105 protein-coding genes, 3 pseudogenes and 1 riboswitch (1 of these 109 only partly in view) are annotated in these 113,658 nt (G+C 65.8%); of the genes and pseudogenes, 43 read left to right on the forward strand and 65 right to left on the reverse strand.

The features are described 5' to 3' along the window. Window positions 1-502 precede the first annotated feature (502 nt). Entirely contained in the window at window positions 503-1,762 is a 1,260-nt protein-coding gene (locus JMY28_RS31045; protein WP_201699748.1) for an SGNH/GDSL hydrolase family protein, read from the reverse strand. A 254-nt stretch (window positions 1,763-2,016) separates the two neighbouring features. Here JMY28_RS31045 and paaA point away from each other — a divergent pair, with 254 nt between their 5' ends. The 8 genes from paaA (at window position 2,017) to JMY28_RS31085 (ending at window position 8,350) form a co-directional block, all read left to right on the forward strand. After that, entirely contained in the window at window positions 2,017-3,015 is a 999-nt protein-coding gene (gene paaA / locus JMY28_RS31050) for a 1,2-phenylacetyl-CoA epoxidase subunit PaaA (protein WP_201699749.1), read from the forward strand. Window positions 3,016-3,072: 57 nt separating this feature from the next. Beyond that, on the forward strand, window positions 3,073-3,357 hold the full coding sequence (gene paaB, locus JMY28_RS31055; RefSeq protein WP_112169807.1) for a 1,2-phenylacetyl-CoA epoxidase subunit PaaB: 285 nt from the start codon (window positions 3,073-3,075) through the stop codon (window positions 3,355-3,357). Between the two features lie 9 nt (window positions 3,358-3,366). Next, complete coding sequence (gene paaC / locus JMY28_RS31060) at window positions 3,367-4,173, forward strand: 1,2-phenylacetyl-CoA epoxidase subunit PaaC (RefSeq protein WP_201699750.1); 807 nt, start codon at window positions 3,367-3,369, stop codon at window positions 4,171-4,173. Between the two features lie 29 nt (window positions 4,174-4,202). Then, complete coding sequence (gene paaD / locus JMY28_RS31065) at window positions 4,203-4,733, forward strand: 1,2-phenylacetyl-CoA epoxidase subunit PaaD (RefSeq protein ID WP_201699751.1); 531 nt, start codon at window positions 4,203-4,205, stop codon at window positions 4,731-4,733. Window position 4,734: 1 nt separating this feature from the next. Further along, a complete protein-coding gene (gene paaE / locus JMY28_RS31070; protein WP_201699752.1) occupies window positions 4,735-5,823 on the forward strand; it encodes a 1,2-phenylacetyl-CoA epoxidase subunit PaaE in 1,089 nt (362 codons plus the stop codon). A 165-nt stretch (window positions 5,824-5,988) separates the two neighbouring features. Next, window positions 5,989-6,813: a DUF1835 domain-containing protein gene (locus JMY28_RS31075; protein ID WP_201699753.1), complete on the forward strand. Its 825-nt coding sequence runs from the start codon at window positions 5,989-5,991 to the stop codon at window positions 6,811-6,813. A gap of 6 nt (window positions 6,814-6,819) precedes the next feature. Next, window positions 6,820-7,422, forward strand: coding sequence for a TetR/AcrR family transcriptional regulator (locus JMY28_RS31080; RefSeq protein ID WP_201699754.1), 603 nt, complete (start codon window positions 6,820-6,822; stop codon window positions 7,420-7,422). Between the two features lie 262 nt (window positions 7,423-7,684). Next, a complete protein-coding gene (locus JMY28_RS31085) occupies window positions 7,685-8,350 on the forward strand; it encodes a GNAT family N-acetyltransferase (protein ID WP_201699755.1) in 666 nt (221 codons plus the stop codon). A 92-nt stretch (window positions 8,351-8,442) separates the two neighbouring features. Here JMY28_RS31085 and JMY28_RS31090 read toward each other — a convergent pair whose 3' ends face one another. Then, complete coding sequence (locus tag JMY28_RS31090; RefSeq protein WP_201699756.1) at window positions 8,443-8,937, reverse strand: Lrp/AsnC family transcriptional regulator; 495 nt, start codon at window positions 8,935-8,937, stop codon at window positions 8,443-8,445. A 139-nt stretch (window positions 8,938-9,076) separates the two neighbouring features. Here JMY28_RS31090 and hppD point away from each other — a divergent pair, with 139 nt between their 5' ends. Further along, on the forward strand, window positions 9,077-10,174 hold the full coding sequence (gene hppD / locus JMY28_RS31095) for a 4-hydroxyphenylpyruvate dioxygenase (protein WP_201699757.1): 1,098 nt from the start codon (window positions 9,077-9,079) through the stop codon (window positions 10,172-10,174). 130 nt (window positions 10,175-10,304) lie between these two features. Here hppD and JMY28_RS31100 read toward each other — a convergent pair whose 3' ends face one another. Further along, complete coding sequence (locus JMY28_RS31100; protein WP_201699758.1) at window positions 10,305-10,493, reverse strand: hypothetical protein; 189 nt, start codon at window positions 10,491-10,493, stop codon at window positions 10,305-10,307. Window positions 10,494-10,884: 391 nt separating this feature from the next. Between JMY28_RS31100 and JMY28_RS31105 the strand changes: the two genes are divergently transcribed. After that, window positions 10,885-14,499, forward strand: a complete 3,615-nt coding sequence (locus JMY28_RS31105) for an indolepyruvate ferredoxin oxidoreductase family protein (RefSeq protein ID WP_201699759.1) — start codon at window positions 10,885-10,887, stop codon at window positions 14,497-14,499. Window positions 14,500-14,583: 84 nt separating this feature from the next. Here the strand turns inward: JMY28_RS31105 and JMY28_RS31110 are convergent, their stop codons facing one another. Both JMY28_RS31110 and JMY28_RS31115 read right to left on the reverse strand, forming a co-directional pair. Next, window positions 14,584-16,869: an NADP-dependent malic enzyme gene (locus JMY28_RS31110; RefSeq protein WP_201699760.1), complete on the reverse strand. Its 2,286-nt coding sequence runs from the start codon at window positions 16,867-16,869 to the stop codon at window positions 14,584-14,586. Between the two features lie 213 nt (window positions 16,870-17,082). Further along, on the reverse strand, window positions 17,083-18,327 hold the full coding sequence (locus JMY28_RS31115; RefSeq protein WP_201699761.1) for an MFS transporter: 1,245 nt from the start codon (window positions 18,325-18,327) through the stop codon (window positions 17,083-17,085). Between the two features lie 379 nt (window positions 18,328-18,706). Here JMY28_RS31115 and JMY28_RS31120 point away from each other — a divergent pair, with 379 nt between their 5' ends. Next, window positions 18,707-19,393 (forward strand): orotate phosphoribosyltransferase, encoded by a 687-nt coding sequence (locus JMY28_RS31120; RefSeq protein WP_028203433.1) that lies wholly within the window; start codon window positions 18,707-18,709, stop codon window positions 19,391-19,393. A 94-nt stretch (window positions 19,394-19,487) separates the two neighbouring features. Here JMY28_RS31120 and JMY28_RS31125 read toward each other — a convergent pair whose 3' ends face one another. After that, window positions 19,488-20,195 carry a response regulator transcription factor gene (locus JMY28_RS31125; RefSeq protein WP_201699762.1) on the reverse strand — a complete coding sequence of 236 codons (708 nt, stop codon included), beginning with the start codon at window positions 20,193-20,195 and terminating at the stop codon, window positions 19,488-19,490. A gap of 337 nt (window positions 20,196-20,532) precedes the next feature. Between JMY28_RS31125 and JMY28_RS31130 the strand changes: the two genes are divergently transcribed. Both JMY28_RS31130 and argC read left to right on the forward strand, forming a co-directional pair. Continuing rightward, window positions 20,533-21,057, forward strand: a complete 525-nt coding sequence (locus JMY28_RS31130; RefSeq protein ID WP_236597132.1) for a YbhB/YbcL family Raf kinase inhibitor-like protein — start codon at window positions 20,533-20,535, stop codon at window positions 21,055-21,057. Between the two features lie 152 nt (window positions 21,058-21,209). Further along, window positions 21,210-22,157, forward strand: a complete 948-nt coding sequence (gene argC / locus JMY28_RS31135; protein ID WP_201699764.1) for an N-acetyl-gamma-glutamyl-phosphate reductase — start codon at window positions 21,210-21,212, stop codon at window positions 22,155-22,157. Between the two features lie 238 nt (window positions 22,158-22,395). Here the strand turns inward: argC and JMY28_RS31140 are convergent, their stop codons facing one another. After that, entirely contained in the window at window positions 22,396-22,761 is a 366-nt protein-coding gene (locus JMY28_RS31140) for a response regulator (protein WP_201699765.1), read from the reverse strand. A 252-nt stretch (window positions 22,762-23,013) separates the two neighbouring features. After that, a complete protein-coding gene (locus tag JMY28_RS31145) occupies window positions 23,014-23,886 on the reverse strand; it encodes an NAD(P)-dependent oxidoreductase (RefSeq protein ID WP_201699766.1) in 873 nt (290 codons plus the stop codon). A gap of 139 nt (window positions 23,887-24,025) precedes the next feature. On the opposite strand from JMY28_RS31145, the gene JMY28_RS31150 reads away from it, so the two are divergent. Further along, window positions 24,026-24,853 (forward strand): Mut7-C RNAse domain-containing protein, encoded by an 828-nt coding sequence (locus tag JMY28_RS31150; protein WP_201699767.1) that lies wholly within the window; start codon window positions 24,026-24,028, stop codon window positions 24,851-24,853. Window positions 24,854-24,969: 116 nt separating this feature from the next. Then, a complete protein-coding gene (locus JMY28_RS31155; RefSeq protein ID WP_201699768.1) occupies window positions 24,970-25,254 on the forward strand; it encodes a hypothetical protein in 285 nt (94 codons plus the stop codon). A gap of 74 nt (window positions 25,255-25,328) precedes the next feature. Here JMY28_RS31155 and JMY28_RS31160 read toward each other — a convergent pair whose 3' ends face one another. Next, complete coding sequence (locus JMY28_RS31160; RefSeq protein WP_201699769.1) at window positions 25,329-25,550, reverse strand: hypothetical protein; 222 nt, start codon at window positions 25,548-25,550, stop codon at window positions 25,329-25,331. A 454-nt stretch (window positions 25,551-26,004) separates the two neighbouring features. On the opposite strand from JMY28_RS31160, the gene JMY28_RS31165 reads away from it, so the two are divergent. Beyond that, entirely contained in the window at window positions 26,005-26,928 is a 924-nt protein-coding gene (locus JMY28_RS31165) for a DMT family transporter (RefSeq protein WP_201699856.1), read from the forward strand. A gap of 627 nt (window positions 26,929-27,555) precedes the next feature. Here JMY28_RS31165 and JMY28_RS31170 read toward each other — a convergent pair. The 6 genes from JMY28_RS31170 to JMY28_RS31195 form a co-directional block, all read right to left on the reverse strand. Further along, window positions 27,556-28,323 carry an SIR2 family NAD-dependent protein deacylase gene (locus tag JMY28_RS31170; RefSeq protein WP_236597128.1) on the reverse strand — a complete coding sequence of 256 codons (768 nt, stop codon included), beginning with the start codon at window positions 28,321-28,323 and terminating at the stop codon, window positions 27,556-27,558. Window positions 28,324-28,593: 270 nt separating this feature from the next. Further along, a complete protein-coding gene (gene glmS / locus JMY28_RS31175) occupies window positions 28,594-30,420 on the reverse strand; it encodes a glutamine--fructose-6-phosphate transaminase (isomerizing) (protein ID WP_201699770.1) in 1,827 nt (608 codons plus the stop codon). A 72-nt stretch (window positions 30,421-30,492) separates the two neighbouring features. Then, on the reverse strand, window positions 30,493-31,854 hold the full coding sequence (gene glmU, locus JMY28_RS31180) for a bifunctional UDP-N-acetylglucosamine diphosphorylase/glucosamine-1-phosphate N-acetyltransferase GlmU (RefSeq protein WP_201699771.1): 1,362 nt from the start codon (window positions 31,852-31,854) through the stop codon (window positions 30,493-30,495). A gap of 201 nt (window positions 31,855-32,055) precedes the next feature. After that, a complete protein-coding gene (gene ttcA / locus JMY28_RS31185; protein WP_201699772.1) occupies window positions 32,056-33,027 on the reverse strand; it encodes a tRNA 2-thiocytidine(32) synthetase TtcA in 972 nt (323 codons plus the stop codon). Window positions 33,028-33,030: 3 nt separating this feature from the next. Continuing rightward, entirely contained in the window at window positions 33,031-33,426 is a 396-nt protein-coding gene (locus tag JMY28_RS31190; protein WP_201699773.1) for a dihydroneopterin aldolase, read from the reverse strand. Window positions 33,427-33,629: 203 nt separating this feature from the next. Then, window positions 33,630-34,448: an SDR family oxidoreductase gene (locus JMY28_RS31195; RefSeq protein WP_201699858.1), complete on the reverse strand. Its 819-nt coding sequence runs from the start codon at window positions 34,446-34,448 to the stop codon at window positions 33,630-33,632. A 52-nt stretch (window positions 34,449-34,500) separates the two neighbouring features. Between JMY28_RS31195 and JMY28_RS31200 the strand changes: the two genes are divergently transcribed. Further along, window positions 34,501-35,703: a class I SAM-dependent methyltransferase gene (locus tag JMY28_RS31200; protein WP_201699774.1), complete on the forward strand. Its 1,203-nt coding sequence runs from the start codon at window positions 34,501-34,503 to the stop codon at window positions 35,701-35,703. A gap of 18 nt (window positions 35,704-35,721) precedes the next feature. Continuing rightward, window positions 35,722-35,916 carry a DUF2905 domain-containing protein gene (locus JMY28_RS31205; protein WP_201699775.1) on the forward strand — a complete coding sequence of 65 codons (195 nt, stop codon included), beginning with the start codon at window positions 35,722-35,724 and terminating at the stop codon, window positions 35,914-35,916. Between the two features lie 19 nt (window positions 35,917-35,935). Here JMY28_RS31205 and JMY28_RS31210 read toward each other — a convergent pair whose 3' ends face one another. The 4 genes from JMY28_RS31210 to JMY28_RS31225 form a co-directional block, all read right to left on the reverse strand. Beyond that, complete coding sequence (locus JMY28_RS31210) at window positions 35,936-37,177, reverse strand: multifunctional CCA addition/repair protein (protein ID WP_201699776.1); 1,242 nt, start codon at window positions 37,175-37,177, stop codon at window positions 35,936-35,938. After that, entirely contained in the window at window positions 37,174-37,824 is a 651-nt protein-coding gene (locus JMY28_RS31215; protein ID WP_201699777.1) for a glutathione S-transferase family protein, read from the reverse strand. Before JMY28_RS31215 ends, JMY28_RS31210 begins: the two co-directional genes overlap by 4 nt. 55 nt (window positions 37,825-37,879) lie before the next feature. Beyond that, window positions 37,880-38,836 carry a complex I NDUFA9 subunit family protein gene (locus JMY28_RS31220; protein ID WP_201699778.1) on the reverse strand — a complete coding sequence of 319 codons (957 nt, stop codon included), beginning with the start codon at window positions 38,834-38,836 and terminating at the stop codon, window positions 37,880-37,882. Window positions 38,837-38,982: 146 nt separating this feature from the next. Next, entirely contained in the window at window positions 38,983-40,956 is a 1,974-nt protein-coding gene (locus tag JMY28_RS31225; protein WP_201699779.1) for a lytic transglycosylase domain-containing protein, read from the reverse strand. Window positions 40,957-40,964: 8 nt separating this feature from the next. On the opposite strand from JMY28_RS31225, the gene JMY28_RS31230 reads away from it, so the two are divergent. Then, complete coding sequence (locus JMY28_RS31230) at window positions 40,965-41,591, forward strand: 5-formyltetrahydrofolate cyclo-ligase (protein ID WP_236597133.1); 627 nt, start codon at window positions 40,965-40,967, stop codon at window positions 41,589-41,591. Window positions 41,592-41,642: 51 nt separating this feature from the next. Here JMY28_RS31230 and JMY28_RS31235 read toward each other — a convergent pair whose 3' ends face one another. Continuing rightward, window positions 41,643-42,155: a winged helix DNA-binding protein gene (locus JMY28_RS31235; RefSeq protein WP_201699781.1), complete on the reverse strand. Its 513-nt coding sequence runs from the start codon at window positions 42,153-42,155 to the stop codon at window positions 41,643-41,645. Between the two features lie 205 nt (window positions 42,156-42,360). On the opposite strand from JMY28_RS31235, the gene pxpB reads away from it, so the two are divergent. The 5 genes from pxpB (at window position 42,361) to JMY28_RS31260 (ending at window position 46,792) form a co-directional block, all read left to right on the forward strand. After that, on the forward strand, window positions 42,361-43,020 hold the full coding sequence (gene pxpB, locus JMY28_RS31240) for a 5-oxoprolinase subunit PxpB (RefSeq protein ID WP_201699782.1): 660 nt from the start codon (window positions 42,361-42,363) through the stop codon (window positions 43,018-43,020). Next, entirely contained in the window at window positions 43,017-44,078 is a 1,062-nt protein-coding gene (locus JMY28_RS31245; RefSeq protein ID WP_201699783.1) for a 5-oxoprolinase subunit C family protein, read from the forward strand. The genes pxpB and JMY28_RS31245 overlap by 4 nt, the downstream gene beginning before the upstream one ends. Before the next feature lie 44 nt (window positions 44,079-44,122). After that, window positions 44,123-44,878, forward strand: a complete 756-nt coding sequence (gene pxpA, locus JMY28_RS31250; RefSeq protein ID WP_201699784.1) for a 5-oxoprolinase subunit PxpA — start codon at window positions 44,123-44,125, stop codon at window positions 44,876-44,878. Window positions 44,879-45,095: 217 nt separating this feature from the next. Continuing rightward, the gene (locus JMY28_RS31255; protein ID WP_201699785.1) at window positions 45,096-45,842 is read left to right on the forward strand and encodes a DUF969 domain-containing protein; all 747 of its coding nucleotides are present in this window, start codon (window positions 45,096-45,098) and stop codon (window positions 45,840-45,842) included. Then, complete coding sequence (locus tag JMY28_RS31260) at window positions 45,839-46,792, forward strand: DUF979 domain-containing protein (RefSeq protein WP_201699786.1); 954 nt, start codon at window positions 45,839-45,841, stop codon at window positions 46,790-46,792. The genes JMY28_RS31255 and JMY28_RS31260 overlap by 4 nt, the downstream gene beginning before the upstream one ends. A 90-nt stretch (window positions 46,793-46,882) precedes the next feature. Here the strand turns inward: JMY28_RS31260 and JMY28_RS31265 are convergent, their stop codons facing one another. The 13 genes from JMY28_RS31265 to JMY28_RS31325 form a co-directional block, all read right to left on the reverse strand. Next, window positions 46,883-47,680, reverse strand: coding sequence for a glycosyltransferase family 2 protein (locus JMY28_RS31265; protein WP_201699787.1), 798 nt, complete (start codon window positions 47,678-47,680; stop codon window positions 46,883-46,885). A 129-nt stretch (window positions 47,681-47,809) separates the two neighbouring features. Beyond that, window positions 47,810-48,928 (reverse strand): TraB/GumN family protein, encoded by a 1,119-nt coding sequence (locus JMY28_RS31270; RefSeq protein WP_407945562.1) that lies wholly within the window; start codon window positions 48,926-48,928, stop codon window positions 47,810-47,812. Window positions 48,929-49,115: 187 nt separating this feature from the next. After that, window positions 49,116-50,150, reverse strand: a complete 1,035-nt coding sequence (locus JMY28_RS31275) for a peptide ABC transporter ATP-binding protein (RefSeq protein WP_201699789.1) — start codon at window positions 50,148-50,150, stop codon at window positions 49,116-49,118. After that, window positions 50,147-51,145 (reverse strand): ABC transporter ATP-binding protein, encoded by a 999-nt coding sequence (locus tag JMY28_RS31280; RefSeq protein ID WP_201699790.1) that lies wholly within the window; start codon window positions 51,143-51,145, stop codon window positions 50,147-50,149. Before JMY28_RS31280 ends, JMY28_RS31275 begins: the two co-directional genes overlap by 4 nt. 2 nt (window positions 51,146-51,147) lie before the next feature. Continuing rightward, window positions 51,148-52,065, reverse strand: coding sequence for an ABC transporter permease subunit (locus JMY28_RS31285; protein WP_201699859.1), 918 nt, complete (start codon window positions 52,063-52,065; stop codon window positions 51,148-51,150). A gap of 54 nt (window positions 52,066-52,119) precedes the next feature. Then, window positions 52,120-53,133 (reverse strand): ABC transporter permease subunit, encoded by a 1,014-nt coding sequence (locus JMY28_RS31290; protein WP_201699791.1) that lies wholly within the window; start codon window positions 53,131-53,133, stop codon window positions 52,120-52,122. Between the two features lie 138 nt (window positions 53,134-53,271). Further along, entirely contained in the window at window positions 53,272-54,906 is a 1,635-nt protein-coding gene (locus JMY28_RS31295; RefSeq protein ID WP_201699792.1) for an ABC transporter substrate-binding protein, read from the reverse strand. Between the two features lie 333 nt (window positions 54,907-55,239). Further along, window positions 55,240-56,070, reverse strand: a complete 831-nt coding sequence (gene metF / locus JMY28_RS31300) for a methylenetetrahydrofolate reductase [NAD(P)H] (RefSeq protein ID WP_201699793.1) — start codon at window positions 56,068-56,070, stop codon at window positions 55,240-55,242. Window positions 56,071-56,122: 52 nt separating this feature from the next. After that, window positions 56,123-56,476 (reverse strand): phage holin family protein, encoded by a 354-nt coding sequence (locus tag JMY28_RS31305; RefSeq protein ID WP_028203399.1) that lies wholly within the window; start codon window positions 56,474-56,476, stop codon window positions 56,123-56,125. Window positions 56,477-56,627: 151 nt separating this feature from the next. Next, entirely contained in the window at window positions 56,628-58,046 is a 1,419-nt protein-coding gene (ahcY, locus tag JMY28_RS31310) for an adenosylhomocysteinase (protein ID WP_201699794.1), read from the reverse strand. Between the two features lie 33 nt (window positions 58,047-58,079). Beyond that, window positions 58,080-58,212: riboswitch (S-adenosyl-L-homocysteine riboswitch) on the reverse strand. A gap of 73 nt (window positions 58,213-58,285) precedes the next feature. After that, window positions 58,286-59,056 (reverse strand): glycosyltransferase family 2 protein, encoded by a 771-nt coding sequence (locus JMY28_RS31315; protein ID WP_201699795.1) that lies wholly within the window; start codon window positions 59,054-59,056, stop codon window positions 58,286-58,288. Window positions 59,057-59,211: 155 nt separating this feature from the next. Then, window positions 59,212-59,934 carry an LrgB family protein gene (locus tag JMY28_RS31320; protein WP_201699796.1) on the reverse strand — a complete coding sequence of 241 codons (723 nt, stop codon included), beginning with the start codon at window positions 59,932-59,934 and terminating at the stop codon, window positions 59,212-59,214. A 38-nt stretch (window positions 59,935-59,972) separates the two neighbouring features. Next, window positions 59,973-60,461 (reverse strand): CidA/LrgA family protein, encoded by a 489-nt coding sequence (locus JMY28_RS31325; protein ID WP_201699797.1) that lies wholly within the window; start codon window positions 60,459-60,461, stop codon window positions 59,973-59,975. A 154-nt stretch (window positions 60,462-60,615) separates the two neighbouring features. Between JMY28_RS31325 and JMY28_RS31330 the strand changes: the two genes are divergently transcribed. After that, window positions 60,616-61,563 (forward strand): LysR family transcriptional regulator, encoded by a 948-nt coding sequence (locus JMY28_RS31330; protein WP_201699798.1) that lies wholly within the window; start codon window positions 60,616-60,618, stop codon window positions 61,561-61,563. Window positions 61,564-61,649: 86 nt separating this feature from the next. Here JMY28_RS31330 and JMY28_RS31335 read toward each other — a convergent pair whose 3' ends face one another. Together JMY28_RS31335 and JMY28_RS31340 are read right to left on the reverse strand one after the other, a co-directional pair. Then, a complete protein-coding gene (locus tag JMY28_RS31335; protein ID WP_201699799.1) occupies window positions 61,650-63,395 on the reverse strand; it encodes an OmpA family protein in 1,746 nt (581 codons plus the stop codon). Window positions 63,396-63,643: 248 nt separating this feature from the next. Beyond that, a pseudogene (locus tag JMY28_RS31340) lies at window positions 63,644-65,270 on the reverse strand (GMC family oxidoreductase). A gap of 427 nt (window positions 65,271-65,697) precedes the next feature. Here JMY28_RS31340 and JMY28_RS31345 point away from each other — a divergent pair. Next, the gene (locus JMY28_RS31345; protein ID WP_201699800.1) at window positions 65,698-67,419 is read left to right on the forward strand and encodes an isovaleryl-CoA dehydrogenase; all 1,722 of its coding nucleotides are present in this window, start codon (window positions 65,698-65,700) and stop codon (window positions 67,417-67,419) included. A 69-nt stretch (window positions 67,420-67,488) separates the two neighbouring features. Then, window positions 67,489-68,940: a coniferyl aldehyde dehydrogenase gene (locus tag JMY28_RS31350; protein WP_201699801.1), complete on the forward strand. Its 1,452-nt coding sequence runs from the start codon at window positions 67,489-67,491 to the stop codon at window positions 68,938-68,940. Here JMY28_RS31350 and JMY28_RS31355 read toward each other — a convergent pair. The 5 genes from JMY28_RS31355 to fliE all read right to left on the reverse strand — a co-directional run bounded on the left by JMY28_RS31355 (window position 68,918) and on the right by fliE (window position 72,200). Beyond that, window positions 68,918-69,340, reverse strand: coding sequence for an EscU/YscU/HrcU family type III secretion system export apparatus switch protein (locus JMY28_RS31355; protein WP_201699802.1), 423 nt, complete (start codon window positions 69,338-69,340; stop codon window positions 68,918-68,920). The genes JMY28_RS31350 and JMY28_RS31355 overlap by 23 nt on opposite strands. Beyond that, complete coding sequence (fliK, locus tag JMY28_RS31360) at window positions 69,340-70,857, reverse strand: flagellar hook-length control protein FliK (RefSeq protein WP_201699803.1); 1,518 nt, start codon at window positions 70,855-70,857, stop codon at window positions 69,340-69,342. The genes JMY28_RS31355 and fliK overlap by 1 nt, the downstream gene beginning before the upstream one ends. Before the next feature lie 84 nt (window positions 70,858-70,941). Next, complete coding sequence (locus JMY28_RS31365; protein WP_201699804.1) at window positions 70,942-71,274, reverse strand: flagellar protein FliT; 333 nt, start codon at window positions 71,272-71,274, stop codon at window positions 70,942-70,944. Then, window positions 71,271-71,720, reverse strand: coding sequence for a flagellar export chaperone FliS (gene fliS / locus JMY28_RS31370; RefSeq protein WP_201699805.1), 450 nt, complete (start codon window positions 71,718-71,720; stop codon window positions 71,271-71,273). The genes JMY28_RS31365 and fliS overlap by 4 nt, the downstream gene beginning before the upstream one ends. Before the next feature lie 144 nt (window positions 71,721-71,864). Beyond that, a complete protein-coding gene (gene fliE / locus JMY28_RS31375) occupies window positions 71,865-72,200 on the reverse strand; it encodes a flagellar hook-basal body complex protein FliE (protein WP_201699806.1) in 336 nt (111 codons plus the stop codon). Between the two features lie 287 nt (window positions 72,201-72,487). Here fliE and fliF point away from each other — a divergent pair, with 287 nt between their 5' ends. The 13 genes from fliF (at window position 72,488) to fliR (ending at window position 84,559) form a co-directional block, all read left to right on the forward strand. Then, window positions 72,488-74,296: a flagellar basal-body MS-ring/collar protein FliF gene (gene fliF / locus JMY28_RS31380; protein WP_201699807.1), complete on the forward strand. Its 1,809-nt coding sequence runs from the start codon at window positions 72,488-72,490 to the stop codon at window positions 74,294-74,296. Beyond that, window positions 74,286-75,281, forward strand: a complete 996-nt coding sequence (fliG, locus tag JMY28_RS31385) for a flagellar motor switch protein FliG (RefSeq protein ID WP_201699808.1) — start codon at window positions 74,286-74,288, stop codon at window positions 75,279-75,281. Before fliF ends, fliG begins: the two co-directional genes overlap by 11 nt. Further along, entirely contained in the window at window positions 75,274-75,951 is a 678-nt protein-coding gene (gene fliH, locus JMY28_RS31390) for a flagellar assembly protein FliH (RefSeq protein WP_201699809.1), read from the forward strand. The genes fliG and fliH overlap by 8 nt, the downstream gene beginning before the upstream one ends. Further along, window positions 75,945-77,651 carry a flagellar protein export ATPase FliI gene (fliI, locus tag JMY28_RS31395; RefSeq protein WP_201699810.1) on the forward strand — a complete coding sequence of 569 codons (1,707 nt, stop codon included), beginning with the start codon at window positions 75,945-75,947 and terminating at the stop codon, window positions 77,649-77,651. Before fliH ends, fliI begins: the two co-directional genes overlap by 7 nt. Then, entirely contained in the window at window positions 77,648-78,100 is a 453-nt protein-coding gene (gene fliJ, locus JMY28_RS31400) for a flagellar export protein FliJ (RefSeq protein ID WP_201699811.1), read from the forward strand. The genes fliI and fliJ overlap by 4 nt, the downstream gene beginning before the upstream one ends. Before the next feature lie 23 nt (window positions 78,101-78,123). Then, a complete protein-coding gene (locus JMY28_RS31405; protein ID WP_201699812.1) occupies window positions 78,124-79,677 on the forward strand; it encodes a flagellar hook-length control protein FliK in 1,554 nt (517 codons plus the stop codon). A 279-nt stretch (window positions 79,678-79,956) separates the two neighbouring features. Further along, the gene (gene fliL, locus JMY28_RS31410; protein ID WP_201699813.1) at window positions 79,957-80,460 is read left to right on the forward strand and encodes a flagellar basal body-associated protein FliL; all 504 of its coding nucleotides are present in this window, start codon (window positions 79,957-79,959) and stop codon (window positions 80,458-80,460) included. A gap of 46 nt (window positions 80,461-80,506) precedes the next feature. Next, window positions 80,507-81,505, forward strand: coding sequence for a flagellar motor switch protein FliM (gene fliM / locus JMY28_RS31415; protein ID WP_201699860.1), 999 nt, complete (start codon window positions 80,507-80,509; stop codon window positions 81,503-81,505). Next, the gene (gene fliN, locus JMY28_RS31420) at window positions 81,498-81,959 is read left to right on the forward strand and encodes a flagellar motor switch protein FliN (RefSeq protein WP_201699814.1); all 462 of its coding nucleotides are present in this window, start codon (window positions 81,498-81,500) and stop codon (window positions 81,957-81,959) included. The genes fliM and fliN overlap by 8 nt, the downstream gene beginning before the upstream one ends. Further along, window positions 81,956-82,609, forward strand: coding sequence for a flagellar biosynthetic protein FliO (gene fliO / locus JMY28_RS31425; RefSeq protein ID WP_201699815.1), 654 nt, complete (start codon window positions 81,956-81,958; stop codon window positions 82,607-82,609). Before fliN ends, fliO begins: the two co-directional genes overlap by 4 nt. Window positions 82,610-82,711: 102 nt before the next feature. Next, window positions 82,712-83,452 (forward strand): flagellar type III secretion system pore protein FliP, encoded by a 741-nt coding sequence (gene fliP, locus JMY28_RS31430; RefSeq protein ID WP_236597134.1) that lies wholly within the window; start codon window positions 82,712-82,714, stop codon window positions 83,450-83,452. A gap of 10 nt (window positions 83,453-83,462) precedes the next feature. After that, window positions 83,463-83,735, forward strand: a complete 273-nt coding sequence (gene fliQ, locus JMY28_RS31435) for a flagellar biosynthesis protein FliQ (protein WP_201699817.1) — start codon at window positions 83,463-83,465, stop codon at window positions 83,733-83,735. A 32-nt stretch (window positions 83,736-83,767) separates the two neighbouring features. Continuing rightward, complete coding sequence (gene fliR / locus JMY28_RS31440) at window positions 83,768-84,559, forward strand: flagellar biosynthetic protein FliR (protein ID WP_201699818.1); 792 nt, start codon at window positions 83,768-83,770, stop codon at window positions 84,557-84,559. Window positions 84,560-84,639: 80 nt separating this feature from the next. On the opposite strand, the gene flgL is transcribed toward fliR, so the two are convergent. The 12 genes from flgL to JMY28_RS31500 form a co-directional block, all read right to left on the reverse strand. Further along, window positions 84,640-85,884, reverse strand: coding sequence for a flagellar hook-associated protein FlgL (gene flgL / locus JMY28_RS31445; RefSeq protein ID WP_201699819.1), 1,245 nt, complete (start codon window positions 85,882-85,884; stop codon window positions 84,640-84,642). 11 nt (window positions 85,885-85,895) lie between these two features. Beyond that, window positions 85,896-87,917 (reverse strand): flagellar hook-associated protein FlgK, encoded by a 2,022-nt coding sequence (flgK, locus tag JMY28_RS31450; protein WP_201699820.1) that lies wholly within the window; start codon window positions 87,915-87,917, stop codon window positions 85,896-85,898. Between the two features lie 205 nt (window positions 87,918-88,122). Beyond that, window positions 88,123-88,884, reverse strand: a complete 762-nt coding sequence (locus tag JMY28_RS31455) for a flagellar brake protein (RefSeq protein WP_201699821.1) — start codon at window positions 88,882-88,884, stop codon at window positions 88,123-88,125. Between the two features lie 270 nt (window positions 88,885-89,154). After that, a complete protein-coding gene (gene flgJ, locus JMY28_RS31460) occupies window positions 89,155-90,156 on the reverse strand; it encodes a flagellar assembly peptidoglycan hydrolase FlgJ (RefSeq protein WP_201699822.1) in 1,002 nt (333 codons plus the stop codon). 10 nt (window positions 90,157-90,166) lie between these two features. After that, on the reverse strand, window positions 90,167-91,366 hold the full coding sequence (locus JMY28_RS31465) for a flagellar basal body P-ring protein FlgI (RefSeq protein ID WP_201699823.1): 1,200 nt from the start codon (window positions 91,364-91,366) through the stop codon (window positions 90,167-90,169). Further along, window positions 91,360-92,073 carry a flagellar basal body L-ring protein FlgH gene (locus JMY28_RS31470; RefSeq protein WP_201699824.1) on the reverse strand — a complete coding sequence of 238 codons (714 nt, stop codon included), beginning with the start codon at window positions 92,071-92,073 and terminating at the stop codon, window positions 91,360-91,362. The genes JMY28_RS31465 and JMY28_RS31470 overlap by 7 nt, the downstream gene beginning before the upstream one ends. Before the next feature lie 35 nt (window positions 92,074-92,108). Further along, window positions 92,109-92,897 (reverse strand): flagellar basal-body rod protein FlgG, encoded by a 789-nt coding sequence (gene flgG / locus JMY28_RS31475; protein WP_158758878.1) that lies wholly within the window; start codon window positions 92,895-92,897, stop codon window positions 92,109-92,111. A 72-nt stretch (window positions 92,898-92,969) separates the two neighbouring features. Next, window positions 92,970-93,728, reverse strand: coding sequence for a flagellar basal-body rod protein FlgF (gene flgF / locus JMY28_RS31480; protein WP_201699825.1), 759 nt, complete (start codon window positions 93,726-93,728; stop codon window positions 92,970-92,972). A 27-nt stretch (window positions 93,729-93,755) separates the two neighbouring features. Then, window positions 93,756-94,994 carry a flagellar hook protein FlgE gene (flgE, locus tag JMY28_RS31485; protein WP_201699826.1) on the reverse strand — a complete coding sequence of 413 codons (1,239 nt, stop codon included), beginning with the start codon at window positions 94,992-94,994 and terminating at the stop codon, window positions 93,756-93,758. A gap of 26 nt (window positions 94,995-95,020) precedes the next feature. After that, window positions 95,021-95,662 carry a flagellar hook assembly protein FlgD gene (locus JMY28_RS31490; RefSeq protein WP_201699861.1) on the reverse strand — a complete coding sequence of 214 codons (642 nt, stop codon included), beginning with the start codon at window positions 95,660-95,662 and terminating at the stop codon, window positions 95,021-95,023. 211 nt (window positions 95,663-95,873) lie between these two features. Then, a complete protein-coding gene (gene flgC, locus JMY28_RS31495) occupies window positions 95,874-96,299 on the reverse strand; it encodes a flagellar basal body rod protein FlgC (protein ID WP_042269015.1) in 426 nt (141 codons plus the stop codon). Between the two features lie 92 nt (window positions 96,300-96,391). Next, window positions 96,392-96,907: a flagellar basal body protein gene (locus tag JMY28_RS31500; protein WP_201699827.1), complete on the reverse strand. Its 516-nt coding sequence runs from the start codon at window positions 96,905-96,907 to the stop codon at window positions 96,392-96,394. A 246-nt stretch (window positions 96,908-97,153) separates the two neighbouring features. Here JMY28_RS31500 and flgA point away from each other — a divergent pair, with 246 nt between their 5' ends. The 3 genes from flgA (at window position 97,154) to JMY28_RS31515 (ending at window position 99,466) form a co-directional block, all read left to right on the forward strand. Further along, complete coding sequence (flgA, locus tag JMY28_RS31505; protein WP_236597129.1) at window positions 97,154-98,446, forward strand: flagellar basal body P-ring formation chaperone FlgA; 1,293 nt, start codon at window positions 97,154-97,156, stop codon at window positions 98,444-98,446. 181 nt (window positions 98,447-98,627) lie between these two features. Further along, window positions 98,628-98,972 carry a flagellar biosynthesis anti-sigma factor FlgM gene (flgM, locus tag JMY28_RS31510; RefSeq protein ID WP_201699828.1) on the forward strand — a complete coding sequence of 115 codons (345 nt, stop codon included), beginning with the start codon at window positions 98,628-98,630 and terminating at the stop codon, window positions 98,970-98,972. Window positions 98,973-99,022: 50 nt separating this feature from the next. Then, on the forward strand, window positions 99,023-99,466 hold the full coding sequence (locus JMY28_RS31515) for a flagella synthesis protein FlgN (RefSeq protein WP_201699829.1): 444 nt from the start codon (window positions 99,023-99,025) through the stop codon (window positions 99,464-99,466). Between the two features lie 117 nt (window positions 99,467-99,583). Here JMY28_RS31515 and JMY28_RS31520 read toward each other — a convergent pair whose 3' ends face one another. The 13 genes and pseudogenes from JMY28_RS31520 to cheD all read right to left on the reverse strand — a co-directional run. After that, window positions 99,584-100,069 (reverse strand): GNAT family N-acetyltransferase, encoded by a 486-nt coding sequence (locus JMY28_RS31520; RefSeq protein WP_236597130.1) that lies wholly within the window; start codon window positions 100,067-100,069, stop codon window positions 99,584-99,586. Continuing rightward, a complete protein-coding gene (locus JMY28_RS31525) occupies window positions 100,032-100,364 on the reverse strand; it encodes a type II toxin-antitoxin system TacA family antitoxin (RefSeq protein ID WP_201699830.1) in 333 nt (110 codons plus the stop codon). Before JMY28_RS31525 ends, JMY28_RS31520 begins: the two co-directional genes overlap by 38 nt. 280 nt (window positions 100,365-100,644) lie before the next feature. Beyond that, window positions 100,645-101,376: an RNA polymerase sigma factor FliA gene (locus JMY28_RS31530; RefSeq protein ID WP_201699864.1), complete on the reverse strand. Its 732-nt coding sequence runs from the start codon at window positions 101,374-101,376 to the stop codon at window positions 100,645-100,647. A gap of 362 nt (window positions 101,377-101,738) precedes the next feature. After that, window positions 101,739-102,521, reverse strand: a pseudogene (locus JMY28_RS31535) (nucleotide-binding protein); the annotation flags it as partial. Further along, window positions 102,514-104,619, reverse strand: coding sequence for a flagellar biosynthesis protein FlhF (flhF, locus tag JMY28_RS31540; protein ID WP_201699831.1), 2,106 nt, complete (start codon window positions 104,617-104,619; stop codon window positions 102,514-102,516). The gene flhF and the pseudogene JMY28_RS31535, both read right to left, overlap by 8 nt. Window positions 104,620-104,947: 328 nt before the next feature. Continuing rightward, window positions 104,948-107,047, reverse strand: a complete 2,100-nt coding sequence (gene flhA / locus JMY28_RS31545; protein WP_201699832.1) for a flagellar biosynthesis protein FlhA — start codon at window positions 107,045-107,047, stop codon at window positions 104,948-104,950. A 149-nt stretch (window positions 107,048-107,196) separates the two neighbouring features. Then, window positions 107,197-108,375 (reverse strand): annotated as a pseudogene (flhB, locus tag JMY28_RS31550) (flagellar biosynthesis protein FlhB); the annotation flags it as partial. Window positions 108,376-108,653: 278 nt separating this feature from the next. Next, window positions 108,654-109,910: a DUF3443 domain-containing protein gene (locus JMY28_RS31555; protein ID WP_201699865.1), complete on the reverse strand. Its 1,257-nt coding sequence runs from the start codon at window positions 109,908-109,910 to the stop codon at window positions 108,654-108,656. A gap of 55 nt (window positions 109,911-109,965) precedes the next feature. Then, window positions 109,966-110,517, reverse strand: a complete 552-nt coding sequence (locus JMY28_RS31560; RefSeq protein ID WP_407945563.1) for a DUF2844 domain-containing protein — start codon at window positions 110,515-110,517, stop codon at window positions 109,966-109,968. Window positions 110,518-110,776: 259 nt separating this feature from the next. Continuing rightward, complete coding sequence (cheZ, locus tag JMY28_RS31565) at window positions 110,777-111,433, reverse strand: protein phosphatase CheZ (protein WP_201699867.1); 657 nt, start codon at window positions 111,431-111,433, stop codon at window positions 110,777-110,779. 142 nt (window positions 111,434-111,575) lie between these two features. Beyond that, window positions 111,576-111,971 (reverse strand): chemotaxis response regulator CheY, encoded by a 396-nt coding sequence (cheY, locus tag JMY28_RS31570; RefSeq protein ID WP_201699834.1) that lies wholly within the window; start codon window positions 111,969-111,971, stop codon window positions 111,576-111,578. Window positions 111,972-112,101: 130 nt separating this feature from the next. Continuing rightward, window positions 112,102-113,223 (reverse strand): protein-glutamate methylesterase/protein-glutamine glutaminase, encoded by a 1,122-nt coding sequence (locus JMY28_RS31575; protein ID WP_201699835.1) that lies wholly within the window; start codon window positions 113,221-113,223, stop codon window positions 112,102-112,104. Between the two features lie 5 nt (window positions 113,224-113,228). Further along, window positions 113,229-113,658, reverse strand: partial view of a chemoreceptor glutamine deamidase CheD gene (gene cheD / locus JMY28_RS31580; RefSeq protein WP_201699836.1) — the 3' portion only. It continues 395 nt past the right edge of the window; 430 of the gene's 825 nt are visible here — the last part of the coding sequence; its start codon lies off the right edge, out of view — the gene reads right to left on this strand; it ends in the stop codon at window positions 113,229-113,231.

The following is a 113,658-nucleotide window of genomic DNA, read 5'->3' on the forward strand; positions in this document are numbered from 1 at the left end:
GCGTTCAATCTGAGCCAGGATCAAACTCTTCAGTTTAAACCTGTTACTGTTTTCGGTTTCTCTCGAAACCGGTCGCTCACTCAAAGCTGACAGGTCATTGAATAAATTCAAGAACCTGACTTACTTTAGTGTGAGACTCTTGATACTTTTGCTGCTCCCGACCCTGCTCCGGAGAACAAGGTCAGGCCGCCACCGCATCAAGCGCCCACACTTATCGGCTGTAAATTTTTAAAGATCGATCGCGAAAACCACCGGCAAACTGCGTTACTGCCCGGCGTTTCCTGCGTTGCTGCGTCAGCAGCAGAGAAACGAGATTATGAAGAATCTTTTTCGCTTCGTCAACCCCTTTTTTTCGCTCACCGCTTGAAAAAGCTGCCGACTCCTGCGCCCGCCGGTTTCCGCGGCGGCCTTCGCTGACCCGACGTCAGAGACATCGAACTGCGAAGGGGGCGAATCTTAGCGCCCCCGCTGGCGATGCGCAAGGGGACGGCGCAAATATTCCTTACTTCCGGGCAAGGGCGTCCAGCGGCACGACATTCGCCATCGCCGCGTAGCCCGCGTCGCTTGGGTGGATGTGGTCGCCACTGTCATACCCGTACCGCAGTCGCGCGGGATCCGCCGGGTCGCGCAGCTCCGCATCGAAATCGATTACGCCGTCGAATGCCCTGCTCGTGCGGATCCATTGGTTCACCGCTGTGCGGATCGCCTCGCGCTCGGGCGGCAGCGAAGCCGGCGTGAGCGTCGCGCCGAAAATGCGCACGCCGCGCCCATGCGCCTGCGCGATCACGCGGCGATAACCCGCGATCAGGTCGTTCGCGTCGACATGCGTATGAGGAAAGTCGCAGTCGAGGCCCGATCGTGCTGGCATCGCCTGGAAGTTGATGTCGTTGATGCCGATGAGCAGCACCACCGTCTTCACGCCCGGGTGGCCGAGCGCGTCACGCCCGAAGCGCCGCTCGAGCGCCTCTCCGTAGCAAGGCGAATCGCTCAGCAACCGGTTGCCGCTAATCCCGAGGTCAATCACGGCGAGATCCGTGCGCTGCGACTGTGCGATGCGGCGTGCCAATGCGTCCGGCCAGCGACGGTTCTGATTGAGCGAGGAACGCATGCCATCGGTAATGGAATCGCCGATCGCCGCGACCGTCGACGCCCCCGGCGCCTCGACTGCTAGCCCCGTCACCCAGGCGTACTGCGTAAAGCGCTCGGTGAACGCACCGCTCGACGGCTCGGCGACATGATTGCCCGGACGCGAGACGTAGTTCACCTGACTCGCCACGCGGTGCCACGCGACCATCTTCTGCTCAGGTCCCATATAGGAACTGATGACGTATGGCGCGTGCGCCTTTAGATTGATCTGCACCGGATCGCTATCGAGCGCAGCGCCTGGAGGAACCGACACCGCCGCCCTCCCGCCGAAGGTCACACGCGCCATTCCCGCCTCGCTCGCCGCCGCGCCACCCGCAGACGGCGCAATCGCCATCGCCTCGATCACGAGCGGCGTGCGCCCATAAACGTTGCTGACATGCACCCGCGCAACCGTGCCGCCCAGCGTCGGATACACGATCTGCCGAACGGTCCGCCCGGCGACCTCGGGCGCGCGGTACAGCGCCGGGAGCGCGTCGCGGTCAGGGATCGACTGCAGCGCCGTCGCCCAGCTCGTGACCCAAGGGTCCGAAGTTTGATCGGCGAACGCCGGAGACACGGCGCCAAGTGAAATGAACACAGCGGCCGCAGCCGCGAGAGGAGCAAAAGAAATCTTCATCCGTAACTGAGTGCGCAGGCAAAGGGGCATTGTGCCCCATGGGCCGGTGCGCAGTCTTCCATCCACCTGACAGTCAAGCGCTCAAGCCCACGCACAAACCGCGCATCCGCACAAAACCGACACAACCCCGCTGTCGCCCCACTAAAACTCAACGGTGAGCGCGAGCTCTTTTGAGCTACCTCAAAAAATTCATTTACCGACCGGTCGGTTGGTTTATACTGCGCGACATACCCAACTTCGACGAGAGCGTCTCCATGTACACGCAATCCCTCGACATCCCCGGCAACGTTGCTCCGCTTGACGCGGACGCAGCCTCGCCGGAGCAGGCGCAGTTCGACGCGATCATGGCCGCCGACGGCAAGATCGAGCCGCAGGACTGGATGCCGGATGCCTATCGCAAGACGCTCGTGCGCCAGATCTCGCAGCATGCGCACTCGGAAGTCGTCGGCATGCTGCCGGAAGGCAACTGGATCTCGCGCGCGCCTAGCCTCAAGCGCAAGGCGATTCTGCTCGCCAAGGTGCAGGACGAAGCGGGCCACGGCCTCTATCTGTATAGCGCGGCGGAGACGCTCGGCGTTTCGCGCGACCAGTTGGTCGACGCACTGCACGCCGGCAAAGCCAAGTATTCGAGCATCTTCAATTACCCGACGCCCACCTGGGCGGACGTCGGCGTGATCGGCTGGCTCGTGGACGGCGCCGCGATCATGAACCAGATTCCGCTGTGCCGCTGTACTTACGGCCCGTACGCACGCGCCATGATCCGCATCTGCAAGGAAGAGTCGTTCCACCAACGCCAGGGTTTCGACGCCCTGCTGGCCATGATGAGTGGCACCGAAGCGCAGCGCGAACTCGTGCAGCAGGCCGTGAACCGCTGGTGGTGGCCGGTGCTGATGATGTTCGGCCCGAGCGACGCCGATTCGGTCCACAGCAACCAGTCAGCTAAATGGGGGATCAAGCGTATCTCGAATGACGACCTGCGCCAGAAGTTCGTCGACGCGACGGTCGAGCAGGCGAAGGTGCTGGGCGTCACGCTGCCCGACCCCGATCTGAAATGGAACGAAGCGCGCGGTCACCACGACTACGGCACGATCGACTGGGAAGAGTTCTGGCGCGTCGTGAACGGCGACGGCCCGTGCAACCGCGAGCGTCTCGGCACGCGCGTGAAGGCGCACAACGAAGGCGCGTGGGTGCGCGAAGCTGCCCTCGCGCATGCCGAAAAGCAGCGTCAGCGCGCCGAAAAGCACGCTGCCTGACCGGCAAATCAGCCGCAAATGACCCCGCATACGAATCAGGAAGGAAGGAGATCCACGATGAACAAGGAATGGCCGATCTGGGAAGTATTCGTGCGTAGCAAGCAGGGCCTCGACCACAAGCACTGTGGCAGCCTGCACGCCTGCGACGCCTCGATGGCGCTGCGCATGGCGCGCGACGTCTACACGCGCCGTCAGGAAGGCGTGAGCATCTGGGTGGTGCCGTCGTCGGCGATTACGGCATCGGATCCGAACGAGAAGGCCGAGCTCTTCGAGCCCGCCGGCGACAAGATCTATCGCCACCCGACGTTCTACACGCTGCCCGACGAAGTCAACCACATGTAAGAGCGCAACATGACGACGCCCACGCCTGAACAACTCGCGTACGTGCTGCGCCTCGCCGATACGGCGCTGATCCTCGGTCAGCGCAATACGGAATGGTGCGGCCACGGCCCGATCCTCGAAGAAGACATCGCGCTCGCCAATATGAGCCTCGACCTGATCGGTCAGGCGCGCCTGCTTTACACGCACGCCGCCACGCTCGAAAAGGCGCTTACCGGCCGCGACCGTACCGAAGACGACTACGCCTACTTTCGCGCGGAGCGCGAGTTCGCGAACTATACGCTCGCGGAGTTGCCGCACTTCGGCCCACTCGCCGGCACGACACATTCGGCCAACGACTACGCCGTCACGATCGTGCGTAACTTCCTTTACGCCGCGCTGATGGAGCATCTGTGGACCGCGCTGCTGCGCTCCGCCGACCCCCAGCTGGCCGCGATCGCTGAGCGCTCGATCAAAGAAACGCGCTACCACGTGCACCACGCACGCGAGTGGCTGATCCGCTTCGGCGACGGTACCGACGAATCGCACGGCCGCGCCCAGGCCGCGCTCGACTGGCTCATGCCCTACACGCGCGAGTTCTTCAGCACCGACGCCGTGGAAACGGCGGTGGCCGAAGCCGGCATCGCGCCGCTCGCGGCTCAGTTCGAAGCTGCGTGGCGCGCAGATGTTGACGCCGCGCTCGACGAAGCCACGCTCGCCATGCCCGCGCCGGTGAAGCACGTCACGACCGGCAAGCACGGTGAGCATTCGGAGCACATGGGTTTCGTGCTGGCCGAGATGCAGAGCCTCGCGCGCCAGCACCCGGACGCGCGCTGGTAAGCACCCCCGCAGGAAAAGAGGAAGTCACGATGCAAGCAACGGCAGATCACGCGCTCGAACGCGCCTGGGAGGTACTGGAATCGGTGCCAGATCCGGAGATTCCGGTCGTGTCGATCCGCGAACTGGGCATCCTGCGCGACGTGCGCCGCGCCGCGGACGGTCAGATCGAAGTGGTCATCACGCCCACCTACTCCGGCTGTCCGGCGATGTCGCAGATCGCGGAGGACGTCGCGCATGCGCTTGACGCCGCCGCACTCGCGCCGTACCGCATCGCGACGACCCTGACGCCCGCGTGGACCACCGACTGGATCACCGACGACGCGCGCGAGAAGCTGCGTGCCTACGGCATTGCGCCGCCCACGGGCAACTGCGGCAGCGGCACGGTTCGGGCCGGCGAACAGCCGATCACCTTCGTGCCGAGAAAACTGCCCGCGCCTGCTTGCCCGCGCTGCGGCTCGAAGCACACCGAACGCCTCGCGCAGTTCGGCTCGACCGCGTGCAAGGCGCTCTACCGCTGCATCGACTGCCGCGAACCCTTCGACTACTTCAAACCGTACTGATATGGCCACTCCGCAATTCCATTCGCTGCGCATCCGCGAAGTGCGGCCCGAAACCGCGGACGCGGTCTCTGTCGCTTTCGAAGTCCCGCCCGAGCTGCGCGAGGCGTTTCGCTTCACCCAGGGGCAGTTCGTCACGCTCAAGACCCATATCGACGGCGAAGAAACGCGCCGTTCGTACTCGATCTGCGTGGGCGTGACCGACTACGACCGCGACGGCGAGCTGCGCATCGGCATCAAGCGCGTGCGCGGCGGGCGTTTCTCGAACTTCGCGTTCGATCAGCTCGCGCCGGGCCACGAGATCGAAGTGATGACGCCCGACGGCCGCTTCTTCACGCACCTGAACGCCGAGCACGGCAAGCATTACGTGGCGTTCTCGGGCGGTTCGGGCATCACGCCCGTGCTCGCGATCATCAAGACGACGCTCGAAACCGAGCCGCGCAGCGCGTTCACGCTCGTGTACGGGAACCGTAGCGTCGACGCAATCATGTTCGCCGAAGAGCTGGAAGACCTGAAGAACCGCTTCATGAGCCGCTTCCGCCTCTATCACGTGCTCTCGGACGACCTGCAGGACGTCGAGCTCTTCAACGGCGTGCTCGATCAGGCCAAGTGCGCAGCGTTCCTCGAAACGCTGCTGCCGGCCGACGAGATCGACGAAGCGTTCATCTGCGGCCCCGGCCCGATGATGGACGCCGCCGAGGCCGCGTTCAAGGACGCGGGCGTGCCGCCGCAGAAGGTGCATGTGGAGCGCTTCGGCTCGCCGCTGCCGCAGGCGGGCGTGCCGAACGTCGAGATCACCGAAAGCACGCCGGCCGCCGACCTGGAAATCGTCATCGACGGCAAGAAGCGCAAGATGCGCCTGCCGTACGAGGGCGTGAGCCTGCTCGACGTCGGCCTGAAGGCGGGTCTGGCGCTGCCTTACGCGTGCAAGGGCGGCGTTTGCTGCACCTGCCGCGCCAAGGTGCTTGAGGGCGAAGTGAAGATGGACAAGAACTACACGCTCGAGGAACAAGAGGTGAAGGACGGCTTCGTGCTCACCTGCCAGTGCCATCCGGTGAGCGAGCGCGTGGTCGTGAGTTTCGACGAACGTTAAGGCGTTAGAGCAACAGCACGCTTTCGGCCTACAGGCGATCCGCTTACACTAGGGGCCGCCCGTCGGTGTTGCAGCGCAGCGCTGCGACCCCGACGGGCGGCTCCTTTTGTCATTTGCGTGCTTTCAGGCTTACAGGGCGTTCATCGTGAACGCAACGAGTTCTCGATGACCACGATTCACCTCATTTACGGCGAGCCGGCCGCGGCAGCGCTGCGTCAGGCTCTCGAAGCGGCGGGCCGCCCGGACCGCGTGATCGCCCTGCGCGACGACCTGACGGTAGGTCCATTGCGCGACATCGACGTGGCGGGCGACCCCGGCGTGGCGCTACGCGCCGCCTTCTGGGAGCGTCTTGGGGATATGCCGCCAGCCCTTGCACACGACGACTGCGCGGCGCTGACCGCCCTCGAAACCGACGACTCCCACGTGGTGATCTGGCACACGCACGACGCCGCCCATCAGCTCGCGCTGCGGCGTGTCTGCTACCGTTTGCGCGATGTCCCGCAGCGCTTGAACGAGGTACGCCTCACCGTCGACGAAATTTCGGGCCCGAACGCCGCGACCCACATCGAAGCGCGCTTGCCCGACGCTGCGCCGATCTCGGTGCTGCGCATCACGCGCCTCGCGCTCGAGTGGCAGGAAGCCAAGTTCGCCAACGGCGAGACGCGCCGCTGGCGCGACAACACCTTTACGAGCGGCACGTGGAGCGACCTCGACGCGATGATCCTCGACGTGCTCGACGCCCATGAGGACCGTCCGGCGGGCGCATCGTGGCTCGCCAGCGACGTGCTCGGCGCCGAGCTCACGCGGGGCGGGGCCGGCTTCACGGTCGCCGAGCCGGTCGTGCTGTGGCGCCTGCGCGAGCTATGTGCGGCGGAAGAACTACGCCTGCGCGACGATATGTGCGCCGCCTGCGCCCCGCTTGCCGCGGCCGCGCGCGCCGCGCGTCCTCCGCTTCCGCAAACCGCCGCGCACCTTTCCCTCCCCCGCTGAATTCCCATGGCACGCACCCGAGCGCCCGACCACGAAACCCAACGCGACCAGATCCTCGAACTCGCTGCCGCCAAATTCGCGCAGACGAGCTACCCGAGCACCTCGATGTCTGACCTCGCCGCGGCAAGCGGGACCTCGAAAGCTCGGCTCTATCACTATTACGAGAGCAAGGAAGCGATCCTTTTCGATCTGCTCGATCGCTACACCAAGCGGCTCATGCTGATCATCGCGGAGGTGGAAGGCGCGAGCCAGCGGCGCGGCCACGACGAGCGAGAGAGCTTCGCCGAGCTGATTCGCGCGTTCCTCGCGGAATACGAAACCTCCCACAGCCGCCACGTGGCGCTCCTGAACGACGTCAAATACCTCGTGGACGCTCAGCGCGAGATTATCCTGAACCGCCAGCGCGACGTGGTTGCCGCCTTTACGCGCCAACTCGTGCGTGCGTATCCCGGCCAGGTCACGAGCGAAAACCAGACCGCGCTGACAATGATGGTGTTCGGCATGATCAACTGGACATTCACGTGGCTCAAGCCGGGTGGCCGCATGGGCTATCGCGAGTTCGCCGAGCAGGTGATCGCCATGGTCGATCACGGTCTGAAGGGTGCCTGAACGGTGCTCGAGCGGCACAGATGCGGTCAAAATTTACGGGCCAGATTGTTGCGGTGCGACATGATGCACCATGACAACAGTTGACACGTCAAATGACCCGAAAAATTACCCGTTAATAATCAATCATTTGCGCTTATATTTTTATTAATTAGGCGCAACACTCAAATTTACACTCCGGGTTTTCCCTAGAGTGCACCCAGGGTTTCCGCTAGAATGCGTTTTGCGCTGCATCATGCGGCATGCATTTTAAGGAGAACCCACCATGAACCCGCTTTCGACCCAAGCCAACGTGCCGATCATTGCGTCCGCTCGTCCGCTGACGTCCGGTCATGCGCCCGTCATGGTGCGAGTGCTCACCTCAGCGGACCGCGAACGCCTGCTCGCGCACTTCCTCACGCTCGATAGCGATGATCGCCTGCTACGCTTCGGCCAGGCCGCTCCGGACCACGTGATCGAAAAGTACGTGCGCTCCATGGACTTTACGCGCGACACCGTGTTCGGCGTGTTCGACCACCAGCTGCAACTCGTGGGCGTCGGCCATCTGGCCTACTTGCCGGCGGACGGCAACGGCCGCACGGCTGAGTTCGGCGTGTCCGTGCTGGAAAGCGCGCGCGGCCAGGGCATTGGCTCGAAGCTGTTCGAGCGCGCCGCCATCCGCAGCCGCAACACGCACGTCACCACGCTTTACATGCACTGCCTGTCGCGCAACTCGACGATGATGCACATCGCGAAGAAGTCGGGCATGAAGATCGAGTACGCCTACGGCGAAGCCGACGCGTATCTCTCGCTCGAGCCGGCCGACCAGAGCAGCATCATCGCTGAAATGCTCCAGGAGCAAGCCGCCGTGTTCGATTACGCGCTCAAACGTCAGGCGCGCCAGGCCAGCAAGCTGATGGAAACGATCCTGCCGCAAGCTGTCGCGGCATGACTCCTGCCCTTCGGGACAGACTGATGCACTGAGAAAAGCGGCTTCGGCCGCTTTTTTTGCGTCTGCGGCACGGCGCCGCGCAGTGCGCGCGGTTAGCGAATCGGCAACGCCGTCGTTTCCTTGAACGTATCGAGCGAAAAGCTGGACTTCACGTCGATCACCGACGGATGGTGCAGCAGTTGGTCCTGCACGAAGCGCGAGAAGTGCGCCATATCCTCCACCTGCACGCGCAGCAGGAAATCCATGTCGCCCGTCATGGCGTGGCAGGCTACCACCTCGGGCCACGTCTGCACCGCCGCACGAAAAAGCTCGGCGTGCGTCACGCCCTCGCGCCCTGCCGCCGTGGGCCCGCGTTTTTCCAGCCGCACGTTCACGTAGGCAAGCAGATCGAGTCCTAGCTTCTGCGCATCGAGCAGCGCCACATAGCCGCGAATCACGCCGCCTTCTTCCAGCCGTCGGATGCGACGCAAGCATGGGCTCGGCGAGAGGTTCACGCGCTCAGCGATCTCCTGGTTCGAGAGGCGGCCATCCTCCTGAAGGATCGCCAGAATGCGCCTGTCGATTGCGTCCAATTCGATGCTTGCCATTTTCTGCCTTCCATTTATCTATCCAAGGCAGTTTATAGCGCACATCGTCGGTAGTACGACCCAACTCGCAAGTTTTCTCCCAATACGGCGGACTACACTAGCCCCACGAAATCTGATCTACATCAGCCAGGAGACAACCATGCAGGTCCCCAACTGGGAGAACCCCGTCGGCACCGACGGCTTCGAGTTCATCGAATACACCGCGCCGGACCCCAAGGCGCTCGGCAAACTGTTCGAACGCATGGGCTTCACCGCCATCGCGCGCCATCGCCATAAGGACGTGACGCTCTACCGCCAGGGCGACATCAACTTCATCGTCAACGGCGAACCTGATTCGTTCGCGCAGCGCTTTGCGCGTCTGCACGGTCCGTCGATCTGCGCGATCGCTTTCCGCGTGCAGGACGCCGCCAAGGCCTATAAGCATGCACTCGAACTCGGCGCGTGGGGCTTCGACAACAAGACGGGCCCGATGGAGCTGAACATCCCGGCGATCAAGGGCATTGGCGACTCGCTGATCTATTTCGTCGACCGCTGGCGCGGGAAGAATGGCGCGGCGCCCGGCAGCATTGGCGACATCAGCATCTATGACGTCGACTTCGAGCCGATTGCGGGCGCCGATCAGAACCCGGTTGGCCACGGCCTCACCTATATCGACCACCTCACGCACAACGTCCACCGCGGCCGCATGGCCGAATGGGCCGAGTTCTACGAACGCCTCTTCAACTTCCGCGAAATCCGCTACTTCGACATCGAAGGCAAGGTCACGGGCGTGAAGTCGAAGGCGATGACGTCGCCCTGCGGCAAGATTCGCATTCCAATCAACGAGGAAGGCGGTGAGACGGCCGGCCAGATCCAGGAATACCTCGACGCCTACCACGGCGAAGGCATCCAGCACATCGCGCTCGGCACGAACGACATCTACCGCACCGTGGATGGCCTGCGCACCTCGAACATCGCACTGCTCGACACGATCGACACGTACTACGAACTCGTGAACCGCCGCGTTCCCGGCCACACCGAGCCGCTGGAAGAACTGAAGAAGCGCAAGATCCTGATCGACGGTATGCCTGAAGACCTGCTGCTGCAGATCTTCACGGAGAACCAGATCGGCCCGATCTTCTTCGAGATCATCCAGCGCAAGGGCAACCAGGGCTTCGGCGAGGGCAACTTCAAGGCGCTGTTCGAGTCGATCGAACTCGACCAGATCCGCCGCGGCGTGGTGCAGGACAAAGCCTGACGCATCAGGCTAAAGCCAAACAAAAAGGGCGAAGATCACGCGATCTTCGCCCTTTTTGACTTTTGAATCCGCCGCCGCACACCCGGCGACGCATTCAGGTGAATGGAATGCTGCGCGGATCAGCGCGGCATCAGGATTTGCGTTCGGCCTTCGTGGCCGGCATGGCGTTCGTATCAGCCTTCATGCTCAGCGTGTACTGGGCGCATCGGGTCGTCGCACTCTCGCCGCTCTTCGTGCTGGCGTTGGAATGCAGCGGCGCGCTCATGGCAAAGAACGCGGCCGAGACCGTCAGGAAGGTCTGGATATGTCGATTATTCATGCTGGACTCCTTTTTTTAGACTGCCTGTCGCAGTAGTGCCCCTTTTAATAACTGTTAACAGCCAGGGAAGCTGCGCGGTTCGCACAGGTGAGGGAGTTAGACAGGATATTCAAGACCGGTTCCCGGGTAGTGCAAGTTTTACACGTTGTTACTCCTCCGAGGAATTCGATACATCCTTTATTACACAGGAGTTTCAGGCCGCTTGCGCGACACAGCGCCACGGGCCTGAAGGCGCGACGCTCCGGGCCTCGAAGCGGCGGGTTTATCCGAGTGCTACTATCGAAAGAAAAAAGGCCAATATGGCGACCCCGGCCAAAGCATTCACAAGATGCCGAGGCCCTGAAGTTCTGGCGATCCCACAACGGATTGGTTGGATGGAGGAAGACAGATAATGAATGCCCCGCTAGACGCAGGTCAGCGCGCTTCGCTGGAAGCCGCACTCGCTTCCGTCACGCTCGACGATAAATACACCCTCGAACGCGGTCGCGCGTACATGAGCGGCATCCAGGCGCTGGTCCGCCTGCCAATGCTGCAGCAGGAGCGCGACAAGGCCGCCGGTCTCAATACCGCGGGGTTCATCTCAGGCTATCGTGGCTCGCCGCTCGGCGGTCTCGATCAGTCCCTCTGGAAGGCGAAGCAGCATCTCGCCGCGCATCAAATCGTATTTCAGCCAGGTGTGAACGAAGACCTCGCCGCGACCGCCGTTTGGGGCTCGCAGCAGGTGAACCTCTATCCGTCCGCGAAATACGACGGCGTGTTTTCGATGTGGTACGGCAAGGGCCCGGGCGTCGACCGCAGCGGCGACGTATTCAAGCACGGCAACTCCGCGGGCTCCTCGCCTCACGGCGGCGTCCTGGTGCTCGCTGGCGACGACCACGCGGCGAAATCGTCCACGCTCGCGCACCAGTCGGAGCACATCTTCAAGGCGTGCGGTCTGCCGGTGCTGTTCCCCTCGAACGTGCAGGAATATCTCGATTTCGGCCTGCACGGCTGGGCGATGAGCCGCTATTCGGGCCTCTGGGTGGCGATGAAGTGCGTGACCGACGTGGTCGAATCGTCGGCTTCCGTCGAGATCGACCCGCATCGCACGAACATCATCCTGCCCGAAGATTTCGCGATGCCCGATGGCGGCCTGAACATTCGCTGGCCCGATCCGCCGCTCGTACAGGAAGCGCGTCTGCTCGACTACAAGTGGTACGCGGGGCTCGCCTACGTGCGCGCCAACAAGCTCGACCGCATCGAGATCGATTCGCCGCATGCGCGCTTTGGCATCATGACAGGCGGCAAGGCATATCTCGACGTGCGCCAGGCGCTCACCGACCTGGGCCTCGACGACGAAACCTGCTCGCGCATCGGCATCCGGCTCTACAAGGTGGGCTGCGTGTGGCCGCTCGAAGCGCAGGGCGCGCACGCCTTCGCGCGCGGCCTCGAAGAGATTCTCGTGGTCGAGGAAAAGCGTCAGATTCTCGAATACGCGATCAAGGAAGAGTTGTACAACTGGCCCGATGCGCAGCGTCCGCGCGTGTACGGCAAGTTCGACGAGAAGGACGGCGCCGGCGGCGAATGGTCGGTGCCGATGGGCAACTGGCTCCTGCCCGCGCACTACGAGCTCTCGCCGGCGATCATCGCGAAAGCCATCTCCACGCGGCTCGAAAAATTCGAATTGCCCTCCGACGTGCGCGCGCGTATCGCGGCGCGCACGACTGTGATCGAGGCGAAGGAAAAGGCGCTCGCGAAACCGCGTGTGCAAGTCGAGCGCAAGCCGTGGTTCTGTTCCGGCTGCCCGCACAACACATCGACGAACGTGCCCGAGGGCTCGCGCGCCATGGCCGGCATCGGCTGCCACTACATGACCGTGTGGATGGACCGCAACACGAGCACCTTCAGCCAGATGGGCGGCGAAGGCGTGGCGTGGGTCGGCCAGGCGCCGTTCACGAACGACAAGCACGTGTTCGCCAACCTGGGCGACGGCACCTACTTCCACTCAGGGCTGCTCGCCATCCGCGCGGCGATCGCGTCGAAGGCGAACATCACGTACAAGATTCTCTATAACGACGCGGTGGCGATGACGGGCGGACAGCCTGTCGACGGCACGCTCACCGTGCCGCAAATCACGCATCAGGTCGCCGCCGAAGGCGCGGCGAAGATCGCGATCGTCACCGACGAACCCGAGAAGTACGAAGGTGAGCCCGCCACGAAGCTCGCGCCGGGCGTGACGATTCACCATCGCGACCAGCTCGACGCGATCCAGCGCGAGTTGCGCGAGATTCCCGGCACGACGATCCTGATCTACGACCAGACCTGTGCCACCGAAAAGCGCCGCCGCCGCAAACGCGGCACGTATCCGGACCCGGCAAAGCGCGTGGTCATCAACGAAGCCGTGTGCGAAGGCTGCGGCGACTGCTCGGTGCAATCGAATTGCCTGAGCGTCGAGCCGCTCGACACCGAATACGGCACGAAGCGTCAGATCAACCAGTCCACCTGCAACAAGGACTTCTCGTGTCTGAAGGGCTTCTGCCCGAGCTTCGTGACAGTGGAAGGCGGCCAGTTGCGCAAGCCGAAGACGAGCAGCGTGGCAAACGAGGCGATGCCGGACGTGCCGACGCCCGACGTGCCCGTGATCGAGCGTCCCTACGGCGTGCTCGTGACGGGTGTGGGCGGCACTGGCGTGGTGACGATCGGCGCGCTGCTCGGCATGGCCGCGCACCTCGAAGCCAAAGGCGTGACCGTGCTCGATGTGACCGGCCTCGCGCAAAAGGGCGGCGCGGTGATGAGCCATGTGCAGATCGCCAACCGGCCGGACGACATCCACGCCACGCGTATCGCCATGGGCGAGGCGAACCTCGTGATCGGCTGCGACGCCATCGTGACGGCAGGCGACGACTGCGTTTCGCGCATGCAGGAAGGCATGACGCACGTCGTGCTCAACAGCGCGCCCACGCCGACCGCCGAGTTCATCAAGAATCCGCAGTGGCAGTTCCCGGGCTCCAGCACCGAAGCCGACGTACGCGCCGCAGCGGGCACGGACAACGTCGCGAGCGTCGATGCGAACCGCTACGCGCTGGCACTGCTAGGCGACGCGATCTACACGAATCCGTTCGTGCTCGGTTACGCGTGGCAAAAGGGCTGGCTGCCGCTCACGCACGAGTCGCTCGTGCGCGCGATCGAGTTGAACGCGGTGCAGGTCGAGAAGAATCTCGCGGCGTTCGAATGGGGCCGGCGCGTGGCGCACGATCGCGCGGCCGTGGATCAACTCGTGAAGCGGCCGCTGCCCGAGCAGAACGCCGCGGGCCTGGAAACCGCCGCCGGTGCGAAGATCGTCTCGCTGCACACACCCAAGGCGCTCGACACGCTCATCGAAAAGCGCGCGCAGTATCTCGCCGCGTACCAGAACGAAGCGTACGCGCGGCGCTATCGAACATTCGTCGAAAGCGTGCGCCAGGCCGAAGCGAAGCTCGAACACGTGGACGGCCAGTCTGCGCTCACCGAAGCCGTGGCGAAGAACCTGCACAAGCTGATGGCGTACAAGGACGAGTACGAAGTCGCGCGCCTCTACGCGGACCCGGCATTCATCGAGAAGATCAAGGCAAGCTTCGAAGGCGACTGGAAGGTGAACTTCCATCTCGCGCCGCCCTCGTTCGCGAAACACGACGACAAAGGCCAGCTACTGAAGAAGCAGTACGGCCCGCGCATGCTCACGGCCATGCGCATACTCGCGAAGCTCAAGTTCCTGCGCGGCACCCCGCTCGATCCGTTCGGCCGCACGGAGGAACGCCGCCACGAACGCGCATTGATCGGCGACTACGAGACGCTGATGCGCGAGGTGATCGGCGGACTAAGCGAGGCGAATCTGCCGCTCGCAGTGGAACTCGCCAACCTGCCCGACGCAATTCGCGGCTACGGCCACATCAAGGAGAACAACCTCAAGGCCACGCGCGCGAAGTGGACCACGCTTCTTGCGAAGTGGCGCTCGCCGGAAAACGGCGCGGCTCGGCACGCGGCTTGATGCTTTCTTGACGCGGTAAAAACCAAGGGCGCTCCGCGCGACACGGAGCGCCCTTTTCACATCAGGCGATTGTCGAAGGCGCGCTTACTTCGCTGCCGCCTTCGCCACATTCGCGTTGGCCGAAGCGACCGCCGTCATATTGATGATCCGTCGCACGGTCGCAGCCGGCGTGAGGATGTGCACCGGCTTCGAAGCGCCGAGCAGGAACGGGCCCACCGTCACGCCTTCGCCGCCAATCACCTTCAGCAGGTTGTAGGCGATGTTGGCCGCTTCCACGTTCGGCATGATCAGGAGGTTCGCTTCGCCCGTGAGCGTGGTGCCCGGGAACGACTGCTTGCGGATCAGCTCGGAGAGCGCCGCGTCGCCGTGCATTTCGCCGTCCACTTCGAGCTGCGGATCGCGCGCGGCGATCAGCTCACGCGCGGCCTGCATGCGCTGCGCCGTCGACGAACGCACGCTGCCGAAGTTCGAGCTCGACAGCAGCGCCACCTTCGGCGTAATGCCGAACTTCTCGATTTCGCGCGAGGCGAGGATCGTCATGTCGGCAAGCTGTTCGGCGCTCGGCACTTCGTTCACGTAGGTATCGCTGATGAAGATGTTGCGGCCCGGCAGCATCAGCAGGTTCATCGCCGCGTAGTTCTGAGCTTCCGTGGCCTTGCCGAACACTTGATCGACGAACTTGAGGTGATAGTCGAAGCTGTTGAGCAGGCCGCAGATCATGCCGTCGGCGTCGCCCAGATGCACGAGAATCGCGCCGATCAGCGTGTTGAACTTGCGCACCGAAGCTTTCGCAACGTCAGGCGTAATGCCCTGGCGCGCGCCGAGTTCGTGGTACGCCTGCCAGCTCTTCTGGAAGCGCGGGTCGTCTTCCGGATCGACGATTTCGAAGTCCGTGCCCGGACGCAGCTTCGAGCCCATCTTCTTCAGGCGCATTTCCACGACCGAAGGGCGGCCCACGATGATCGGCCTCGCGATCTTCTCGTTGAGCACGAACTGCGCGGCGCGCAGCACGCGCTCGTCTTCGCCCTCGGCGAACACAATGCGCGCGCAGTTGGCCTTCGCCGCCGCGAACACGGGGCGCATCACCATGCCCGAGCGGTAGACCGTCGCGCCAAGCTGCTCGCGGTAGGCTTCCATGTCCTGGATCGGACGCGTGGCCACGCCCGAATCCATCGCGGCCTGCGCCACGGCCGGCGCGATCTTGATGATGAGGCGCGGGTCGAACGGCTTCGGAATCAGGTATTCCGGGCCGAATTCGAGCGTGTGGCCTTCATAGGCCTTCGCCACTTCGTCGCCCTGATCGGTTTCCTCGGCGAGTTCCGCGATCGCGCGCACGCAGGCGAGCTTCATCTCTTCCGTGATGGTCGTCGCGCCCACGTCCAACGCGCCACGGAAGATGAACGGGAAGCACAGCACGTTGTTGACCTGGTTCGGATAGTCCGAACGGCCCGTGGCGATGATCGCGTCCGGGCGCACCTTCTTCGCTTCTTCCGGGCGGATTTCCGGCTCCGGGTTCGCGAGTGCGAGGATCAGCGGCTTGTCGCCCATCTCCTTGACCATCTCGGGCTTGAGCACGCCCGCGCTCGAGCAGCCGAGGAACACGTCCGCGGCCTTGATCGCGTCACCGAGCGTGCGCGCTTCGGTATTCGCTGCGTAGCGCGCCTTCGACGGGTCGAGGCTACCGCGGCCTTCGTAGATCACGCCCTTCGAGTCGGTGACGAGGATGTTCTCTTTCTTCAGACCCAGCTTCACGAGCAGGTCCAGACACGCAATCGCCGCCGCGCCCGCGCCCGAGCACACGAGCTTCACGCTGCCGAGATCCTTGCCCACGACCTTCAGGCCATTGAGGATCGCAGCGGACGCGATGATGGCCGTGCCGTGCTGATCATCGTGGAAAACGGGAATCTTCATGCGCTCGCGCAACTTCTGCTCAATGTAGAAGCACTCGGGCGCCTTGATGTCTTCGAGGTTGATGCCGCCCAGCGTCGGCTCGAGCATGGCGATGGCGTCGACCAGCTTGTCCGGGTCCAGTTCGTCGAGTTCGATGTCGAACACGTCGATGCCTGCGAACTTCTTGAAGAGGCAGCCCTTGCCTTCCATCACCGGCTTGGCCGCGAGCGGGCCGATGTTGCCGAGGCCGAGCACGGCCGTGCCGTTCGTCACGACGCCGACGAGATTGGCGCGCGAGGTGTACTTCTGCGCATCGAGCGGGTCGGCGTGGATCGCCTCGCAAGCGGCGGCCACACCGGGCGAGTAAGCGAGCGAAAGATCGAGCTGGTTCGAGAGCGGTTTGGTCGGCGTGACCGAGATCTTGCCGGGCTTCGGATTCTGGTGATACGCGAGCGCGCTTTGCTTCAGTTGTTCATCCATTTTCAGGCCTGCCTGGACGTGAGAGACGTGAGAGAGAGAATCTTTTATGGTCGTAGGCCCGCCGGTCCGCGCGGCACGAGCGTTCCAGCAGGGCCGATTAGTGTACACCTGGCGCCGTTCGCGTCCACGTGGGTCAAAGACTGATACCGGGAATTCGCAGGGCCGATCATGCGGCCGCGCGCAGCGCGCTTTCGTCTTACCGATGCGCCGTGCTCATTCGAGCGCCGCGCCGCGCCGTTCGGGAATCAGGAAGAGGGTCGCGACGATATCGAGCACGTAGATGGCGGCGAGCATGCCGAGCGCCACCGTGAAGGAGTAGCGCGCGGCCAATGCGCCCACGGCGAGCGGCCCAAAGCCGCCCACGGCGCGGCCGATGTTGAACAGCACGTTCTGCGCGGTGGCGCGCGCGGCGGTCGGGTACAGCTCGGAAATGAGCGCGCCATAGCCGCCGATCATGCCGTTGACGAACACGCCCATCGCCGCGCCGCCAATCAGCAGCGCAAACGGCGTGGAAAGCTGCGCGTAGACGAACACCATGACCACGGCGCCGGCTTGATAGAACAGAAAGGCGGGCCGGCGGCCGAACCGGTCGGCCGCGATGCCGAAAAGCCAGATGCCGAGCGCCATGCCGGCAACCGTCGCGGCAGTCCAGAGGCCCGACTTGGTGAGCGAATAGCCGAAGGACTTCGAGAGGTAGGCGGGCAACCAGATCATCAGCCCGTAGTAGCCGAAGTTCTGCACCGAGCACAGCACGGCGACGCCCAGGCTCGCGCGTGCGGTGCGCGCATCGGCCACGAGCATGCGCAGCGCGCGCGGGCGCTCCGCCTTGGCCGCGACGGCCACGCGCTGCGCATGCGCGACGAAAAGCTCGGGCTCTTCCACGCGCCGTCGCACCACGAACGAAACGACCGCCGGCAGCAGCCCGATGGCGAACATACCGCGCCAGCCGATCAGCGGAAGCAGCAGCGGCGTGAGCAGCGCCGCGGCCAGCACGCCCAGTTGCCAGCCGAGCCCGACATACGACGACGCCCGCGCGCGCAGTTGCGCGGGCCACGCCTCGGCAACGAGCGCCATGCCGATGCCGAATTCGCCGCCCAGTCCGATGCCCGCGATCGTCCGGTAGACGAGCAAGTCGCCATAACCGCGCGCCAGGGCGCACATCCCGGTGAAGACGGCGAACAGCAGGATGGTCCACGTGAGCACGCGCACGCGCCCGTAGCGGTCGCTCAAGAGCCCGAAGACGATGCCGCCCACCACCGCGCCGATGAGCGTCCACGTGACGAGCGCGCCCGCCTGCGCGCCGGAGAGATGCAAATCGGCGCTGATCGCGGGCAGCATGAAGCCGAGCATCAGCAGATCGAAGCCGTCCATGGCGTAGCCGAGCACCGAAGCGACGAGCGCACGCAGGGCGTGGCCGCTCGGGGTGGTGGCGGAGGCGGGCGGAGAAACGGCGGTCATGTGGGCAATCCTGAGAAACGTGCGCTGACGGGAAACGCAAACCGGCGTGAGTCTAAAGGGCGTGGCCGGGCCGTCACAACCGCGCTGCAAACCGCGCGCACGACAACGTACACAGCGGCACCACCGGCGTTCGCGCCCCACATAGCCGTCGCCGGTTGCCGTCGCGACTCGTCGGCAATCGTCAAGTCGGGTAAAATACCGGCCTACGCGCGCATGAGAAGCCGTCCGGACTGAGCGAGTCGTCCTGATCGATGTTGACAGACGATCGACGCCCCCGGGCCGCGCACCGCAGGCGCCGAAGCCAGGCTTCGAGCCCGCCGTGCCAGCGCCACTGGGCCACGCGCCCACCCCTCCCGCACTCATATCCAAGGATTCGCCCATGACAGGCTACGATCGCCAGACGATCTCGGACGCAACCGCGAAAATGCTGCTCGAAGTGAAGGCCGTGCACTTCAACGCCGAAAAGCCCTTCATCTTCACTTCCGGCTGGGCGAGCCCGGTCTATATCGACTGCCGCAAGCTGATCTCCTATCCGCGCGTGCGCCGCGGCCTGATGGAAATGGCCGAAGCCACGATCTTGCGCGACGTCGGCTACGAGCAGATCGACGCCGTCGCCGGCGGCGAAACCGCGGGCATCCCGTTCGCGGCATGGCTCTCCGACCGCCTGATGGTGCCCATGCAGTACGTGCGCAAGAAGCCGAAGGGTTTCGGCCGCAACGCGCAGATCGAGGGTCTGCTCACCGAAGGCCAGCGCGTGCTGCTCGTCGAAGACCTGACCACCGACAGCCGCAGCAAGATCAACTTCATCAACGCGCTGCGCACGGCCGGCGCGCAGGTGAACCACTGCTTCGTGCTGTTCCACTACAACATCTTCAAGGAAAGCGTCTCGGTCCTGAAGGACATCGACGTCGACCTGCACGCACTCGCCACGTGGTGGGACGTGCTGCGCGTCGCCAAGGAATCGGGCTACTTCGAAACGAAGACGCTCGACGAAGTCGAGAAATTCCTGCACGCACCGGCTGAGTGGTCCGCTGCGCACGGCGGCGCGACCTCGGCACCGCAGTAAGCGCACAAGCCGTACAAGCGCGATCGCATAGCGAAAAGGCCATCTGCCTCCTCGGCAGATGGCCTTTTTTTCTGGCCGGCGCACAGCAGCGGGCTTAATGCGCCGTTTGTGCCCCACCGCCCTCGTCTGGCACATCGGGCGCGTGCGAAGAGAGATTGAGCAAGCCATTGCTCTGCGCGTACTGGAAAAGTTCGGAGTCACGATCGAGTCCGAGCTTGCGCATCGCCGTGTTCTTTTGAGTACTGATGGTCTTAATACTTCGACTCAGTTTCTCGGATATTTCCTTAATGGTCATTCCCGAAACGAAGAGTCGCACGACTTCGAGTTCTCGCTTTGAGAGGATCACTTCGTCGGTTTTCCCGCCGCTGTTGATGCGCAATTGATCGAGCGCAACCTTCACCTGGGGGCTCATATATTCGAGATTGCGACTCACATGCTGTACCGCGAGGCCGATGTGGCTCAGATCGTCGGACTTGTGCACCACCGAGATCACGCCAAGCTCGCTCAGACGTTTGAGCAGTGCGGCATTTTCGAGCATCGTCAGGACGACGATGGGAACGTTCGGAAAGTTGCGCCGCAGATAGCCGATGAGCGGCAAACCGTCGCCGTACTGGCCGCCCGGCATGGCGAGATCAGTGACCAGCACGTCGCAGGGAACCGTTTGCAACGCCTTGACGAGTTCCGTGGACTGGCGAGCACGGCCAACGACCTGGATCCCTGGAAAATTGAGTAGTGCATGTTCCGCACCAAACAAGATCACCGGATGATCGTCGGCGACTACGACCCTGATTGGTTGCTGCATTACCCCTCCCTGTAGGCAAACCTGCTTCTCTCTCCGGCGCGGGGCCATCCCATATTTCGCTTCTTGTTTCTGGCGCCCGACGGCTTCACGTGCCCAAGCAGGAGAATGTACGACTATAGCGGAATCCTCCCGCTCATTCTGTACGCGCGCAAGCGAAAGCTCGCTCGCTTAATACCGCTATATTGGATCAAATTCGGACTAGGGAACAAATCAAACCTTTCCTTCAGGACTACGTGGCCCGAATTTCACAAACATACAGGAGAACTCGCTGATGCGTACTCCATATGACTTTGATCCAGGTTGCACGCGTCGTGCAAGCGTATTCACGTGGCTCGCCATGGCGAGCGTCGTGACGACCGTCAACCTAGCCTACGCAGGCGAAAATTTCACAGTATCGAGCGCCGATTTCAGTGACGGCGGAAAAATCGGATCACGCCAGATTTTCAACGATGCAGGCTGCAAGGGGCCGAACCAATCGCCAAGTTTGACCTGGCGCAATGCTCCTGCCACTACGCGCAGTTTTGCCATTACGATCTTCGATCGCGACGCGCCTGCGCGCGGCTGGTGGCACTGGGCAGTTGCAAATATTCCCGCAAGCGTGAAGAGCCTGCCGGAGAACGCCAGCGCTTCGGGCGCGCTGCGCAAGCTCGGCGCGATCGAAGCACGCAACGACTTCAACATCGACGGCTATGGGGGACCGTGCCCGCCGCCGGGGAATCCCCATCGCTACGTCATCACCGTCTATGCGTTAAACGTCGACACGCTCCCGCTCGCGCAAGGCCGCCCCGCGGCGCTGTTCGATCGCGAGATCAGCGGCTCGACGCTCGGAAGCGCGCAAATCACTGTGACGTATGGCCGCTGACCGGGAGCGACTGACCCGCTGCCTTAGGGGTAAGCCCCGGTTTTTTTCCAGGCGCGTTCACACGTGCGTCGGCATGACGTCTTAAAATACCGTTCCAGCGCCGCCCTGGGTGATGGCGCCCCGCAATCCCCACCGCGTTCAGAGAGACTGAGATGAGCACGAAAGTTTTTGTCGACGGACAGGAAGGCACGACCGGCCTGAAGATTTTTGAATACCTGTCGCCGCGCACCGACGTCGAGATCCTGCGTATCGACGATGCAAAGCGCAAGGACGTCGAGGAACGCCGCCGTCTCATCAATGCTTCGGACGTGACGTTCCTGTGCCTGCCCGACGTCGCCTCGCGCGAGTCGGCCTCGCTCGTGGAAAACGACCGAACCGTCCTCATCGACGCGAGCACGGCGTTTCGCACCCAGGCCGACTGGGCGTACGGCCTGCCCGAACTGACCAAAGCCCAGCGCGACAAGGTGCGCAAATCGAAGCGCATCGCGGTGCCCGGCTGCCACGCTTCGGCGTTCATCCTCGCCATGCGCCCGCTCGTCGAAGCCAGGCTCGTCGCGCCGGAATTCGCCGCGCACAGCTACTCGCTCACAGGCTACAGCGGCGGCGGCAAGAAAATGATTGCGGAGTACGAAGCGGGCGGCAACGCGAAACTCGCGAGCCCGCGCCCCTACGCACTCGGCCTCACGCACAAGCATCTGCCGGAAATGGCGGTGCATGGCGGCCTGAAGTCGGCGCCGGTGTTCACGCCGATCGTAGGACCGTTCTACAAGGGTCTCGCGGTCACGACCTATTTTTCACCGAAGCAGCTCACGCGCGGCGCAAAGCCGCAGGACGTGCAGGCGCTGTTCGCCGAGTACTACGCGGGCGAGCAATTCGTGCGCGTCGCGCCCTTCAACGCCGATGAAAACCTCGACGCCGGTATGTTCGACGTTCAGGCGAACAACGACACGAACCGCGTGGACCTGTTCGTGTTCGGCAACGACGAGCAGTTCGTCACCGTTGCGCGCCTCGACAATCTCGGCAAGGGCGCATCGGGCGCGGCGATCCAGTGCATGAATCTCGCAATTGGCGCGGACGAGAATACCGGCCTGCATGCCTGAAGCATGCGCGGTTTGCAGCGCAAACAAAAAACCGGCTCGCTGAGCCGGTTTTTTTATGTCCGATGCTTTGCGCCGGCGCAAAACGTGCAGACGAAAAAAAGCCCGCCAATGTTTGGCGGGCTGAATCCATATCAGAGGAGACATGGAGGAGACAAGAGCCAGTATATCGACTAGCGTGATGCAATGCAACATGTAAAGTAGTGCGCACCCTGAATGTTGCGCTACAACAACACACCTGTCATTGTCCCGTCATAGACAGGATGAACATCAACTGATCGAGTCCCACAGGCCGCACAAGATGCACGTCGAAGCCCGCCGCGAGCGCCTCGTCTCGGTGGCGCGACTCGCCCCAGCCGCCGAGCGCGATCAGGAGCGGAGCGCGCGCACCGCTAACCGCGCGCAATTGCCGCACGATCGTTCCGGGCTCGTCCTGCGCAAGCGTAAGCGCCATGATTGCCACGTCGTGCGCGCCGCGCGCGGCAAGATCGAGCGCCTCGTCGAGCGTGCGAGCCACAGATACGCCGTAGCCAAGATCGGTCAGCAAGGTGCTGAGCCCGTCGAGCGACTTCTCGTCGTTGTCGGCGATCAGGATGCGCGTCTCCATCCGCCGTTCTCCTACCCTGAAATTGGCCACGCAGTCAGATCTCTCGTTCGATCCGGTGCGCGCCCTGTCGTCGTCATCGGTTCCCCGTCCCCACATCGCGGGCGGCGCCGCAAACCCGGCCGCCGTCCGTCGAGATGCGCCACATTGTGCTTAGCCGCCCGCCAGGTCTTTGTGCGTCACCGAGCGGTCGTCTGAAGATTTTGATCGCAAAACGGCCGCGAACGTTCGCCGAGCCTCATTGCGCCCCGGTATTCAGCCACGGCCCGCGCGCCGCGCAGCCACCTTGCCGAGCACGGCGAAGTCGCGGTCGCCGTCGCCGTGCGCCACGGCTTCGAGCAGACTGTCGTGCAGCACACTCGCGAGCGGCATCGGCGTCGCGGCGGCAGCGGCGGCGGCCAGTGCGAGCCGCACGTCCTTCAGGCCGAGGCGCGCCTTGAAGAGCGCGGGCTCGTAGCGCCGCTGCGCGATCATGCCGCCATAGCCCGCATACACCGGGCCCGGAAACGGACCGGCTGTCACGACGTCGAGGAAGTCGCGCATCGCGACGCCATAGCCGTCGAGCAGCGCCGCCGCCTCGCCGAGCGACTCGACGGCCGAAGCCAGCATGAAGTTCGCGGCGAGTTTCATCACGTTCGCCTGCTGCGGTACTGCGCCGACGCGCCACGTCTTCTGGCCGATCACGTCGAAAAGCGGCTGTACGCGGTCGATCGCCTCGGTCGCCCCTGCCGCCATGATCGTGAGTTTCGCCGCCTGCGCGGCGTCCGGGCGCCCGAGCACCGGCGCCGCCACGTAGTGCAATCCGCGCGCGGCATGCGCCTGCGCCAGCGCTTCGGCCAGTTCGACGGAAATGGTCGCCATGTTCACGTGCACGAGGCCTGGCTGTGCGTGATCGAGCAGCGGCGCGTCAATGACCTCGCGCAGCGCGGCGTCGTCGGCGAGCATCGAGAGCACGGCGTCGCCCGCGAAGGCCTCGCCCGGCCTGCCGACGATGCGCGCGCCCGCGTCGGCAAGCGGCTGCGCCTTCGCAGCCGTGCGGTTCCACACTCGCACCGTGTGGCCGGCCTTCAGCAGATTGCCGACCATCGCACCGCCCATTTCGCCAAGACCGATAAATCCGATGTCCATCGCCTGCTCCTTCCATGAAAAACGAGGGGAAACCCCGGGAAAGGTGCAGTACAGCACAAGGCGGGCCGCGCTGCAGGCGGCCTCTCACGCCGCGCGAACGCACGCACGCGCTCCGGCGGGCGGTGCGATACTGCTTTGCATGGTCACCGCCACCTTTCGCTTTTACGAGGAGCTGAACGACTTCCTTGCGCGGCCGCTGCGCCAGCGTGCGTTCAGTTGTGCCTGCGCGCGCGACGCCACGGCGAAACACATGATCGAAGCGCTCGGCGTGCCGCATACGGAAGTCGAATTGATCCTCGTGAATGACGAATCGGTCGGATTCGACCATCCGCTCGCGGACGGCGACCGCGTAGCCGTCTACCCGAAGTTCGAAGCGCTGGACATCCGGCCGCTGCTGCGCGTGCGCGACGCGCCGCTGCGCGAACTGCGCTTTGTCGCCGACGCACATCTTGGCGGCCTGGCGCAACTCCTGCGGCTGGCCGGTTTCGATACGCTCTACGACAACCACTTCCCCGACGACGAGATCGAAGCGCTCGCCGCCGCCGAGCATCGCATCGTGCTCACGCGCGACCGCGAACTGCTCAAGCGGCGCAGCATCACGCATGGCTGCTACGTGCGCGCGCTCAAGCCGCGCGCCCAGGTCCATGAGATTTTCGAGCGGCTCGATCTTGCGGCAAGCGCGCGGCCGTTCCGGCTGTGCCTCATGTGCAACGCACCACTGCGGCCCATCGAGCGCGCCGCGGTCCGCGAGCGCGTGCCCGCCGGCGTCTACGACCGGCAGACGCGCTTCGTGACCTGCGACGTCTGCCAGCGGGTGTTCTGGGAAGGCTCGCATTGGCAGCGCATGCGCACGCTGATTGACAGCCTCACGCGCCCCACGGACGAAGCCCACGCGGCACACAACGGGCACAACGCGCACGACCGGCGCAACAGCCACGAAGGGCCGGATCACAGCGACGACGCGTAGTGGTATTCACGGCTACGCGATGCGGCAAAAAGGCGCTCAAGCGGCACTAGCCGCGATGGACGCACGCAGGCGTTTGCGTACAATGCGCGCCACCGCCCAACACCGGAGCACGACATATGACCATGAAGAAAACCGACCTTGAAAAGAACAAGGCGCTGAAACTGATGCAAGCGACGAACAAGAGCGGGCCCGACCGCTTCGGCAAGAGTTCGGCGCAGCCGGCACTGGACCGCCGCGAACAGCGCAAGCTGGACCAGGCACAAGGGCTCGTGCCGTTCGCGTGCAAGCTCAACGCCGATCTCGTCGAGAAGTTGAAGACTCGGGCCGAGGGCCATCCGGGCGGCGTGAACGGCCTGCTCGCCGAATTGCTGGAAGCCGGGCTCGCGGGCGACGCGTCCTGAACGTTCACCCGCGGCGAGCGCGTAAAAAAAAAGCCAGAGCAGACGCTCTGGCTTTTTTACGGCTGAAGGGCGCTTTAGTTAGCTTGGCCCTTGTCCGACGTGCCGGCGGCCGATGCGCCTTCCGACACAGCGGCGCGCTTGCCGTGGTGCTTGAGTTGCTTGTGTTGCTTCTTGGCCTTGGCCGGTGCGCTGGCTGCCGGTGCGGTTGCTGCCGGTGCCGAAGCGTCTTGTGCGAATGCCTGAACCGAAATCAGTGCTGCGGATGCTGCGACGAGCGAGGCGAGAATCTTTTTCATCTGTTGTTCCCCAAACCTGACAAATAATGACCGGCACGTTGTGAATTAGAACAGCGTGAAACCGCGAAACGATCCGCTTGCCGATCTGAGCGGGCGTTTCGCGCGAAGCAGTATTACGCAGCGTAGGGCGTTTGTCATCCGCAAATGGCCGGGTGTATTTTCCGGGAGACAATTCCCTTTCAATTCGGATACGATCGTCATTTACGCGTTCGTTTTCCGGAAGTTCGTTGTCTTTTCACGTAATACGCTGAATCGGCCTACCCCGAGTGAATTCGGGCCAGATTATCGCCCGGTTCAGCTGCAATCGCGAAAAAAGGGCAAGCCGCCCCTTGCGCAACAGGACAGCGCGCGCCACGCGCGCCAACCGTCGAAAACGCTGTCGCGCCCGTTTCCCGCGAAAAGAGATCTCCGCTTGCAATCCGCCACCAGCCGCCACCTGCGCGCCAATCTGTTGATGCTGACCGCCGCCCTCATCTGGGGCTCGGCATTCGTCGCCCAGCGACTGAGCCTCGACGCCATCGGCCCGTTCCTGTTCACCGGCCTGCGCTTCCTGCTGGGCGCCGGCGTCGTCTCCTGCTTCTTGCTGGTACGCGGCCGCACCAGTGGGCGCCGTGCAGCGGGCAGCGGCAACGCGGCGGCCCCCGCGCTATTCAACGGCGCGCTGCTGCGCTCGGGCACCGTGCTCGGCCTCGTGCTGGCCGTCGCTATCTCGCTTCAGCAGATCGGGCTCGGCTACACGAAAATCGCCAACGCCGGCTTCATCAGTTCGCTCTATGTCGTGATCGTGCCGATGCTCGGCGTGCTGCTGCGCCATCGCACGGGAATCGGCACATGGGTCGGCGCTGCGCTCGCTGCGGTTGGGCTCTACTTCCTCAGCATCAACGAGCACTTTGCGGTGATGTACGGCGACTGGTTCCAGCTCGGCTGCGCGCTCGTGATTTCGATCCAGGTCATGCTCGTGGGCCACTACGCGCCACGCCACGACCCGCTCGCCCTCTCGATCGTTCAGTTCGTCGCCTGCGGCGTGGTCTGCCTCGCAATCGGGCTCGCGTGCGAACCTCTGCGTGCGGCCGACATCGTGCGCGCCGCGCCCACCATCCTCTATGGCGGCGCGCTTTCGGTGGGCATCGGTTATACGCTGCAGGTCGTCGCGCAGCGCGACGCCGCGCCCGCGCACGCCGCCGTGATCTTCAGCATGGAAGGCGTGTTCGCCGCGCTCGCGGGCTGGGCCGCACTCGGCGAAACGCTCACGCCGCGCGCACTCGCCGGTTGCGCGCTCATGCTTGCAGGCTTGCTCGCCTGCCAACTGCTGCCGGCCTGGCAAGCGCGACTGCGCGCCCGGCAGCGTGCAACTGCGCAGCCAGCCGAAACGGCGTAAAGCGCGACACAATTTCTCGGCGTTGATATCGCGCCCTGCAGTTCCTTTTAACGAATGGCGTCGCTATTAAGCGGCGCCATTTTTTTCGTGTGGATAACACGTGATTGCGCCGCCCCGGGCCAGGTTATCCACGCCCACCTCTGGATAACCTGGGGACGACCCGGCGAACGACCTGTGGACCACTTCTTGATAACCACGCGCCGGGCGTTGCGGTCTGAAAAGTTATCCCAGGAGCTCGCAACGCGTACAAGCTTTGTCCGCATGGCTGTCCGTTTTGCATCGGTATGAGCCGTCAGGTAATTTTCCTGTTGTCCACAGTTAATGCCAGGACTTGTTAACTGTTACTACTTATAAATATAAATACTGAAAAGACTATGGGATACACGCGACGCTCGCTGCGCTCGCGTGCTGCGCATTCGTGCAAAGTCGTTGTGCTTTGTCTTGAATCGGGCGCGCGAACATCGTGACACGCGACCCGTCTGCGTGCTCACGGCGGGTCGCGCCGCTACTTCATGACAACACGAGATGAAAAAGGAGAAGGCGACTGTCGGATGCACGCGCACATGAAAAAGGGCGTACCTCCCGAGGAGGCACGCCCTTGCTGAATGCAGCGCGTGAGTATGGACGCTAGCCGCCCGCCATCATCCGCTCGATAGTCGGTTCGAGATCGAGCAAACCAACGGTCGCGGGCTTGGCCTCTACGACGCCGAAGCATTCCGTGCGCCGCGGCACCGGATCGACGAGGAAATTGCGCGCGTAATGCCCGCAACGCTCGGGGGGCAGAAGCCGCTCGGGCGGGATCACCTCGAACGCCGTCCCCACAGCGATGAAGAGATCGTCAGGCGTCATGTCGCTCTGAATGCGCCAGAGCGTCTCGTACTCGGGCGCGGCCTCGTTGAAGAACACCACACCGGGCTTCACGCCCTCCACCTGCCCGCACGACGGACAGGCGGCCTGGGGATCGAGTGCCCGGCCGGAGGCCGGGAAGCGATAGTCGCAGTCGGTGCACAGAAGCGAAATCATGTCGCCGTGCAGATGCGTGACCTGGCGCGCGCCGGCCTGCTCGAGCATGTCGTCGATGTTCTGCGTGATGAGATGCACGCGCTCCGTGCCCCAGGCGTTCTGCCACTTCGCAAGCAGTTGATGGGCGGCGTTCGGGCGCGCGTCGCCGCATTCGGCGATGCGCTGATTGTAGAAGCGGAAAACCGCGGGCCGGTTGCGGCGCCACGTGAGGTAGTTGCAGACCTCGTCGATGCTCGCGTGGGACCAGATGCCGTCGCCGGTGCGGAAGGTCGAAATGCCGCTCTCCGCAGAGAGGCCCGCACCGGAAAACACGAACAGGCGGGGTAGTCTGCCGGACTGCCCCGGTTGCCGGGATTGCGCCACGTTTGCCACTTTCGCCTCCTTGATCGAACGGCGACATTATGACCTTACAGCGGCGTTTCGGCTGAGGTTCGCAGTGGCCATGCGCTCTCACGGTCCCAGCGAGCGCGCTGCGCGGCCTCAGGGGCGACGCAGCGCGTCAGACCATCCGAGGCCACACTGCGAACCGCAGCAGCCGCCTGAGCGGCCTCTCAACGGCTCCTGCTGCGATCGACAAATAAAAAAGGGGATGCCATTACGGCATCCCCTTTTTCAACAGGCACGATCAGCGCGCGAAAAAACTCACTCCACCGTCACCGATTTCGCAAGATTGCGCGGCTTGTCCACATCGGTGCCGCGCACGCACGCCGTGTGATACGCGAGCAGTTGCAGCGGCACGACGTGCAGGATCGGCGAAAGCAGCCCGTAGTGCTCCGGCATCCGAATCACGTGGATGCCGTCTTCGCTCGTGATATGCGTATCGGCATCGGCGAACACGTACAGCTGGCCGCCGCGCGCGCGCACTTCCTGCATGTTCGACTTGAGCTTTTCGAGCAGCGCGTCGTTGGGCGCCACCGTCACCACGGGCATCGCCTCGGTTACGAGCGCAAGCGGTCCGTGCTTGAGCTCGCCTGCCGGATAAGCCTCGGCGTGGATGTAGGAGATTTCCTTGAGCTTGAGCGCGCCTTCGAGCGCGATCGGATAATGCAGCCCGCGCCCGAGGAAAAGCGCGTTTTCCTTGCGCGCGAACTCTTCCGCCCACGCGATGATCTGCGGCTCCAGCGCGAGCACGCCGTTGAGCGCGGCCGGCAGGTGACGCAGCAGTTTCAGGTACGCGGCTTCCTGCTCTGCATTCACATGACCGCGCAGCTTGCCGAGCGTGACCGCGAGAATGAAGAGGCCAACGAGCTGCGTGGTGAACGCCTTCGTCGATGCCACGCCAATCTCGCGCCCCGCGTGCGTGAGGAATTTGAGTTCGGTGAGGCGCACCATCGCGCTCGTCGCCACGTTGCACACGGCGAGCGTGTGCTCCATGCCGAGCGACTGCGCATGCTTGAGCGCGGCGAGCGTGTCGGCGGTCTCGCCCGACTGCGAGATCGTCACGACGAGCGCGCGCGGATTCGGCACCGACTCGCGATAGCGGTATTCGCTCGCGATCTCGACATCGGTGCGGATCTTCGCCACCGACTCGAGCCAGTACTTCGCCGTGAGGCCCGCGTAATAGCTCGTGCCGCACGCGAGAATCAGGATGCTGTCGATACCCTTGAACACCTCGAGCGCGTTGTCGCCGAAAAGCTCGGGCGTGAACGTGTCGGTGGCGGGAATCGTGTCCGAGATCGCGCGCGGCTGCTCGAAGATTTCCTTCTGCATGTAGTGGCGATACGGGCCGAGATCGACCGCGCCGCCGTATGCGCCGTAGGCCTGCACGTCGCGCACTTCGCGCGTCACGATGTTGCCCGCGCGATCGGCAATGCGCACGCCTTCAAGCGTGATCTCGCACACATCGCCTTCTTCCAGATAACTGATGTGCTCGGCGCTGCCCGCGATGGCGAGCCCATCCGACGCGATGAAGTTCTCGCCCTTGCCATAGCCCACCACGAGCGGCGAACCCGCGCGCGCACCGACCACCGTATGCGGCTGGCTCTTGTGCACCACGCCGATCGCATACGCGCCCGCGAGCTGCTGCACGGCCGTGCGCACGGCGGCGAACAGGTCGCCTTGATAAAGGCTGTGGATCAAATGGGCGATGACTTCGGTGTCGGTCTGCGAAACGAACTCGTAGCCCTTCGCGCGCAACATTTCGCGCAGCGACTCGTAGTTCTCGATGATGCCGTTGTGCACGATCGCGAGCGTGTCGCGCGAGAAGATCGGGTGCGCGTTGTTCACCGTGGGCGCGCCGTGCGTCGCCCAGCGCGTATGCGCGATGCCGGTCACGCCTTCGAAGTGCGCCTCGCGGACCTGCTCATCGAGCTCGGCTACGCGAGCGACGCTGCGCACACGCTGCGGGCCGTCGGCCGTCACGACGGCCACGCCGCACGAGTCGTAGCCGCGATATTCGAGGCGCCGCAGTCCTTCGATCAGGACGGGAACGATGTTACGTTGCGCAACCGCGCCGACGATGCCGCACATGAATTCGATCCTTTGCAATGAGAGGCGTGGGCGCCGCGCGTTTTCACGCGAGCGGCGCCGGGTTTGAACCGTTCAGTTCTTTTTCTTGACCGGGCGAACGTAGCCGGTTTTCGCGATCTGCGTTTTCTCGTTGAGTACGAGCGTGGCTTCAGGCACGTCCTTCCACACCGTCGTACCCGCCGCGATGGTCACGCCGCGGCCCACGCGCACGGGAGCGACGAGTTGCGTATCCGAACCCACGAACACGTTGTCCTCGATGATCGTGCGGTGCTTGTTCGCGCCGTCGTAATTGCAGGTGATGGTGCCCGCGCCGATGTTCACGCCCGCGCCCACGTCGGCGTCGCCTACGTAGCTCAGGTGATTCGCCTTCGAGCCCGTGCCGATGTTCGCGTTCTTCACCTCGACGAAGTTGCCCACGTGCACGTCGTCGGCGAGTCTGGCGCCCGGGCGCAGTCGCGCATACGGTCCAAGCACCGCGTTCGCGCCAACCGCTGCGTTTTCGATATGCGTGTAAGCGTCCACGCGCGTGCCCGCACCGATCGACGCGCTGCGAATCACGCAGTTCGGGCCCACGCTCACGTTGTCCGCCAGCGTCACCTCGCCTTCGAACACGCAGTTCACGTCGATGAACACGTCGCGCCCACACGTGAGCGAGCCGCGCACGTCGATGCGCGCCGGGTCCGCGAGCGTGACACCCGCCACGAGCAGCGCCTCGGCCACCGTGCGCTGATGCACGCGCTCGAGTTCGGCAAGCTGCTGCTTGCTGTTCACGCCGAGCGTTTCCCATTCGTCGTCGGGCTGCGCGGTCACGGCCGGATGACCGGCTGCGATCGCGGCTTCCACGACATCGGTGAGGTAATGCTCGCCCTGCGCGTTGTCGTTCCCGAGCGCCGCAAGCCAGAGCGCGAGCGGCGCGGTAGGTGTCACGACGATGCCGGTATTGATCTCGGCGATCTTGCGCTGGGCTTCGTTGGCGTCCTTCTGCTCGACGATGCGCTCGACCTTGCCGGCAGCGTCGCGCACGATGCGGCCATAACCGGTCGGGTCGTCGAGCGTGACGGTGAGGATGCCGTAGCCGTTCGGGCCGGCGGTCTCGACAAGACGCTTGAGCGTGGACGCGCGCGTGAGCGGCACATCGCCGTAGAGCACGAGCGTGGGCACGTTCGCGTCGAGCAGCGGCAGCGCCTGCGCGAGCGCGTGGCCCGTGCCGAGTTGCTGCGCCTGCAGCGCGAACTGGACGTCGGGCGCGCCAACGGCTTCGCGCACGGCTTCGCCGCCATGGCCGACCACGACGACGAGCCGGGTGGGCGAAAGCGTGCGGGCAGTATCGATAACGTGCGAGAGGAGCGGCTTGCCGGCGAGCGGATGGAGCACTTTCGGCAGCGCGGAGTGCATGCGTTTGCCCATGCCTGCCGCGAGGATCACGATGTTCATTGCATCAGTGACTGGATGAGGAATGAAGCGGCTGATTTTAGCATGCGGGATATCCCCGACACGCCGGCCAGACCGGCTCTCGTGCCCCGATAAACACTGTTTTACAACTGCTTTTCGGGACATCGGCCCGAAATGAAAAACGCTCCGATTCGGGGTCGGAGCGTTTAAGACAAACCGCAGTGCCGGCTTGAAACGCGCGGCTTAAAGATCGTCGAACGGCGTGAACTTGATCGCCGTGCCTTCCGCGGGCGCCGGGTCGGTGGAGCACGGCTCCTCGTCGAATGCGATATCGCCGGCCGCATCGGCCACACCCGTCGCGCGCAGGTCCGCGAAGTTGAACAGGTTCGCGTCCATGAGGTGCGAGGGCACGACGTTGCCGAGCGCGTTGAACATGTTCTCCACGCGGCCCGGGAAACGCTTGTCCCACTCGCGGATCAGCGCCTTCATCTCCGCGCGTTTCAGGTTCGGCTGGCTGCCGCACAGGGTGCACGGAATGATCGGGAATTCGCGCAGCACCGCGTACTTCTCGAGATCGGTTTCCTTCACGTACGCGAGCGGCCGGATCACGACGTTCTTGCCGTCGTCCGATTGCAGCTTGGGCGGCATGCCCTTCAACTTGCCGCCGTAGAACAGGTTCAGCAGCAGCGTCTGAAGAATGTCGTCGCGATGATGGCCGAGCGCGATCTTGGTCGCGCCCAGTTCGCCCGCCACGCGATACAGAATGCCCCGGCGCAGGCGCGAGCACAGCGAGCACGTGGTCTTGCCCTCGGGCACGAGACGCTTGACGATGCTGTACGTGTCCTGGTTCTCGATGTGGTACGGCACGCCCACCTTGTCGAGGTACTCGGGCAGCACGTGCTCCGGAAAGCCCGGCTGCTTCTGGTCGAGGTTCACCGCGACGATGTCGAAGTCGATCGGCGCGCGCTCGCGCAGGCGCAGCAGCACGTCGAGCATCGCGTAGCTGTCCTTGCCGCCCGACAGGCAGACCATGACCTTGTCGCCGTTCTCGATCATGTTGTAGTCGCCGATCGCCTGGCCGACCTGACGCGCGATGCGCTTGAACAGCTTGTTGTTCTCGTAGGCTTCCTTCTGCTCGCGGCGCGTGAGCACCTGGCGGCCCGTCTCTTCGGTCGCGGCGTCCTCGCCGACGCTTAGCGTTTCGGGGGCGTTCATGAATCAGTCCTCTTTGATGCGAAAGACCTCGACGCCCACCGCGTCGCAGTCAGGATAAACGTCGGGCTTTTCGGTCGAGACGCGCACCGCGCGCACGAGTTCGTGCGATAGGAGCGCGGCGGCGAGATCGTCGCAGAGCGTCTCCTGCAGATGGATATGGCCACGGCCCACGCGCTCGGCGACGGTCGAGCGCATGAAGTCGTAATCGACGACTTCGCGGAGCTTGTCCTCGTTGGGCGTGGTCGAAGCGAGCGGCACGAACAGATCGACGTTGATGACGACGCGTTGTTCGCCGCGCTTTTCGAAGTCGTGCACGCCGATGTTGATGTGCACTTCGTAGTCGCGCAGGAAAAGCCGGCGGCAATCGGCGAGCCGGGGGTGAAGCAAAACGGTGGACATGTCAGTTCCAGTCGATAAAAGCGTGCGTTCTTTCGCACGTATGCCGGCGCGGCGCGCCCGGCGGGTCGTTCAGCCGGTCTGCAAAACCGCTCGTGCGCGGCGGCTTGCGTTCCTTTGTCTTCGTTAGCACCACTGGCTCGCAGTCCTGCGCGCAGCGGGCTATGCATTTAGTTGCAAATCTTGGTGCAACCAACGTTTGGGCTTCAGCCGCCCGTCAAAAACATCACGTCGCGCGGCAGCGGCACGAGGTGCTGGCCGCCGTCCACGACGAGCGTCGTGCCCGTCACGCCCGAAGCCCGCGCGAGATACAGCGCGGCTTCCACGAGATCCGCGGGCCGCGACGCGCGCTTGAGCGGCGTGACCTGGTGCGCGGCCGCGAAGCTCTCCGGCGTCTGGTCGCCCGACTGCAGCGTCAGGCCCGGTGCGAGCCCGACCACACGCACCTTCGGCGCGAGCGCCTGAGCGAGCGCAACCGTGGCGTTCTGCAACGCGGCCTTCGTCAGCGTGTACGACAGATAGTCGGGATTCATGTTGTACAGCTTCTGGTCGAGCACGTTGATCACACACGTGCGCAGCGTCTCGTCATCCACCGCTGCCTCGGGCGTTGCCTCGTACAGCATGCGCGCCAGCACGAGCGGCGCGCCCACGTTGATCGCCATGAGCTGCAGCAGCTTCGTGTAGCCCACATCCCGCGCGGTGTCCTCGTCGAAGCGCGACGCATTGTTGAGCACGCACGCAGGACGACCGAGCGCCGCGGCGCAGTCCGGCACGAGCCGCGCCACCTGGGCTTCGTTGCCGAGGTCGGCGTGCAGCGCCACGGCCCTGCGGCCCAGCGCCGCGATTTGCGCGACGACTTCGTCGGCGGCCTCGCGCGACTCGCCGTAATGCACCGCGACGTCCCAGCCGCGCGCGGCAAAGCCGAGCGACAGCTCGCGGCCAATGCGGCGCGCTCCGCCCGTCACCAGCACGACGGGCGCCTGGGTCTCAGAATCGGGGCGCGATCCTTCGCCGGATGCGCTCATGTCGGCGTCGGCCGGGCGGATGCCGGGAGTTGCGCTCATTTACAATGCCGGGATGAATCCGAAAGCTCACGAACCCGATAGTTTACCTGTTCCCGAGGCGATCGCGCTCGCGCAGTCCGAGGCGCTCGCGGCCACGCTGCGCGCCGAGATCGCGGCGGCGGGCGGGTGGCTCCCGTTCGACCGCTACATGGAGCGCGCGCTTTACGCGCCGGGACTCGGTTACTACAGCGGCGGAGCACGCAAGTTCGGCCTCTTCGCCGACGACGGCAGCGACTTCGTGACCGCGCCCGAACTGTCGCCGCTCTTTGCCGCGACGCTCGCGCGCGCCGTGGGCGAAGCGCTCGCCGCCAGCGGCACGCACCGCCTGATGGAATTCGGTGCCGGCACGGGCCGCCTCGCGGCGGGCGTGATGCTCGCACTCGACGCCGCAGATGTGCCGTTCGACTCCTATGCAATCGTCGATCTATCGGGCGAGCTGCGTGAGCGCCAGCGCAAGACAATTGCGCAGCTCGCGCCGGCGCTCCTCGATCGCGTGACATGGCTCGACGCGCTGCCTGCGCAGTTCGAAGGCGTCGTGATCGGCAACGAAGTGCTCGACGCGATGCCGGTGCGCCTCTTCGCGCGCAAGGACGCGGTGTGGCATGAGCGCGGCGTGAGCGTAAGCGCAGAAGGCGCCCTCGCCTTCGCCGATCAGCCCGCGAATTCCGGACGCGATGCCAACTGGCCCGCGAGCGCGCTCGCGAGTGTGGAAGGCAGCGAAGACTACGTGACCGAAACACACGAAGCCGCGCTCGCGTTCACGCGCACGGTTTGCGCGATGCTCCAGCGCGGCGCGGCGTTCTTCATCGACTATGGATTTCCGCGCCACGAGTACTACCATGCGCAGCGCGCGCAAGGCACGCTGATGTGCCACTACCGACACCGTGCGCACGGCGACCCGTTCCTGTATCCCGGCTTGCAGGACATCACCGCGCACGTTGAATTCACGGGCATCGCGGAAGCCGGCGTCGAAGCGGGCGCGGATCTGCTTGGCTACACCACGCAGGCGCGCTTTCTGATGAACGCGGGCATTACCGAAGTGCTCGGCGAAATCGATCCGCGCGACCCGCAGCGCTTCCTGCCCGCCGCGAACGCGGTGCAGAAACTCGTTTCCGAAGCGGAGATGGGCGAGCTATTCAAGGTGATCGCGTTTTCGCGCGGCATCGACGAGACCATCGCGGCATTCGTGCGCGGTGACCGCAGCCACACTCTCTGACGCTCACGCCACGCGACCATGATCCGCTGGTTCCTCACCACCTTCATCGCTGTCGCGATTCTCTCCAGTGCGCAGCCTTGGCTCAAAAAGCTCGGCATCGGACGGCTGCCCGGCGACGTCACGCTGCGTATTTTCGGCCGCGAGTATCCGCTGCCATTCATGTCGACGCTCGTGCTGTCGATGGCGCTCTCGTTTATCGTGCGCGCGCTCTGAGCGAGCGCGCGCAATGCGCTCAAGCCGTAGCGAGCGCGCCTTCCACCGCCGCCACGCGCGCCTCGTGCACCGCTTCCTTGATCTTCTCGGCGCCGCCACGCTCGATCGAGCGCGCAATCGCACCCGCATCCACGCCGCGCGCGGCCACGAGCGCCACGCGCAAGCGTTCGGCCTGCGGATAAGGCGCGTTCTCCCAGTTCAGCCGCCCGCGCAAATCCGCCTCGCAGGACTGCAGTGCCTCGGCAAAACGCGCCGGTTTGCGCAGGGCGTCGCAACGCTCGAGCATGCGCACGAGCGCCGCCGCCCCCATGTCCATCACGCGATGCACGTTGCCATGCTCGCGCGCGACCAGCACCGCGAGTTCGCGGCAATCGTTCGGCACGCGCAGACGGTCGCACAGCGGCTTGAGCAGATCGACGCTGCGCCCCTCGTGGCCAATGTGACGCGGCAGCACGTCCTCGGGCGTCGTGCCTTTGCCGAGATCATGCGTGAGCGCAGCGAAGCGCACCGGCAGCGTGTAACTTTGCGCGGCCGCATGGTCGATCACCATCATCACGTGCACGCCCGTATCGACTTCCGGGTGATAGTCGGCGCGCTGCGGCACACCCCATAGCACGTCGACCTCTGGCAGCACGCGTGCAAGCGCGCCGCAATCGCGCAGCACCTCGAACATGCGCGAAGGCTTCGCCTCCATGAGACCGCGGGCGATTTCCTGCCACACGCGCTCGGGCACGAGCGCATCGACTTCGCCCGAAGCGACCATCTCGCGCATGAGTTCGAGCGTTTCGGGCGCGACGGTGAAATCGGCGAAACGCGCGGCAAAGCGCGCGATACGAAGAATGCGCACAGGGTCTTCGAGAAACGCGTCGCTCACGTGGCGAAACACGCGGGCTTCGAGATCGCGCGCGCCGCCGAACGGATCGACGACCTCTCCCGTCAGCATGCCGCCCGGTTGCACTTCCTGCGCCATTGCGTTGATCGTGAGGTCACGCCGCGCGAGGTCTTCCTCGAGCGTCACGTCGGGCGCGTAGAAGAACTGGAAGCCGTGATAGCCCGCCGCGGTCTTGCGCTCGGTGCGCGCGAGCGCGTACTCCTCGTGCGTTTCGGGATGCAGAAAGACCGGAAAGTCCTTGCCCACGGGACGATAGCCCTGCGCGGCCATCTGCTCGGGCGTCGCACCCACCACGACATAGTCGCGGTCGCGCACGGGCAGCCCGAGCATCTCGTCGCGGATCGCGCCGCCTACGACATAGATCTTCATTCGTCGTCGCGTTCGTCGTCGGCGACGATGTGCGTTTCGCGGCGCGCGGCTTCCACCCACTCGGCCACCGCGGGCAATGCGCTCACACGCTGCGCGTATGCCGCCGCTTCGGGCGAGAGCTTCGGCTGGTAGCTATTGAAGCGCATGACGACCGGCGCGTACATCGCGTCGGCAATGGTGAATTCGCCGAACAGGAACGGGCCGCCGCTCGCGGCGAGGCACTCGCGCCAGAGCGCGTCGATGCGTGCGATATCGGCGAGCGCACCCGGCGTTGCACCGGCGCCAGGCTTGGCCTTGCGGATGTTCATCGGCATGTGGTTGCGCACTTCGCCGAAGCCCGAATGCATCTCCGCACTCACGCTGCGCGCGCGGGAGCGTGCGTTCGCGTCGCGCGGCCACAGTGCGAGCTGCGGGAAGCGCTCGGCAAGCGTCTCCGCAATCGCGAGCGAATCCCACACGGAAAAGCCGTCGTCGCAGACGAGGCACGGCACCTTGCCCGAGTCCGAGAACGCGAGGATTGAGGACTTGGTGCCCGGCTCGTCGAGCTCGATCAGCACTTCCTCGAACGCAATGCCGAAGTGCTTGAGCAGCACCCACGGGCGCATCGACCACGACGAATAGTTCTTGTCTCCGATTACGAGCTTCATTGTTCACATGACCATAGTGAGTTGAAAGAGCGCCGGCTGGTCGTCCGCTTATTGGCTATCGACCGGCACTGGCGCGAAAGATGTTCAGCCGCGAGCGCAGCGAGGCGTCGGCGAGATAGAGCGGCGCGATCGTCTCGATGCTCGCCGGCTCGATGTCGAGCTCGGGTGCGAGCGGCCCGGTGAGCACGCTGTCCACCTTCATCGAATCGAGATTATCGCGTGTGAGCACCGGCACGCCGGGCGCCATCTCGAACGACAGCGCCTGCAAGCGCCCAAACGCATCGGGCAGCCGCATGATGCGTGCGTGACGGCCCACCACTTCGCCGCAATACTGTAGCAACTGCTCGAGCGTGTAGACCGTCGGGCCGCCGAGTTCGTAAGTGTGCCCACTCGCGGCGTCGAGATCGAGCACGTTGACGATCGCCTTTGACACATCGCCCACGAACACGGGCTGGAACTTCGCGTCGGGCATGGCGAGCGGAATCATGGGAAAGAGCCGCTGCAGCAGCGCGAAGCGGTTGAGGAACGTGTCTTCGGGACCGAACACGACCGAAGGCCGGAAGATCGTCGTGGCAAGCGCCGTGGCCGCGTGCACGGCTTTCTCGCCGTCGCCCTTCGAGCGCAGATACATGCTTGGCCCGCGCTGATCGGCGCCGAGCGCGCTGATGTGGATGAGGCGATGCACGCCCTTGCCCTCGCAGGCGGCGACGATCTTGGTGGGCAAGTCGACGTGCAGCTTCGCGAAGCCCGGCCCGTAGGGATCGCCGCGGCCGCCATTGAGCGTGCCGACGAGATTGATGACCGCGTCCGCGTTTTCGACGAACGCCGCGAGCGCGACCGGATCGGACACATCGGCCTCGATCACGTCGACGGGCAGCAGGGTGAGATGGCGAGCGTTGTAACGGCGGCGGGTGGCGACGCGCACGTCCTTGCCCGCCTCGACGAGCGCGTTGACGAGATGGCTGCCGATGAATCCCGAACCGCCGATGACCGCAATGGCTTGATGTCTCATCTTCGACCTCCTCGGGCAGACGGCGCCGCCGCGTACGAGGTCCGGTTCGTCCCGCAGCGCGCCAGCCAGAAGGCGGAGCGCGCGGCGTGCCGTCATGCCGCGCGCGATCCGTATGAAAGAAGCGGCGCGGCGTGACGACCCGGCGCTTACGGCGAGATATAGCCGAGACGCGCCTTCAGCGATTGCGGACGGCCCTCGAACAGCGCCGCATAGTAGACCGTGTTCGACAACACGTTTTTCACGTAATCGCGGGTTTCCTGGAATGGAATGGTTTCCGCGAAGATGGCGCCCTCGACGCCGCCCTGCAAAGTCTGGCGCCATGCGCGCGGGCGGCCCGGCCCGGCGTTGTAGCCCGCTGTGGCGAGCACGGCGGAGCCGTCGAACTGATTGTAGATCATCGACAAATAGTTCGTTCCGAGCAGGATGTTGGTGTCGAGATCGTTGAGCTGGTCGCGCGACAGCGGGCCGAGGCCGATCTTCTTCGCCACCATCTGCGCCGTGGCCGGCATGATCTGCATGAGGCCGCTTGCGCCCACGCCCGACTTCGCGTTGAGAATGAAACGCGATTCCTGGCGGATGAGGCCGTAGGCCCATTCGACGTCGAGGCCGTTGGTTTGCGCGTCGCGCTCCACGACGTCGCGGAACGGCGCGATGTAGCGCAGCGAGAAGTCGTGTTCCGTTTGCGTGCGGTCGGCCGTGTTGACGGTGCGGTCGAGCAACTGGATGCGCTTTGCGTATTCGGCGACGGCGAGCAACTGGCGATCGCTCATGCCGCGCAGCGGCCAGTTCCATTCACGATTGCCTTCGAGCCGCAGATTCAACGCGTAGAAGCGCTGTGCGAGCGCGAAGCCCGGCGTTTGCGCGGCCTGGGCGACTTCGGCGTCGCTCACCGTGGTCTTGGGCGGGATCGTGATCTTCTGGCCGAGTTCCTCGGTGGCGAGCTGCCCGTAGAAGTTATAGCCCTGCGAGATCGACGCGAACTCCTGATTCGCCTGGCCTGTTTCACCCGCCTGCTTGAGCGCGCGTGCGTGCCAGTAGACCCACGACGGTTGCGCGCGCAGCGCGGCGGGCATCTGTTCGATCGACCAGCGCACCATCGTCCAGTCGCCGCCCAGCAGCGCGGCGCGCGTACGCCATTCGTAAGCCGGGTTCGAAAGCGGTGCGTTAGCCGAGAGGCGATACCAGTCGAGCGCGGCGGGCAGGCGCTTCTGCGCGCCCTGATAACCGATCGTGCCCCAGCCGATCGCGCGCTCCGGCGACGTGAGCTGCGGCGCGACGGCGGCGTAGGTCGCGGCGGCCATGGCCGGATCGTTGCGCGCCATCACGGTGACGGCGAGCAATGCCAACTGATGCGACTGCGGATCGGCGGTGACGCCTTGCGCAAGCGTGAGCGGCGGTGTGCTCACCGCCTGGCTGAACGCCGTCGGGTCGGGACGCTGCGAAAGGCCGTCGACGAGCTTTGCGCCGGTCGATGTCTGGTTCTGCTCGTAGGCGAGGCGGATCTGCTGCCACACGTCGTCGCTCGAGAACTGGCCTTTGATGGCAAGCGCGGTGATGAGATCGACGCAGCCGTCGCCGTAATAGCGCGGGTCGGTGAGCAGCGCGCGCGCATCGTTCGCGACGTTCTCGCCGCGCGCCGCGCGCGACTCGAGCGCGTAGCACTTCACCTGCGTGTCGTCGTTGAGCACGAAGCGCGGATATTGCTGGTCGAAATTCGCCCAGTCGTGGCGCGCGCCCAGCACGAGGAGATAGTCGTTGCGCAGACGGTCGGCGATCGCCTGGCCGTCGTAGCGCTGCAAGAACGACAGCACCGGCGCGTCGGGCGCGTCCACACGCGCGTGGCCTTGCGAGTCGAACAGCTGCGGCTTGAGCTGGAAGTATTCGAGATACGACGGCGCCGGGTAATCGGGAATCGTCGCAGCGAGTTGCGCGGCGCGCGCGGGATCGTTATTGCGCGCGGCTTCGCGAAGCTGGATGAAAGTCTGATCGTCGTTGGAAAGGACTGCGCCTACGGGCAGGGCGACGGGGCGCACGGCGTCCGCCGTGCTGCATGCTACGAGTGCCGCGGCAGTCAGTGCGAGACCGACCACGCGATATACTCGGACAAGGCGTTTGGACATCGTTATTTCTGGAGCGCGAGGTGAACCCAAGCATAGCACGCAACCCTCACACGGAATCCAAAAAGGACTGGCGTGCAAGGCTGCTTCCTCGGCGAATTGAGGCCGCTTCCGACGTGGCAATCGGTGCTGCACTGACGGCTCGTCTCGATACGCTCGTCGCGCAATTTTCGCCGCGTTCGATCGGGTTCTATTGGCCCTTGCGCGGCGAGTTCGATGCGCGCGTCTGGATCACCGCCTGGCTCGCCGCCGATGCCTCACGCCGCGCCGCCCTGCCCGCCATTCCCGAGCGCCACACGCCGCTCGTGTTCCATGCGTGGACGCCGAACGCGCCGATGCGTGAAGGCCATCACGGGATACTCGAGCCGCAGTCGCAGGACGTGATCGTGCCCGATCTCCTCCTCGTGCCTTGCGTGGGTTTCGATCGCGACGGCTATCGCCTTGGCTACGGCGGCGGCTACTACGACCGCACGCTGGCCGCCTGGCCAGGCGAGGCGTTGCCTGTCACGGTGGGCATTGCGTATGAAGCGTGCCGCATCGACGACGGCGTGGTCGCGCGCGAGGCGCACGATCTGCCGCTCGACGCCGTGGTGACCGAAGCCGCTACGCATCTTTGCCAACGTTCACACGCGCGCTGAACGCGCCTTAGTGGTCCAAAGCGTGGTCCAAAACGTGGGCCAAAGCGCGGCTCAAAGCGAAGCCGCTGCGCGCGCGGCCGTATCGTAGAGCCCCGACGCATTGCGCATGAGCTGCGCGGCGTCGCCGATCTGCTGGTTCGTCAGGCCGCTTTCCTTGAGCGTCGCGATGAGGCAGCTCTCGCGCACGTCGCGGTAGCGCATGCACAGGTCGTGCCCTTCCGGCGTGACCGAGAAGAAGACTTCCTTGCCGGTCTTTTCGCTTTTTACATACCCTCTGGAGACGAGCTTCTTCAACGCGTACGTGGCCACGTGCGTGTCCTCGATGTTGAGCACGAAGCAGATATCCGCGAGCTTCTTGCGCCGCTCGCGATGGCCGACGTGATGGAGCAGCGAAACCTCGATCGGCGTCATGTCCTTCACGCCCGCCGCCGACATGCAGCGCACCATCCAGCGGTTGAACGCGTTGCTCGCCATGATGAGCGCGTACTCGAACTCGGAAAGCTCGGCGCTCGACTCGGAGACGAGATGTTCGGACGAAACGATCTTGGTCGGCTGGCGCGACATGGCAAATAACCCGGTAGTCGGTGGTCGAGGAGGCAAAGCGGCGTGGCGTGAGTGTAATTGCAGCGCGTTTTCGGTGCGCCTGGCGAAAACGCTTATTGATAAATTGTAGATAATTTATCGACAATGTACGCTAGGAAGAAACGGCGCCGACCGTCTTCGTGTGCAAACTTTCGACCGGTCGCACCCGTCCCCTGATCGATCCAACATGCCGAATTCTGACCCTCGCATTTTTCCTCTCGGTGACGAAGCGCTCGTTTGCGAAGCGCCGCCGCCCGCCACGCTCGAAGTCCAGCGCCGCGTCTGGGCCGTCGCCGCGCTCGCGCGCGGCTGGGCGCCGGTGCGCGAAGTGGTGCCCGGCATGAACAATCTGACGATCACCTTCGATCCGCTCGCGGCCGATGCCGCGGCGCTTGCCGGCGCGCTCCGGGACGCATGGCGCGACGCCGAAGGCGCGAGGGAAGCCGGCCGCGAGGTCGAGATACCGGTGGTCTATGGCGGCGACGATGGCCCCGATCTCGAAGCGGTCGCGCAGCACTGCGCGCTCGCTGCCGCCGACGTCGCCGCACGCCACGCCGCGGGCGTCTACACGGTGTTCTTCCTCGGCTTTCAACCCGGCTTCGCCTATCTCGGCGGCCTCGAACCTCTTCTACACACGCCGCGCCGCCGCGAGCCGCGCCTTGCCGTCCCTGCCGGATCGGTGGGCATCGGCGGCGAGCAGACGGGCATTTATCCGGCCGCATCGCCCGGCGGCTGGCAGCTGATCGGCCGCACCGCCGCGAAACTGTTCGACCCCGCGCGCAACCCGCCTACGCTGCTGATGCCCGGCGACCGCGTGCGATTCACCATCGCGGAGCTCCACGCATGATCGAAGTGTTGCGCGCGGGCCTGCTCACCACGGTCCAGGATCTCGGCCGCCCCGGCTACCGGCATCTGGGCGTCGCCACCGGCGGCGCGCTCGATACGCTCGCGCTCGAAGTGGGCAACCGCCTCGTCGGCAACCGGGCCGACGCGGCCGGCGTCGAAATCACCTTCGGCCCCGTCGCGCTACGCTTCGCGCGCGCCACGCGCGTCGCCATTACCGGCACCGACTTCGGCGCCACACTCGGCGGCCGCCCGGTCTGGTCGTGGTGGAGTCTGCCCGTGGCCGCCGGCGAAGAACTGGTGCTGAACGGTGCGAAGCGCGGCATGCGCGCCTATGTATGCGTCGCGGGCGGCATCGACGTGCTGCCTATGCTCGGCTCGCGCAGCACCGACCTCGCGGCGGGCTTCGGCGGCCTTGCGGGCCGCGCGCTCAAAGATGGCGACCGCCTCGCCACTGGCGCCTCGTTCGCCCCGGGCCGCGAGCGCGCCGCGCTGGATGCCGGCGCGCCAGCCTTCGGCGTGAAGGCGCCCGTGTGGTGCAACTTCGCATTGGCCGACGAGCCGCATCACCGGCGCGGCCGCCATCCGGACGGCATGGCGTGGGCCGTGCCTGTGCGCGTGCTGTGCGGCCCCGAGTACGACAGTTTCACGGCCGAGGCCCAGCGCGCGCTCTGGTCCGATGAATGGCAGATCACCCCCAACAGCAACCGCATGGGCTTTCGGCTCACGGGCACACCGCTCGCGCGCACGAACGGCGCGGACCTGCTCTCGCACGCGGTGCTGCCCGGCACGATCCAGGTGCCGCCGAACGGCCAGCCCATCGTGCTGATGGCCGACGCGCAGACCACGGGCGGCTACCCGAAGATCGGCTCCGTGATTCGCGCCGACTGGTGGAAGCTCGCCCAGGTGCGGCTGACCGGCGGCGTTCGTTTCGTGGAAGCGACGCCGGCCGTCGCGCGCGCAGCGCTGGAAGAGGAACGGGCGTATTTGCGGCAGATCGACGCCGCGATCGCCATGCACGACGAACGCTATGCGAGCCGCCGCGCGGCCGCGAGCGCCTGATTTTCAAGCACCATCGGCAAGACAAGCAGTAAGAGGAACACATCATGACCACCATCGATCTGAACGCCGATCTCGGCGAAGGCTGCGGCTCCGACGAGGCGCTGCTCGACCTCGTAAGCTCCGCCAACATCGCGTGCGGCTGGCACGCGGGCGGTGCCAACGCCATGCGCGAATGCGTGCGCTGGGCCGTGGAAAAAGGCGTGTCGATCGGCGCGCATCCGAGCTTCAACGACCCCGAGAACTTCGGCCGCAAGGAGATGAACCTGCCGACCGATGAGATTTACGCGGGCGTGCTCTACCAGCTTGGCGCGCTCTCCGCGATCGCCCAGGCCGAAGGCGGCCGCATCGCCCATGTAAAGCCGCACGGCGCGCTCTACAACCAGGCGGCGCGTGACCCGCAGATCGCCGAGGCGATCGTCTCCGCCGTGCATGATTTCGATCCGTCCGTGACCGTGTTCGCGCTCGCGGGCAGCGGGCTCGTGACGGCGGCGCGCGAGGCGGGGCTCGTCGCGATCGAGGAAGTGTTCGCCGACCGCGGCTACCGCGCGGACGGCTCGCTCGTGCCGCGCAGCGAGCCGGGCGCCCTGCTCGACGACGAAGACACCGTGCTCGCGCGCACGCTCGCGATGATCCGCGAGCAGCGCGTGCAGGCCGTGAACGGCGCCTGGGTGCCGCTGAACGCGCAGACCATTTGCCTGCACGGCGACGGCCCGCACGCGCTCGCGTTCGCGCGGCGCATCCGCACGGCGCTCGACGACGCGGGCATCGGCGTGCGCGCGGCGGGCGCAGCCGAAGTCTGACGCTCCCCGGCTTCAATGCACCGAAGCGCGCGGCAAGCGCCGCGCGCTGCCCGAACGGCGACATCCAAGGTTTTCGCAAGGCAATCCCACGGCAGCGCAAGCTGCAGACGTAGTTGTACCCAGCAGGTTCGTAGTTGTACGAACGGCCATCAGAGCCGCGAAGTCAACGCCGCTATACGCGGCAATCAACGACAAGCCAATACGTTTGGAGATCCACATGCAGAGCACCGTCAACTTATGGCCGCTGATCGGCGTGGCCGTCATCATCGCCGGCTTCCTATTGCGGTTCAATCCGATGCTGATCGTCGCCGCGGCGGCCGTCGTCACCGGTTTCGCCGCGGGCTTTGAGCCCGGCAAGATTCTCGCCGCCATCGGCACCGGCTTCATCAAGACCCGCAACATCCCGCTCATCATCCTGCTGCCGCTTGCCGTGATCGGACTGCTGGAGCGCCACGGCCTGCGCGAGCGCGCGCAGATCTGGATCGGCAGCATCAAGGCGGCCACCGCCGGGCGTCTGCTCATCGTCTATCTGCTCGTGCGCGAACTCACCGCCGCTGTCGGTCTGACGGGCCTCGGCGGGCATCCGCAGATGGTGCGGCCGCTCATCGCGCCGATGGCCGAAGGCGCCACTGAAAACCGCTTCGGCAAGCTCTCCGATGCCGTGCGCTACAAGTTGCGCGCTTACTCGGCCGCGACCGACAACGTGGGCCTCTTCTTCGGCGAGGACATCTTCGTCGCGTTCGGCGCGATCGTGCTGATGGTTACGCTGCTCAAGGAAGCGGGCGTTTCGGTCGAGCCGATCCACGTGGCGTTCTGGGGCATCCCCACGGCGATCTGCGCGTTTCTGATTCACGGCGCACGGCTCTGGCTGCTCGACCGCAAGCTCGAACGCGAGCTGGGCGGCGCGAAGCCGGCCGGTGCGAAGGCGCCGGCAGCAGACCAACGACAGGGAGACGAAGCATGACGCTCACCCTCAACTGGCTCTTCTGGCTGCTCGGCATCGTGCTGCTCATCGTGGGCGGCATGATCATGATGGACCGCGAGCACCCGCGCCGCTTCACGGCGGGCGGCTTCTGGATGCTCTACGCGCTCATCTTTCTTGTCGGCGACCTGCTCCCCGCCGAAGTCGTGGGCGTGCTCGTGCTCGCCATGGCGCTGATCGCGGGTCTGGGCGGCGTGACCGCTGCCAAACCCAAAGTGCTCGCGCTCGAAGCCCGTATCGCCAGCGCGAAGCGACTGGGCAACAAGCTCTTCGTGCCCGCGCTCACCATCCCCGTCATCACCGTCGTGCTCACGCTCGCCGCGAGCCATCTCGTATTCGGCGGCAAGCCGCTCGTCGACCCGAAAAACGTCACGCTGATCGGTTTCGGCATTGGCTGCGTGATCGCGCTCGTGATTGCCTGCATCATCACGCGCGACAGCGTCGGCCAGTCGATGAAGGAAACGCGCCGCCTCGTCGACGCGCTCTCGTGGGCCGCCGTCCTGCCGCAGATGCTCGGCATGCTTGGTCTCGTGTTCTCGGACGCGGGCGTGGGCAAGGCCGTCGCGCACGTGACGACGTCGTATATCAACATGGACGTGCGCTTCGTCGCTGTCGTGGTCTATTGCGTGGGCATGGCGCTCTTCACGATCATCATGGGCAACGGCTTCGCCGCGTTTCCGGTGATGACGGGCGGCGTGGGCGTGCCGGTGCTGGTGGGCGTGTTCCACGTCAATCCCGCGATGATGGCCGCCATCGGCATGTTCTCGGGCTACTGCGGCACGCTCATGACGCCGATGGCTGCGAACTTCAACATGGTGCCCGCGGCGCTGCTGGAGCTGCCCGACAAGAACGCGGTGATACGTGTGCAGGTGCCCACGGCGCTTGGCATTCTCGCGGCCAATATCGTGCTGCTGAATGTATTCGGGTTTTGACGATTCGAACGCGCGTAGTGGTGGAAAACGCGCTGGAAAATGCGTGGAAAAAGCCGGCCAAAGCCGGCTTTTTTGCGCTTATTTTTGCATTCAGCCAGTGCGCAGCGAAGCGGCGTCGAGCGCCTCGCAAAAGTGCGGAAAATGCCGCGCAACAAGCACCTCGGGCAGCAAATACTGCGGAAAGCATTTCGACGTGTTGTGAGCATGGAGCACGTGCAGGCACAGGCCCACGTCGTCGGTGACAAGCGCAATGCGCGCGCCGCGCGAGCGCGCGGCCGTGATGAAGCGTGCGTCTTCGTTGAACGAACGCGGCTCGAACGGCTGTGCCGCCCACAACCGCCTCGTATAGACGTAGCTGAAGCCGTAGCCCAGATGGTTGTCGGCGAAGGACGGGTTGTCCTGCGGAAAATTGAGCACCGTCATGGGCTGATCGCTCCAGCAAAAATGCAGGCCGCTCTTGCGCATCAGGTCCCAGAACGCGAACTGGCCGTACGCGCGACTGTAGAGGAAGAACGCACCGAGTTTCACGAACTGCGCGTCGTGCAAACGCATTTGCCCGAGCATCGTGCTCAGGTAGTCGGGCGCATAGACCTCGTCGTCGTCGAAATGGGCGATGACTTCGCCGCGCGCAAGCTCGGCCGCAAGATTGCGCTTCTCGCCAATCGTCAAACGCGTGCGCAAATGGCGATACACCACGCGCTCGTCGTTCAGACTCGCCATGAACGCGCTGGGCGCGGCGCTGTCGTCGATCACGATCCATTCGAGCCCGGGCGCGCGCTGCGACGCGAACGAGCGGTACGCGAGTGGCAAGAACGCTTCACGGTTCCAGGTAGGCGTGACGACGCTCACGCAAGGCGCGCTCACCTGAGCGGTGGACGAAGGGAACATGACGGCAACCTCAGCGGCACAAAACCCGCATGCTAGGTGCGCGCGCAAGCTACCGATATCGAACATTGACTAAATGCGCGCACTTTTGATCGAGCGCAAGGACGCGGGCAGCGGCGCTGAGGCCGGCGCTCAACCCGGGTCGACGTTGAACCCACGCTGGCGCAGCAGCTGGAGCACGCCTTTCGGGCCGCCCAGGTGCAGGGCGCCGACGGCCACGAAAAGCGGCTTGTTGGGCGCCACGTACTGCTGCATGCGCGAAACGAAGCGCCTGTTGCGCTCGTAGACGATGCGGTTATCGACCGACGCCGCCACCCGCGCGTCGTGCGAAAGCTTTTCGGTGCGCGCCGATTCCCAGGCGGCGATCGCGTCAGCGTCGCCCACGCGCCACAGGCGCAGGAGCGTCTGCACGTCGGACACGTTTTGCGCCGGCGTTTGCGCGAGATCCTGCGCGAGCATCTCGCGCTGCTGGGCAAGGCTCAGGTTCGTGAAGGCGCGCATCTGCTCGGAAAGCGTCTCCAGACCGACGATGCGGCGGCCCTTCCAGCGCAGGAACACGTTCTGCAATTGCGCCTCGGTGCCGTATTCGGTCTGCAGGCCGGCGCTCAGCGAATCGTAGGTTTCCACGAGCAGCGAGGCGAGCCACGGCCGCATCTTGCGGATTTCGGCGAGCGCCTCGGGGTTGCCGCGCATGCGCGCCTCGAGCTTCTGCCAGAGCGGGTCGGGCAAGAGGCCGGGCAGGCAGGGCCGTTTGCACACCCCGTATTTCGAGACGTCGTCCTGGGAAACGAGCAGGTCGTCGGGGGAAAGCTCGAGCGCGAGAATGGGCGACGCGGCGAGCGCCGCGAGAATCGGCGGCCGAAACGGCTGGCCAGCGGGGTAGTCGACGGGGTCGCCCACATGGAGCGTGCCGAGCAGATAGATCGTGAGATTGCCGCGCGTGGCGACGTAGAACGGCATGCGCGCAGGCTGCGTGCGCACCGGGCCGCCAGCCGTCGTGCCAGAGGCGTAGCTCGGCACGGCGGGCGCGGCGTGAAAGCCGGGAATGCCGCCGTTCGCGCCGCGCGCAGCACCTGGCGGCACGGGGACGGCCGGCCGTACACCGGGCGTGTCGGCAACGGCGCCTCCGGCGAATGCGGTGCCTGGCGCGCTGGCGAGCGTACCGAGCGCGAGCGCCAGCGAGAGCGCTGCACGTAGCGCCCCGCTCGACGCTGTCTTCAACGCCGTACGGAACGCCACAGCAAATGCCAAACCGAATGCCAAACCCGAAGCCACACCGAATGTCACGCAACCAGCCGTATACAGTCCGGCAAAAGCGGCAGCCGGAATGATTGAAGGAGCGGCGGAGAAAACGGTGGAAAAAACAGTGAAAACGGCGGCGCGACGGCCGCCCATCGACTGGCGGCGCGTAACGATAAAACGACGCGCCGCCGTCGCTTCAGGCCGGCATGAGCCGCCCATCCTCTTCCCCCACCTCCTCTGCACGATGGCAGGATACCTGACGGCCGTCCACTTCGCGAAGTGCAGGAACTTCCTTACGACACCTGTCGATCGCGTATGGACACCGTTGGTGGAACGTGCAACCAGACGGCGGGTTGAGCGGCGAAGGCAATTCGCCCTCGAGCTTGATCTTCACGCGGCGGTCCGCTTCGAAAATCGCGGGCGTGGCCGAGAGCAGCGAGCGCGTGTAGGGATGGCGCGGCCGCGAGATTACCGTGTGCTTGTCGCCCAGTTCCGCCACGCCGCCCAGATACATCACCATCACGTCGTCGGCAATGTGCTCGACCACGGCCAGGTTGTGCGAAATGAACACGTAGCTCGTGCGGAACTGCTCCTGCAAGTCCATGAACAGATTGAGAATCTGTGCCTGGATCGAGACGTCGAGTGCGGAAACCGGCTCGTCGGCCACGACGATCTGCGGATCTAGGATCATCGCGCGTGCAATCGCCACGCGCTGGCGCTGGCCGCCCGAGAACATATGCGGATAACGCTTGGCGTGCTCGGGCCGCAGGCCGACGATGCGCATCATGTGCGCAATGCGGTCCGCGCGCTCGCTCGCCGTGAGCCGCGTGTTGATGGCGAGCGGCTCACCAAGCGTCTGCTCCACGGTCTTGCGCGGGTTGAGCGAGGCGAACGGGTTCTGGAACACCATCTGCACGCGCCGGCGCAGCGCGGCGATCTTCGCCGCGTTTGCGTGCGCCACGTCTTCGCCGTCGATGGTGAGCTTGCCCGCGGTGGGCGGCTCGATCATCGTCAGCTGGCGCGCGAGCGTCGATTTGCCGCAGCCGGATTCGCCCACCACGGCGAGCGTGCGCCCGCGCGTGAGCGAGAACGACACGCCGTTGAGCGCCTTCACGGTGCCCGTGCCGAACATGCCGCGCTTGACGGTGTAGTGCTTCTTGAGATCGTCGGCGATGAGAACCTTATCGTCCTGATGGTCCTGATGAGCCGCGTGTTGCTGGACTGCGTTCATCGCGCGCCTCCGTTGGATTGAGTCACCACCGCGTTCAGCGGCCTGATGCAGCGTACTTGCGCATAGCCGCTCTCGTCGGTCACCGCGTCGAGCGCGGGCCGGGCCTTCATGCAGTCGTCCACCACGTATTTGCAGCGCGGCGCGAAGAGACACCCGCTCGGCCGGTCGTCGCGCCCAGGCACCATGCCGGGCAGCGCGGCAAGCCGCATCGCCCCCTTGTTGTGCTCAGGGATAGCCGCGAGCAGCGCTTCCGTGTACGGATGATGCGGACGCGAAAAGATGTCCGGCACGCGGTTCGTTTCGATGATCTCGCCCGCGTACATCACGGCCACGCGCTGCGCGACTTCCGAAACCACGGCCAGATCGTGCGAGATCAGCACGAGCGCCATGCCGCGATCCTTCTGCAGGCGCACGAGCAGTTCCATGATTTGCGCCTGGATCGTCACGTCTAGCGCCGTGGTGGGTTCGTCGGCGATCAGGAGCTTCGGGTTGCAGGCCACGGCCATCGCGATCATCACGCGCTGGTTCATGCCGCCCGACATCTGGTGCGGGAAGTTGTCGATGCGGTTCTTCGCGTCGGGAATGCCCACCTGGTCGAGCAGTTCCAACGCGCGCGCGTTGAGCGCCGAGCCGCGCAAGCCTTCGTGCAGCTTGAGCACTTCCTTGATTTGATAGCCGACGGTGTAGCTCGGGTTCAGGCTCGTGAGCGCGTCCTGGAACACCATGGCGATGTCCTTGCCCACGATGCGGCGGCGCTCCCTGCCCGAGGCGTTGAGGAGATCGCGGCCGTCGAACGTGATCGAGTCGGCGCTCACCTTGCCGGGGGCGTCGATCAGGCCCATGAGCGCCATCATCGTCACGCTCTTGCCCGAGCCCGACTCGCCGACGATGCCGAGCACTTCGCCAGGTGCCACGGAGAGATTCACGCGGTCCACGGCGGGCAGGCCGTTGAAGTTCACCGCCAGATTGCGGATGGTCAAAAGGTCTTGAGTCATGATCAGGCCATCCGCTTGAGCTTGGGATCGAGTGCGTCGCGCAGCCCGTCGCCGAGCAGGTTGATCGCGAGCACCGAAATGAGGATGGACAGACCCGGCATCGTGACGATCCACCATGCGCTGTCGATATAGTCGCGCGCCGAGGCGAGCATCGCGCCCCACTCCGCCCGGGGCGGCTGGACGCCGAGGCCGAGAAAGCCGAGCGCGGCGGCATCGAGAATCGCCGAGGAAAAGCCAAGCGTAGCCTGCACGATGAGCGGAGCCGTACAGTTGGGCAGCACCTGCGAGAACATCAGGCGCAGCGTGCCCGCGCCAGCCACGCGCGAAGCGGTCACGTACTCTTTGTGCAGTTCGCCCAAAGCCGAGCCGCGCGTGAGACGCACGTAACCTGGCAGGGCCACGATCGCGATGGCGAGCATGGTGTTCGTGAGACCCGGGCCAATGATCGCAACCACAGCGACCGCGAGCAGGAGCGAGGGCAGCGCGAGCAGCACGTCCATGAGACGCATGATCGGCGTATCGGCCCACTTCTCGAAGAACGCGGCCACGAGACCGAGCACGATGCCCGGAATCAGCGCGAGCACGACCGAGACGCAGCCAATCCACAGCGAAAGCCGCGCGCCGTACATGAGACGCGAGAGGATGTCACGGCCCGCTTCGTCGGTGCCGAGAATGAACTTCCAGTTGCCGCCGTCCAACCATGCGGGCGGAATCTTCACGTAGTCGCGGTATTGCTCGATGGGGCTGTGCGGCGCGATGAGCGGCGCGAAGATCGCGATGAAGATCAGCGTGAGCACGATCACGCCCGCGCCCACGGCGCCCTTGTTGCGCGAGAAGTTCGCCCAGAATTCGCGCAGCACGAGCGCGCGGCCCGAAGGCGGCGTGACGGCGCGAGGCACGGTGTTCTGAATGTCAGCCATCATGCCTCCTGGTTTTGAATGTCGTGTTGTGGGGTTCGGATTTTCATGGCTCGCTTACCTCGTATGTCGAATGCGCGGGTTGAGCACGCCGTACAGCAGATCGACGAACAGGTTCACGACGATCACGAGCGTCGCGATCATGAGAATGCCGCCTTGCACCACCGGGTAGTCGCGTCGGCTGATCGCGTCGATCAGCCATTTGCCGATGCCCGGCCAGGAGAACAACGTTTCGGTGAGCACCGCGCCCGCAAGCAGTGTGCCGACCTGCAGACCGATCACGGTCACCACCGGAATGAGCGCGTTGCGCAGCGCGTGCACGACGATCACCCGCAGGGGCGAAAGACCCTTGGCGCGCGCGGTGCGGATATAGTCCTCGCGCAGGACTTCGAGCATCGACGAGCGCGTCATGCGCGCGATCACGGCGAGCGGAATCGTGCCGAGCACGATGGCCGGCAGGATCAGGTGGCTCAGAACCGACCTGAACGAGCCTTCGTCGGTGCCGGGCAGGAGCGAGTCGATCAACATGAAGCCGGTCACGTGCGGAATGTCGAATTCCACGGCGATGCGGCCCGACACAGGCGTCCAGCCGAGCTTCGACGAGAACACCATGATGAGGATGAGCCCCCACCAGAAGATCGGCATGGAGTAGCCGGTGAGCGCGGTGCCCATCACGCCGTGATCGACGACGGTGCCGCGCCGCAGTGCCGCGAACACGCCGGCGGGCAAGCCGATCGCGAGCGCGAAAATGAGCGCGCAGATCGAAAGCTCGACAGTGGCGGGAAAGCGCGCGAGAAACTCGCCCATCACGCTCGTGTTGGTGATGATCGAGGTCCCGAGGTTGCCGTGAATGGCGTGCCAGACGTAGTGGAGATACTGCATCGGCAGGGGCTCGTCGAGTCCCAGGCGGTGCATCGCCTCGGCGTGCATTTGCGGATCGACGCCGCGCTCGCCCATCATCACTTCGATGGGGTCGCCCGGAATCAGGTGGATGAGTGCGAACGCAAGAATGGTGATACCGATGAACGTGGGTATGACCATGCCGATGCGGCGCAATACGAAGCGGAACATGTGGTGTTCCCCCAAAAGCTTGAAATGAAACGCAACCGGCGACAGGGGCTCGTGACCCCGGTCGCCGGACCATATTTCGCCCGCTTTCCGATCAGGTGAAAGCTGGGCGAAAACTACTCGATAAACTCGCGATAAACATTACTGCATGCCGACGCCGTCGAAGCGCGCGTAGCCGAGCGGTTCGATGCGCATATCGATCACCTTCTTGCTGACCGGCTGATAGACGGTCGAGTGAGCGATCGGCGAGAACGGCAGTTGCTGCGCGAAAATGTGCTGCGCGTCCTGGTAGAACTTGGTGCGCTGCGCCACGTCGGAGGTCTGGCGGCCCTTCTGGACGAGATCGTCGAAGGGCTTGTAGCACCACTTGCCGAAGTTGTTGCCGTTCACGGCTTCGCAGCCGAGCAGCGTGCCGAGCCAGTTGTCGGGGTCGCCGTTGTCGCCCGTCCAGCCGATCAGCATCGAGTCGTCCTCGCCGGCGTGCGCGCGCTTGATGTACTCGCCCCACTCATACGTGACGATCTTCGCCTTCACGCCGACCTTGGCCCAGTCGGCCTGGATCATTTCGGCCATCAGACGCGCGTTCGGGTTGTAGGCGCGCTGCACCGGCATGGCCCACAGCGTGATCTCGAAACCGTTCGAGAGGCCAGCCTTGGCGAGCAGCGCCTTGGCCTTCGTCGGGTCGTACGCATTGGCCGCGAGGTTCTTGACGTAGGACCACTGAGTGGGCGGCATCGGGTTGGTTGCGAGCTGGCCCGCGCCCTGGTACACCGAGTCGATAATCGCCTTCTTGTTGATTGCCATGTCGAGCGCGTGGCGCACGTCCGCGTTGTCGAGCGGCTTGTGCGTGACGTTGTACGACAGATAGCCCAGGTTGAAGCCCGGCTGCGACGGCATCGCGATGTTCGCCTCGGCCTTCAGCGGCGCGATGTCGGCGGGACGCGGATAGCTCATCACCTGGCATTCGTCGCGCTTGATCTTCTGCACGCGCACGCTCGCGTCCGGCGTGATCGAGAAGATCAGCTTCGAGATCTTCACGGCGCCCGGCTTCCAGTAGTCAGGATTGCCGTCGAAACGGATGGTCGCGTCCTTCGTGTAGCTCTTGAAGATGAACGGACCCGTGCCGACCGGGAACTGGTTGATGTCGGCGGCCTTGCCGGCCTTCATCAGCTGGTCCGCGTATTCAGCCGAGAGGATCGAGGCGAATTCCATCGCCATGTTCTGGATGAACGGCGCGTTCGGCTCGTTCAGCGTGAACTTGACCGTGTACGGATCGACCTTTTCGACCTTGGCGATCAGCTTGTCGAGGCCCATGTCCGTGAAGTACGGGAACGACACCGGATACGCCTTGCGGAACGCGTTGTTCGCGTCGAGCATGCGGTCGAACGTGAACACGACGTCGTCGGCGTTGAATTCGCGCGAGGGCTTGAAGAACGAGGTGGTCTGGAACTTCACGCCATGACGCAGATGGAACGTGTAGGTCTTGCCGTCCGGGGAAACATCCCACGACTCTGCGAGGCCCGGTTCGACCTTGGTGCCGCCGCGCTCGAATTCGACGAGGCGGTTGTACACGGTGAACGTGTTCGCGGTGAAGTCGACACCCGTGGTGTATTGGGCGGGGTCGAAGCCAGCGGGGCTGCCTTCCGAGCAGTAGACGAGCGTCTTGTTCGGAATGCTTTGCGCGGCGTGCGCGAGCGGGGCTCCAGCAATCGATGCCGCTGCGAGCGCCACGAGAGACGTCATTCGTGCAGCACGCAACAGTTTGTTTTCTTTCATGTTTCCTCCAGTTCAATGCCAGCTTGCGCCAGCGTGGCGTGATCTTACTTGAGCACGTGCCGCAGTCACAAGCAAGCCAAAAGTCCCGCCGCCTGTGGAAAACGCCGGGTTGACAGGATCGCTTGTTGCCGCATGGTGCGGTGCAGCGCAGCTTTGCCCCTTTTTATTGCGCCGGAATACGACAATAGCGCGCCGGATTGACGCGCGCGCCAAGGCGGCCCTGCGTTCCTGATGCACGTCACGCGGATCGCCTTCCCCAAAAGAAAACCGCGCGGCCCCGGAATCCGGGAACCGCGCGGTTTGTTGCCGCCGGGCTTGTCGCGAATGAGCGCCTTAGAACCCGAGCCGCTCGCAGATCGCTTTCGTGGCCGGCGCCGCGTTGAGCGTGTAGAAGTGGATACCCGGCACGCCCGCCTCCACGAGACGGCGGCACAGGTCCGTCACCACGTCGAGCCCGAAGGCGCGAATCGACTCACGATCGTCGCCAAAGCTTTCCAGACGCTTCGCGACCCAGCGCGGCACTTCGGCGCCGCACATCTCCGAAAAGCGCATGAGCTGCGAGTAGTTCGTGATCGGCATGATGCCGGGCACGATGGGAATATCCACGCCCAGCTTCTTCGCGTCGTCGACAAAGCGGAAATACGCGTCCGCGTTGAAGAAGTACTGCGTGATCGCCGAATTGGCACCCGCCTTCACCTTTTGCGCGAACGCTTCGAGGTCGTGGCGCGGCGAGCGCGCCTGCGGGTGGTACTCGGGATAGCCGGCCACTTCGATATGGAACGCGTCGCCGGTTTCCTCGCGGATGAAGGCGACGAGTTCCGACGCATAGCGCAGCTCGCCAACCGCCCCCATGCCCGAGGGCAGGTCGCCGCGCAGCGCTACGATGTGGCGGATGCCGTGCGAGCGATACTCGCCGAGAATCGCGCGCAGGCTCTCTTTCGAGGAGCCGATGCACGAGAGGTGCGGCGCCGCCTCGACGCCTTCCTTCGCGATATCGACGACGGTGTCGAGCGTGCCCTGTTGCGTCGAGCCGCCCGCGCCGAACGTCACCGAGACGAACTTCGGCTTGAGCGTGGCGAGCTGGGCGCGCGTGGCGCGCAGCTTTTCCACGCCGTCCGGCGTCTTCGGCGGGAAGAATTCGAATGAGAGTTCGATCGGTTTCATGTTGATGAGGCCAGTGAGGCCAGGCCGCATACGTGAGCGGCCGAGGCCCGCGTCAGCCGAGGCTGCGGTTGCCGAAAATCAGCGCGGAAAGCAGCCACGAGACGATGCTGTACAGGATCGAGCCGAAAAATGCCGACCAGAAGCCCGACACCTCGAAGCCCTTGAGGAGCGACGCCGCCAGCCAGAAACACAACGCGTTCACCACGAGGATGAACAGGCCGAGCGTGAGGATCGTCACGGGCAGCGTGAGTACGATCAGCAGCGGGCGCAGCACGGCGTTGATGAGGCCGAGCACGATCGCGACGATGAGCGCGGTGCCGAAACTGCGAATATGGATCGACGGAACGAGCCAGGTGATGATCAGAAGCGCGAGCGCGTTGATCAGCCAGGTCAGCAGCACGGTCATAAGGACTCCTTTTGCGTCGTTGCTTTTGTATCGCCAGGTGCCGGCGGCGGATGCCGCCCGCGGTCCCAGCACGTTGCGCGTGCGGGGATCGGGGTCAGCATCCGCTTGACCACTTAAACGCGGCTTAAAACTTCAAGCCGCGTTGTATCCATCAGTAACGGTAGTGGTTCGGCTTGAACGGACCGTTCTTGTCGACGCCGATGTACGAAGCCTGGTCGTCGGACAGCACGGAGAGGTTCGCGCCGATGCGCGCGAGGTGCAGGCGCGCAACCTTTTCGTCCAGGTGCTTCGGCAGCACGTACACCTTGTTCTCGTACTTCTCGCCCTGCGTGAACAATTCGATCTGTGCGAGCGTCTGGTTCGTGAACGAATTCGACATCACGAACGACGGGTGGCCCGTGGCGCAGCCGAGGTTCACGAGACGACCTTCGGCCAGCAGGATCACGCGCTTGCCGTCCGGGAAAATGATGTGGTCGACTTGCGGCTTGATGTTGTCCCACTGGTACTGGCGCGTGGAAGCCACGTCGATTTCCGAGTCGAAGTGGCCGATGTTGCAGACGATCGCGTTGTGGCGCATCGCCTTCATGTGGTCGTGGTTGATCACATGGTAGTTGCCGGTGGCCGTCACGAAGATGTCGGCCTTGTCGGCGGCGTATTCCATCGTCACGACGCGGTAGCCTTCCATCGCGGCTTGCAGCGCGCAGATCGGATCGATTTCCGTGACCCACACGGTCGCGCCCAGACCGCGCAGCGATTGCGCGCAGCCCTTGCCCACGTCGCCGTAACCGGCCACGACGGCGATCTTGCCCGCGATCATGACGTCGGTCGCGCGCTTGATGCCGTCCACGAGCGACTCGCGGCAGCCGTACAGGTTGTCGAACTTCGACTTCGTGACCGAGTCGTTGACGTTGATGGCCGGGAACGGCAGACGGCCTTCCTTCTCCATCTGGTACAGGCGGTGCACGCCCGTCGTGGTTTCTTCGGTCACGCCCTGGATGTGTGCGAGGCGCTTCGAGTACCACGTCGGGTCGATGTCGAGGTGCGCGGCAATCGACTTGTACAGCGCGACTTCTTCTTCGTTCGTCGGCTTGGCGATGACCGAGCGGTCCTTTTCAGCCTTCGAGCCGAGGATCAGCAAGAGCGTTGCGTCGCCGCCGTCGTCGAGAATCATGTTGGCGAACTCGCCGTTCGGCCATTCGAAAATGCGGTGCGAGAACTCCCAGTATTCGTCGAGCGATTCGCCCTTGAACGCGAACACCGGCGTGCCGCCCTGCGCGATGGCTGCGGCAGCGTGGTCCTGCGTCGAGAAGATGTTGCACGAGGCCCAGCGCACGTCGGCGCCGAGCGCCGTCAGCGTTTCGATCAGCACGCCCGTCTGGATGGTCATATGCAGGGAACCTGCGATGCGCGCGCCCTTGAGCGGCTGCTGCGCCTTGTACTCTTCGCGGGTTTGCACGAGGCCCGGCATTTCGGTCTCGGCGATATCGAGTTCCTTGCGGCCCCATGCGGCGAGCGACATGTCGGCGACGACGAAATCTTTGGCTTGATCTTGCGGAACTGCGGCGTTCATCACGCCCTCCTTTCTAAAAGTGACTAGAAATTAAAGACGTGAGCGCCGTTTTTCAGTGCGGTGACTTCGCGGCATCGCGCCCTCGAATCGACCGTATTGAGCGCCTTCGAGCCTGGCGGGTCACGCAGTGTCAAACCGCGAACCCGTCGCAACGCTCCTCGAAGACGAGGCGTGATTGTAGCAAATTGAGACGGCCGGTTGGATGGCGGCTGCGCGAAGGACCGGGTGCCGCGCCCGCCTCAATGGCCTGCGCCCCGCAAGCCGAGCCCGCGCGTCTGCTGCACGCTCGCCATCGCCGTGGCGAGGAAGGCTCGCGCGGCGCGCAGCGTTTCGCTTTGCAGGGCCGCCTGCACTTCGCTCAAGCCCAGCTGAACGCTCAGATGGCGTTCCGCGGGCGTGCCCGCGCGATAGTGCAGACGCACCCGCTTCGCGTCGATCAGGCGGCGCTGCCCGAAGGCCTCGTTCAGCGCCCACGCGAGCGCACCCTCTTCGCCGCCGTACCGGCGAAAAGTTTCGTCCATGGGAAAGCCGCCCAGCGCGAGAAAGGCGCCGCGCCGGATCACGAGACTGCTCGCCACCGTGTTGCTGATCGCTTCGGTATGCCTGGCGAAGTCGGGGTGCGCGGCGAGCCGGTCCGGAAAGCCGGCATAGTCGACGTCGAGCCGAATCGCCGCTTCGTGCGGATGCCGCTCCAGATGCGCGTGCGCGGCGGCGAGCGCGTGAGGCAAGTACTCGTCGCCGGCGTCGAGGAACGCGACGTACGGCGTGGCCGCCTGCAGCGCGCCCCAGTTGCGTGCGCGGGCCGCACCGCCCGAGTCGGACATCTGCACGAGCCGCACGCGCGGTTCGCGCAGCGCGTAGATGCGCGCGACGTTAGCGGAGGCGTCGGTCGAGCCGTCGTCGACGACGAGAATACGTTCCGCTTCGGGCTGCGCAACACAGCTGTCGAGCGCGCGGGCAAGCGTGGCCGCGCCGTTGTGGCACGCGACGATGATGGTGATGGGTTGCATGGAACAGGATGAGGGTGACCGACAACGCCTGTAAGCCGCATCCGAGAGCGGCTTACACGACAACGCGGCGAATCCTACCCGCGTCTGGAAAAGGCCCATCCTGATAAAGTCCGCCTGCACACCGGGCGACCGCGCGCCGAGCGACGCGCCCCGGTTCAAACCGGCAGGAATCCCAGCGCCGGTGCGAGCAGCACCATGACCACGCCCGCGATCATCATTGTGAGGCTCGCCACCACACCCTCTTCGCTGCCCAGCTCCCGCGCCTTTGCCGTGCCGACGCCATGCGCCGCCGCGCCAAAGAGCGCGCCGCGCGCAAGCCGCGTGCGCAGCGGCACGAGGCCGAGCACCAGTTCGCCGAACAGCATGCCGCACACGCCCGTGGCGATCACGAAGAGCGCGGTGAGGTCGCGCGGCGCGTGGATCTTGTCCGAAACCGCGAGCGCGAACGGCGTGGAGATCGAGCGCGTCATCAGGCTGCGCTGCAGATCGGGCGAAAGGTGCAACAGCTTGGCCAGGGCGAGCGAGCCGCCCACCGCCACGATGATGCCGACCGTCACGCCCACGGTGAGCGAGATCCAGTGGCGCTTGAGCAGATCGCGGTATTCGTAGATCGGCACCGCGAAGGCCACCGTGGCCGGGCCGAGCAGCCACATGAGCCAGCGCGTGTCCTGGAAGTAGACGGGGTACGGAATATGGAGCACGAGCACAAACACACCCAGCACTGCGGGCACCGCGACGAGCGGCGTGAGCCACGGCAAGCGAAAGCGCGCATAGAGCGCCTTCGAGGCGAAATAGAGCGCGACGGTGAGGATGAAACAGCCGGCGGCGATGAGCCGCGCTGCGTCGTCGGCGAACAGGGACGCATAAAACGTGTTCATGACGGGTTCCCCCTCTCTCTATTCAGGACGTTGCCGCCTCAAGCCCGCGCCAGATGGCGCGAGTGCCGGGAATCACGCACGCGCCGCAGCGCGAGACGCCGCTCGAGCCTGGCGGCCTGTTCGACCGCGAACGCCACGGCCACCATCACCATCAGCGTGCCGCCGACCACGACGAGCGCGAGGCGCCAGCCGTCGGCGCGAAACAGGCCGCCATATTTCACGGCCGCCACGGCCGCAGGGATGAAGAACAGCAGCATGTCGGAGAGCAGCCAGTCGGCGCCCGCCTTCACCCAGCGCGGCGTGACGCCGCCGCAAAAGAGCAGCGCGAGCAGCAACACGAGGCCGACAACACCGCCCGGCACCGGCAGGTGCGTGACGCGCGTGAGGGCGTCGGCGGCGTACCAGACGAGCGCGAGCAGCGCCGATTGCACGGCAATGCGGCCGATGCGGCGTACGAGGCTCGCCACGCCGCCCACGTTGCGCGTGGCGCTTTCAGAGACTTTCGCGGTCGTGGTCGAGGCAGTCATGGCAAACCCTAAGTGACACTGGAATGGAAGTCAGTATAGGGTGCAGCGCAGCATAAACATAATGACTTAGAATCATCTGTTACATTCCATATTGGAATGCACCAACTCAGCACCCCGCTGAGCGTGCTTCCTGCACATTTGTGGAGTCCCGAACGTGGAACTGCGCGCGCTTCGCTATTTCATCGAGGTGGTGCGGCAACAGAGCTTCACCGCCGCGGCCGAAAAACTGCACGTCACGCAGCCGACCATCAGCAAGATGGTGAAGGCGCTAGAGGACGAAACCGGCACTCAGCTCTTGCTGCGCGACGCGCGCCAGATGGTGCTCACCGACGCCGGGCGCATCGTGTACCAGCGCGGCCAGGACGTGCTCGCAGCCCAGGCGCAGCTACAAGCCGAACTCGCCGATCTCGGCACGTTCGGGCGCGGCGAACTCACCATCGGCATTCCGCCGATGGGCGGCTCGCTCTTCACGCCCGCCATCGCCACGTTCCGCCAGCGCTATCCGAAGATCGAGCTAAAGCTATTCGAGCAGGGCTCGCGCGCCATCGAAGCCGCGCTGATCTCGGGCGAGCTGGAGCTGGGCGGCGTGTTGCTGCCCGTCGATCCCGCGCTCATCGACGTCTTGCCGATCTCGCACGAGCTGCTGTGGCTCGTCGCGAGGCGCGGCTCGCGCTGGGACAACAAGCTCGCCGTGCCGCTCGCGGAGCTGGCCGGCGAGCCCTTCGTGTTCTATGGCGAAAGCCTCGCGCTCAACGACGTCGTGCTGGGCGCGTGCCGCACGGCCGGCTTCGTGCCGCAGATCGTGGGGCGCAGCGGCCACTGGGACCTGATGGCGGCGCTCGTGCTCGCGGGCGTGGGCATTGCGCTCCTCCCCGCGCCCTATGTGCGCCGGCTCGACGCCGAGCGCTTCACCTGCCTGCCCGTGAGCGAGCCGCAGATCACCTGGGACATGGCGATCGGCTGGAAGCGCAGCGGCTATCTCTCGCACGCGGCGCGCGCCTGGCTCGATGTTGCGCGCGCGGAGTATGGCAAGCCGTTCACGTTTCTCGATGACTTCGTGCATCCACCGGGAATGGAGAAGCAACCGGGCAAGCCGGGCTGAAGCGATGCGCCATGAAAAAAGCCGCCCGGCTCGCGCCGGACGGCTTCTCGCACTGCTGGAATGCGCCGCGTAATCAGTACTTCAGACTACTTCGCGACGAACTCGATGCGGCGGTTGCGGAAGCGGCCGCTCTCGGTGTCGTTGCTATCCACCGGATTCGCGTCGCCATAGCCTTGTGCCGCGAGCCTGCCAAGCGACACGCCTTGCGACGCGAGGTAGGTGCGCACCGCGAACGCCCGCTGCTTCGACAGCGCCAGGTTCGCGGCCTTGTCGCCCACGTTGTCCGAGTAGCCCGCCACTTCGAGCGAGACCGGCTGGCCGCGCTTCGAGCACGCGATCAGCGCACGCGCCGACTGGCGCAGATCGTCGGCTGCGGAGGCCGGCACGATCGAGCTACCCGTCTTGAAGTTCACGACCTGCAGGTTGAGCACCTTCGCCACATCGGCGCCCGCGCACGAGCTATCCGTGGCGAACAGGCCCTTCACGGCGTCGCGGAATGACTGCGTCGCATCGGCCACAGCCTTCTGCGCATTGAACACGCCGATGTCGAAACCCGAGCCGAACAACGTCTTGAGCTTGTCGAGCCAGCCTGCCTTCGCGTCGGCGGCCGCGCCGCTCAATTCGACGTGGGTGCCGTCGATCTTCACTTCCGCACCGGGCAGCGCCATGAGTGGCAGCAGGCCGTCGAGGTGCGCGAGCCACTCGGCGGGCTTCGTCGCTGCGTCGACGTTCACGTTGGCCGTGAACTTGCCGTCGCCGAACTGCTTTGTGAGGGCGTCGATGAGTTGCGTGTTCTCGGCTTGGGTGCCCACCGTCGCCGTGATCGTCGGCACACCGGACTTGTCGACCGTGAACGACAGATGCGTGTCCTGGGTCGGCGCCGGAGCGGCGTCGCTCGCGGCTGCGACCGTGCCAGATACGACAGCGCCAGAAGCAAGCGCGCCGGAGGCGGCCGCAGGCGCCGAAGCGCTATCCGCCTGCGCAGCATCCGATGCGGCGACCGCACCCGGCGCCATCGTGCTGGCCGAAGCGGGCTGCTCGGCGTTCTGCGTCGCCGCTTCATCGTGCTGGCACGAGCGCAGCGCAAAGAACGCGACGATCAGCGCAAGCGCGGCGAGCAGCCACCAGAGCCAGTGATGGCCGCGCTTCTCCCCGGCGATGGGCGGCGTGGACCCGGCCACGGTCTGCAGCGGCACCGAGGCCGGCACCGGACGCACCACGGGCTGCGGATGATCGAGATGCGCGGCGACATCCTTCAGGCGGCTCATGATCGAGCCCGCGAACGCGGCGGCGCTGCCAAGGCCAATGGCGCTCGCGAGATGGTCGGTCAGGCTCGCGTTGACTGACGGGAGCTGATGGCCAAGCAGCGTCGGCAGTTGTCCGACGAAGCCCTGGGAAGCCGTGAAGTGCTGCTTGAGAATCCCGATGATGGCCGCGCCAACCACGCCGGCGAGCGAAAAGGCCGTGGACTGCGGCGCACCCGTTTGCGCGGCGAGCGCGTCGGCGAGCGCGCCGACATTCGCGCCGGTCGCCTTCTGGAGCAGTTCGCGGCCGGTGGCTTCGAGCTGGCCCAGACCCGCCGTGCTCATGAGCAGTTCGGGCAGTTGCTTGCCGATCAGCGGATTGGCGTCGGACGACATGATGGTGGAAAAGAGGCTGCGAGCGCCTTCGGGCGTGGTGCCGCGATTCATGATGGCGGCCATGATGGCGGGTGCCGCGGCGCCAGCGACCTTGCGCGTGAAGTCGGACGTGAGCCCGTAACGCGTTGCCATCGTCTTGACGACGCTGTCGCTCAGAACGGTTTCCAGCAATTGAAAGACATTGATGCTCATCGAGGCGGACCCTCCAGTTCGCGGACGCGCCACCTGACACGCCCAAATGCGAGCGCGATTATAGGGAGTCCGAAATCTCGAAAAAGCACGCGTACGGCAAACCGCACATTGTTTGACGAAAAGCCCCGAAAACTCGGATTAGTCGCGACGCTGCAGCGATGCTGCGGTTGCAACGAGACGACGGTGCGCCTCACGAGCAAGCCCGCGACGAGCACACGCAATGAAGTAGGAAAAGCCGAAATCGCGCGTCAGGCGTCGACGCGCTGAAGCACCGTATCGCGCGCGGATCTTGTTTGTGCGATGAAGTCTGCCGCACGCTCGCCGATCATCACGCTCGGCGCATTCGTGTTGCCGCCGATGAGTGTCGGCATGACCGAGGCGTCGGCAATGCGCAGGCCCGTCACGCCGCGCACGCGCAATTGCGGATCGACGACGGAGCGCGCGTCGCCGCCCATGCGGCAGGTCGCGGCGGGGTGATAGATCGTATCGGCATGGCGGGCGATCGTCTCGCGCAATTGCGCGTCGCTCTGCTCGCCATGCGTGTAGAGTTCGCGGCCGCCCAATTGCGCGAGCGCGGGCGCGTCGAGTATGCGCCGCGCGAGGCGGGCGCCCTGCGCGAGCGCGTCGAGATCGCGCGTATCGGAGAGAAAGCGCGGGTCGATCACGGGCGCCACGCGCGCGTCGGCGCTCGCGAGCGTGAGCGTGCCGCGGCTTGCCGGGCGCAGCACGCAGACGTGCAGCGAATAGCCGTGGCCCCAATGCAGACGGCGGCTGTGATCGTCGACGAGCGCCGTGCAAAAGTGCAGCTGCAGGTCGGGCCGGTCGAGTTCAGGGCGGCTCTTCAGAAAGCCGCCCGCCTCCGCCACGTTGGTCGTGAGCATGCCGCGCCGACCGCGCAGATAACGCACGAAGCCCGCGGTCATGCGCACCGCGCCGCGCAGCGAGTAGCCCACGGTCTCGCTCGAATGCACGCGCTTGTTGAAGGTGAAATCGATATGGTCGATCAGATTGCGGCCGACTTCGGGCGCGTCGTGGCGCACCGCAATGCCGAGTGCGCGCAATTCGTCGGCGGGGCCGATGCCTGAGCACATGAGCACTTGCGGCGAGTTGAACGCGCCGGCCGCGAGGATCACCTCGGCGCGCGCCTGCAGTGTCTCGATCGCGCCGCCGCGCGCGAGCTCCACGCCGCTCGCGCGCGCGCCGTCGAAGGTCACGCGCAGGACCGTCGCGTTGGCGATCAAATGCAGGTTCGGGCGCTCGCGCGCATACAGATACGCGCGCCACCGTACAGCGTTCGCCGCCGCGCTGCGTCACCTGATAGAAGCCGACGACCTCCTGTTCCTCACCATTGAAGTCGTCGTTGCGCCGAAAGCCCGCCTCGCGCGCGGCCTCGACAAAGCGCGAGGCCACCGGATTGCGCTCGCGCAGGTCGGCCACGCCTAGCGGGCCGCCCGTGCCATGCAAGGCGCTCGCGCCGCGCTCGTTGTCCTCGGCGCGCAGGAAGTACGGCAGCACGTCGCGCCACGCCCAGCCCGTGCAGCCAAGCTGCGCCCATTCGTCGTAATCGAGCGGATGGCCGCGCGTGTAGATCATCGCGTTGATGGCGCTCGAGCCGCCGAAGCCTCGGCCGCGTGGCTGGTAACCGCGCCGTCCGGCGAGTCCCGGCTGCGGCACAGTTTCATAGGCATAGTTGTTTTTCGTGCGAAACGGGACGAGCGCGGCGACGCCGAGCGGCATGTTGACGAACGGATTGCGCGCCGTGTGCGGCCCGGCTTCGACGAGCGCGATGCTCGCCTGCGGGCAACGATCGGCCAGCCGGCCCGCCAGCGACGCGCCGCCCGATCCGCCGCCTACGATGATGTAGTCGTATTGCATCGTCTCTCCTGTCGGCCGGAGTTAGCGCTTTAGCGCTGACTCCGGCCCCATGCAAAGCAGCCGCATGCAAAGCATGGTGGCGCGCTATTTGCACGCTCGTTCGTTTTCGGCTTCAATGGGGCATTGTAGGAAGCGTCTGATTCCGAGGTCAGCTTTTATGTCAGAGCGTCCCCTCTAAACCTGACGGCGGATCGCCGCCTATGATGGAAGGCGGTTCAGCCGCCCGAGCTGAAACCCGAAAGGTTCCAGCAGGTAACGAAGGCAGCACAGGGAGCGCTGGAGCGCACAAGAATCACTCACCTCACGGACGCTTCACATGGAGCGGCCGTTGCGCACGCCTCCCCGTCACGACAGCGAACACAACACGAACGGCCGCGCGTGAAGCACGCCGCGCCCGCAGCAGCCGCCTTGCATCGGAGACAGGCAGATGAACCCGACGGAAGTCACGCATCGCCCCGGCACGACCCACGAAGTCACGAACCAGGCCCCGCCGCTCGCCGGCTACAACCTCTTCACCACCGACGCCGCGCTGGGCGAGGCCCTCGCGCGCGCGGGCGCCGACTGGCACCGCGAAACGCTCACGCGCCATGGCGAAGCGCTCGGCAAAGCCGAAACGCTTGCGCTCGCCGACCTCGCCAACCGCCACGAGCCCGAACTGCATACGCACAGCCCGCGCGGCGAGCGTATCGACGCGATCGAATTCCACCCCGCCTGGCACGAACTGCTGGCGCTGCTGCGCGAGCAAGGGCTGCACGCGCTGCCGTACTCGGACCCGCAGCCCGGCGCGATGGCCGCGCGTTGCGCAGGCTACTTCCTGCATGCACAGCTCGAATCGGGGTCGCTTTGCCCGCTCACCATGACGTTCGCGAGCATTGCCGTGCTGCAGCGCGAACCGGCGCTGTTCGAAACGCTGCGCGCCCCGCTCTACACGCGCGAGCACGACGCACGCGACCTGCCGCTCGCGCAAAAGCGCTCGATGATGATCGGCATGGGCATGACGGAGAAGCAAGGCGGCTCGGACGTGCGCAGCAACCGGACCGAGGCGCGCCCAGCGGGCGTCGAAACGGGACGCGGCGCGGCGTATCTGCTCACCGGCCACAAGTGGTTTTTCTCGGCGCCGCAGTGCGACGCGCATCTCGTGCTCACGCGCACCACGGAGCACGATGGACTCTCATGCTTCTTCGTGCCGCGCTTCCGGCCGGACGGCACGAAAAACGCGGTCAATGTGCAGCGCCTGAAGAACAAGCTCGGCAACCGCTCGAATGCGAGCAGCGAAGTGGAATTCTTCGACGCGTACGGCGTAATGATCGGCGACGAAGGGCGCGGCGTGTCGACCATCATCGAGATGGCGAATTACACGCGGCTCGACTGCGTGATCGGCAGCGCGGCGCTCATGCGTGCGGCGCTCGTGCAGGCGATTCACCATGCGCGCCACCGCAGCGCGTTCGGCCGCGTGCTTGCCGAGCAGCCGCTCATGCAAAACGTGCTCGCCGATCTCGCGCTCGAATCGGAAGCGGCGACGGCACTCTTCATGCGCCTTGCGCGCGCATTCGAAGACAGCGCCGACGCGAAACCCGGCGATACGGATGACAAGTCGCTCGAAGCGCGCGCCTGGCGGCGCATCGTCACGCCGGCGGCAAAGTTCTGGGTCTGCAAGCGCGCGCTCGCGTTCACGGGCGAGGCCATGGAGGTATGGGGCGGCAACGGCTACGTCGAGGAAGGGCCGATGGCGCGCTTTTACCGCGAGGCGCCCGTCAACTCGATCTGGGAAGGCTCGGGCAACGTGATGTGCCTCGACGTTCTGCGCGCGCTGGAGCGCGAGGCCGACGCCGCCCAGGCGCTCTTTCTCGCGTGGCGCCGCGACGCGCAGACTCACCCGGTGCTGAACGCCGCGCTCGACCGACTTTCGGTGCTGCTCAACGGCGCGCCGGGCACGCGCGAGGCGAGCGCGCGGCGCATCGCGCAGCAAATCGTGCTGATCGCGCAGGCGATGCTGCTGCGCGACGGGCCGCCGGAAGTGGCGCAAGCGTTCATCGCCACGCGTCTCGACGAGCACGACGCCGACTGCGACCGCGTCTTCGGCACGCTGCCCGCGCGTTTCGATCACGCCGCGATCGTCGAGCGGGCGTTTGCGTCGCGCTCAGTGTGACCCGATTGCATGACCCGATTTTTCCGTTCGCACGCGCGCCGTAGCGAGCGAGCCCCGCGAGGACCGACCATGAAGCAGGACCTGCCCGAAGACTTCACCCGAGATGCGCACGACGCGCCCGAAGACCCGCGCGCCGCGCTCGATGCCCTCGTCGCCGCGCAGCGCGAAGCCTTCCTGCGTGACCCCTTCCCGTCCTGGGATGCACGCGCGCGCCATCTCAAGGCGCTGCGCGACGTGCTGTTCTCGCACCGCGACGCGCTCGCCGAGGCGATGAACGCCGACTTCGGCCAGCGCTCGAAGGCGGAGGTCGCGCTCGCGGAATTCGTCGTCCTCAAGCAGGAGATCGATGCGGCACTCAGGCACGGCGCGCGCTGGATGAAGCCACGGCGCCGACCGGTGGGCAAATGGCTGCTGCCGGGCCGCGCGAAGGTGGTGCCGCAGCCGCTTGGCGTGACGGGCATCGTCGTGCCGTGGAACTACCCGCTGCTGCTCGCCGCGAGTCCGCTCGTCTGCGCGCTCGCGGCGGGCAACCGCGTGATGATCAAGATGTCGGAGCTCACGCCGCGCACGTCTGCGCTCTTCGAGGCACTGATCGACAAGACTTTCGCCCGCGACCACGTGGCGGTCGTGAACGGCGACGCGGCGGTCGGCGCCGCCTTCAGCGCGCTGCCGTTCGACCATTTGCTCTTCACCGGCTCGACGCGCGTGGGGCACGAGGTCATGCGCGCGGCTGCCGCGAACCTCACGCCGGTCACGCTCGAACTGGGCGGCAAGTCGCCCGTGATCATCGGCGAGGCGGCGCGCCTGAACTACGCCGTGGACAGTCTGCTGCTCGGCAAGACACTGAACGCGGGGCAAACCTGCATCGCGCCCGACTACGTGCTGCTGCCGCGCGGCAAGGAGGAGGCGTTCATCGCTCGCGCTCGCACGCGCTTCGCCCAGCTCTACCCGGACTTCGCGAGCAACCGCGACTACACGTCGATCATCTCGGCGCGCCACTTCGAGCGTCTGCAACGTCTCGCCGATGAAGCGCAGGCCAGCGGCGCGCAACTGCACGCGCTCGGCACGCACGACGCCGCCACGCGGCGCTTTGCGCCCGTCATCGTGACGAACGCTGGTGCGCAAACGACGCTCATGCAGGAGGAAATCTTCGGGCCGCTCCTGCCGCTCGTGCCCTACGACACGCTCGACGAGGCGTTGCGCTACGTGAACGCGCGCCCTCGCCCGCTCTCGCTCTACCTCTATGCCGACGACCCGCGCACGGTCGAGCGCGTGACGCGCGAAACGGTCGCGGGCGGGATGTCGGTGAACGAGACGCTCATGCACATCGCCGCCGAAGGACTGCCGTTCGGCGGCGTTGGCGCGAGCGGCATGGGTGCGTATCACGGCTACGAGGGCTTCGTCACGTTCTCGAAGATGAAGCCCGTCTTCACCCAGGCGCGGCTGAACGCGCGCGGGCTCATCGCGCCGCCCTACGGCAAGCGCTTCGCCTTGTTGATCAAGTTGATGTTGAAGGGTTGAACGGCAGCGCGGGTCGGCCATCGCGGGTGCCGCCGACCCGGCGCACGTCGCTGATGTCACGCGTGGGGCTGCCGGCTGCGGCGTCCGCCGCCGTGTCGCTTTGCGCTTGCGCGGCCTCTTTGGCTTTCGCGTCGTTGTCCGCTTCGAGGCGGTGCAACCAGGCTAGCAGTTCGGCCACCGCCTGGTAAAGCTGCGGCGGGATCTTCGCGTCGAGGTCCACGCGCATGAGCAGCGAGACCATCTCCGGCGCTTCGTGCACGTACAGGCCCGCTTCCTTCGCGCGTTGCACGATCATCTCCGCGACGAGGCCGTAGCCCTTGGCGACCACGCGCGGCGCGCCGTCGGCTTCGGGAGCGTCGTAGGCGAGCGCGGCGGCGCTCATGCGGTGCGTGCGCCTCATCACAACTCCCAGTCGTGGTCCAGGCGGTGGTTCTGCTGATCGCTCGCGTCGGCGCTCGTTCGCGCGGCGGACGCATCCGGCGCGGCGCCAGCCTGTGCGGTGTGCGTGGTCGATGCGGCTGAGCTGTTTTGCGCGGCGTAGGCGCTCGCGGCTCTCGCCGCCTCGGCCGGACTTGCCGCCGCGCCGCTGCCGATCTCGCGGATCGAAAGCCCGGCGAGCGTGAGCCCGAGCGCTTCGAGCCGCCCGCGCAGCGACTCGCTTTGCGCGGTCAGGCGCGCAGCGCCGCCCGCGCTCGCCTGCACGCGCACGGCGAGCGTCGAGCCCGTGAGCGTGAGTTCCGCGTCGACGGTGCCGAGCTTCGGCAGCGCAAGCGTGAGGCGCGTGCGCCATGGAATGTCTTCGGCGTCCGCACCGGATGCGCCCGAGCGCGCGTCGCGGGCATCGTAATCGTCTTGCTGAATGCTCCAGTCCACCCGCACGCCCGGCCAGGCCTCGCCATTCCAGCGAAACTCGCCGGTCGCGAGCAGATCGAGCTGCTGGCGAACGAGCGGAATCACAGCCGGATGGACCGACGGGCCGGCGGCCTGCGCCGCGGCGTCGTGCATGGCGGGCAGCAGGGTGTCGGCAAGCGCCGCGCGCGCCTGGGTCTGAGCCGTGGCCGCTTCGCCGTGCGGATCCGCCAGCGCGGGGAACGCCCGCGCAAGTGCGGCATTGGCCGCGCTTGCAGCATTCGAAGCATTGCCCGCGTCTGCGCGTGCGCCGCCCGGCGCGTCGGAGAACGTTTCCGTCCATTGCACGTCGTCGATGTCGTCTGCGTCGAGGCTCCAGTCGAGCGGCAGTTGCGAGTGGGCGCCGAGCAGGCGGTTCTGCGGCTCGTCGGCGAGTTCGGCGGGCGAGAGCTGGCCGCGCAACCATTGGGCGAGGTGTGCCTCGTAGAAGAGTCCGCTCGTGCTCACGGTCTGCGCGAGGGACGCGGCGAGCGCGGCGATGGGGCCGGCTTGTGCGGCGGCTGCGGTTTGCGCGGTTTGGCTGGTTTGGGTGGTTTGTCCGGCTTGCGGGTTTTGCGAGGACGCCGCCTGCGTAGAGGTTGCGGTCCCGGCCAGCGCGTCGCCGGCCAGACCCTCGGCTGCGAGCGCCACGTCCGCGAGCAACGCGGCTTGCACCGCCTGCGCCTCTTCGCCAGCGAGTCCTGGCAGCGGCGAAGAGAGCGCGCCGCCGGACGCCGCGTCGGCATCGGGGCTGGCCCAGAGCGGTGCGCTGCCCACCACGGCGGGCGTCGCTTCACCGCCCGAGCGGATGATGGCGTCGAGCGCCAGCGCAACCGCCGAAAGCACGGTCTGCGCGGAGTCCTGCGTGCTGCTGGTGCTGGCTGCGGTGTCGGCGAGCGCGGCGGTGCCCGTCGCGAGCGCGGAGACGCCCGTTTGCGCCGCGCCAGATCCGCCCTGCGGGCCGACTGGCGTGAGCGCCGCGATGCGGCTCGCGAGGAGCGCGGCGGCTCCGGTGTCGATTCCGTTCATGGTGTTCCGGATCTGCGCACAGCGCTGAGCTGCCGTTTCATGGGGCGTGATGCGCCGTCGCCTCGCGAGGCGCCACGCGCCGCGCTAGCGGGCTCCGTAGATTTCCTGCAAGACCAGCGCGGGCTGCACGGTGCCGTAAAAGAGCGCCGAAAGCCGCGCCATGCAAGGGCTTGCGAGATCGCGAATGGCGGCGTCGTCGGCGAGGATCTGGCGGATCAGCTCGTACTTGCGCGCCCGCTCGGAAACCGTGAGCCGTACCGCGGCTTCGGCGTCCTTCAAGGCATCGACGAGGATCCGGTACTCCTCCTGCAAGCCGATCAGATCGTTCCAGTGCGCATCGCGCGCCGCGTGGAGCATCTGCCCCGACACGGCCGCTATCGCTTCGTAGCGGGCGAAGTAGTCTGCTTTTGAACTCATCTCATCAATGAGCCGTGCGATGACGCGGATGACTGTTCAGCCATCATCCTCGCCACTTCCGGCGCTATCCCCAACCAGGCTTCTTCGAGCGTAGCCAGCAGTCCGTCGACCTCGACCAGCATGGTCTCGCTCTGTTTGATATTGGCTTCCAGCAGGCGCTTCGTCATGTAGCTGTACAGCGAGTTCAGGCGTTGAGCGATCTCGCCGCCCGCCTCGACGTTCAACGCGAGCTGAAGTCCGCTCTCGACAATCCGGATCGCCTTGGCGATCGCCTCGCAACGCGGGCCGACGTTGCCGGCCTGCAAATGCATACGTGCCTGCGCGATCGCTTGCCGCGCTCCCTGATACAGGAGCGAGATCAGCTTGTGCGGGCTCGCACCCATGACCCCTGTTTCGACGCCCACGCGTGCATAGGCGTTAGCTCCAGATTGGGCAGGGGAAAACATCGGCGCTTCTCCTTGATACGTTTGGCTTGAATGCGGTCGTCCGGCGCGCTGCGCAGGCACGAGCGACGGACTCTTCTAGCCGGGTTATCGGAACGTAGGGGAGGAAGCTTTAGCGCGTTGACTGGGCAAAGGCCTCGGGCACCGTCACACCTGGATCTGCATGATGTCGGTGTAGGCGGCCACGAGCTTGTTGCGCACCTGCAATCCGAACTGGAAGCCGATGTTGGCTTTCTGCATGTCGACCATCACGTCGTTGAGCGACACGTTGTTCGCGCCGAGCTCGAACGCCTGCGACTCGCCAACGGCCTTCTGCTGGGCGTCGCTGATCTGGTCGAGCGACGACTTGAGCGCCGCCGCGAACCCGCCTGCCGTGGCCGCGCCCGCCTTTTCGTCGGCTGCGGTGGGGCCGCCGGCCGCCTGGGTCGCCATGGACTGCATTTGGGCCAAGGCGGACGTGAGCGGGGATACTGGCACGGTCATGTTTGCTCCACGAAAAGGGGACATGCGGGGTATTCCGGGGACGAGCCCCTGGGCCGGCGTTTCAGCAATCCCGCGGCAATCCCGCGGGTCCGGCCGGCACGGCGCACTGACAGGACGCCGAATCTGGAGGAGAGCATAGCAGCGGGTCCGTTTCGGCAGCCCCGAAACTAGGGGGAAAACCCGGCTCTATTCGCGCAATCGGCTTGCCAGTGGCCCCGGATAATGCGTCACGTGAAAGTCTCCGCCATGCAAGGCGAGACCTGGAAGCCTCCGGAGATACCCGTCGCATGGATTCGACTGCCAATTCTTTGATCAACCCCGACGCCCGCATGGGCCTCGCCACCTCTGGCGCGGGCGCCGCGGCAGGCAGCGGCGCGGGCGCAGGCCTGGGCGGCGCGGAAGACCTCGGCGGCGGCTTCGCGCAACGCCTCGGCTCGCTCTCGTCGCTACGCAGCGTGCGCGGCAACCCGCGCGCGCCGCTCATTTTTGCCGTGGCGGTGCTCGTGGCCGTGGTCGCTGGCCTCGTACTGTGGTCGCGCGCGCCCGACTACAAGGTGCTGTACAGCAACCTGTCGGACCGCGACGGCGGCGCCATTATTACTGCGCTCCAGGCCGCAAACGTTCCCTACAAGTTCTCGGACGCCGGCGGCGCCATTCTCGTGCCCGCCGAGCAGGTCAACGAAATGCGCCTGCGCCTCGCCTCCCAGGGTCTGCCCAAGAACGGTTCGGTCGGCTTCGAGCTGATGGACAACCAGAAGTTCGGCATCAGTCAGTTCGCCGAGCAGGTCAACTACCAGCGCGCGCTCGAAGGCGAGCTCGAGCAAACGATTCAGTCGATCGCGAGCGTGAAGTCGGCGCGCGTGCATCTGGCCATTCCGAAGCCTTCGGTGTTCGTGCGCGAGCGCGAAGCGCCCTCGGCCTCCGTGCTCGTGAACCTGTTTCCGGGCCGCATTCTCGACGACGGGCAGGTCGCCGCGATCACGCACATGGTGTCTTCGGCCGTGCCGGACCTGCCGGTGCGCAACGTGACGGTGGTCGACCAGGACGGCAACCTCCTCACCCAGAGCGCCACGGGCGTGGGCCTCGACGCCTCGCAGCTCAAGTACGTGCGCCAGGTCGAACACGACACCCAGGCGCGCATCGACGCGATCCTCGCGCCCCTGTTCGGCGCCGGCAACGCGCGCTCGCAGGTGAGCGCCGACCTCGACTTCTCGAAACTCGAGCAGACCTCCGAAGCCTACGGTCCGAACGCCAACCCGCAAGCCGCCGCCATCCGCAGCCAGCAGCAGAACATTTCGACGGAAATGCAGCAAAGCAGCGCGGGCGGCGTGCCCGGCGCGCTCACGAACCAGCCGCCGCAGCCGGCCTCCGCGCCGATCAACGCGCCGGCGGGCGCGAACGGCGCGTCGGCCCCGGTGCCGGTTTCCGATCATCGCGACACCACCACGAACTACGAGCTCGACAAGACCGTGCGTCACTATCAACAGGCGCCGGGCGACGTGAAACGCCTGTCGGTCGCCGTGATCGTGAACTATCAGCAGAAGGTGGACGCCAAGGGCCATGCCAGCATGCAGCCGCTCGACGCGCAGAAGCTCGCGCAGGTCGAGCAGCTCGTGAAGGACGCCATGGGCTACGACGTCAAGCGCGGCGACTCGGTCAACGTCGTGAACGCCGCGTTCCAGACCGATGTCGACCCGAACGCGAACCTGCCGTGGTGGCGTCAACCCGACATCCTCGCCCTGGCCAAGCAGATTGCGACGTGGCTCGGCATTGGCGCGGTGGCTCTTTTCCTCTATTTCGTGATGGTGAAGCCGGCGCTGCGCCGCGCGTTCCCGCCGCCCGAGCCGGTTGCGCCCTCGCTGCCCGGCATGGCCGACGGCGAGCCGCTGCTGCTCGACGGTATCCCCGAAGCCGCGCGCCTCGGCGGCGCCGGCGCGGAAGGCGAAGACAGCGCGGACAACGAAGCCGCCCTGCTCGCCTTCGAAAGCGAGAAGAACAAGTTCGAACGCAACCTGGAATACGCGCGCAATATCGCGCGCCAGGATCCGAAGATCGTCGCAACCGTCGTGAAAAGCTGGGTGAACGATGAACGCTGAAGGCGCAACCAAGAGCGCGCTGCTGCTCATGTCGATCGGCGAACAGGAGGCCTCCGAGGTCTTCAAGTTCCTCGGTCCGCGCGAAGTGCAGAAAATCGGCGCCGCGATGGCGGCGCTCAAGAACGTCAAGCGCGAAGAGATCGAGCTCGTACTGCAGGACTTCGTCAAGGAAGCCGAGCAGCACACCGCCTTCTCGCTCGACTCGAACGACTACATCCGCAACGTGCTCAACAAGGCGCTCGGCGAAGACAAGGCCGGCGCGATTATCGACCGCATTCTGCAAGGCGGCGACACGAGCGGCATAGAAGGCCTCAAGTGGATGGATTCGGGGTCGGTGGCCGAACTCATCAAAAACGAGCACCCGCAGATCATCGCGACGATCCTCGTGCACCTCGACCGCGACCAGGCCTCCGAAATCGCCTCGTGCTTCACCGAGCGCCTGCGTAACGACGTGCTGCTGCGTATCGCGACGCTCGACGGCATCCAGCCGCAGGCGCTGCGCGAGCTCGACGACGTGCTCACGAACCTCCTCTCGGGCAGCGACAACCTCAAGCGCAGCCCGATGGGCGGCATCCGCACGGCGGCCGAAATCCTCAACTTCATGACGAGCCAGCACGAAGAAGGGGTGATCGAGAACGTCCGCCAGTACGACGCGGAACTCGCGCAGAAGATCATCGATCAGATGTTCGTGTTCGAAAACCTGCTCGACCTCGAAGACCGCGCGATCCAGCTGCTGCTCAAGGAAGTCGAGTCGGAGTCGCTCATCATTTCGCTGAAGGGCGCGCCGCCCGCGCTGCGCACCAAGTTCCTCTCGAACATGTCGCAGCGCGCCGCCGAACTGCTCGCCGAAGACCTCGACGCGCGCGGTCCGGTGCGTGTCTCGGAAGTCGAGGCGCAGCAGCGCCGCATCCTGCAGATCGTGCGCAACCTCGCCGAGAGCGGCCAGATCGTTCTAGGCGGCAAGGCAGAAGACGCTTATGTCTGACAGCAGCTCCGCGAACAGCCGTCGCTCAGCGTATCAGCGCTGGGAGATGGCCTCGTTCGACCCGCCGCCTCCCCCGCCGCCGCCGCCCACGCCCGACGAAACGGCCGCGTTCGAAGCCCAGCTCCACGCGCTGCGCGACGCGGCCCACCAGGAAGGGCTGCGCTCCGGCCATGTGGCGGGCCAGGCGCTCGGCTATCAGGCCGGGCACGAACAGGGGCGTCAGCAGGGCTTCGAGCAAGGCCAGGCCGAGGCGCGCGCGCAGGCCATGCAGCTCGCGTTGCTGGCGCGGCGCTTTAGCGACGCGCTCGAGACGGCGCAGGCGGGCGTCGCCGAGACGCTCGTCGAGCTCGCGCTCGACATCGCGCAGCAGGTCGTGCGCCAACACGTTCAGCACGACCCGACGGCGCTCGTCGCGGTCGCGCGTGAAGTGCTCGTGGCCGAGCCGCAGCTCGCCGGCTCCCCGCAGCTCGTGGTGAGCCCCGCCGATCTGCCGATCGTCGAGGCCTACCTCCTGGACGACCTTCAGACGCGCGGCTGGAGCGTGCGCACCGACCCGACGATCGAGCGCGGCGGCTGCCGCGCGCAGGCCGCAACGGGCGAAACCGACGCCAGCATCCGCACGCGCTGGGAGCGCGTAACGGCCGCGCTTGGCCGGGCCCGGCCATGGTGAATCACCCCCAACCGCCGAGCCATCAGGCGATCCACACGGGCGGGCTCACGCCGCTCGAGCAGGAACTCGCGCTCGCGTCGTTCGGCCCGCTCGCGAGCGACCCCGCGCAGCTTGGCGCGCTGCTCGTGGGCGACCTCGACATCCCGAGCAAGCGCGAGGCGCGCGAGCTGGGCGCCATCGACGCGATCGACGCCGCGCTAGCCGCGGACACGGCCGACGCGCCGCGAGACCTGACGGCTTCCGGCGCGACCGGCGCCCCGCTCGAGGTCGCGGCCAAAGCCCCGCCCGCGCCCTACGTGCCGCCAGCGAACTACGACCCGGCCAATCCGTTCCTGACGACGTGGAACGCGCAACTACGCGGCGTGCGCGAGCGCAACGCGCTCGCCCTGCCGCTGCGTGGCTGCGGACGTCTCACGCGCGCGGCGGGCCTCGTGCTCGAAGCGGTGGGGCTGCGCCTCGCGGTGGGCGCCGAAGTGATGATCGAACTGCCGCCGGGCAGCTCGCTGCCGATGGCCGAAGCGGAAGTGGTCGGCTTCGGCGGCGACAAACTCTTTCTGATGCCGACGACCGAAGTCGCGGGCCTGTTGCCCGGCGCGCGCGTCTGGCCGCTGGAAACCGCGCCGATCGCCGACCCGAAGGCGGGCGCGAAGCGCCTGCCGGTGGGCTGGGGCATGCTCGGCCGCGTGGTCGACGCCTCGGGCCGCCCGCTCGACGGCCTCGGTGCCCTGAACACCGAAGCCGACGCGCCGCTCAGCGCGCCCGTCATCAATCCGCTGAACCGCGAGCCGATCCACAAGGTGCTCGACGTGGGCGTGCGCGCGATCAACTCGCTGCTCACGGTCGGGCGCGGCCAGCGCATGGGCCTCTTCGCGGGCTCGGGCGTGGGTAAATCGGTGCTGCTCGGCACGATGGCGCGCGCGACCAGCGCGGAAGTCATCGTGATCGGCCTGATCGGCGAGCGGGGCCGCGAAGTGAAGGAATTCATCGAGCAGATCCTCGGCGAGGACGGGCTCGCGCGCTCGGTCGTCGTGGCCGCGCCTGCCGATGTTTCGCCGCTCCTGCGCATGCAGGCCGCGGCGTACACCACGTCGCTCGCCGAATATTTCCGCGACCAGGGCAAGCACGTGCTGCTGCTCATGGACTCGCTCACGCGCTATGCGATGGCGCAGCGCGAGATCGCGCTTGCCATCGGCGAGCCGCCCGCGACCAAGGGCTATCCGCCTTCGGTGTTCGCGAAGCTGCCGGCGCTCGTCGAGCGCACCGGCAACGGCCCCGAGGGCGGCGGCTCGATCACGGCGTTCTACACCGTGCTCACCGAAGGCGACGACCAGCAGGACCCGATCGCCGACTCGGCGCGTGCGATTCTCGACGGCCACATCGTGCTCTCGCGTGCGCTCGCCGAAGCGGGTCACTATCCGGCCATCGACATCGAGGCCTCGATCAGCCGCGCGATGACCGCGCTGATCGACGACCAGCATCTGAATCAGACGCGCGCGCTCAAGCAGATGCTTTCGCGCTACCAGCGCAACCGCGACCTCATCAACGTGGGTGCGTACGTGAGCGGGCGCGACGCCGTGCTCGACCGCGCGATCGCGCTGTATCCGCGCATCGAGGCCTTTCTTCAGCAGGGTTTTCGCGAAACCGCGAACTATGATCAGAGCGTCGAGATGCTCGGCCAGTTGATCGGAGCCAGGACATGACGAAACAGACCGCGCTGCAAACCTTGATCGGCCTCGCGCAGGACGACGTCGACGCCGCCACGCAAAAGCTCGGCCGAGTGCAGCGCGAGCGCGGCGAGGTCGAAAAGCAGCTGGAGGCGCTCATCACCTACCGTGACGAGTATCACACGCGTTTCACCGAATCGGCGCGCAGTGGCATGGCCGCGGGCAACGTGCGCAACTTCCAGGCATTCATCGACACGCTCGACGCGGCGATCGAACAGCAGCGGCGCATGCTCGAGCAGGCCACCGCGCGTGTGGAGGCCGCCAAGCCCGAATGGCAGCGCAGCAAGCAGAAGCTCGGCTCGTACGAGGTCCTGCAAACCCGCCACGACGATGTGCAGGCCCGCAAGGAAGCCCGCCGCGAACAGCGCGACACCGACGAGCACGCCGCCCGCGTGCTGCGCATGCGAACGTCGCAACATCCGTAACACGTTTTTTCGAGGCCGCCAGTATGTCGCTCCTCTCTTCCCTCTCGTCGATGTTCGGCGCCGCCGCCGACGCGGTGACAGGCAATTCCGCGTCGAACGCCGCGTCGAATTCGGCGTCGAACTCCATCAGCCAGGCGGATGCCGCCAGCCAGGGTTTCGCGCAGACGCTGCAACAGCAGATGAACGCGCAAAGCGCGCAGGCGAGCCAGAACGCACAGGCGGCGCAAAGCGCGCAGTCGAATGCCGCCGCGCAGTCGAGCGCGAACGCGAACGCGTCGAGCAGCAATGCCTCGCAAAGCAGCAGCAGCGCCTCGCAGACGTCAAGCTCGAACGCGAGCCAGAGCTCGCAGGCCACCTCGAGCGCCGATCGCCGCGCCGCCGCGCGCACCCAGCAGAAGCAGGCTTCCGACGCAGGCGCGCAAGCCGCCGCGGCTGCCGCGCAGCAAGCCCAGCAGGCGCAGCAAGCCCAGAGCGATACGAGCACAGACGCGAACGCCGACGGCAGCCAGACCGGTAGCCAGACGAGCAGCGACAACACGCTCGCAGGCGTTGCGTCCGCCGCTGCAGCGGCGGCAGCCACGGCAGCCGCCGGCGCGGCAGGCGACGGCACGGGCACGGGCAGCGCGGCTAGCGGCGGCTCGAAGTCGGTGCACGATGCCCTGCAAGCCGCGCTCGCGCAGTTGCGCGGCGGCGCGGGCGCGCTCGCCACGCACGCGGTCAACACCGCAGGCACGGCAGGCACGGCGGCAAACAGTGCAACCACGGCCAGCACGGGCTCGGGCTCGGGCATTGCCAGCAGCTTCGCCTCGCATTTGAGCGCGAACGCCCAAAGCAAGGCGTTCGGCACGGCAACGAGCAGCGGCGCGAGTGCCGACGCGGCCAAGGGCGCCACGACGACCGCGACCGACGCAGCGAAGGCCGCAACCGACGCGCTCACGGCAGCGGCGCAGCAGCAGGCAGGCGCCGCCACGCAGACCGACGCCACGGCGAGCACCGCCACGACCGACGCGCTCGCCGCAACCCAGGCCGCAGCGGTCGCCGCCGCGACGGCCGCGCAGGCCCAGGCTGCTCAGGCGGCCAGCGCAACCGCGAATCCGGCGGCCGCGGCCGCCTCCGCGTCGATCGCGCCGCAAGTCGGCACGAACGACTGGGAAGACGCGCTCAGCCAGAAGGTGGTGTTCCTCTCGAACGCGCACCAGCAGTCGGCGGAACTCACGCTCAATCCGAAGGATCTCGGACCGCTCCAGGTCGTCCTGCAAGTCACGGAAAACCACGCGCACGCCCTTTTCGTCTCGCAGCACCAGCAGGTGCGCGAGGCCGTCGAGGCGGCCCTGCCGAAGCTGCGCGAGGCGATGGAGCAAAACGGCATCGGCCTTGGCAGCGCAAGCGTGAGCGACGGCTTCTCGCGGCAGATGAACCAGCAGGCGCAGCAGGACGGCAGCGGTTCGGGCCGCTCCGGCGGTTCCGGCTCGGGCTCGGGCAGCACGCTGAGCGCGGCGGACGCCGTGGACGACACGAGCGTTGCTAGCGCGAGCGTCACGCAGCGCTCCGTCGGCCTGATCGACACGTTCGCCTGACCCGTTTCCGACCCTTTCCCCTCTGCCAGACCAGCCTGGCCGGACCCGCCCGACACCTTCGGGCAACGCAGCCGCGCAGGCGGCTGCGTGCGTCTGCCCCACGCTCGCATCACCCGCCCGGCTTGCCGCGGCGCGCAACAAAACCACGAGATAGCCGGAATTCCCCCGTCTATTCCTCCCATCGCTGAAAGGCAAAAGCCGGAACAATGCAGCATGCCCGGACTGACCATCAGGTCGGCGCCCCGGACCCTTGCAAGCATCCCAGGCTGACTTTTCGACATGGCGACCACCACCGCATCCCAGCAAGCCGCGCCCCAAAGCGCGAAACCCGGACCGATGAAGCGCATTCTCCTCATCGCGCTCATTGCGATCCTCGCCGCCGCCGCGGCGGGCGGCGCGACGTGGTTCTTCATGTCGCGCCACGCGGCGAGCGCGCCGGCTACGCCGGCCGCAGCGCCTCCGGTCGCGTCCGTCTATTACGCGCTCGAGCCGATGACCGTCAACCTGCAGACCGACGACGGCGAATCGCATTATCTGCGCATCGGCCTCACGCTCAAGCTCGACAGCCAGGCCACCCAGGACGCGCTCGTCGCCCGCATGCCCGAGATCCGCAGCCGCCTGTTGCTCGCGCTCTCGAACAAGCATCCGTCCGACCTCGCGCCGCTCGACGGCAAGCGTGCGCTCGCCACCGAGCTCGCCGTGCTGATCTCGGAGCCTTCGGCCGCGAACGAAAAGCCGATGCACGTCGACGACGTGCTGTTCACCGAATTCGTCGTCCAGTGAGCGTGGCCGAAATGATTCCCGCGATGGAGGGCCAGTCATCATGACGATGGGTCACGACGAGTTCATGTCCCAGGAGGAGGTCGATGCCCTCCTCAAAGGCGTCACCGGCGAAGTCGATTCCGATTCGGGCGCGTCCGATAAGCAAGGCGTACGTCCCTACAACATCGCGACGCAGGAACGTATCGTTCGCGGCCGGATGCCCGGCCTCGAAATCATCAACGAGCGCTTTGCGCGCCTGTTGCGCGTCGGCATCTTCAATTTCATGCGCCGCACCGCCGAAATCTCGGTGGGTCCGGTGCGCGTGCAGAAGTACAGCGAGTTCACCCGCAACCTGCCGATCCCGACGAACCTGAACCTCGTGCACGTGAAGCCGCTGCGCGGCACGTCGCTGTTCGTGTTCGACCCGAACCTCGTGTTCTTCGTCGTGGACAACCTCTTCGGCGGCGACGGGCGCTTTCACACGCGAGTGGAAGGCCGCGACTTCACGCAAACCGAACAACGCATCATCGGCAAGCTGCTCAATCTCGTGTTCGAGCACTACACGACCGCGTGGAAGAGCGTGCGGCCGCTGCAGTTCGAGTACGTGCGCTCCGAAATGCATACGCAGTTCGCAAACGTTGCCACGCCCAACGAGATCGTGATCGTCACGCAGTTCTCGATCGAATTCGGTCCGACGGGCGGCACGCTGCATATCTGCATGCCCTACTCGATGATCGAGCCGATCCGCGACGTGCTCGCCTCGCCGCTGCAAGGCGAAGTGCTCGACGTGGACCGCCGCTGGGTGCGCGTGCTCTCGCAGCAGGTGCAGGCCGCCGAAGTCGAGCTCACGGCCGACCTCGCGCAGGTGCCCGTCACGTTCGAGCAGATCCTGAACATGAAGAAGGGTGACGTGCTGCCCATGAACGTCGCGGAACACATCACCGCCAAGGTGGACGGCGTGCCCGTGATGGAGTGCGGCTACGGAATTTTCAATGGTCAATACGCGTTGCGGGTCCAGAAGATGATCAGCGCAGCCGACACGATGAAGGAAGGTGGATATGAGTGACGTAAACGGCACGAGCGCAGACGAGCCGGTGCTTGACCCGGCCATGGACGTCGCCGCGCAGGATGCAGGCGGCGAGTCGTCCCTGGACGACTGGGCGAGCGCGCTTGCCGAGCAGAACAGCAACGAGGCGCCCGCCGCGCAGCCCGCCGCTGTGTTCCAGCCGCTCTCGAAGGTCGATTCGACCAGGACGGCCAACGACATCGACATGATTCTGGACATTCCCGTCCAGATGACCGTGGAGCTTGGCCGCACCAAGATCGCCATCCGCAACCTGCTGCAACTCGCGCAGGGCTCCGTGGTGGAACTCGACGGCATGGCGGGCGAGCCGATGGACGTGCTCGTGAACGGCTGCCTCATCGCCCAGGGCGAAGTGGTGGTCGTGAACGACAAGTTCGGCATTCGTCTCACCGACATCATCACGCCGTCCGAGCGGATCCGGAAGCTGAACCGATGAAACCCCTGGCTGTTCCCGGCGCCAGTGCAAGCGTTGCTTGCGGCGCCAACGCAAGACGCGTGGGCAAGTCCCGCGGCGCGCGGGTGCTGCGATTCTCGTGGCGCCTCGCTGTGCACCTCTCGCTCGCCGGCGCGGCGGTTTTCGCGGTCATGAGTGCGCGGGCCGCCGACCTCAAGGCGGTCAACGAAGCCACGCGCGCGGCCGCAGGTAGTTCAGGCGCCTCCGCCGTGATCGCTGGCAGCGCGGTCCCCTCGCTCGGTTTCGGCGCCGTCGTGCAGACGGTGCTGGGCCTGGCGCTCGTGATCGGCGTGGTGTTCGGCTGCGCCTGGCTCGCACGGCGTCTCGGCCTGCAAGGCGGCCCGAAGAACGCGCTCGTGAAGACCGTGGGCGGCGCATCGCTCGGCGGCAAGGAGCGCGTGGCCGTGGTCGAGATCGGCGACACCTGGCTCGTGCTGGGCGCCGCGCCCGGCAACGTGCGCTTGCTTCACACGCTGCCCGCGGGCGAACTTCCCGCAGGCGCCGCGGCGGCGGCTCCCAACGCCCCCGCCCTCTCGGGCACCTTCGCACAGCGCTTTCGTGACGCGCTGAAAAGCGAGGCGAATAAACGCATCAACGCGCGTTTCATGCGTCACGACGGCGGAGCGCAGTAAATGCACGGCAGTCCCCTTTATGCGCCGGGCGCAGGCGGCGACGCCCACGCACGCGCGGCTACCCTCGCAAAGATCGCCAGAACGGCGCTCCCGTTCGCGCTGATGCTCGGCGCGGGCGCCTTCGCCCTCGCGCTGCCGCACCTCGCGCATGCACAAGCGGCACAACCCGCGGGCCTGCCCGCGTTCAACACGAGCCCTGGCCCGAACGGCGGCACGACCTACTCGCTGAGCGTGCAGACGATGCTGCTGCTCACGATGCTGTCGTTCCTGCCGGCGATGGTGCTGATGATGACGAGCTTCACGCGCATCATCATCGTGTTTTCGCTGCTGCGCCAGGCGCTCGGCACGACGACCACGCCGCCGAACCAGGTGCTCGTGGGCCTCGCGCTCTTTCTCACGCTGTTCGTGATGTCGCCGGTGCTCGACAAGGCTTACAACGACGGCTACAAGCCGTTCTCGGCCGGCACGATTTCGATGGACGACGCCGTGGCGCGCGGCGTCGCGCCGTTCAAGACCTTCATGCTGCGCCAGACCCGCGAGTCCGACCTCGCGCTCTTCGCGCGCATTTCGCACGCGGCGCCGATGCAAGGCCCCGAGGACGTGCCGCTCACGCTGCTCGTGCCCTCGTTCATCACGAGTGAACTGAAGACCGGCTTCCAGATCGGCTTCACGATCTACATTCCGTTTCTCATCATCGACCTGGTGGTGGCGAGCGTGCTCATGTCGATGGGTATGATGATGGTCTCGCCCGCGACCATTTCGCTGCCCTTCAAGCTCATGCTGTTCGTGCTGGTGGACGGCTGGCAACTGCTGATCGGCTCGCTCGCGCAGAGCTTCAGCTAAGGAGTCCACGATGACACCCGAAATGGTCATGACGATTGCCCACGAGGCAATGTACGTCACGCTCCTGCTTGCCGCACCGCTCCTGCTCGTGTCGCTCGCCGTGGGTCTCGTGGTGAGTCTCTTCCAGGCGGCCACGCAGATCAACGAAACCACGCTCTCGTTCATCCCCAAGCTGATTGCCATTGGCGTCACGCTCGTGATCGCCGGCCCGTGGATGCTCTCGACGATGGTCGATTACATGCACCGCATGTTCACGAGCATCGTCTCGGTCGCGGCGGGCTAGCGCGCCGCTGCGACAGTCTTTCGGCACGCTCCATGTTCACCGTCACCTACGCGCAGCTCAACGCCTGGCTCACGGCGTTCCTCTGGCCCTTCACGCGCATTCTGGCGCTCGTGGCGGTCGCGCCCGTGATGGGCAACCGCTCCGTGCCCACGCGCGTGAAGATCGGCCTCGCGGGCTTCATCACGCTGATCGTCGCGCCCACGCTCGGCGCCATGCCGCAGGTCACGGTGTTTTCCGCCGAGGGTGTGTGGATTCTCGTCAACCAGTTCCTGATCGGCATCGCGCTTGGCTTCACGATGCAGCTCGTGTTCGCGGTCGTGACCGCGGCGGGCGACATGATGAGTCTCGGCATGGGGCTCGGCTTCGCGAGCTTCTTCGACCCGCAGGCCAACACCAGCAGCCCGGCGCTCTCCTCGTGGCTGAACATGATGGCGATGCTCGCCTTCCTCGTGTTCGACGGCCATCTGCAGATGCTCGCGGCGCTCGTCGCGACGTTCCAGTCGCTGCCGGTCGCGGCGAGCGTGCTCGGCGCCTCGGGCTGGAACCTGATCGCCAACTATGGCGCGACGATACTGACCTCGGGCCTGCTGCTTTCGCTGCCGGTGGTGGTCGCGCTGCTCATCACCAATCTTTCGCTCGGCATTCTCAACCGCGCGGCTCCGCAGATCGGCATCTTCCAGATCGGCTTCGCGCTCACGATGCTCGTGGGCATGCTGCTTGTCCAGCTCATGATGCCCAACCTGATTCCCTACTTCGCGCGCCTGTTCGACAGCGGCATCGACCAGATGGGCCGCGTGGCCGGCGCGCTGCGCCCGCCTGGTTGAAGCGCGTTCCGGCAGGGCTGGCAGGGCAAAAAAAAGCGGACCGAAGTCCGCTTTTTTTTCGACCGATCAATGCCTCGCGATCAAGGATTGATGTACTGGAACAGCGAGAGATTCTGCGTTGCCGCAAAACTCTTCTGCGAAGCCGTGAGCGCGTTCGAGAGCTGTTCGAACTGGCTGATCGCGGCCACCGTGTCGGTGCTCGTGAGGTCCTCGAGATTCGAGGTGACCTGCAACGAGTTGGTCGACGTGACCGTTTGCAGCGCCTTCACTTCCTGCTCGCGGCCGCCCACGGAAGCCTGCACCGTGATCACGTTCGAGAGCGAGTTGCCGATCTGCGAGAGGCCGGTGTTCAGTGCGTTGTTGAGGTTCGCGACCGCAGCCTGCGAGCCGCTCGTGGGCGTGTTCAGCGCGGCGATGATGCTGTCGATGCTCGCGAACACGTCCGTGTTCTGCGACGCGGTGGCGGGCGTGACCGAGAACGAGTCACCCGCGCTGGGCGTACCCGAGAACGTCACGCTCATGCCCGTGCCGAGCGAGACTGCATTGCCCTCGGTGTACGTGGCCGGCGTCGTCGTCGTCGCCGGATTGGCGCTGTTGTCCGTCACCGTGTAGGTGAGCGCGCCGGTCGTCGGGTCGTTGGCGAACGCGATCGAGTAGTTGTCGTTGTTGGTCGCCTGCGTCGGGTCCGTCACCGTCACGCCGCTGATCACGCCCGTACCCTTGTTCGACGAATTGCCCGAGGCAACATTCGCCGAACCCACGGCCTGCACGCTCTGGAACACCGCCGTGCCCGTGTCGCCCACCGCGATGTTGCGCGTGCCGGCCACCTGCATCACGCGCTGGCCCGCGTCGCCGTTGTAGGTCACGCCGCCACCCGACTTGTTCGAGAACACCTGCGAGGTGCTCTGGAAGCCGGAGAAGATGTAGTTGCCCGCGCCGTCCGTGGTGTTGGCGAGCGTGAGCAGCTGGTTGCGGTCGCCTTGCATCTGCTGGGCGATCGCCTGACGCGCCTGGTCGGTGAGCGAGCCGTTCTGGGCTTCGATGATGAGCGAATGGATGCTCTGCATCGTGCTCGTCACGCTCGTGAGCGTCGTGTCCTCGAGCTGCAGCGCGGTGAGCGCCGTGGTCTGATTCGACGAGTACTGCGTGAGCGTCGCGCTCGTGGCGGAAAGCGTCACGGCCTGCGCGGCGCCGAGCGGATTGTCGGCCGGATTCGAAATGGCCACGCCAGTCGAGATCTGCTGCTGGACCTGGAGGAGTTGAGACTGCTGGTTCTCCATCGTCGACACGCTGGAGGCAAAAATCTGGGAAGTCGCGATACGCATGGATTAGCGCCTCACTGGAAAATGCCGATCAGGGTCTGGAACAGCGTCGCCGCCGTCTGGATCACCTTGCTGTTGGCTTGATAGAGCTGTTGGTACTGCAGCAGGTTCGCGGCTTCCTCGTCGAGGTTCACGCCCTGCACCGACTGCTGCTGCGAAGTGAGCTGCGCCACGAGCGACTGCTGCGACGTGTTCGACGCGTTCAGCTGGCTAGCGGCGTTGCCGATCGTGTTGACGTAGTTCGCATACGCCGTGGTGAGCGTGGTCGAACCGCTGAACGCCGTGCTCGACGTGAGGCCCGCAATCGCGAGCGCGTTGCGGCCGTCCTGCGTGCCGCTCTTGTTGCCTGCGACCGTGAACGTGTCGTTGTTCGAGGGCGTGCCGGTCATCGTGAAGCTCACGTTCGTCGCGGTGCCGTTGGCGCCCGTCGAATCCGTGAGATTCGTGATGGTGTACGTCGCGCCCTGGGTCGGGTCGTAGGGCACACCGGTCACGGGTGGCGTCCCGGTGCTGTCGATCGTCACGGAGCTGGTCGTTCCGCCTGCCGTGATCGACACGGTCGTGCCGTCGGGCAGGCCGTTCAGCGTGCCGGTGGTCGAGTCGTAGGTCAGCGTGACCGGCAGGTTGGTCGTCGAATAGCCCGTGCCCACCGCGCCCTGCGTGACGTTGGCCGTGCCTGCGTTCGTCGTGGCCGCCGAAACGACGACCGGCGTGGCCGCCGCGATGGCTGCGGGGTCGCTGGTCGCGACGGAGAAGCTCGCGAGCGCGCCGGCAGTCGGCTGGATCATGAACGAGTCGCCGGCGCTCACCGAGCCCGAAGGCGTAATCGAGAAGCCGCCGATCGTGATCGGCGCGGCGCCGTTCGGCTGGGTGGCAACCAGCGAGTTCGTCGTCGTGTCGGTGAGGTTCCAGTTCGTGCCGTCGTAGCTCAGCTTGTAGTTGTCGGTGAGCGGCTGCGTGCTGTTCGTGAGCGTCGCGCTCACCGTGCCAGACGTGCTGGAGTTCGTCGAGCTGGCCGTGACGAGCGGGTTGCCCACCGTGAACAGATTGCCGCCCGCGCCGCCCGAGAGCGTGAGGCCGAGCGCATTCTGCGAGTTCACCTGCGCGGTGAAGCTCGTCACGATCGCGCCCAGCTGCGATTCAGCCGGATCGAGCGTGGTCGAGACGAACGAAAGCAGGCCGCCCACGGTGCCGCCTTGCAGCGCGGCCGAGCTGAGCACCTGCGGCGTGCCTTGCGACGCGGCGCTCGCGCCGTTCAGACCCTGCCACGTCACAGCGAGCTCCTGCGGGTTGGAGCTCGACGGCTGCGTGCCGAGGTTGTAGCTATTGCTGCTCACCACGAGCGGCTGGCCGTTGCCAAGGAAGACGCTATAGCCGCTGCTGCCCTGCACGACCTGCACGCCGACCAGCTGCGAGAGATTCGCAACGGCTTGATCGCGCTGATCGAGCAGCTGGTTCGGCTGCTGGCCGCTCGCGCTCGCGGACGTGATCTGCGCGTTGAGGTTCGCGATCTGCTGCGTATAGGTGTTGATTTGCGAGACGGCGCTCGTGAGCTGCGTGTTTACGCTCTTTCGCATGGCGTCGTACTGCGAGCTCGCGGCGTTGATCTGGGTGGCGAGCGTTTGCGCGTCGGAAAGCACGGTCTGGCGCGCCGCAGTATCCGAAGGCGAATTCGAGACGTTCTGCAAGCCCGAGAAGAAGTTCGTGATCGCGGTCGCGATGCCGGAGGTCGGGCTGCCCACGAGATTCGAGAGCTGCGTGGCGAGCGTGTACGAAGCCGAGTAAGCGCTGCTGGTCGACTGCGCGTTGTTGAGCGCCGTCGTGAGGTACTGGCTGTAGGCGCGCTGCACGGTCGCGGTCGTGACGCCGCTGCCGATATAGCCGCTCGACGTGTACTGCCCCGCCGCCTCCTGGTACACCGGCGTCTCGACGGTGTAGCCCGCGGTCGTCGAGTTGCTGATGTTCTCGCCGGTGGTCGAGATACCAATCTGCGCCGCCTGCAGGCCGCTCAGACCGATCGAGAAAATGTTGGACATGCGTAATCCTCGAAAGCAGCCTGCCCCCCTGGCAAACCGCGTGATGTACTCACGGTATAACGGCAACGCCCTGCAAAAATTGAGCGCCCGATGCGCGCGAAAACGTTAGCGCGTATGCGTGCGCCAATCCCGTGGCAGTGCGAACCGGCGCAACATGCGTTGCGCCGGCCAGACGATGCGGATAGTGCGGGTGAGGCTGTGCCGATCAGGCACGCGCGAGCGCGCGGCGCTTCATCTCGAGCTGCGTGATATAGCGCTGCAGCGTGTTCTCGGCGGAGCCAGGCAGCGCGTCGAAGCGAAAGCCCATGTGATAGCGGCGCTCGCCGTTGGGCAAGTCGATGAAGCGCAGCACGACGAGCCCGAGATCCACGCGCAGCTTGCCGTGCGCACGCAGGTCGAGCTCGACGTCAGGCAGCACGAGGCCCATGGCGAGATCCGCGACGCGCGCGTCGGTCGTGCGCAGCCCGAGGCCGCCAAGCGAGAGGTCATGCACCTCGTACGCGAAGCGCGGGCCGCCGCCCGGCAGTTCGCCGCGGCAGATGCACGGCTCGAGCACGGGCGTGTCGACGCGGAAATACTCGCGCCGCTGCATGTAGAACAGCACTTCGGGGAAGTCGGCCTCGAACGCGGGGCGCCCTTCGAACTCGGTGCGCCGCGGCGTGGCCGTCTTGAACTCCACGCGCACGCCGTCGGGCGATGCGTGGAAGTGGGATTCAGGCGCAGCGAGCACGCCCGTGTTCTGCTCGGGCAACGCGCCCCAGTCGAACACGAAAGTGCGCTCGCGCCCGTTGACGGCCAGAATGCGCGTGACGAGCTGTCCACCGCGATACTGGAGGGTCAGGAAGTCGCCTCGATTGACGAGATTGCGTAGCTGGACGCCGATCTCGAGCGGATTGCGGCGCCCAAAATCGGGGACGCTTTCCGCGCCCTCGCCTGCTTCCTGTGGATTCGACTGAACGGTATTCATCGGGCCTGCCGGAAATTCGTGAACGTGCCGGCGCACCAGCGGACCTTTTCCGCGCGCGCCGTTCGGGCGGTCTGAGCGCCCGATTGCTTTTCCATCTCGCCTGCATTAGCGGCAGGCATTACGAAAAATTTAGGGATTAGGCGTAAAAAAAATGGACCGTTTCCCTGCATGAAACACACACACACGCTGCTTCTTTCGGCAACTGCGCCGAGGCAACGTTTGCGGTTGCCTGATTGACGCCAACCGCGCTGCCCGCCGTCGCGTCGACCGTCAGGCCATCCGCTGCATGATGGTCAGCAGCTTTTTCGCATAGTGCGGGTCGGTAGCGTAGCCCGCGCGCTGCATGCCGTGCGCGAAGCCCTCGGCGCTCTTCGAGCCGTTGATCACCGACGCGTAGCGCGGATTGCTCTTGAGCAGCGAGGCGTAGTCGGTCATCGCGTCTTCGTACGAGTCGTAGGCGCGGAACTTCTCCACCACGCGATGCGGCTGGCCGTTCACGTACTCGGTCGTGACCGTCGAGACGGTCTTGCCGCCCCAGTCCTTGCTCGCCTTGATGCCGAACACGTTGTGGCTCGTCGAGCCGTCGGCGTTCTTGATCTCGCGCTTGCCCCAGCCCGATTCGAGCGCGGCCTGGCCGAGAATGAAGCGCGCAGGGATGCCGGTGGTCGAGCTGGCCTGCTGCGCGGCGTTGGCGAGCTTGTCGACGAAAGCGTCCACCGAGGCGTCGCCGTTGCCCTTGACTGCCGGCGTGAGTGCGCTGTTGCCGCTGTAGCCCGAACCGTTGGCGAGTGCGCCGTTGGCCGCGGCGTTGCCGTAGGCGCGGCCGAGCGCGTTGAGCATCGCGAGGTTGCCCTCGTTCGCGTCCTTGCCCGAAAGCCCCGAGATCGCGCCTGCAACGCCGCCCGCACCGCCCGCGCCGCCTGCACCATCGGCACCGGCGGCGCCGCCCATGCTGCGCATGAGTTGCTTGAGCATCGCGTTCGCCACGCCAATGCCCTTGTTCGACATCTGCTGCGCGAGCTGCTGGTCCATCATCGAGGTGAACTGCGCGCCGTCGTGCGAGTCGAGCGGACCGTCGTCGGGTGTCGCGTCGCGCATGCTCTTGAGCATCATCTGCGTGAAGACCGCGTCGAACTGCTTCGCGGCCATCTTCGCGCCCTGCTGCGGCGAGGCGTTCGCCGCGGCGCGCATCGAGTCGAAGCCCTGCACGTCAAGCGCGAAGCGGTTGGTGAGGTCGAGGCTGCCGCCGCCGATGTTGTTCGTATTATCCAAGTTACACCTCTTAGATGATCTCGAGGTCGGCGCGCAGTGCGCCCGCCGCCTTCATCGCCTGCAGGATCGACATCAGGTCCGCCGGCGTCGCGCCGAGCGCGTTGAGCGCCTTCACGACCTCGGCGAGATTCGCGCCCGCCGTGACGAGCTTGAGCGCCCCGTCGTCCTGCTTCAACTGGATCTGCGACTGGCGCGTCGCCACCGTCTGGCCATTGGAGAACGCGCCGGGCTGGCTTACCGCCGTCTGCGTGTTCACAACGACCGAGAGATTGCCGTGCGCGACCGCGCAGCTCTCCAGCGTCACCATCTGGTTCATGACGATCGAGCCGGTGCGCGCGTTCAGGATCACCTTCGCAGCCGGCGTGGCCGGGTTCACGTTGAGGTCCTGGATCTGCGCGATGAAGCCCACCTGCGACGCCGGATCGGCCGGCCCGCGCACCTGGATCGTGCGGCCGTCGAGCGGCGAGGCTGTGCCCGGCCCGAACATGTTGTTGACGGCCGAGACGATGCGCTGCGTCGTGTCGTAGTCCATGTCGTTGACGGTCAGCGTGAGGAGGCCGCCCTGCTGCGATACAGGCGAGATCACCGAGCGCTCGACGATCGCGCCGCCCGCGATGCGGCCTGCGGCGAGCTGGTTCACCTGCACCTTGCTGCCGTTGGCCGAGGCGCCTGCGCCGCCCACGGCCACGTTGCCCTGAGCGAGCGCATAGACCTGGCCGTCGGCGCCCTTGAGCGGCGTGAGCAGCAGTGTGCCGCCGCGAATGCTTTTCGCGTTGGCGAGCGACGACACCGTGATGTCGATCTGCTCGCCCGGCCGTGCGAACGGCGGCAGCACGGCCGTCACCATCACCGCGGCGACGTTCTTCAGCTGCATGTTGTTGAGCGTCGACGAGGAACCCGACGAGCTCGACGTGTTGTTGATCGAGATACCGAGGTTCGCGAGCATGTTCGCGAGCGTTTGCGTGGTGAACGGCGCCTGGGTCGTCTGGTCGCCGGTGCCGTCGAGACCCACCACGAGGCCGTAGCCGATGAGCGGGTTGTCGCGCACGCCCTGGAAGGTCGCAAGGTCTTTCACGCGCTCGGCGCGCGCCGGCGTCGCGTAGGCGACGAGCGCACCGCAGGCGATGACGAAACCGAACGCCACGCCCAGGGCGGCGAACACGTCCTTCACGCGCGAGCGGCGCGAACGATGGAAGCGGATCTTTACCATGGCGCGATGTTCAGGAAGAAGCGTTGCAGCCAGCCCATCGTTTCGGCTTCGTCGATCACGCCTTTCGCGGAGTATTCGATCTTCGCGTCGGCGACGTCGGTCGAGAGCACGGAGTTGTCTCCGGCAACGGTGTTCGGATTGACGACGCCGGAGAAGCGCACGTATTCATTGCCCTGGTTGATGAGCATCTGCTTCTCGCCGGAGACGACGAGATTGCCGTTGGGCAGCACGTTCGTCACGGTCACGGTAATGACGCCCGTGAACGTGTTCGAAGCGTTCGCGCCGCCCGTGGCGTCGAACTGGTTCGCGCCCGTCGAATTCAGGTTCGCGCGATTGAAGAAGCCCGGCAGGAAGTTCGCGGTGCCCGAGAAGCTCGTGGCGCTGCCGCGCTTGGTGTTCGCGCCCGATGACTTGGTCGCGTTGATGTTCTCGGAAATGACGATCGTGAGGATGTCGCCGGTATTGCGCGGACGCTGGTCCTCGAAGAGCGGCCGTCCCGCGTAGCCCGGGTTGTAGATGGCGCCCGGCGACAGGTTCGTGGGCGGCATGGGCGGCACGGCCGTCATCGGCTGCTGCACGATAGGCTGCTTGTTGGGAATGTAGGCGCAGCCCGCCAGCATCGCGAGCGCCACAGCCGCCACGTGCGAGCGGGCGTGGCCCGCCTGCCGCGCGCGGATGCGAGGATGGTTTCGAACGGACTGCGACATATTCTTCACCGACTTGATTAACCAGGGACTCTGCCTCAGACCTGCATCTGGCTGAGGGTTTGCAGCATCTGGTCAGAAGTGGTGACCGCCTTGCTGTTGATTTCGTAGGCGCGCTGCGTCTCGATCATGTTCACGAGCTCTTGCACCACGTTCACGTTCGACGATTCCACGTAGCCCTGGTTGAGCGTGCCCGAACCGTTCTGGCCCGGCGTGGAAACCGTGGGGGCGCCCGACGAAGCCGTTTCCGACAACAGGTTCTGCCCGTTCGACTGAAGGCCGGCCGGGTTGATGAACATGGCGAGCTGCAGCGTGCCGATGGTCGTGTTGTTGGCCGTGCCCGGCGTCGTGACCGTCACCACGCCATCGCTGCCAATGGTGAGCGAGGTGGCGTTCGCGGGCACCGTGATCGCCGGGATCACCTGGTAGCCGCTCGCCGTCACGAGCTGGCCTTGCGAGTTGGTCTGGAACGAGCCGTCGCGCGTGTAGGCCGTCGTGCCGTCGGGCATCTGGACCTGGAAGAAGCCTGCGCCGTTGACCGCCACGTCCTTCGAATTGCCGGTCTGCTGCAGGTTGCCCTGCGTGTAGAGACGCTCGGTCGCCACCTGCTGCACGCCCGTGCCCACCTGGCTGCCCGAAGGCAGTTCGGTTTGCTGGGTCGAGTTCGCACCCGGCTGGCGCAGCGTCTGGTACATGAGGTCCTCGAACACCGCGCGCGAGCCCTTGAAGCCATTGGTGCTCACGTTCGCGAGGTTGTTCGAGATCACGTCCATCTGCGACTGCTGGGCCTGCATGCCGGTGGCGGCGATGTATAGCGATCGGTTCACGGTGTCTTTCTCCCGGTCCGGCCTCGCGCGCATCATGCGGCGCGAAGCGGCCTTCATTTAACTTGAAATGGCTTAGCTAAAGTTGAGCAGCTGGTTTGCGCTCTGCTCGTTCTGGTCCGCGTTCTGGAGCAGCTTGGTCTGCATCTGGAACTGGCGCGCGTTGGTGATCATCGAGACCATCGCCGCGACCGGGTTCACGTTGCTGCCCTCGATCGACTCGGTGGCGACCTGCACGGTCTGGTCCGCGTCGGCGGGGTTGCCGTCCGACGTGTGGAAAAGGCCATCGTCACCGCGCGTGAGCGCACCTGCCTGCGGGTTGACGAACTTGATCTGGTCGATCATGGCGATCGCGTTGGCGGGGCTGCCCGGCGCGATGGCCGAAACCGTGCCGTCCTTGCCGATCGTGACCGCCGAGCCCGGCGGCACGGCGATCGGGCCGCCGCCGCCGATCACCTGCTGGTTGGCGGCGGTGACGAGCTGGCCGTTTTCATCGACGTGCAGATTGCCCGCACGCGTATAGGCCTCGTTGCCGTCGGCCGTCTGCACGGCCATGAAACCCGCGCCCTGAATGGCGATATCGAGCGGGTTGCCGGTCCGCGAGATCGCACCGGGCGTCATGTCCGAGCCAGGCGTCGCCGAGAGCACGTAGGTGCGCGTGGTCTGGTCGTTCACCGTCGAGCCGTCGCCGAACGACATCGGCACAGAGCGAAAGTTGGCGAGCTGCGCGCGAAAGCCCGTGGTCGAGACGTTCGCGAGGTTGTTCGCGACGACGGCCTGCTGCTCGAGCGCCTGGCTCGCGCCCGTCATCGCGGTATAGATCAGTCGGTCCATGATGTGCCCGGTACGTGGTTAGGCGCGTTACATCTGCAGCAGCGTCTGGTCGACGGTCTGCTGCGTCTTGATGGTTTGCGCGTTCGCCTGATAGTTGCGCTGTGCCGTAATCAGGTCGACGAGCTGATTCGTCAGGTCGACGTTCGACGATTCGAGCGCGCCGCCCGTGAGCGAGCCGTGATTCGTGCTGCCCGGCGTGGAAACCTGCGCCACGCCCGACGCCGTGGTTTGCTGGAACTGGTTGCCGCCCAGGTTCACGAGGCCATTGGGGTTGTTGAAGTTGGCAAGCACGACCTGACCGAGCGCCATGGTCTGGCCGTTCGAGTAGTTGCCGGTGATGGTGCCGTCCGCGCCGATCGAGAAGTTCGAGAGCGTGCCGCTCGGGTAGCCGTCCTGGGCGAGGTTGTTCACGCCGTTGGCCGAGCCGTACTGCGTCGTGCCCGTGAGGTCGAGCGTCAGCGGCTGCGGCGTCGTGGAGCCGTCCGTCGGCGTAATGTTGAACGAGAGCGACGTGGTCCCGTTGGTCGTTGCCGGGGCCGTGGCCGTAATGCTCTGGAGGGCGCCGGACGAGCTGAACTGTGCCGTGCCGATCTGCGTCACCGAGCCGGCCTGACCCGCATAAACGTTCCACTGGCCGCTCGCCGCGTCTTTCGCGAAATACATGTTGACCGTCTGGGCGCCGCCGAGCGTGTCGTAGGCCGTCACCGAGGTCGAATACGTGTAGCTCGTCGAGTCGGTTTCGCTGAAGGGCGTCGTGGTGGGCGTCGTGGACTGCGCGTTCAGGTTCAGCTGCGCCGTGATGTTCTTCGTCGCGACCGGCGCGATGTTCGTGGTCGGCACTTGCAGCGGCACGGTCTGCGCCGAATTGATCACGCCGTTTGCGCCGGCCGCATAGCCCATCAAGTCATTGCCCGACGCATCGGTGATATAGCCGTTCTTGTCGAGCTGGAACACGCCGTTACGCGAATACGTGATCGTGCCGTTGTTCGACATCTGGAAGAAGCCGTTGCCGTTGATGGCGACGTTCAGCGCCTGGCCCGTCGTGTTGATCGTGCCTTGCGAGAAGTCCTGCTGCACGGTCTGGAGCGAAGCGCCGAGGCCGATCTGGTTGCCCACCGACGTCGCGATGGTGTTCGCGTAGACGTCGGCGAACTGCGCCGTGCTCTGCTTGAAGCCAACGGTGTTCGCGTTGGCGATGTTGTTGCCGATCACGTCGAGGTCGTTCGACGCCGCGGCGAGGCCGCTCAATCCTTGCTGGTAGCCCATGGTTGTCTACTCCGCGTTTATCGTGTTCAGAGAATGGCGCCCACGCTCGAAAGCGGGACCGTCTTGCCGTTGGCGAGCGAGAGGCTCGCGGTGCCGTCCGACTGCTGGACCACGCCTTGCACCTGGCTCGCGACGAGCGCGGTGGCCGTGGCGGACTGGCCGTTGGTCGTCGCGGTGGCGCTGATCGTGTAAGTGCCGTCGGCGACCGTGTTGCCCGCGCTGTCCTTGCCGTTCCAGACGACCGGCACGGTGCCGGCCGACTGCGCGCCGAGGTCGAGCGTATTGACGACCTGGCCTGCCGAGTTCGTGATCGTGAGCTTGACGTCCGAAACCGCCGAAGGCAGCGTCACGCCGAGCTGCGGCGCCGAGCCGCTCGACACCGTGGCGCTGCTGCCCGCCGCGAGCACGGTCGAGCCGATGAGCAGCGCAGCCTGCGCGTTCTGGCCCGCCGAAAGCTGCGTGGAAAGCGAAGACAGCGACGTGTTGAGCTGCTGAATCCCCGAAACCGTGTTGATCTGGGCGAGCTGCGAGGTCATCTGCGAGCTGTCCATCGGATCGGTCGGATCCTGGTTCTGCAGCTGTGCGACGAGCAGTTGCAGGAAGGTGGTCTGCAGATCGCTCGCGCTCGTGCCGCTCGACGACGACGAGGCCGAGCTCGTGCCGTTCATGGTGTCGAGCAGTTGCTGCGACACGGTGGCGGTGCTGCCGCCGATGGTTGTGTTGCTGGAACTCAACGCGTTCTCCCTCGATTGCGCTTCGTGCTTGGCGTGTGGTGGTGGCGGGCGTTGCTTCGTTTCGCGCCCGCTGGTCTCTGTATTACTGCGTAGTGCGTGCCGTGCTTCAGGTCGCCGCTTTACGTCCCTGCGTTACGTCCCTGCGTTACGTCCCGATAGTGAGCGTCTTGAGCATCAACTGCTTGGCCGTGTTCAGCGTTTCGACGTTGGCCTGGTACGAGCGCGACGCCGAGATCATGTTCACCATCTCCTGCACCGGATCGACGTTGGGCATCGTCACGTAGCCGTCCGCGTTGGCGGAAGGATTGTCGGGGTCGTAGGTCTGCTTCATGGGCGTGGGGTCGTCCACCACGCCGGTCACCCTGACGCCGCCCACCTGCTGGCCCGAGGCCGTGCGCGCGCCGCCGAGCGGATTGACCGCGAACACGACCTGCTTCGCCTTGTACGGCTGGCCGTCGGGGCCGGTCGTGCTGTCGGCGTTGGCGAGATTGGACGCCGTCACGTTCAGACGCTGCGATTCCGCCGTCATGGCGGAGCCCGCAACGCTGAAAATGTTCATCAGGGATGGCATGGTTTCGTTGACCTCACATCAGGTGCGCGTCACGCGCGCGTTGGTCGTTCATGGCTTCGTTACTGCGTATTCCGGCTTCGCGCGCGCGGCGATCAGCTCGAACCCGAGCTGATCGCGGACATCATCGTCTTGATCTGCTGCGAGACCACCGTCATACCCGACTCGAAGTGCAGCGCGTTGTCGGCGAACTGCACACGTTCGGTGTCGAGATCGACCGTGTTGCCGTCGAGCGCGGGCTGCACCGGCGTGCGGTACATGAGCTGGCTCTTGTAGGTATCGGCCGGGCCGCCCGTCGGGATCAGCTTCGCGTCGCCGGCCATGTGGCCCGACTCCGTGGCCGCCATCTGCATGCCGCTCGTCACGCCCGCGGGCTGCGCCATGGCGAGCGGCTGGACGTTGCCGCCCGAGGTAGCCGCCATGCCCGCCGTGCCGCCCGCGCCTTGCTGGCGCAGCGCGCCAGCCAACGAGGCCGCGAAGTCCACGTCGCGCGCCTGGTAGCCCGGCGTGTCGGCGTTCGCGATGTTCGAAGAGATCAATGCCTGCCGCGTGGCGCGCACGTCGAGCGCTTCGCGCCCAAAGGCGAATTCGGCATCGAGTTTGTCCAGCATCGGGCGTTCTCCGTGAAGCGAAAAAGGATTCGTCGTGAGCGCGGTGGGCCCGCCATCGGCGAGGAAACCGGCGCAAACGTTAGGCGCGTGGTCCGAAGGCCTTTGCGCATGGAGTGGAATATTAGGCGGGGGTGGCAAGAACCAATCGGACGAATAGCCGGTAAAGCGCCCCTCTATTCGACGCAAGCGCGCGGGGGCCGCCGCCTAGAATGCGAGGCGTGTCAATGCATTCGATGGAGAACGACGATGCCGCAGACTGCCTCTTTCCTCAGGCCGCACGCCGGCCTGGAGCGGCGTGCGCGCGCGCTGTCGTGGAGCGCGTCCTGGACGTGCGTGCTTGCTTGCGCCATCGGCGGCGTGCTCGCTCATGCGCAAACCGCGCCGCAACCCGAGGGCGCGGGCGGCCAGATATTCATTGCGGGCAACGGCGACCGCGCGGGCTCCGACGCCCCGCAGATGAACGCGCTGCTCGCCAGCAACGCGAAGAAGCCTGCCGTGGCTACGGCCACCAATGCTTCGGCCCGTGATGCCGCGCCGCTGCGCGCGGCCAGCTACGCCGATCTGAATTCGCGCGGCGTGCCCGAGGATGCGCGCGCGGGTGTCGAGTCGAACGGCATGATCACGATTCCGGGCCCCGGCGAGCGCGCGCCCCAAGGCGACGCGCCGCGCATCGTCACGATTCCCGCGCCGGGTGCGCCCGCCCAGCCCATGCGCGTGCCGACGGCCAACCCGAACAACGCGGGCACGCTTCAGCGCGTGAATCTGCAGAGCGCCGCGAACCGCGTCGCCGCGGTAGTCGTGGACGCCGGCGCGGCGCCAGGCGCACCCGCGAAGCCAGTGGTCAACGCAAGCACCAGCGCGCCTCCTGCTACCAATCCCAGCGCCGTCGCCACGAACGTCCAGGCCACGCCGCCCGGTCAGCAGGACGGCGAATCGATCCGCACCGTCGCGCTCGCCTTCCTGCAGCAGCAGTCGGCGGGCTTGCCGGGCCACGTGAGCATTACGGTCGCGCCGGTGTTCCCGCGCGGCCTCGCGGCCTGCACCTCGCTCGAGCCGTTCATGCCGCCGGGCGCGCGCACGTATGGCCGCACGACCGTGGGCATGCGCTGCATCGGCGCGAAGCCGTGGACGCTCTATGTGAGCGCGCGCATTGCCGTGGACGTGACTTACTACGTGGCCTCGCGCCAGATCGGCGCGGGCGAAGCCCTCTCGGCCGCGGACTTCATGCCGCGCGCGGGCGACCTCGCGAGCCTGCCGCAGACCATCATCACCGATCCCAACCAGGCGACGGGCGCCGTCGCGCTCGCGCGTATTTCCGCGGGCCTGCCGCTGCGCACCGACATGCTGCGCAGCGCCGCCTCGGTGGTGATCGGACAAACCGTCAAGGTGATCGCCGTGGGCAGCAACTTCACGATCTCCGCCGAAGGCAGCGCGCTCAACAACGCCGCGCCCGGGCAGCAGGTGCGCGTGCGCACGAGCGGCGGCCAGATCATCTCCGGCGTGGTCAAGGACGCCGGCACGGTGCAGGTGCAAATCTAGGCCCGGCAAGATCTGGTAAGGGCCGGATCCCGGCGGATTCAGTCCCGCCTGGTGGCCTGATCCGGCGATTTCCGGCTTTGTGCGCCAGCACACGTAACAGCGTGTAACGGTGGGATTTTCGCGCTAAAGTTCGGCCCGACCTATGCCGTTATCAAGGTCAAATCGATCAGGAAAGCCCATCGTGAAAGTTGACTCCTCCACCCGCAATGATCCGCGCACGCTGCAGGATGGCCTCGCGCGTTCGCAAGGCGATTCGACTGGCGTGAGCGCCGCCAGCACCGACAACGCGGCCGCCTCCGGCGCGGCAAGCAGCGCGAGCGCTGCGGGCGCGAACGTGAGCCTCTCGTCGCTTTCGTCGACGATGCGCTCGCTCGCCGCGAGCGGCTCCGCCGACATCGACACGGCGCACGTGCAGTCGATCAAGGACGCGATCCGCAACGGCACGTTGCAGATCGACTCCGGCAAGATTGCCGACGGCGTGATCCAGACCGCCCGCGACCTCATGAAGCCGACGTCGGGCAACTGACGTTCGACGCACGAGCGCCGCGCACACTTCGCTTTTTTTGGTGCCTTGCAATGAAAGATGCTTTGTTGGCCACCCTGATCGACGAACACGCCACGGTTGAGGCGTTCGCGTCGCTGCTCGCCTATGAAGAAAAGGCGCTCGTGTCGGCCGACGGCATGGAGGCGCTCCCGCAGATCGTCGAGCAGAAGACGACGCTCACGCAGCGTCTCGCGGGCCTCGAAAAGGCGCGCGACGCGCAACTGGCAGGCCTCGGCCTCCCCGGCGGTCGCAAAGGCATCGAAATGGCCTGCGACGGCGACACGCGTCTGGCGAGCCAATGGGCGCTGCTCAAGGGTTCGACCGAGCGCGCGCGCCGCAAGAATCTCACGATCGGCATGATGATCCGCACGCGCATGGAACATAACCGCCGCGCGCTCTCGATCCTGCGCGGCGAAACGGGCAACGGCGCGATGCTGTACGGTCCCGACGGGCGCCTACCGGCGTTCGGGCTGTAAGCGCCTCGGGCACACCGTTCGCCTCGTTCGCCAAAGACAAAAGCCGAAGCGGCGACGCTTCGGCTTTTTTGTTTGGGGCGATGGATGGCCTGGATGGCCGATACGACCGCAGGGCCTTCATGCCCGCCTGATCGTCGCGACGGGCAGGAACAGCCTGCGCGGCGCAGCTGTGAACGACTCGAACCCGTATCTCCGATAGAACCCCGCAGCACGCTCATCGAGCGCATCGACGAGAACACACTGCACGCCCACCGTGTCTGCGGTTGTCAGGACGACGTCCAGTGCGTGCATAAGCAGATATTCGCCAAGGCCCTGGCCTCGGTGCCGCATGTCTACCGCCAGTCGAGCGAGCAGGACCGCGGACACGCTCCTCGGCAGTCGCGCACCAGGCATTCCTTGCGTTTCTACTGCTGTCGCCGCAAGAGCGTAGTAGCCGGCTATCGTGCGCGGTGCAGACGATACCGCAGCAACGTAAGTGCGAGATAGATTCTTTTTCTGATGCTGGTTCGCTACGTGGCGAATCCATTCGCTCATCGAATCGACGCCGCAATCGAAGCTGTTGCGGTCATCGCTCTCCCTCAGCTGACGAATCTGCGTTTCCACTCTTGTTCTTCCTGAAGCGAGCCATCGCGCGCTGCAGCACCTCATTGGGCTGCGGCGGCTCATCCAGCAGCGCGAAGAAGCGCTTCGATTCGTCCATCGTCAGGCGGATGGAGCGAATGACCTCTTCCTGCTCGATGACCTGCTCCGCAGCCCTAAGCGCGGCCTGCACAATAAACTGGTTAAGGGTACTGCCCGAAAGATCTGCAGCAAGCTGCAGGATTTCCTGCTTCTCCGCGCTCAACCGGGCAGTGATTCGCCCGCGGCTGGAGTTTTCCATACCGTTGTTGATAGCCATTGTTCATCCTTTTTTCGGGCCGGCACGCGCTTACATCGTTTGGCGGATGCAGAGTCCGAGGTTCAAAAGCGAGACATGAGGCACTCCGCCTCAGTGGCAACTCGAGTCCGGCTGGACCGTGTTCATCCCCATCCACGGAATGGAGCCACTATATCACGCATGGTGACAAAATGGCACCATGTGGATCATTCGTGCGCCAACAAAAAAGCCGGAGCGCTCTCGCACCCCGGCTCTTTCACCGCACCCGGCCCACGCTAGCCACCGCGCGGCGTCTACCGCCTCAATTCTCCTGGCCGGCCCACGACATCTCGCGCAGCCGCGTGCGCAAGCGCGCCACCGCCTGGCTGTGCAGCTGGCACACGCGCGACTCGCTCACCTCCATCACCGCGCCGATTTCGCGCAGGTTCATGCCGCGCTCGTAGTAGAGCGACATGAGCAGCTTCTCGCGCTCGGGCAGCCGATCGATCGCCTCGACGAGCGCGCCGCGCAGGCTGTCGTCGAGCAGCGCCGAAAGCGGATCCGAATGATCGACGCAGTAGCGGTCGAGGAACGGTTCGTCCTCGGCGGAGCGGTCGAAGTCTTCGTAGTAGATGAGCTGGCTGCCATGCAGGTCCTGCAGCATGCTTTGATATTCGTCGAGCGGCATGCTCAGATGCTCGGCGATCTCCGTCTCGCTCGCCGAGCGCCCGAGCCGCTGCTCCACCTGATGCACCGCGCTTTCCACTTCACGCGAGGTGCGGCGCAGGCTGCGCGGCAGCCAGTCGTTGCTGCGCAGCTCGTCGAGCATCGCGCCGCGAATGCGCTGGCTCGCATAGGTCTCGAACTGCGCGCCCTGATCTTCCTTGTAGCGGTTGGCCGCGTCGAGCAGGCCGATCATGCCGGCCTGGATCAAGTCGTCGAGGTCCACGCTCGCCGGCATCTTGGCCACGAGCTGCAAGCCAAGCCGTCTGACAAGCGGCGCGTACTTCGCAAGCACGTCGGCCTGCGAAATTTTTCCTTGAGCGTTATACATCGACATCGTGCTCTCCACTTCTCATGTCCCTTATTGGCGTCGTCGTGCGCACGTCAGACGTGCTGCGGCGACGTGCGCTGCGCGGGCGTATCGGTCCGCCAGCCCACATGGGCCGAAGCGGACGCGGATGTTGCGTTGGGTGCGGGATGCACACCCGTCACGCCTGCCACGAACGTATCGGCGTTCGCGGCGAGCGTGCTGTGTGCGGCGTTTGTTGCATGCGTAGCGTGCAGCTGGACGCCGGCTTGCGGCGCGCCGTCCAGGTCGTCGGCGGGTGCGTCGCCCGCCGCTTCAAGTTCTTCGTCCGTTGGGACGAACGCTGCGCTGGCGCGCGCCGTGGCCGGCGAGCACGCCGAAACCGCGGGTCGCATGGGCCAGTGCGGCAGTTCGGCGGCCAGGTGCCGGAAGTCGCGCGCGGCAGGCGTCGAAGGAAACGCATCGACGATGCAGCGCGCGAGCTTGAGCGCCTGCGCCATGTGCTGATCGGCGGCGACGCTTCCGGCGCGCTCGAGCGACACGCTCAGGTAGCGGCTCGCCACCCCAGCGAGGTTTTCGATCGCGGTGTGCGCATCGCTTGCGTTCGCCACATGATTCGCGAGCACGCGAAACTGCGCGATCGCATGCGCGAAGTGCAGCCGTTTCATGCACGCATAGGCGTCCGTGATCGACTGCGCACCGATGCGCATGACGATCAACACGTCGTGCGCGTGCATGGCGAGCGGCGACAGCGCGCCTTCGGCATCGAGCTGCGCGTCGATCAATACGATGTCCGCGGGGCCCGAAATGACTTTTTGCAGCTGTGCGGACGTGTACTGCGCGCGGTTGTCGCGCGAGGCGGCCAGCACGCCGAAGCCGAGCGCGTGACGCCCCACGGCTTCGTCGAGCGTGCGCTCGCCGCGCATCACGGCGGCGAAGTTGCCCGCGCCGCGCACGCTGCCTACCAACGAACAGACCGAACGGGGCCCCAGGCACTCGTCGATCACGAGCACGTCTTTACCCTGCGCGGTGAGCGCCGCCGCGAGATTGACCACGGCGGTCGTGCGTCCGGGCGAACCGGCACCGCCTGTCACCGCGACCACGCGCGAGCCTTCGCGCGCGAGAAGCCGCCGCAGTCCTTCGGCTTGATCGATTACGAACTTATCCAAACCTGACCTCGGGAGCCTGCGAATTCGAACGCGTCGAGAGTGCCGACAGCAGCGCCGGGATATCGTCTTCGTGCGGCACGAACGGCGAGCTCTCTCGCGGAATGCAGAAAGCGCTGCGGATCAGGAAGCGGCGCGTCGCCACGTACAGGTTCTCCGGGACCTTCTGGCCCGTCGAGACGTAATGCACCGGCAGCTTGTAGCGCAGCACGGTGTCGAGCGCGCTGCCGAGGTTGGTCGCCTCGTCGAGCTTGGTGAGGATGCAGCCCGTGAGCGGCGCGTTTTCCGGGCCGCTCTGGTAGGCCTGCACGACTTCGTTGAGCGTGTCGCCGTGGTTGGTCGCCGAGAGCAGCAACAGGCGCTGCACCGGGCGGCCGGCGCCGCACAACATGGCGATCTGGTCGGCCACGGCGCGGTCGCGCTGGCTCATGCCGATCGTGTCGATCAGCACGATGTGTTTGTTCTTGAGTTCGGTGAGCGCTAGCTGGAGGTCGGCGCCGTCGCGCACCGCGTGCACCGAAACGCCAAGGATCTTGCCGAAGATGCGCAGCTGCTCGTGGCCGCCGATACGGTAGCTGTCGGTGGTGAGGAGCGCCACCTTGCTCGCGCCGAAGCGCATCACGCAGCGCGCGGCGAGCTTCGCCGTGGTCGTGGTCTTGCCCACGCCCGTCGGGCCCATCAGCGCGAACACGCCGCCGCGCTCCATGAGCGCCTCTTCGTCTTCGAGCACCGGCAGGTTCGATTCGAGCACCGACTGGAGCCATTCCATGCCGGCTTCTTCGGTTTCGACTTCGGGCAGACGGTCGATCATCATCTTCACGAGCTGCGCCGAGAAGCCCGCGGCGAACAGCTGCTTGGTGAGCGCACCCTGCACCGGGCTGCGGCGCTGGCGCTCGCCCCACAGGAGGCCCGCGAACTGCTCTTCCATCATGCCGCGCATGGAGGCGAGCTCGTTCATCACGGTTTCGTTGACGACCTGCTCGATGCGCGAGCGGATCGCTTCGCTCACGGTTTGCGCCGCGTTGGCGCCATCGACGCCCTGCGCGTTGCGGCTGCCCGGCGCCGGACCCGCGGCCTCCGGACCGTGGCCGAGGCGCTGCGCCGCGCGGCGCGCGGCGACATGAGCGGCCTCGAGCGCCCAGTCGGGCGTGCTGGCGTCGACGTCAGGCGGCAGCACCGGATCGGCGATATTGCCAAGACCACGTGCCGTGGCGGCCGCGGGCGACATGCCCGGCACGCGCGGCGCGCTCTGCTGGTTCGCGATACGGCGAGCGTGATCGATCAGCCAGGGGTTCGACTCGGCCATCGTGCGCGGCGCATCGCTCGCCGACGCGCCGGCGGCCTGCTCGAGGCGCGCTGCGGCTTCACGTGCGGCGGCCGGGGTGCTGGCGTTCGCGGCCGGCGTCATCGACGCAAACGATGGCGCAAAGGCCGGCGAAGCAAGCGACTCGGTCGCAGCCTGCAGCGCCATTTGCAGCGGCGAGTGCGCATGTGGCACGGCTTGCTGCGATTGCGACGCCTGCATCGCGGATTGCAGCGTCTGCGGCATCGCCGATTGCGCGGCCTGCTGGCCCGCCGCGGCGCGCGAAGAAGGCGAAAGCGGCGCAATGGCGGCCGACACGGCCGCCGCCTCGTGGCCGAGCGAGACAGCGGTGTCGGCGGCGTGATCGCCATCCGCATCGGCGTCGGCGCTCGCACCGCCATTTTCGGCACCCACTTCCGGACTCGCGCCGAACACCGACGAGAACACGTCCGGCATGCCGCTCGCGTAGGGGTTCGCAGCGCCGATCGGGGCGGCGAGCGCCGCCGGGGCCGCGCCGAGCGCAGCGCGCGGCGTACGCGGCATTTGCGTCATGGCGGCGGAGGGCTGCGCGAACGGGCCGCCTTGACCACCCTGAGCGTTCGAGCCACCCAGGCCTTGCGCCGCGGCAGCATCGGCCGGCGCGATCGCCGCGAGGTCGCGGTCCGCGAGCGCGACGATTTCAACGCTGCCGTCGTCGAGCGTGCGGTTCGACAGAACGACGGCGTCCGCACCCAACGCTTCGCGTACGAGCCGTAACGCGTCGCGGCTGGTGCCACCGATGAATTTGCGAATGTTCAAGCTGAGCCCCTGATGAGGTGAGCGGCTTATGCCGCCGCCGGTCGTCCGATGCTGGAATGGCGCTGGATTGCTACCGGCCGTGCGTCGCTCGCAAGGCCTTTTCCGATGTTGGAATTATTTCGAAGGTGAGCCCCCCATGATCGATGGATCAGGGCGGAGAAATGCGGGCAATTCGCGCAATCGATAAAGGGCGCGCGCGGGAGGGAGAAGTTGCGCGCGACGACCGCCAGGCTGGATTCGCGCAAGGGCCGCGCGCGGCCCGGCTTACAAAAAAGCCCGCACAAAGCGGGCTTCTTCTCAATCCGGTGCGGCAACGCGCCCGGCGCGATCAATGCGCCCCAATCACATTCACCACCTTCACGTTGCGCGTATCCGGCACTTCGGCATACGAAAGCACCTTGAGCTGCGGCAGGCTGCGGCGCAGGAAGCGCGAGAGCATGGGCCGCAGCGCGTGCTGCACGAGCATCACGGGCGCGAGTCCCAGCGCCTGCTGACGCCCCATTGCCTGCTCCGTCTGCGTGAGCAGCGTATGCGCGAGACCGGGTTCGAGGCCGGGGTTCGGGCCCGAGGTGAGCGTCTGCGACAACACGCGCTCGAGGTTCGCATCGAGGCCCATCACCTGCATGTCGGCGTTGCCGGGGAACCATTGCTGCGTGATCGCGCGGCCGAGCGCGATGCGCACCGCCGCCGTCAGATCGTGTGCGTCGGTGACGCGCGGCGTGTGCTCCGCGAGCGATTCCATGATCGTGCGCATGTCGCGAATCGGCACGCCTTCTTCCAGCAGGTTCTGCAGCACCTTCTGCAGCGTCGTGACTGGCAGCACCTTCGGCACGAGGTCGTCCACGAGCGAAGGCGTGTCCTTCTGCACGCGCTCGAGCAGCGCCTGCACCTCGCGGCGCCCGAGCAGCTCGGCCGCGTGCATGACGACGAGGTGATTCAGGTGCGTCGCCACCACCGTGCTCGAGTCGACCACCGTGTATCCGAACACCTGCGCCTGCTCGCGCACGTTCGAATCGATCCACACGGCGGGCAGGCCGAACGCCGGGTCCGTGGTCGGCGTGCCCGGCAGCACCGCGCTCACCTGGCCCGGGTTGATCGCGAGCCACTGGCCCGGATAGGCCTCGCCCGTGCCCACTTCCACGCCCTTCAACGCAATGCGATAGGCGTTCGGGCGCAACTCCAGGTTGTCGCGAATATGGATGACGGGCGGCAAAAAGCCGATTTCCTGCGCGAACTTCTTGCGGATGCTCTTGATGCGCTTGAGCAGCTCGCCGTCGGTGTTCTTGTCGACGAGCGGAATGATGCGATAGCCCACTTCGAGGCCGAGCGTGTCGATGAGCGCCACGTCGTCCCAGGTCGCCTCGGTGTTTTCGACCGGCGCGAGCGCTGCGGGCGCGGAGTCTGCGATCACGGCGCTCGCCTTCTTGGCCTCGGCGTTCTTCTTCATCGTGCGGCCAAGCTGGATCGCGCCGCCGCCGAGCAGCAGAAACGCAAAGTGCGGCATGCCCGGAATCAGACCCATCATGACGATAATCGAGCCTGTGATCAGGAGCACGCGCGGATTCGTGAAGAGCTGGCCGGTGAGCTGCGTGCCGATGTCTTCGTTGGTGCCCACGCGAGAAACAATCACGCCGGCCGCCGTCGAAATGATGAGCGACGGAATCTGCGCGACAAGGCCGTCACCGATGGTGAGCAGCGTGTAGGTCTCGGCCGCCGAGCTGAACGGCATGCCGTGCTGCACCACGCCCACGATCAGGCCGCCCACGATGTTGATCACCATGATCAGCAGACCAGCGATGGCGTCGCCGCGCACGAACTTGCTGGCACCGTCCATCGACCCGTAGAACTCGGCTTCCTGCGCGATCTCGGTACGGCGTTTTCTCGCCGCATCTTCGTTGATGAGGCCCGCGTTCAGGTCGGCGTCGATCGCCATCTGCTTGCCTGGCATCGCGTCGAGCGTGAAGCGCGCGGAGACTTCAGCAATACGGCCCGCGCCCTTCGTGATCACCATGAAGTTGATGACCATGAGGATCACGAACACCACGATACCCACGGCGAAGTTGCCGCCCACGAGGAAGTGGCCGAACGATTCGATCACCTGGCCCGCGGCGCCCGGGCCGGTGTGGCCTTCGAGCAGCACGACACGCGTGGAGGCCACGTTCAGCGAGAGCCGCAGGAGCGTGGAGAACAGCAGCACGCTCGGGAAGGCCGCGAAGTCGAGCGGCTTCATGGTGTACATGCTGACGAGCAACACCATCACCGACAGCGCGATGTTGAAGGTGAACAGCAGATCCAGCAGGAACGGCGGCAACGGCAGGATCATCATGCCGAGGATCATGCAGATCAGGATCGGTCCCGCCAGCGCGCGAAGATTCGTGCTTTGCAGCATCTCCGGGCGCCGCGCGAGGAAACCGGTGCGGGCGTTCATTCTGTTGCTCCTTCAGTGCCGTCGCGCGCCGAGTTCTTGTCGGTGCGGCCGGCTGTGTTCGATGCGTCGTTCGCGTTGGTGCTATTCGCTGCGTTCGCGCGATTGGTGCCGTTGGTGCCGTTGGTGCGATCTGCGGCCGTGCGCTCCTCGGGCGTGAGGGCTTCGTCGGCTTCGCCGGCTTCGTCTTCGTCGCTCACAGCACCCTTGTCCATGTCGGGCGGCACGTCGAGGTCGGTCGGCTCCATCGGCACGTCGCCGCCATGCTCGCGGAAGCGCTTGAGCTGATAGACCCACGCGAGCACCTGCGCAACCGCGCCGTAAAGCGGCCCCGGGATTTCGCGGTTGAGATCGACGTTGTAGTAGAGCGCTCGGGCGAGCGGCGGCGCTTCGAGCAGCGGCACATTGTTTTCGGTCGCGATCTCGCGGATGCGCGCGGCAACGAGGTTCACACCCTTGGCGACCACTTTGGGCGCGCGCATCTCGCCATCGGCGTACTTGAGCGCGACGGCAAAGTGCGTCGGGTTGGTCACGACCACGTCGGCCTTGGGCACCTGGGTCATCATGCGGCGGCGGGCCGCGGCGCGCTGCTGCTGGCGAATGCGTCCCTTCACGTGCGGGTCGCCCTCGTTCTCGCGGTGCTCGCGCTTGACCTCTTCCTTGGTCATGCGCAGCTTGCGGTAGTACGACCAGACCTGGTAGGGCGCATCGATTGCCGCGACAAAGAACATGCCCGCGACCGTCATGCCGCAGCACACCGCGATCAGATGCATACCGTCGGCGAAAGCGCGCGGCGCGGGCTGCATCGCGAGCCCAAGGATTTCGTCGCGATGGCTCCACAGTGCGGAGCCGCCGATCACACCGACCACGGCCGTCTTCACCGTCGACATACCGAGCTGGACCGCCCCGTTCACCGAAAAGAGGCGACCAATGCCCGTGATCGGGTTCAAACGTTCGAATTTCGGTTCGAGCAGCTTCGTCGAGATCAGCCAGCCCCCGAGCGCCATGGGCGCGACGAGCGCCGCCACGCCCGTGAGCGCGAGCACCGGTATGACCGCGAGGAACCCCTCGCGCGCGGAAAGTCCCGCGCCAATGAGCATGCGCCGCGTCTCGAACGCGCCGGCATGGTCGAACGTGAACGCCGAGCGCAACATGGCCTGCAGATGCGAGCCGATCGTCCCCGAGAGCATCCAGGCGCCATAGAACCCCGCCGAGAGCAGCGCAAACGTCGAAAGCTCCCGGGAACGCGGAACCTGCCCCTCCTCCCGCGCCTTTTGCAGGCGCTTGGGAGTGGCGGATTCTGTTTTCTCGAGGTCGCTGTCCTCAGCCACGCATGCTCCGGTCGTGGGCGCGCGCCGCTCGTCGCGGCTGCGCGGCTGGCGCGCGCCCTTTTTCAGTGACAGCGATTATTGCCGCGCAAGGCAAGCACCGATTGGCGGAGTAAGCCAGGTAAATCAGGGTATTTCGGCCGATGGGAACGGGGCGCCATCATCGGCGCGCGCGAGCGCGCGATGCAAAAAGGCGCTCGCTGCGCCGCAAATCTCGCGCGAGGCGCGCTCAGTACGCCACCTCAGTACGCCACCTCAGTGCGCTACCTCAGTGCGCCACCTCAGTACGCCACGTAAGGCGCCTTGCCGCCGGTCGCGGTCATGTCCATGCCGTAGTACACGTATCGGCCGTAGAAAAACGACAACCCCAGATCGAGGCTCGCCGACGACCCGAACTGCCCGGCCAGGTTGTTGGCGGCATAGTTCGCGCCGCTGCCGAGCAGGCTGTTGCCATTCGCGACATTGAAGGTCGCGGTGCCAGACGTCGCGCCGTTACTGGAAACGAGCGCCGCGCTGAAGGACTGCGTGGACGAGGGGCAGTAGAACGTGCCGAGATTGCCGCCGCACTGCGGCAGGCTGCTGTCGGCGAAGAAGATCGCGTTCGAGCCCGAGTCGAGGAAGGTCTGGAGCGTGCGCCCGTTGAACGTGGAGCTGAGCCTGCCCGATGAGTCCGTGACGAAGCTTTGCGAGGCGTTCATCGCGTTGTTCGGCTGCGTGCCGATGCCGAACACGAGCGTGCCCGTCGCGCTGGGCGCGCCGTTGTCGGACACGGGCGCCATCTCCAGGATCACGCCATTGCCGTCCGTGCCGAACTTGGGCACGGGGTTGGCCACCAGCTGCGTTTGCGCGACCGTTGCAGCGACGCAGTTCGTGTTGCCCGGGCAAGCGTAGTAATTGCCGAAGTTGTCATAAGGCGCGACGCCGATACCGAGAATGCCGTTCGCGCCCAGGTCCTGCACCGTGTTCTGCGGGTCGCCGAAGCCAGCGCAGGCTTGCGGCACCGTGTTCGAGGCCAGGTCGCCGATCACCTGGATCGGAATATTGGGTGCCGTCTCGCCGCCGAGCTTGACGTCGGCGGGACGAACGGTGCCCCACGTGTAGCCGTCCGCAAACGCCGTGCACTCGGCGAGGGTGCCGCCGTTGATCGTGGTGGTGGGCAGCGAATTCAGCACCGTCGGCAGCGCCGACGCGAGCAGACGCAGGCCGAACGACGCCGTGTCGACCTGGACGTTGTCGACGGTCTCGCAGGTACTCGTGCCGGCCACGCAAATCGTCACGCTGACGGTGGGAATGTTGGGCAGCGTGCCGGTCAGTCCGCTGTTCACGGTGACGGCCACGGCGTTCAGGTTGTTCACCCCAGTGGGCTGCTGCGTGGGACTGGGAACCGCCGAGCTGCCACTGCCGCCGCTGCTGCCACTACTGCCGCTCGAACTGCTGTTGCTGTTGCTGCTGCCGCCCCCGCCTCCGCATGCGGCGGCGAGCGAAACGAGCGCCACGAGCGCGCCGGTCGAAAGGAACCGGAAAGGGCGCAGCCACACACTGCGCGAATGGCGTGAAGTCAGCCCTGAAGTCAGCACGTTCGGCCTCCGCTCGTCACTGGATATCGGAGCCGCTGACGCCCGCAGGCAGTGCCTGCGGCAGCCATGCCTGCCCGGAGAAGGCGCCCATGTGGCCGCCCGAATGCACGATGACGTTCGCGTTTTCGACCACGCCCGGCCCGCGCACGAGACCGGCGGCGTGGCTCGCCTTCACTCCGGCCGTGTATTGGGGAAAGTAGCTGCCTAGAAGCGTGGCGAGATTGGGCATCTGCGGGCCGTCCCAGGCAACGCCGAATACGGTGCCGGCCTGTGTGAGGTACTCGCGTACAACGGTGCCGTTGGCGAGCGTGGTCTGCGCAACGGTGTAGGCGGAGGTCGCGGAAGCGCCGGAAGCCGCGGCTTGCACGGCTGCGCGCGCAACGGCGGCCGCGTTGCCGGTCGCGGCGGCCGCCGAGGCGGCGCTCAGCGTGATGGCGCTCGCGCCCGCGGGCGTGGGCATGGGCGCGCCGCCGAGCGCGGCTTGCGCCGGCGGCGCGGCGAGCAGTGCGCCAATCAGTGAAGCCAAAAGCGCCGCGCCGAACGCGCAACGGGGCGCGGCGCGGCGCACGAACCGGCGCGCCGCGTTGCCACAGAACGATGTGTATGGATACAAGGCGTCCCTCCCTCAGGCGATGGCGCGTTGCACCATACGCTGTCGGGCCGCGCGGGAACGTCGCGACGGGGCGCAGCAGGACGGGCAACGGCTGGCTCTGCTTCGTTGCACCACCGCGACGCTCGCCGCGGCAGGGCACGAAGGCATGAGCACTAGTATGCCCGCCTTGGATTACAGGCGGCAGCTAGCCGAACGGCTAGCTGCGCGTTGTGGATCAGAACCCGAGGCTTGCGAGCAGATCGTCGACCTGCGCCTGGTCCTGCACCACGTCGGTCTTGCCTTCCGGATTGATCTGCGGGCCGTTGAGCAGGCCTTCGGGGCTGCCCGTGCTGCTCTGGGTCTCCGCGAGCGCCGCCGCCGTCGCCGCGAACTGCTCGCGCCGCTCCGGCGCGATGTTCTCGACCAGCACGGTGAGCAACTGCTGCTCGATCAGATAGACCACGTCCATGATCTTCTTGATCACCTGGCCCGTCAGGTCCTGGAAGTCCTGAGCAAGCATGATCTCGAGCAGCTGCTGGTTGGTCGCCGCGGTGGCTTGCGGCACGCCGTCCACAAAGGCGCGCGTGTCGTCCATCAGCTGGCGCACTTCCTCGCGGCCGATCGGCGCGTCGTACCACGTCGCCCAGCGGCTCGTCAGCTCGCGGGCGTCGCGCTCGAGTGTTTCCTGCAACGGCTTGGCGATGTCGATCGCGGTCAGCACGCGCTCGGCGGCCTGCTCGGTCATGTTCGCGACATAGCGCAGCCGGTCGCGCGCGTCGGGCACCGCCTCGGCGGCGCGCTCCACATGCTTGTCGAGGCCGAGTTCGCGCATCGAGTCGCGCAGGCTGCGCGTCAGATGGCCGATGCGCGCGAGGATGCGGTCCGTCGCCAGCTCGCCCGCCTCGCCTGTGGCCGGCGCCCCGAAGTCGAACTCGGGAGGCTGCGGGAGCGGCTCGTCGGCCTCGCCTTCCGGCCACTCAGCGCCATGAGCGCCGGACTGCTCACCGGGTTGCGCACTGATGGGCTCGTTCACGTCAGCTCCCCGTCTTGGCCATCTTCTCGAGAATCTTGTTGAGCTTCTCGTCGAGCGTGGCGGCCGTGAACGGCTTCACCACATAGCCGCTCGCGCCAGCCTGCGCCGCCGCGATGATGTTTTCCTTCTTCGACTCCGCCGTCACCATCAGCACCGGCAGATGCGTCAGGTTCGCATCGGCGCGGATCTCCTTGAGCATGGCGAGACCGTCGAGGTTCGGCATGTTCCAGTCGGAGATCACGAACTCGTAGCTGCCGCCACGCAGGCGTGCGAGGCCCGCCGCGCCATCTTCGGCTTCGTCGACGTTCGAGTAGCCCAGTTCCTTGAGCAGGTTGCGGACAATCCGGCGCATCGTCGGAAAATCGTCCACCACCAGAATCTTCATTCCCTTATCCATCACGTTCCATTCCTCCAGGCGAAAACCCGGGCAATTATCCAGAGAAGCGCACTGCCTATCCAGATAAATTAATCGCGAGCGATCGTGCAAGCGTTTGCGGCAAACACGATCTCTCGATATTGGTTGTTCATCAGACGCGCTGGACCCGGTCGCCCATCGAGGCGAGGCGGGTCATTACGCGCCGGCTCATGTCTGCAAGCGAGGCGATTTCGTCGGCGCCGCCCATTGCAATGGCTTCGCGGGGCATGCCGAACACGATGCAGCTCGCTTCGTCCTGCGCGAGCGTGTACGCACCGGCCTGGCGCATTTCGAGCAGTCCGGCCGCACCGTCGCGGCCCATGCCCGTGAGAATCACGCCGATGGCGTTCTTGCCCGCATGCAGCGCCGCCGAGCGAAACAGCACGTCGACCGACGGACGATGCCGGTTGACCGGCGGGTCGTCGGACAGATGCGCGATGTAGTTCGCCCCGCTGCGTGCGAGCAAGAGGTGTGCGTGTCCCGGCGCGATGTAGGCATGGCCGGGCAGCACACGTTCGCCGTGCTCTGCTTCCTTGACGGTGATGCGGCACAGCCCGTTCAGGCGCTGTGCAAACGACTTCGTGAACCCGGGCGGCATGTGCTGCGCGATCAGCACCGCGGGCGCGTCGGGCGGCAGCGGCTGCAGCACTTCGCGGATCGCCTCGGTGCCGCCCGTCGACGCGCCGACGATCACGAGCTTTTCGGTCGAGACGAGCGGGTTGTTGATCATCGGCGCCGGGCTCGCGGCGTGCGCAGCGGCGTGGCCGTGGCCGGCGTGAGCGTGCGCGGCGCCACCCGCTGCGGCAGCGGCGGGGGCATGGTGCGCGCGCACGCGGGCGCGCGCGGCGGCGCGCACCTTGTCGGCGAGCTTTTCCGAGTATTCGAGCATGCCGTCGCGAATGCCGACCTTCGGCTTGGTCACGAAATCGACCGCGCCCAGTTCGAGCGCGCGCAGCGTGATTTCGTTGCCGCGCTCGGTCAGCGACGACACCATCACGACCGGCATGGGCCGCAGGCGCATCAGTTTCTCGAGAAAGTCGAGGCCGTCCATGCGCGGCATTTCCACGTCGAGCGTGAGCACGTCGGGGTTGTGCTGCTTGATCAGCTCGCGCGCGACGAGCGGATCCGGCGCGGTGGCGACGACCGTCATATCGGGCTGACTGTTGATGATTTCCGTCATCAAACTACGGATCAGCGCCGAATCGTCGACGCAGAGAACCTTGATTTTTTGCACAGCGTTCACGCCTCCTCTACTGTCCTGGCGTTGTCTTGACCGGATGCGCGCAGCGCGGACGACACGCTCGAGCCGAACAGCTCGATGCGAGGGCGCGCGCTCTGCGGCTGGGATTGGGAAATCTGGGATGCCGCGCTCGTCGCGTTCGCTGCATGGGCGGGCGCCGTGGCGTCCGGGCCCGCGCGCCCTGCGCTGCCGACCCCGAACAGCTCGACGCGCGCACGCGCACGCGCGAGCCGTTCGGCGCGCGCCTCGGCGGTCTGCGCGGCGAGCTGTTGTTCGCGCTCCGCCACGCTCGTGTCCTGCGAGAGGCGCAGCTTCTTCACCATCACCTGGCCCGTGCGCGGCAAAAACGCGACCTTGCGCGGATGCGAGCCTTGCAGGTCCTCGGCCACGATGCGGATGTTCTCGGTCGCGAGATAGCGGCGCACGAAC

It is taken from the genome of Paraburkholderia hiiakae (genome assembly GCF_904848665.1).
GTDB lineage: Bacteria > Pseudomonadota > Gammaproteobacteria > Burkholderiales > Burkholderiaceae > Paraburkholderia > Paraburkholderia hiiakae.

Bases quoted from the DNA above. Each gene is read 5' to 3' on its own strand.
- metF (WP_201699793.1), bottom strand. From the start codon at position 56,070: ATGAAACCGATCGAACTCTCATTCGAATTCTTCCCGCCGAAGACGCCG.
- fliP (WP_236597134.1), top strand. From the start codon at position 82,712: ATGCTCGGCGCGGGCGCCTTCGCCCTCGCGCTGCCGCACCTCGCGCAT.
- fliN (WP_201699814.1), top strand. From the start codon at position 81,498: ATGAGTGACGTAAACGGCACGAGCGCAGACGAGCCGGTGCTTGACCCG.
- flgA (WP_236597129.1), top strand. From the start codon at position 97,154: ATGCCGCAGACTGCCTCTTTCCTCAGGCCGCACGCCGGCCTGGAGCGG.
- fliM (WP_201699860.1), top strand. From the start codon at position 80,507: ATGGGTCACGACGAGTTCATGTCCCAGGAGGAGGTCGATGCCCTCCTC.
- fliI (WP_201699810.1), top strand. From the start codon at position 75,945: ATGGTGAATCACCCCCAACCGCCGAGCCATCAGGCGATCCACACGGGC.
- flhA (WP_201699832.1), bottom strand. From the start codon at position 107,047: ATGAACGCCCGCACCGGTTTCCTCGCGCGGCGCCCGGAGATGCTGCAA.
- JMY28_RS31345 (WP_201699800.1), top strand. From the start codon at position 65,698: ATGAACCCGACGGAAGTCACGCATCGCCCCGGCACGACCCACGAAGTC.
- JMY28_RS31405 (WP_201699812.1), top strand. From the start codon at position 78,124: ATGTCGCTCCTCTCTTCCCTCTCGTCGATGTTCGGCGCCGCCGCCGAC.
- JMY28_RS31325 (WP_201699797.1), bottom strand. From the start codon at position 60,461: ATGACTGCCTCGACCACGACCGCGAAAGTCTCTGAAAGCGCCACGCGC.
- JMY28_RS31200 (WP_201699774.1), top strand. From the start codon at position 34,501: ATGAATCCGAAAGCTCACGAACCCGATAGTTTACCTGTTCCCGAGGCG.
- ahcY (WP_201699794.1), bottom strand. From the start codon at position 58,046: ATGAACGCCGCAGTTCCGCAAGATCAAGCCAAAGATTTCGTCGTCGCC.
- JMY28_RS31080 (WP_201699754.1), top strand. From the start codon at position 6,820: ATGGCACGCACCCGAGCGCCCGACCACGAAACCCAACGCGACCAGATC.
- JMY28_RS31365 (WP_201699804.1), bottom strand. From the start codon at position 71,274: ATGAGTTCAAAAGCAGACTACTTCGCCCGCTACGAAGCGATAGCGGCC.
- JMY28_RS31320 (WP_201699796.1), bottom strand. From the start codon at position 59,934: ATGAACACGTTTTATGCGTCCCTGTTCGCCGACGACGCAGCGCGGCTC.
- pxpA (WP_201699784.1), top strand. From the start codon at position 44,123: ATGACCACCATCGATCTGAACGCCGATCTCGGCGAAGGCTGCGGCTCC.
- fliE (WP_201699806.1), bottom strand. From the start codon at position 72,200: ATGACCGTGCCAGTATCCCCGCTCACGTCCGCCTTGGCCCAAATGCAG.
- JMY28_RS31490 (WP_201699861.1), bottom strand. From the start codon at position 95,662: ATGAACGGCACGAGCTCGGCCTCGTCGTCGTCGAGCGGCACGAGCGCG.
- JMY28_RS31075 (WP_201699753.1), top strand. From the start codon at position 5,989: ATGACCACGATTCACCTCATTTACGGCGAGCCGGCCGCGGCAGCGCTG.
- JMY28_RS31465 (WP_201699823.1), bottom strand. From the start codon at position 91,366: ATGGTAAAGATCCGCTTCCATCGTTCGCGCCGCTCGCGCGTGAAGGAC.
- JMY28_RS31195 (WP_201699858.1), bottom strand. From the start codon at position 34,448: ATGAGCGCATCCGGCGAAGGATCGCGCCCCGATTCTGAGACCCAGGCG.
- JMY28_RS31090 (WP_201699756.1), bottom strand. From the start codon at position 8,937: ATGGCAAGCATCGAATTGGACGCAATCGACAGGCGCATTCTGGCGATC.
- flgE (WP_201699826.1), bottom strand. From the start codon at position 94,994: ATGGGCTACCAGCAAGGATTGAGCGGCCTCGCCGCGGCGTCGAACGAC.
- JMY28_RS31245 (WP_201699783.1), top strand. From the start codon at position 43,017: ATGATCGAAGTGTTGCGCGCGGGCCTGCTCACCACGGTCCAGGATCTC.
- flgC (WP_042269015.1), bottom strand. From the start codon at position 96,299: ATGCCATCCCTGATGAACATTTTCAGCGTTGCGGGCTCCGCCATGACG.
- JMY28_RS31235 (WP_201699781.1), bottom strand. From the start codon at position 42,155: ATGTCGCGCCAGCCGACCAAGATCGTTTCGTCCGAACATCTCGTCTCC.
- JMY28_RS31115 (WP_201699761.1), bottom strand. From the start codon at position 18,327: ATGACCGCCGTTTCTCCGCCCGCCTCCGCCACCACCCCGAGCGGCCAC.
- JMY28_RS31255 (WP_201699785.1), top strand. From the start codon at position 45,096: ATGCAGAGCACCGTCAACTTATGGCCGCTGATCGGCGTGGCCGTCATC.
- fliS (WP_201699805.1), bottom strand. From the start codon at position 71,720: ATGTTTTCCCCTGCCCAATCTGGAGCTAACGCCTATGCACGCGTGGGC.
- JMY28_RS31285 (WP_201699859.1), bottom strand. From the start codon at position 52,065: ATGGCTGACATTCAGAACACCGTGCCTCGCGCCGTCACGCCGCCTTCG.
- paaC (WP_201699750.1), top strand. From the start codon at position 3,367: ATGACGACGCCCACGCCTGAACAACTCGCGTACGTGCTGCGCCTCGCC.
- JMY28_RS31145 (WP_201699766.1), bottom strand. From the start codon at position 23,886: ATGGACATCGGATTTATCGGTCTTGGCGAAATGGGCGGTGCGATGGTC.
- flgL (WP_201699819.1), bottom strand. From the start codon at position 85,884: ATGCGTATCGCGACTTCCCAGATTTTTGCCTCCAGCGTGTCGACGATG.
- JMY28_RS31260 (WP_201699786.1), top strand. From the start codon at position 45,839: ATGACGCTCACCCTCAACTGGCTCTTCTGGCTGCTCGGCATCGTGCTG.
- JMY28_RS31275 (WP_201699789.1), bottom strand. From the start codon at position 50,150: ATGAACGCAGTCCAGCAACACGCGGCTCATCAGGACCATCAGGACGAT.
- JMY28_RS31525 (WP_201699830.1), bottom strand. From the start codon at position 100,364: ATGGCTATCAACAACGGTATGGAAAACTCCAGCCGCGGGCGAATCACT.
- JMY28_RS31315 (WP_201699795.1), bottom strand. From the start codon at position 59,056: ATGCAACCCATCACCATCATCGTCGCGTGCCACAACGGCGCGGCCACG.
- glmS (WP_201699770.1), bottom strand. From the start codon at position 30,420: ATGTGCGGCATCGTCGGCGCGGTTGCGCAACGTAACATCGTTCCCGTC.
- JMY28_RS31165 (WP_201699856.1), top strand. From the start codon at position 26,005: ATGCTGACCGCCGCCCTCATCTGGGGCTCGGCATTCGTCGCCCAGCGA.
- JMY28_RS31470 (WP_201699824.1), bottom strand. From the start codon at position 92,073: ATGTCGCAGTCCGTTCGAAACCATCCTCGCATCCGCGCGCGGCAGGCG.
- JMY28_RS31295 (WP_201699792.1), bottom strand. From the start codon at position 54,906: ATGAAAGAAAACAAACTGTTGCGTGCTGCACGAATGACGTCTCTCGTG.
- fliQ (WP_201699817.1), top strand. From the start codon at position 83,463: ATGACACCCGAAATGGTCATGACGATTGCCCACGAGGCAATGTACGTC.
- fliH (WP_201699809.1), top strand. From the start codon at position 75,274: ATGTCTGACAGCAGCTCCGCGAACAGCCGTCGCTCAGCGTATCAGCGC.
- fliK (WP_201699803.1), bottom strand. From the start codon at position 70,857: ATGAACGGAATCGACACCGGAGCCGCCGCGCTCCTCGCGAGCCGCATC.
- glmU (WP_201699771.1), bottom strand. From the start codon at position 31,854: ATGAACATCGTGATCCTCGCGGCAGGCATGGGCAAACGCATGCACTCC.
- pxpB (WP_201699782.1), top strand. From the start codon at position 42,361: ATGCCGAATTCTGACCCTCGCATTTTTCCTCTCGGTGACGAAGCGCTC.
- ttcA (WP_201699772.1), bottom strand. From the start codon at position 33,027: ATGAACGCCCCCGAAACGCTAAGCGTCGGCGAGGACGCCGCGACCGAA.
- JMY28_RS31265 (WP_201699787.1), bottom strand. From the start codon at position 47,680: ATGTTCCCTTCGTCCACCGCTCAGGTGAGCGCGCCTTGCGTGAGCGTC.
- JMY28_RS31045 (WP_201699748.1), bottom strand. From the start codon at position 1,762: ATGAAGATTTCTTTTGCTCCTCTCGCGGCTGCGGCCGCTGTGTTCATT.
- JMY28_RS31125 (WP_201699762.1), bottom strand. From the start codon at position 20,195: ATGCAGCAACCAATCAGGGTCGTAGTCGCCGACGATCATCCGGTGATC.
- JMY28_RS31280 (WP_201699790.1), bottom strand. From the start codon at position 51,145: ATGACTCAAGACCTTTTGACCATCCGCAATCTGGCGGTGAACTTCAAC.
- JMY28_RS31220 (WP_201699778.1), bottom strand. From the start codon at position 38,836: ATGAGACATCAAGCCATTGCGGTCATCGGCGGTTCGGGATTCATCGGC.
- fliR (WP_201699818.1), top strand. From the start codon at position 83,768: ATGTTCACCGTCACCTACGCGCAGCTCAACGCCTGGCTCACGGCGTTC.
- JMY28_RS31305 (WP_028203399.1), bottom strand. From the start codon at position 56,476: ATGACCGTGCTGCTGACCTGGCTGATCAACGCGCTCGCGCTTCTGATC.
- paaA (WP_201699749.1), top strand. From the start codon at position 2,017: ATGTACACGCAATCCCTCGACATCCCCGGCAACGTTGCTCCGCTTGAC.
- fliJ (WP_201699811.1), top strand. From the start codon at position 77,648: ATGACGAAACAGACCGCGCTGCAAACCTTGATCGGCCTCGCGCAGGAC.
- JMY28_RS31160 (WP_201699769.1), bottom strand. From the start codon at position 25,550: ATGAAAAAGATTCTCGCCTCGCTCGTCGCAGCATCCGCAGCACTGATT.
- paaE (WP_201699752.1), top strand. From the start codon at position 4,735: ATGGCCACTCCGCAATTCCATTCGCTGCGCATCCGCGAAGTGCGGCCC.
- hppD (WP_201699757.1), top strand. From the start codon at position 9,077: ATGCAGGTCCCCAACTGGGAGAACCCCGTCGGCACCGACGGCTTCGAG.
- JMY28_RS31140 (WP_201699765.1), bottom strand. From the start codon at position 22,761: ATGGAGACGCGCATCCTGATCGCCGACAACGACGAGAAGTCGCTCGAC.
- flgK (WP_201699820.1), bottom strand. From the start codon at position 87,917: ATGTCCAACATTTTCTCGATCGGTCTGAGCGGCCTGCAGGCGGCGCAG.
- paaD (WP_201699751.1), top strand. From the start codon at position 4,203: ATGCAAGCAACGGCAGATCACGCGCTCGAACGCGCCTGGGAGGTACTG.
- JMY28_RS31105 (WP_201699759.1), top strand. From the start codon at position 10,885: ATGAATGCCCCGCTAGACGCAGGTCAGCGCGCTTCGCTGGAAGCCGCA.
- JMY28_RS31350 (WP_201699801.1), top strand. From the start codon at position 67,489: ATGAAGCAGGACCTGCCCGAAGACTTCACCCGAGATGCGCACGACGCG.
- paaB (WP_112169807.1), top strand. From the start codon at position 3,073: ATGAACAAGGAATGGCCGATCTGGGAAGTATTCGTGCGTAGCAAGCAG.
- JMY28_RS31290 (WP_201699791.1), bottom strand. From the start codon at position 53,133: ATGTTCCGCTTCGTATTGCGCCGCATCGGCATGGTCATACCCACGTTC.
- argC (WP_201699764.1), top strand. From the start codon at position 21,210: ATGAGCACGAAAGTTTTTGTCGACGGACAGGAAGGCACGACCGGCCTG.
- JMY28_RS31100 (WP_201699758.1), bottom strand. From the start codon at position 10,493: ATGAATAATCGACATATCCAGACCTTCCTGACGGTCTCGGCCGCGTTC.
- fliL (WP_201699813.1), top strand. From the start codon at position 79,957: ATGGCGACCACCACCGCATCCCAGCAAGCCGCGCCCCAAAGCGCGAAA.
- fliF (WP_201699807.1), top strand. From the start codon at position 72,488: ATGGATTCGACTGCCAATTCTTTGATCAACCCCGACGCCCGCATGGGC.
- JMY28_RS31355 (WP_201699802.1), bottom strand. From the start codon at position 69,340: ATGAGGCGCACGCACCGCATGAGCGCCGCCGCGCTCGCCTACGACGCT.
- JMY28_RS31110 (WP_201699760.1), bottom strand. From the start codon at position 16,869: ATGGATGAACAACTGAAGCAAAGCGCGCTCGCGTATCACCAGAATCCG.
- JMY28_RS31215 (WP_201699777.1), bottom strand. From the start codon at position 37,824: ATGAAGCTCGTAATCGGAGACAAGAACTATTCGTCGTGGTCGATGCGC.
- JMY28_RS31335 (WP_201699799.1), bottom strand. From the start codon at position 63,395: ATGAGCATCAATGTCTTTCAATTGCTGGAAACCGTTCTGAGCGACAGC.
- JMY28_RS31155 (WP_201699768.1), top strand. From the start codon at position 24,970: ATGACCATGAAGAAAACCGACCTTGAAAAGAACAAGGCGCTGAAACTG.
- cheY (WP_201699834.1), bottom strand. From the start codon at position 111,971: ATGGATAAGGGAATGAAGATTCTGGTGGTGGACGATTTTCCGACGATG.
- JMY28_RS31225 (WP_201699779.1), bottom strand. From the start codon at position 40,956: ATGTCCAAACGCCTTGTCCGAGTATATCGCGTGGTCGGTCTCGCACTG.
- fliO (WP_201699815.1), top strand. From the start codon at position 81,956: ATGAAACCCCTGGCTGTTCCCGGCGCCAGTGCAAGCGTTGCTTGCGGC.
- JMY28_RS31120 (WP_028203433.1), top strand. From the start codon at position 18,707: ATGACAGGCTACGATCGCCAGACGATCTCGGACGCAACCGCGAAAATG.
- JMY28_RS31515 (WP_201699829.1), top strand. From the start codon at position 99,023: ATGAAAGATGCTTTGTTGGCCACCCTGATCGACGAACACGCCACGGTT.
- JMY28_RS31530 (WP_201699864.1), bottom strand. From the start codon at position 101,376: ATGTATAACGCTCAAGGAAAAATTTCGCAGGCCGACGTGCTTGCGAAG.
- JMY28_RS31190 (WP_201699773.1), bottom strand. From the start codon at position 33,426: ATGTCCACCGTTTTGCTTCACCCCCGGCTCGCCGATTGCCGCCGGCTT.
- JMY28_RS31500 (WP_201699827.1), bottom strand. From the start codon at position 96,907: ATGCTGGACAAACTCGATGCCGAATTCGCCTTTGGGCGCGAAGCGCTC.
- JMY28_RS31085 (WP_201699755.1), top strand. From the start codon at position 7,685: ATGAACCCGCTTTCGACCCAAGCCAACGTGCCGATCATTGCGTCCGCT.
- JMY28_RS31205 (WP_201699775.1), top strand. From the start codon at position 35,722: ATGATCCGCTGGTTCCTCACCACCTTCATCGCTGTCGCGATTCTCTCC.
- JMY28_RS31130 (WP_236597132.1), top strand. From the start codon at position 20,533: ATGGCGAGCGTCGTGACGACCGTCAACCTAGCCTACGCAGGCGAAAAT.
- JMY28_RS31455 (WP_201699821.1), bottom strand. From the start codon at position 88,884: ATGAATACCGTTCAGTCGAATCCACAGGAAGCAGGCGAGGGCGCGGAA.
- JMY28_RS31150 (WP_201699767.1), top strand. From the start codon at position 24,026: ATGGTCACCGCCACCTTTCGCTTTTACGAGGAGCTGAACGACTTCCTT.
- JMY28_RS31210 (WP_201699776.1), bottom strand. From the start codon at position 37,177: ATGAAGATCTATGTCGTAGGCGGCGCGATCCGCGACGAGATGCTCGGG.
- flgF (WP_201699825.1), bottom strand. From the start codon at position 93,728: ATGGACCGACTGATCTATACCGCGATGACGGGCGCGAGCCAGGCGCTC.
- fliG (WP_201699808.1), top strand. From the start codon at position 74,286: ATGAACGCTGAAGGCGCAACCAAGAGCGCGCTGCTGCTCATGTCGATC.